Annotated in this window: 123 protein-coding genes, 4 pseudogenes and 2 riboswitches (1 of these 129 running past the window's edge); of the genes and pseudogenes, 31 read left to right on the plus strand and 96 right to left on the minus strand. The window is 34.8% G+C overall.

The genetic code is table 11. From position 1 onward, the window contains the following. Positions 1-391 (plus strand): integrase core domain-containing protein (locus BFJ97_RS09865; protein ID WP_139114414.1); only part of this gene is annotated, 391 nt, incomplete at its 5' end. 364 nt (positions 392-755) lie between these two features. On the opposite strand, the gene BFJ97_RS09870 is transcribed toward BFJ97_RS09865, so the two are convergent. Then, positions 756-1928 carry a hypothetical protein gene (locus BFJ97_RS09870; RefSeq protein ID WP_068984491.1) on the minus strand — a complete coding sequence of 391 codons (1173 nt, stop codon included), beginning with the start codon at positions 1926-1928 and terminating at the stop codon, positions 756-758. Positions 1929-2247: 319 nt separating this feature from the next. Here BFJ97_RS09870 and BFJ97_RS09875 point away from each other — a divergent pair, with 319 nt between their 5' ends. From BFJ97_RS09875 to tnpC, 6 genes are all read left to right on the plus strand, one after another. Beyond that, a complete protein-coding gene (locus tag BFJ97_RS09875; RefSeq protein ID WP_083226989.1) occupies positions 2248-2829 on the plus strand; it encodes a tyrosine-type recombinase/integrase in 582 nt (193 codons plus the stop codon). Between the two features lie 90 nt (positions 2830-2919). After that, positions 2920-3978: a hypothetical protein gene (locus BFJ97_RS09880; protein ID WP_068984492.1), complete on the plus strand. Its 1059-nt coding sequence runs from the start codon at positions 2920-2922 to the stop codon at positions 3976-3978. A 793-nt stretch (positions 3979-4771) separates the two neighbouring features. Then, a complete protein-coding gene (locus BFJ97_RS09885; protein ID WP_068984493.1) occupies positions 4772-6850 on the plus strand; it encodes a hypothetical protein in 2079 nt (692 codons plus the stop codon). A 218-nt stretch (positions 6851-7068) separates the two neighbouring features. Beyond that, a complete protein-coding gene (locus BFJ97_RS09890) occupies positions 7069-7263 on the plus strand; it encodes a hypothetical protein (protein WP_068984494.1) in 195 nt (64 codons plus the stop codon). Continuing rightward, positions 7260-7613, plus strand: a complete 354-nt coding sequence (tnpB, locus tag BFJ97_RS09895; protein ID WP_068984462.1) for an IS66 family insertion sequence element accessory protein TnpB — start codon at positions 7260-7262, stop codon at positions 7611-7613. Before BFJ97_RS09890 ends, tnpB begins: the two co-directional genes overlap by 4 nt. 110 nt (positions 7614-7723) lie before the next feature. Next, positions 7724-9223 carry an IS66 family transposase gene (gene tnpC, locus BFJ97_RS09900; RefSeq protein WP_083227012.1) on the plus strand — a complete coding sequence of 500 codons (1500 nt, stop codon included), beginning with the start codon at positions 7724-7726 and terminating at the stop codon, positions 9221-9223. Between the two features lie 83 nt (positions 9224-9306). Here the strand turns inward: tnpC and BFJ97_RS09905 are convergent, their stop codons facing one another. Continuing rightward, positions 9307-9609 carry a CamS family sex pheromone protein gene (locus tag BFJ97_RS09905; RefSeq protein ID WP_068984496.1) on the minus strand — a complete coding sequence of 101 codons (303 nt, stop codon included), beginning with the start codon at positions 9607-9609 and terminating at the stop codon, positions 9307-9309. Between the two features lie 372 nt (positions 9610-9981). Here BFJ97_RS09905 and BFJ97_RS25130 point away from each other — a divergent pair, with 372 nt between their 5' ends. Beyond that, the gene (locus BFJ97_RS25130; RefSeq protein WP_254660151.1) at positions 9982-10563 is read left to right on the plus strand and encodes an excalibur calcium-binding domain-containing protein; all 582 of its coding nucleotides are present in this window, start codon (positions 9982-9984) and stop codon (positions 10561-10563) included. A 196-nt stretch (positions 10564-10759) separates the two neighbouring features. Here the strand turns inward: BFJ97_RS25130 and BFJ97_RS09915 are convergent, their stop codons facing one another. Continuing rightward, a complete protein-coding gene (locus BFJ97_RS09915) occupies positions 10760-11608 on the minus strand; it encodes an alpha/beta fold hydrolase (RefSeq protein WP_068984497.1) in 849 nt (282 codons plus the stop codon). A gap of 274 nt (positions 11609-11882) precedes the next feature. Here BFJ97_RS09915 and BFJ97_RS25135 point away from each other — a divergent pair, with 274 nt between their 5' ends. Continuing rightward, the gene (locus tag BFJ97_RS25135) at positions 11883-12038 is read left to right on the plus strand and encodes a hypothetical protein (protein WP_223555531.1); all 156 of its coding nucleotides are present in this window, start codon (positions 11883-11885) and stop codon (positions 12036-12038) included. Positions 12039-12254: 216 nt separating this feature from the next. On the opposite strand, the gene BFJ97_RS09925 is transcribed toward BFJ97_RS25135, so the two are convergent. From BFJ97_RS09925 to BFJ97_RS09935, 3 genes are all read right to left on the minus strand, one after another. Continuing rightward, positions 12255-12959: an alpha/beta hydrolase gene (locus BFJ97_RS09925; RefSeq protein WP_068984498.1), complete on the minus strand. Its 705-nt coding sequence runs from the start codon at positions 12957-12959 to the stop codon at positions 12255-12257. 293 nt (positions 12960-13252) lie between these two features. Further along, a complete protein-coding gene (locus tag BFJ97_RS09930) occupies positions 13253-13606 on the minus strand; it encodes a hypothetical protein (RefSeq protein ID WP_068984499.1) in 354 nt (117 codons plus the stop codon). A 283-nt stretch (positions 13607-13889) separates the two neighbouring features. Beyond that, positions 13890-14750: a metallophosphoesterase family protein gene (locus tag BFJ97_RS09935; RefSeq protein WP_068984854.1), complete on the minus strand. Its 861-nt coding sequence runs from the start codon at positions 14748-14750 to the stop codon at positions 13890-13892. Between the two features lie 342 nt (positions 14751-15092). Between BFJ97_RS09935 and BFJ97_RS25140 the strand changes: the two genes are divergently transcribed. Together BFJ97_RS25140 and BFJ97_RS09945 are read left to right on the plus strand one after the other, a co-directional pair. Continuing rightward, positions 15093-15314 carry a hypothetical protein gene (locus BFJ97_RS25140; RefSeq protein ID WP_254660152.1) on the plus strand — a complete coding sequence of 74 codons (222 nt, stop codon included), beginning with the start codon at positions 15093-15095 and terminating at the stop codon, positions 15312-15314. A gap of 76 nt (positions 15315-15390) precedes the next feature. Continuing rightward, positions 15391-15876, plus strand: a complete 486-nt coding sequence (locus BFJ97_RS09945) for a tetratricopeptide repeat protein (RefSeq protein WP_068984500.1) — start codon at positions 15391-15393, stop codon at positions 15874-15876. A gap of 416 nt (positions 15877-16292) precedes the next feature. On the opposite strand, the gene BFJ97_RS09950 is transcribed toward BFJ97_RS09945, so the two are convergent. Further along, on the minus strand, positions 16293-17177 hold the full coding sequence (locus tag BFJ97_RS09950) for a LysR family transcriptional regulator (RefSeq protein ID WP_068984501.1): 885 nt from the start codon (positions 17175-17177) through the stop codon (positions 16293-16295). 140 nt (positions 17178-17317) lie between these two features. Between BFJ97_RS09950 and hutG the strand changes: the two genes are divergently transcribed. Together hutG and gltS are read left to right on the plus strand one after the other, a co-directional pair. Beyond that, positions 17318-18280 (plus strand): formimidoylglutamase, encoded by a 963-nt coding sequence (gene hutG, locus BFJ97_RS09955; protein WP_068984502.1) that lies wholly within the window; start codon positions 17318-17320, stop codon positions 18278-18280. After that, positions 18280-19464 (plus strand): sodium/glutamate symporter, encoded by a 1185-nt coding sequence (gene gltS, locus BFJ97_RS09960; protein WP_068984503.1) that lies wholly within the window; start codon positions 18280-18282, stop codon positions 19462-19464. The genes hutG and gltS overlap by 1 nt, the downstream gene beginning before the upstream one ends. Positions 19465-19529: 65 nt before the next feature. Here gltS and BFJ97_RS09965 read toward each other — a convergent pair whose 3' ends face one another. The 9 genes from BFJ97_RS09965 to BFJ97_RS10005 form a co-directional block, all read right to left on the minus strand. After that, on the minus strand, positions 19530-20795 hold the full coding sequence (locus BFJ97_RS09965; RefSeq protein WP_068984504.1) for a polysaccharide deacetylase family protein: 1266 nt from the start codon (positions 20793-20795) through the stop codon (positions 19530-19532). Between the two features lie 447 nt (positions 20796-21242). Beyond that, positions 21243-22079 (minus strand): D-alanyl-D-alanine carboxypeptidase family protein, encoded by an 837-nt coding sequence (locus tag BFJ97_RS09970; RefSeq protein WP_068984505.1) that lies wholly within the window; start codon positions 22077-22079, stop codon positions 21243-21245. Positions 22080-22167: 88 nt separating this feature from the next. Beyond that, a complete protein-coding gene (locus tag BFJ97_RS09975) occupies positions 22168-22782 on the minus strand; it encodes a histidine phosphatase family protein (protein ID WP_068984506.1) in 615 nt (204 codons plus the stop codon). A gap of 67 nt (positions 22783-22849) precedes the next feature. Continuing rightward, positions 22850-25087: a poly(ethylene terephthalate) hydrolase family protein gene (locus BFJ97_RS09980; RefSeq protein WP_068984507.1), complete on the minus strand. Its 2238-nt coding sequence runs from the start codon at positions 25085-25087 to the stop codon at positions 22850-22852. Between the two features lie 135 nt (positions 25088-25222). Continuing rightward, entirely contained in the window at positions 25223-26380 is a 1158-nt protein-coding gene (locus BFJ97_RS09985; protein ID WP_068984508.1) for a sensor histidine kinase, read from the minus strand. After that, on the minus strand, positions 26377-27090 hold the full coding sequence (locus tag BFJ97_RS09990; RefSeq protein WP_068984509.1) for a response regulator transcription factor: 714 nt from the start codon (positions 27088-27090) through the stop codon (positions 26377-26379). Before BFJ97_RS09990 ends, BFJ97_RS09985 begins: the two co-directional genes overlap by 4 nt. A 267-nt stretch (positions 27091-27357) precedes the next feature. Beyond that, positions 27358-27780 (minus strand): DUF3995 domain-containing protein, encoded by a 423-nt coding sequence (locus BFJ97_RS09995; RefSeq protein WP_068984510.1) that lies wholly within the window; start codon positions 27778-27780, stop codon positions 27358-27360. Between the two features lie 243 nt (positions 27781-28023). After that, complete coding sequence (locus tag BFJ97_RS10000) at positions 28024-28551, minus strand: TetR/AcrR family transcriptional regulator (RefSeq protein WP_068984511.1); 528 nt, start codon at positions 28549-28551, stop codon at positions 28024-28026. A gap of 262 nt (positions 28552-28813) precedes the next feature. After that, positions 28814-30502 carry an AAA family ATPase gene (locus BFJ97_RS10005; RefSeq protein WP_068984512.1) on the minus strand — a complete coding sequence of 563 codons (1689 nt, stop codon included), beginning with the start codon at positions 30500-30502 and terminating at the stop codon, positions 28814-28816. Positions 30503-30595: 93 nt separating this feature from the next. Between BFJ97_RS10005 and BFJ97_RS10010 the strand changes: the two genes are divergently transcribed. Next, positions 30596-31024, plus strand: a complete 429-nt coding sequence (locus BFJ97_RS10010; RefSeq protein ID WP_068984513.1) for a hypothetical protein — start codon at positions 30596-30598, stop codon at positions 31022-31024. 104 nt (positions 31025-31128) lie between these two features. Here the strand turns inward: BFJ97_RS10010 and BFJ97_RS10015 are convergent, their stop codons facing one another. From BFJ97_RS10015 to BFJ97_RS10105, 20 genes are all read right to left on the minus strand, one after another. Then, a complete protein-coding gene (locus BFJ97_RS10015) occupies positions 31129-32109 on the minus strand; it encodes a helix-turn-helix transcriptional regulator (protein WP_068984514.1) in 981 nt (326 codons plus the stop codon). Positions 32110-32600: 491 nt separating this feature from the next. Next, the gene (locus BFJ97_RS10020; RefSeq protein WP_068984515.1) at positions 32601-33080 is read right to left on the minus strand and encodes a nucleoside 2-deoxyribosyltransferase; all 480 of its coding nucleotides are present in this window, start codon (positions 33078-33080) and stop codon (positions 32601-32603) included. Continuing rightward, positions 33077-33523: a GNAT family N-acetyltransferase gene (locus tag BFJ97_RS10025; protein ID WP_068984516.1), complete on the minus strand. Its 447-nt coding sequence runs from the start codon at positions 33521-33523 to the stop codon at positions 33077-33079. The genes BFJ97_RS10020 and BFJ97_RS10025 overlap by 4 nt, the downstream gene beginning before the upstream one ends. A 156-nt stretch (positions 33524-33679) precedes the next feature. Then, positions 33680-34150 (minus strand): hypothetical protein, encoded by a 471-nt coding sequence (locus BFJ97_RS10030; protein WP_068984517.1) that lies wholly within the window; start codon positions 34148-34150, stop codon positions 33680-33682. A 310-nt stretch (positions 34151-34460) separates the two neighbouring features. Continuing rightward, a complete protein-coding gene (locus BFJ97_RS10035; RefSeq protein WP_068984518.1) occupies positions 34461-34721 on the minus strand; it encodes a hypothetical protein in 261 nt (86 codons plus the stop codon). A gap of 44 nt (positions 34722-34765) precedes the next feature. Then, complete coding sequence (locus BFJ97_RS10040; protein WP_068984519.1) at positions 34766-35302, minus strand: hypothetical protein; 537 nt, start codon at positions 35300-35302, stop codon at positions 34766-34768. Positions 35303-35329: 27 nt separating this feature from the next. Further along, positions 35330-36127 (minus strand): hypothetical protein, encoded by a 798-nt coding sequence (locus tag BFJ97_RS10045; protein ID WP_068984520.1) that lies wholly within the window; start codon positions 36125-36127, stop codon positions 35330-35332. Positions 36128-36200: 73 nt separating this feature from the next. After that, a complete protein-coding gene (locus BFJ97_RS10050; protein ID WP_068984521.1) occupies positions 36201-36848 on the minus strand; it encodes a hypothetical protein in 648 nt (215 codons plus the stop codon). An 87-nt stretch (positions 36849-36935) separates the two neighbouring features. Next, entirely contained in the window at positions 36936-37073 is a 138-nt protein-coding gene (locus BFJ97_RS25815; protein WP_439098001.1) for a hypothetical protein, read from the minus strand. A gap of 156 nt (positions 37074-37229) precedes the next feature. Then, positions 37230-37631, minus strand: coding sequence for an ankyrin repeat domain-containing protein (locus BFJ97_RS25145; RefSeq protein ID WP_223555566.1), 402 nt, complete (start codon positions 37629-37631; stop codon positions 37230-37232). Positions 37632-37714: 83 nt separating this feature from the next. After that, the gene (locus tag BFJ97_RS10060) at positions 37715-38776 is read right to left on the minus strand and encodes a suppressor of fused domain protein (protein WP_068984522.1); all 1062 of its coding nucleotides are present in this window, start codon (positions 38774-38776) and stop codon (positions 37715-37717) included. A gap of 37 nt (positions 38777-38813) precedes the next feature. Continuing rightward, positions 38814-39602: a hypothetical protein gene (locus BFJ97_RS10065; protein WP_068984523.1), complete on the minus strand. Its 789-nt coding sequence runs from the start codon at positions 39600-39602 to the stop codon at positions 38814-38816. A gap of 390 nt (positions 39603-39992) precedes the next feature. Then, positions 39993-40541 carry a hypothetical protein gene (locus BFJ97_RS10070; RefSeq protein ID WP_068984855.1) on the minus strand — a complete coding sequence of 183 codons (549 nt, stop codon included), beginning with the start codon at positions 40539-40541 and terminating at the stop codon, positions 39993-39995. Between the two features lie 441 nt (positions 40542-40982). Further along, positions 40983-41756 carry a MerR family transcriptional regulator gene (locus tag BFJ97_RS10075; RefSeq protein ID WP_068984524.1) on the minus strand — a complete coding sequence of 258 codons (774 nt, stop codon included), beginning with the start codon at positions 41754-41756 and terminating at the stop codon, positions 40983-40985. Between the two features lie 24 nt (positions 41757-41780). After that, the gene (locus tag BFJ97_RS10080) at positions 41781-42119 is read right to left on the minus strand and encodes a DUF4870 domain-containing protein (RefSeq protein ID WP_068984525.1); all 339 of its coding nucleotides are present in this window, start codon (positions 42117-42119) and stop codon (positions 41781-41783) included. Positions 42120-42784: 665 nt separating this feature from the next. Beyond that, entirely contained in the window at positions 42785-43069 is a 285-nt protein-coding gene (locus tag BFJ97_RS10085; RefSeq protein WP_068984526.1) for a hypothetical protein, read from the minus strand. Beyond that, positions 43069-43365, minus strand: a complete 297-nt coding sequence (locus BFJ97_RS10090; RefSeq protein ID WP_068984527.1) for a DUF2089 family protein — start codon at positions 43363-43365, stop codon at positions 43069-43071. The genes BFJ97_RS10085 and BFJ97_RS10090 overlap by 1 nt, the downstream gene beginning before the upstream one ends. A 467-nt stretch (positions 43366-43832) precedes the next feature. After that, a complete protein-coding gene (locus BFJ97_RS10095; protein ID WP_068984528.1) occupies positions 43833-44198 on the minus strand; it encodes a VOC family protein in 366 nt (121 codons plus the stop codon). Positions 44199-44757: 559 nt separating this feature from the next. Continuing rightward, on the minus strand, positions 44758-45084 hold the full coding sequence (locus tag BFJ97_RS10100) for a DUF5713 family protein (protein ID WP_068984529.1): 327 nt from the start codon (positions 45082-45084) through the stop codon (positions 44758-44760). 69 nt (positions 45085-45153) lie between these two features. Then, positions 45154-45612 (minus strand): hypothetical protein, encoded by a 459-nt coding sequence (locus BFJ97_RS10105; RefSeq protein WP_068984530.1) that lies wholly within the window; start codon positions 45610-45612, stop codon positions 45154-45156. A gap of 282 nt (positions 45613-45894) precedes the next feature. Between BFJ97_RS10105 and BFJ97_RS10110 the strand changes: the two genes are divergently transcribed. Beyond that, positions 45895-47085 carry a multidrug effflux MFS transporter gene (locus BFJ97_RS10110; RefSeq protein WP_068984531.1) on the plus strand — a complete coding sequence of 397 codons (1191 nt, stop codon included), beginning with the start codon at positions 45895-45897 and terminating at the stop codon, positions 47083-47085. 291 nt (positions 47086-47376) lie between these two features. Here BFJ97_RS10110 and BFJ97_RS10115 read toward each other — a convergent pair whose 3' ends face one another. The 14 genes from BFJ97_RS10115 to BFJ97_RS10185 form a co-directional block, all read right to left on the minus strand. Further along, complete coding sequence (locus BFJ97_RS10115; RefSeq protein ID WP_068984532.1) at positions 47377-47904, minus strand: DUF4303 domain-containing protein; 528 nt, start codon at positions 47902-47904, stop codon at positions 47377-47379. 239 nt (positions 47905-48143) lie between these two features. Next, complete coding sequence (locus BFJ97_RS10120; RefSeq protein WP_068984533.1) at positions 48144-48647, minus strand: DUF6630 family protein; 504 nt, start codon at positions 48645-48647, stop codon at positions 48144-48146. A 72-nt stretch (positions 48648-48719) separates the two neighbouring features. Then, positions 48720-49574 (minus strand): hypothetical protein, encoded by an 855-nt coding sequence (locus BFJ97_RS10125; protein ID WP_068984534.1) that lies wholly within the window; start codon positions 49572-49574, stop codon positions 48720-48722. Positions 49575-49662: 88 nt separating this feature from the next. Then, entirely contained in the window at positions 49663-50055 is a 393-nt protein-coding gene (locus BFJ97_RS10130) for a DUF4240 domain-containing protein (RefSeq protein ID WP_139114416.1), read from the minus strand. A 479-nt stretch (positions 50056-50534) separates the two neighbouring features. After that, on the minus strand, positions 50535-51449 hold the full coding sequence (locus tag BFJ97_RS10135; protein WP_068984535.1) for a hypothetical protein: 915 nt from the start codon (positions 51447-51449) through the stop codon (positions 50535-50537). Between the two features lie 77 nt (positions 51450-51526). Next, complete coding sequence (locus BFJ97_RS10140) at positions 51527-51784, minus strand: hypothetical protein (RefSeq protein WP_068984536.1); 258 nt, start codon at positions 51782-51784, stop codon at positions 51527-51529. Positions 51785-51838: 54 nt separating this feature from the next. Continuing rightward, complete coding sequence (locus tag BFJ97_RS10145; RefSeq protein WP_068984537.1) at positions 51839-52144, minus strand: hypothetical protein; 306 nt, start codon at positions 52142-52144, stop codon at positions 51839-51841. A gap of 283 nt (positions 52145-52427) precedes the next feature. After that, a complete protein-coding gene (locus BFJ97_RS10150; protein ID WP_068984538.1) occupies positions 52428-52829 on the minus strand; it encodes a DUF2750 domain-containing protein in 402 nt (133 codons plus the stop codon). Positions 52830-53249: 420 nt separating this feature from the next. Beyond that, a complete protein-coding gene (locus BFJ97_RS10155) occupies positions 53250-53498 on the minus strand; it encodes a hypothetical protein (protein WP_068984539.1) in 249 nt (82 codons plus the stop codon). A 743-nt stretch (positions 53499-54241) separates the two neighbouring features. Beyond that, positions 54242-54475: a hypothetical protein gene (locus tag BFJ97_RS10160; protein WP_217492394.1), complete on the minus strand. Its 234-nt coding sequence runs from the start codon at positions 54473-54475 to the stop codon at positions 54242-54244. A 241-nt stretch (positions 54476-54716) separates the two neighbouring features. Next, entirely contained in the window at positions 54717-55478 is a 762-nt protein-coding gene (locus BFJ97_RS10165) for a hypothetical protein (protein WP_068984541.1), read from the minus strand. A 509-nt stretch (positions 55479-55987) separates the two neighbouring features. Beyond that, positions 55988-56608 carry a hypothetical protein gene (locus BFJ97_RS10175; protein WP_068984543.1) on the minus strand — a complete coding sequence of 207 codons (621 nt, stop codon included), beginning with the start codon at positions 56606-56608 and terminating at the stop codon, positions 55988-55990. Positions 56609-56930: 322 nt separating this feature from the next. Next, the gene (locus BFJ97_RS10180; RefSeq protein WP_068984544.1) at positions 56931-57305 is read right to left on the minus strand and encodes a DUF4240 domain-containing protein; all 375 of its coding nucleotides are present in this window, start codon (positions 57303-57305) and stop codon (positions 56931-56933) included. Between the two features lie 67 nt (positions 57306-57372). Further along, on the minus strand, positions 57373-57741 hold the full coding sequence (locus BFJ97_RS10185; RefSeq protein WP_068984545.1) for a hypothetical protein: 369 nt from the start codon (positions 57739-57741) through the stop codon (positions 57373-57375). A gap of 310 nt (positions 57742-58051) precedes the next feature. Between BFJ97_RS10185 and BFJ97_RS10190 the strand changes: the two genes are divergently transcribed. The 3 genes from BFJ97_RS10190 to BFJ97_RS10200 all read left to right on the plus strand — a co-directional run bounded on the left by BFJ97_RS10190 (position 58052) and on the right by BFJ97_RS10200 (position 60806). Continuing rightward, positions 58052-58915, plus strand: a complete 864-nt coding sequence (locus tag BFJ97_RS10190; RefSeq protein ID WP_068984546.1) for a YwqG family protein — start codon at positions 58052-58054, stop codon at positions 58913-58915. A gap of 86 nt (positions 58916-59001) precedes the next feature. Beyond that, entirely contained in the window at positions 59002-60237 is a 1236-nt protein-coding gene (locus BFJ97_RS10195; RefSeq protein ID WP_068984547.1) for a DUF6138 family protein, read from the plus strand. A gap of 11 nt (positions 60238-60248) precedes the next feature. Continuing rightward, the gene (locus BFJ97_RS10200) at positions 60249-60806 is read left to right on the plus strand and encodes a hypothetical protein (RefSeq protein WP_068984548.1); all 558 of its coding nucleotides are present in this window, start codon (positions 60249-60251) and stop codon (positions 60804-60806) included. A gap of 343 nt (positions 60807-61149) precedes the next feature. Here the strand turns inward: BFJ97_RS10200 and BFJ97_RS10210 are convergent, their stop codons facing one another. Further along, positions 61150-61581, minus strand: a complete 432-nt coding sequence (locus BFJ97_RS10210) for a GNAT family N-acetyltransferase (RefSeq protein WP_068984550.1) — start codon at positions 61579-61581, stop codon at positions 61150-61152. Positions 61582-62270: 689 nt separating this feature from the next. Here BFJ97_RS10210 and BFJ97_RS10215 point away from each other — a divergent pair. After that, positions 62271-62747: a GNAT family N-acetyltransferase gene (locus BFJ97_RS10215; RefSeq protein WP_068984551.1), complete on the plus strand. Its 477-nt coding sequence runs from the start codon at positions 62271-62273 to the stop codon at positions 62745-62747. 318 nt (positions 62748-63065) lie between these two features. Here BFJ97_RS10215 and BFJ97_RS10220 read toward each other — a convergent pair whose 3' ends face one another. The 10 genes from BFJ97_RS10220 to BFJ97_RS10255 all read right to left on the minus strand — a co-directional run bounded on the left by BFJ97_RS10220 (position 63066) and on the right by BFJ97_RS10255 (position 71841). Then, positions 63066-63773 carry a LytR/AlgR family response regulator transcription factor gene (locus BFJ97_RS10220; RefSeq protein WP_068984552.1) on the minus strand — a complete coding sequence of 236 codons (708 nt, stop codon included), beginning with the start codon at positions 63771-63773 and terminating at the stop codon, positions 63066-63068. 2 nt (positions 63774-63775) lie between these two features. After that, a complete protein-coding gene (locus BFJ97_RS24095; protein WP_175401729.1) occupies positions 63776-64966 on the minus strand; it encodes a sensor histidine kinase in 1191 nt (396 codons plus the stop codon). Positions 64967-65138: 172 nt separating this feature from the next. After that, the gene (locus BFJ97_RS24100) at positions 65139-65291 is read right to left on the minus strand and encodes a cyclic lactone autoinducer peptide (protein ID WP_139114417.1); all 153 of its coding nucleotides are present in this window, start codon (positions 65289-65291) and stop codon (positions 65139-65141) included. Then, entirely contained in the window at positions 65291-65500 is a 210-nt protein-coding gene (locus tag BFJ97_RS25670) for a hypothetical protein (RefSeq protein ID WP_139114418.1), read from the minus strand. The genes BFJ97_RS24100 and BFJ97_RS25670 overlap by 1 nt, the downstream gene beginning before the upstream one ends. After that, positions 65472-65831, minus strand: a complete 360-nt coding sequence (locus BFJ97_RS25675; protein ID WP_368072746.1) for an accessory gene regulator B family protein — start codon at positions 65829-65831, stop codon at positions 65472-65474. Before BFJ97_RS25675 ends, BFJ97_RS25670 begins: the two co-directional genes overlap by 29 nt. Positions 65832-66232: 401 nt before the next feature. Beyond that, complete coding sequence (locus BFJ97_RS10235; RefSeq protein ID WP_068984554.1) at positions 66233-66829, minus strand: hypothetical protein; 597 nt, start codon at positions 66827-66829, stop codon at positions 66233-66235. Between the two features lie 2 nt (positions 66830-66831). After that, positions 66832-69213 (minus strand): FtsX-like permease family protein, encoded by a 2382-nt coding sequence (locus BFJ97_RS10240; RefSeq protein WP_068984555.1) that lies wholly within the window; start codon positions 69211-69213, stop codon positions 66832-66834. After that, positions 69206-70006, minus strand: coding sequence for an ABC transporter ATP-binding protein (locus tag BFJ97_RS10245; protein WP_068984556.1), 801 nt, complete (start codon positions 70004-70006; stop codon positions 69206-69208). The genes BFJ97_RS10240 and BFJ97_RS10245 overlap by 8 nt, the downstream gene beginning before the upstream one ends. Positions 70007-70726: 720 nt before the next feature. Then, positions 70727-71137, minus strand: coding sequence for a DUF6508 domain-containing protein (locus BFJ97_RS10250; RefSeq protein ID WP_068984557.1), 411 nt, complete (start codon positions 71135-71137; stop codon positions 70727-70729). 305 nt (positions 71138-71442) lie between these two features. Next, complete coding sequence (locus BFJ97_RS10255; RefSeq protein WP_068984558.1) at positions 71443-71841, minus strand: VOC family protein; 399 nt, start codon at positions 71839-71841, stop codon at positions 71443-71445. Positions 71842-72546: 705 nt separating this feature from the next. Between BFJ97_RS10255 and BFJ97_RS25155 the strand changes: the two are divergent. After that, positions 72547-72931 (plus strand): annotated as a pseudogene (locus BFJ97_RS25155) (DDE-type integrase/transposase/recombinase); the annotation flags it as partial. Positions 72932-73068: 137 nt separating this feature from the next. On the opposite strand, the gene BFJ97_RS10265 reads toward BFJ97_RS25155, so the two are convergent. The 5 genes from BFJ97_RS10265 to BFJ97_RS10285 all read right to left on the minus strand — a co-directional run bounded on the left by BFJ97_RS10265 (position 73069) and on the right by BFJ97_RS10285 (position 76538). Continuing rightward, entirely contained in the window at positions 73069-73965 is an 897-nt protein-coding gene (locus tag BFJ97_RS10265; RefSeq protein WP_068984560.1) for a DegV family protein, read from the minus strand. Between the two features lie 407 nt (positions 73966-74372). Then, positions 74373-74723, minus strand: coding sequence for an aconitate hydratase (locus BFJ97_RS10270; RefSeq protein WP_068984561.1), 351 nt, complete (start codon positions 74721-74723; stop codon positions 74373-74375). After that, positions 74716-75048, minus strand: coding sequence for a YolD-like family protein (locus BFJ97_RS10275; RefSeq protein ID WP_068984562.1), 333 nt, complete (start codon positions 75046-75048; stop codon positions 74716-74718). Before BFJ97_RS10275 ends, BFJ97_RS10270 begins: the two co-directional genes overlap by 8 nt. A 12-nt stretch (positions 75049-75060) precedes the next feature. Then, positions 75061-76320 (minus strand): DinB/UmuC family translesion DNA polymerase, encoded by a 1260-nt coding sequence (locus BFJ97_RS10280; protein ID WP_068984563.1) that lies wholly within the window; start codon positions 76318-76320, stop codon positions 75061-75063. Then, the gene (locus BFJ97_RS10285) at positions 76317-76538 is read right to left on the minus strand and encodes a transcriptional regulator (RefSeq protein ID WP_068984564.1); all 222 of its coding nucleotides are present in this window, start codon (positions 76536-76538) and stop codon (positions 76317-76319) included. Before BFJ97_RS10285 ends, BFJ97_RS10280 begins: the two co-directional genes overlap by 4 nt. A 415-nt stretch (positions 76539-76953) precedes the next feature. Here BFJ97_RS10285 and BFJ97_RS10290 point away from each other — a divergent pair, with 415 nt between their 5' ends. The 3 genes from BFJ97_RS10290 (at position 76954) to BFJ97_RS10300 (ending at position 78839) form a co-directional block, all read left to right on the plus strand. After that, on the plus strand, positions 76954-77643 hold the full coding sequence (locus tag BFJ97_RS10290) for a cupin domain-containing protein (protein ID WP_068984565.1): 690 nt from the start codon (positions 76954-76956) through the stop codon (positions 77641-77643). Positions 77644-77755: 112 nt separating this feature from the next. Beyond that, positions 77756-78043 carry a hypothetical protein gene (locus tag BFJ97_RS10295; RefSeq protein ID WP_068984566.1) on the plus strand — a complete coding sequence of 96 codons (288 nt, stop codon included), beginning with the start codon at positions 77756-77758 and terminating at the stop codon, positions 78041-78043. Positions 78044-78353: 310 nt separating this feature from the next. Then, positions 78354-78839: a DUF3231 family protein gene (locus BFJ97_RS10300; protein WP_068984567.1), complete on the plus strand. Its 486-nt coding sequence runs from the start codon at positions 78354-78356 to the stop codon at positions 78837-78839. A 43-nt stretch (positions 78840-78882) separates the two neighbouring features. Here the strand turns inward: BFJ97_RS10300 and BFJ97_RS10305 are convergent, their stop codons facing one another. The 3 genes from BFJ97_RS10305 to BFJ97_RS10315 all read right to left on the minus strand — a co-directional run bounded on the left by BFJ97_RS10305 (position 78883) and on the right by BFJ97_RS10315 (position 83453). Next, positions 78883-81489 (minus strand): cation-translocating P-type ATPase, encoded by a 2607-nt coding sequence (locus tag BFJ97_RS10305; protein WP_068984568.1) that lies wholly within the window; start codon positions 81487-81489, stop codon positions 78883-78885. Between the two features lie 377 nt (positions 81490-81866). After that, positions 81867-82157 carry a hypothetical protein gene (locus BFJ97_RS10310; RefSeq protein ID WP_068984569.1) on the minus strand — a complete coding sequence of 97 codons (291 nt, stop codon included), beginning with the start codon at positions 82155-82157 and terminating at the stop codon, positions 81867-81869. Between the two features lie 105 nt (positions 82158-82262). After that, on the minus strand, positions 82263-83453 hold the full coding sequence (locus tag BFJ97_RS10315) for an MFS transporter (RefSeq protein WP_068984570.1): 1191 nt from the start codon (positions 83451-83453) through the stop codon (positions 82263-82265). Between the two features lie 92 nt (positions 83454-83545). Next, a riboswitch (purine riboswitch) is annotated at positions 83546-83645 on the minus strand. 188 nt (positions 83646-83833) lie between these two features. On the opposite strand from BFJ97_RS10315, the gene BFJ97_RS24115 reads away from it, so the two are divergent. Beyond that, positions 83834-84040, plus strand: coding sequence for a hypothetical protein (locus BFJ97_RS24115; RefSeq protein WP_139114419.1), 207 nt, complete (start codon positions 83834-83836; stop codon positions 84038-84040). 55 nt (positions 84041-84095) lie between these two features. On the opposite strand, the gene lepB is transcribed toward BFJ97_RS24115, so the two are convergent. The 5 genes from lepB to dacB form a co-directional block, all read right to left on the minus strand. Beyond that, positions 84096-84653, minus strand: coding sequence for a signal peptidase I (gene lepB / locus BFJ97_RS10320; protein ID WP_068984571.1), 558 nt, complete (start codon positions 84651-84653; stop codon positions 84096-84098). 332 nt (positions 84654-84985) lie between these two features. Further along, positions 84986-85093: a transcriptional regulator gene (locus tag BFJ97_RS10325; protein ID WP_068984572.1), complete on the minus strand. Its 108-nt coding sequence runs from the start codon at positions 85091-85093 to the stop codon at positions 84986-84988. A 328-nt stretch (positions 85094-85421) separates the two neighbouring features. Next, positions 85422-86354, minus strand: coding sequence for an LCP family glycopolymer transferase (locus BFJ97_RS10330; protein WP_068984573.1), 933 nt, complete (start codon positions 86352-86354; stop codon positions 85422-85424). A gap of 261 nt (positions 86355-86615) precedes the next feature. Next, positions 86616-87050, minus strand: coding sequence for a MarR family winged helix-turn-helix transcriptional regulator (locus tag BFJ97_RS10335; protein WP_068984574.1), 435 nt, complete (start codon positions 87048-87050; stop codon positions 86616-86618). Positions 87051-87335: 285 nt separating this feature from the next. After that, positions 87336-88769 (minus strand): D-alanyl-D-alanine carboxypeptidase/D-alanyl-D-alanine endopeptidase, encoded by a 1434-nt coding sequence (dacB, locus tag BFJ97_RS10340; RefSeq protein ID WP_068984575.1) that lies wholly within the window; start codon positions 88767-88769, stop codon positions 87336-87338. Positions 88770-88942: 173 nt separating this feature from the next. Here dacB and BFJ97_RS10345 point away from each other — a divergent pair, with 173 nt between their 5' ends. Next, entirely contained in the window at positions 88943-89311 is a 369-nt protein-coding gene (locus tag BFJ97_RS10345; RefSeq protein ID WP_068984576.1) for a hypothetical protein, read from the plus strand. A gap of 87 nt (positions 89312-89398) precedes the next feature. Here the strand turns inward: BFJ97_RS10345 and BFJ97_RS10350 are convergent, their stop codons facing one another. The 3 genes from BFJ97_RS10350 to BFJ97_RS25440 all read right to left on the minus strand — a co-directional run bounded on the left by BFJ97_RS10350 (position 89399) and on the right by BFJ97_RS25440 (position 94369). Then, positions 89399-91132 carry an ABC transporter ATP-binding protein gene (locus BFJ97_RS10350; RefSeq protein ID WP_068984577.1) on the minus strand — a complete coding sequence of 578 codons (1734 nt, stop codon included), beginning with the start codon at positions 91130-91132 and terminating at the stop codon, positions 89399-89401. Beyond that, complete coding sequence (locus BFJ97_RS10355; protein WP_068984578.1) at positions 91129-92871, minus strand: ABC transporter ATP-binding protein; 1743 nt, start codon at positions 92869-92871, stop codon at positions 91129-91131. Before BFJ97_RS10355 ends, BFJ97_RS10350 begins: the two co-directional genes overlap by 4 nt. 1366 nt (positions 92872-94237) lie before the next feature. Then, complete coding sequence (locus tag BFJ97_RS25440; protein WP_263297609.1) at positions 94238-94369, minus strand: hypothetical protein; 132 nt, start codon at positions 94367-94369, stop codon at positions 94238-94240. A gap of 699 nt (positions 94370-95068) precedes the next feature. Here BFJ97_RS25440 and crcB (BFJ97_RS10360) point away from each other — a divergent pair. From crcB (BFJ97_RS10360) to BFJ97_RS10370, 3 genes are read left to right on the plus strand one after another with little or no spacing between them, the layout of a single operon-like run. After that, positions 95069-95431 carry a fluoride efflux transporter CrcB gene (crcB, locus tag BFJ97_RS10360; RefSeq protein ID WP_068984579.1) on the plus strand — a complete coding sequence of 121 codons (363 nt, stop codon included), beginning with the start codon at positions 95069-95071 and terminating at the stop codon, positions 95429-95431. Then, a complete protein-coding gene (gene crcB / locus BFJ97_RS10365) occupies positions 95428-95757 on the plus strand; it encodes a fluoride efflux transporter CrcB (RefSeq protein ID WP_068984580.1) in 330 nt (109 codons plus the stop codon). The genes crcB (BFJ97_RS10360) and crcB (BFJ97_RS10365) overlap by 4 nt, the downstream gene beginning before the upstream one ends. Positions 95758-95778: 21 nt before the next feature. Then, positions 95779-96126, plus strand: coding sequence for a hypothetical protein (locus tag BFJ97_RS10370; RefSeq protein ID WP_068984581.1), 348 nt, complete (start codon positions 95779-95781; stop codon positions 96124-96126). A gap of 150 nt (positions 96127-96276) precedes the next feature. Here the strand turns inward: BFJ97_RS10370 and BFJ97_RS10375 are convergent, their stop codons facing one another. The 4 genes from BFJ97_RS10375 to BFJ97_RS10390 all read right to left on the minus strand — a co-directional run bounded on the left by BFJ97_RS10375 (position 96277) and on the right by BFJ97_RS10390 (position 98578). Further along, the gene (locus tag BFJ97_RS10375) at positions 96277-96822 is read right to left on the minus strand and encodes a DUF2812 domain-containing protein (protein WP_223556498.1); all 546 of its coding nucleotides are present in this window, start codon (positions 96820-96822) and stop codon (positions 96277-96279) included. After that, complete coding sequence (locus BFJ97_RS10380) at positions 96822-97139, minus strand: PadR family transcriptional regulator (RefSeq protein WP_068984582.1); 318 nt, start codon at positions 97137-97139, stop codon at positions 96822-96824. Before BFJ97_RS10380 ends, BFJ97_RS10375 begins: the two co-directional genes overlap by 1 nt. 252 nt (positions 97140-97391) lie before the next feature. After that, positions 97392-98228, minus strand: coding sequence for a CbrC family protein (locus BFJ97_RS10385; protein ID WP_068984583.1), 837 nt, complete (start codon positions 98226-98228; stop codon positions 97392-97394). Between the two features lie 38 nt (positions 98229-98266). After that, positions 98267-98578 (minus strand): antibiotic biosynthesis monooxygenase family protein, encoded by a 312-nt coding sequence (locus BFJ97_RS10390; protein WP_068984584.1) that lies wholly within the window; start codon positions 98576-98578, stop codon positions 98267-98269. A gap of 166 nt (positions 98579-98744) precedes the next feature. Here BFJ97_RS10390 and BFJ97_RS10395 point away from each other — a divergent pair, with 166 nt between their 5' ends. Next, positions 98745-99416 (plus strand): response regulator transcription factor, encoded by a 672-nt coding sequence (locus tag BFJ97_RS10395; RefSeq protein ID WP_068984585.1) that lies wholly within the window; start codon positions 98745-98747, stop codon positions 99414-99416. Beyond that, positions 99416-100651 (plus strand): sensor histidine kinase, encoded by a 1236-nt coding sequence (locus tag BFJ97_RS10400; RefSeq protein WP_068984586.1) that lies wholly within the window; start codon positions 99416-99418, stop codon positions 100649-100651. The genes BFJ97_RS10395 and BFJ97_RS10400 overlap by 1 nt, the downstream gene beginning before the upstream one ends. A 54-nt stretch (positions 100652-100705) precedes the next feature. Here the strand turns inward: BFJ97_RS10400 and BFJ97_RS10405 are convergent, their stop codons facing one another. From BFJ97_RS10405 to BFJ97_RS25160, 8 genes and pseudogenes are all read right to left on the minus strand, one after another. Then, complete coding sequence (locus tag BFJ97_RS10405) at positions 100706-101260, minus strand: ferric reductase-like transmembrane domain-containing protein (RefSeq protein ID WP_068984587.1); 555 nt, start codon at positions 101258-101260, stop codon at positions 100706-100708. After that, entirely contained in the window at positions 101261-102160 is a 900-nt protein-coding gene (locus BFJ97_RS10410) for an FAD:protein FMN transferase (RefSeq protein WP_223556510.1), read from the minus strand. A 13-nt stretch (positions 102161-102173) separates the two neighbouring features. Next, entirely contained in the window at positions 102174-102416 is a 243-nt protein-coding gene (locus BFJ97_RS10415) for a hypothetical protein (protein WP_068984588.1), read from the minus strand. Between the two features lie 11 nt (positions 102417-102427). Further along, entirely contained in the window at positions 102428-103069 is a 642-nt protein-coding gene (locus BFJ97_RS10420) for a copper amine oxidase N-terminal domain-containing protein (protein ID WP_139114420.1), read from the minus strand. A gap of 543 nt (positions 103070-103612) precedes the next feature. Continuing rightward, a pseudogene (locus tag BFJ97_RS24120) lies at positions 103613-103678 on the minus strand (DUF4256 domain-containing protein); the annotation flags it as partial. 3 nt (positions 103679-103681) lie between these two features. Then, the gene (gene yiaA / locus BFJ97_RS10425) at positions 103682-104152 is read right to left on the minus strand and encodes an inner membrane protein YiaA (protein WP_068984589.1); all 471 of its coding nucleotides are present in this window, start codon (positions 104150-104152) and stop codon (positions 103682-103684) included. A 346-nt stretch (positions 104153-104498) separates the two neighbouring features. Continuing rightward, positions 104499-105218, minus strand: a pseudogene (locus tag BFJ97_RS10430) (metallophosphoesterase family protein). Positions 105219-105548: 330 nt separating this feature from the next. Then, positions 105549-105710: pseudogene (locus BFJ97_RS25160) on the minus strand (VOC family protein); the annotation flags it as partial. A 99-nt stretch (positions 105711-105809) separates the two neighbouring features. Between BFJ97_RS25160 and BFJ97_RS25165 the strand changes: the two are divergent. Beyond that, positions 105810-105989, plus strand: a complete 180-nt coding sequence (locus BFJ97_RS25165; protein ID WP_068984590.1) for a hypothetical protein — start codon at positions 105810-105812, stop codon at positions 105987-105989. Between the two features lie 323 nt (positions 105990-106312). Here the strand turns inward: BFJ97_RS25165 and BFJ97_RS10440 are convergent, their stop codons facing one another. From BFJ97_RS10440 to BFJ97_RS10470, 7 genes are all read right to left on the minus strand, one after another. Beyond that, positions 106313-108265 carry an LTA synthase family protein gene (locus BFJ97_RS10440; RefSeq protein WP_068984591.1) on the minus strand — a complete coding sequence of 651 codons (1953 nt, stop codon included), beginning with the start codon at positions 108263-108265 and terminating at the stop codon, positions 106313-106315. Positions 108266-109044: 779 nt separating this feature from the next. Beyond that, positions 109045-109764, minus strand: a complete 720-nt coding sequence (locus BFJ97_RS10445; RefSeq protein ID WP_068984592.1) for a GNAT family N-acetyltransferase — start codon at positions 109762-109764, stop codon at positions 109045-109047. A gap of 334 nt (positions 109765-110098) precedes the next feature. Then, positions 110099-110341, minus strand: a complete 243-nt coding sequence (locus BFJ97_RS10450) for a hypothetical protein (protein WP_068984593.1) — start codon at positions 110339-110341, stop codon at positions 110099-110101. A 273-nt stretch (positions 110342-110614) separates the two neighbouring features. Further along, positions 110615-112588 carry a S9 family peptidase gene (locus tag BFJ97_RS10455; RefSeq protein WP_068984594.1) on the minus strand — a complete coding sequence of 658 codons (1974 nt, stop codon included), beginning with the start codon at positions 112586-112588 and terminating at the stop codon, positions 110615-110617. After that, on the minus strand, positions 112575-113060 hold the full coding sequence (locus BFJ97_RS10460) for a DinB family protein (RefSeq protein WP_068984595.1): 486 nt from the start codon (positions 113058-113060) through the stop codon (positions 112575-112577). Before BFJ97_RS10460 ends, BFJ97_RS10455 begins: the two co-directional genes overlap by 14 nt. 500 nt (positions 113061-113560) lie before the next feature. Continuing rightward, positions 113561-114553 carry an adenosine deaminase gene (add, locus tag BFJ97_RS10465; RefSeq protein WP_068984596.1) on the minus strand — a complete coding sequence of 331 codons (993 nt, stop codon included), beginning with the start codon at positions 114551-114553 and terminating at the stop codon, positions 113561-113563. 71 nt (positions 114554-114624) lie between these two features. Then, a riboswitch (purine riboswitch) is annotated at positions 114625-114723 on the minus strand. Between the two features lie 573 nt (positions 114724-115296). Next, on the minus strand, positions 115297-115343 hold the end of the coding sequence (locus BFJ97_RS10470) for an NUDIX hydrolase (protein WP_068984597.1). 427 nt of this gene lie beyond the right edge of the window; 47 of the gene's 474 nt are visible here — the last part of the coding sequence; its start codon lies off the right edge, out of view — the gene reads right to left on this strand; its stop codon occupies positions 115297-115299.

Below are 115343 nucleotides of genomic sequence, written 5' to 3' on the forward strand. Positions count from 1 at the left end.
GTATAAATTTGGTCGTAAAATGACGGTTGACCTAGTTTTAGAAGCCCTTGATAACGCAGTAGCAGCGCAAAATCCAGCACCAGGACTAATTGTACACACTGATTTAGGCTCTCAATATACAAGTGAAATTTTTGGTGAACGCTTAAAGAAATACGAAATGATCCCATCATTTAGTCGAAAAGGATGCCCTTATGACAATGCATGCATCGAATCATTTCACGCAACACTCAAAAAAGAAGAAGTATACCGAACACGTTACGACCGCTTTGAAACCGCACGCGTAGCTTTATTTAAGTACATCGAAGGCTGGTACAATCGCAAGCGAATCCACGGTAGCATTGATTATTTCACACCCGATGCGTATGAGAAAATGTGCCGAGCAGCAGCGTAAAAAAGGGGTACAAAAAAATCTACCCCTCCACATTTTTCGGGCGCAACTTCCATATATTTTCCGCTCTACATCCCGAGTAGGCGGTCAAAGGCTCTTTTCACTTTGACGGGCTACTCGGGATGTGGAACACTCCAAAAATGGACGTTGCGCAACACACAAAAAATTAACTTGAGTGTGTCTATAATCTTGACGTAGATCCACTATTTCAATTGAAATTAATCAATTGAAGACATGTGACATAGAACATTTTATAGCACTTCCAACACAATTTAAATCAAATATTTTAAAGCCCTTACATTAAAGTGAGGGTTTTAATTAATTGATAAACGAAAAAGACCTCCAAAAATATGAAGGTCTTTATTTGCTATGATTTCCCTAATTCTATAATTATTTCGTTGTAGATTCTCTCTAAATATATTTTCTCTTCAACATCTGTTGTAATTTGATTTATTTTATCAAATGCTTCAATTATCGTTAATGTATTAGTAACTAGATTTTTATCATATAATTTTTTAGCGCTATCTCTAGAAGCTGTGCTTAATTTTTGTCTAGAGTTTTGAATTTTTTTAAATATCATATAAAGTTGATTTTGAGTTAATTCACTATCTTTTATATTTTTCATATGGTCAAGAGTACGTAATTTTAAATCGTTTATTTTATTAGAATTAATCAACTTATCTTTAACAGTATTAACACCAGTTGAATGATTAATGTTAAAAACAAAATCAGAAATTCCACTAAAGCTCTGGTTCTTATCATTAACAATGGTATATCTCAGTTCGAGGGAAAATTTCCCTTCTTTTATTTCGTTGTTGGAAATATAAACACCAAAGTATATATCGCCTATTTTATCAATTGTAATCGGGTTTTCTTGATTGAAAAATATGTTAATAGCAGAGTCTGTTAAGAATGCTTTTTCTACAACAAATGTTGTTCCATTCTTTTCGCAATATTTTTGAAGAAAAATTAATGTTAAATAGATTGCAAGGTGGTTATCATAATTGTTATAACGTGTAGAAGTAAGACCCCTTAAAAACCATTTTTCATTATTTTTAATTAATCTATATTGTTTTTGTAGGGAGGGTTCTTTTTCGAATAATTGAATAATATTTTCTTTTAACAAATCACGATAAGAGTTTGAGATACAATATTTTGAAAATTTACCCATATGAAAAATATCATCTAAAAAATCGTATGTGAAATCGTATATTCCTATTGCATTAAAATCCTCTTCTAAATCTTTATTATTAAATCTTAAAATAATTTCATTGTTATCAGATAAACCGATATACTCCATATTTCGAAGCTCTTCTATTATATCCAACTTTTCTTCATCTACTTTTTCAAACAATGTTAATAATTCTTTAGAACCTTCTATTAACATCTCAGATTCTAAATCAAATTCAGTTAGTGGGAATGTTTCACCTATTAATTTATCTAAATCAGATTCTCTTATTAGATACTTTAAATCTTTAAAACGAGCTTTAGGTGAATTGGACTGTTTTAAATAGTGAACTTGATAAATATGGTTTTTCATAATATTCCCTCCTTTTGTAACTATATTACCATTTAGGGTATATTATGTCGAATTTTATATATTATGATAAAAAATGATAGAAATACTTTACTTTTTTGAAATGCTTAAATAGTAAGGAGTTTGTCTCCCTATTAATCTGATTTAAAATTTGTTTGAATAAAACAAATACAATATATTTAGAAAATAAATTAATGTATGCTTTTATGAAAAGGATACATATAAAATATTGATATAAAGCCATTCTTTAATTGTTATTCCATTAAATGTATGGTATTGTAAAAATAATTAAATTAGCATACATAAAAGGGGCGGTAAAAGTATGGCAAATATGAACGAGAAAATGGGCATGTTGATAGATGTACAACCCATAAAAAGTAAACAAGAAATTAATGAATTAATAGAAGCGTTAGGAATGTCGCAAAATGGATTGCGTGACCAGCTATTATTTAAAATAGGCATTTCAACAGGATTAAGATGTGGTGACTTAGTGGCTTTGAAAGTGGAACAAGTGAAAGGCAAATCTTCATTCAAGATTCGTGAAGGTAAAACGAAGAAGGAAAGAACGGTTTATTTAAACAATATTATGGCTGATATTGCAGATTATATTGAAACACTGCCAGCCAATGCTATTTATTTGTTCCCTAGTCGCAAAGGTGATAGTCACATCACAACGACACAGGCTTATCGTATTATTGCTAAAGCTGGCGATATGATAGGCAACCATTCAATCGGCACACATACGATGCGGAAAACATTCGGCTACACGTACTATCAAGCTACTAAAGATGTAGCAACGTTGATGGAGATATTTAATCACTCCTCACAAAAGACTACATTGCGTTATATTTGCATTACAGAGGAAGCAATTGAGGATAGCATTAAAAGTATAGCGTTCTTTTAGAAAATTAAGAGCTATCAAGTAGGTATACTTTTATAAATTGGATGTTCATGTGGATAAATGTCACAATTATATAATTGAAGAGGTGATGAAATGAAGTTCTTGTACAGTTCAATGTTTATTGATGAGGATATAAATGATATAGAATCAATTATTGATAATATTGGAAATGATAAAGTGGAGTTAATTTTAGACTCAAATATTTGTATATTTCTTAGGGATTTTTATAAAGAACCTAGTGTAATAACAGCTAGGACAGAGATATGGGGCGAGCTAAAGAAACTGTTGTATTTAATTGAATACAATGATTTAGAAGTAGATTTTTATTTAGGATTAGAAGAATCGTCAAGAAGTAAAAGTAATTTTGAAATTATTGAAGATAAATTTTTTGACGCTTTTAATGCATTAAGCAATTTATTTTCTATGGATTACTTACAAATGATAGAACATAGTAAATTGATTAAATTCGACACTCCTATTAAAGATAATAGTTTAAAACAGCCATCTAAAATGAAGGCATTGGAACAAAGTGGGGTATTTCAGAATCAACTATTTTTGAATTATGCATGTTTACTAAAATTATATTTGCTTGTAGAAGAAAAAAGTGAATGGGAAAATGTTGATAAAATGAAATTATATCTAGACTTTTTAGAAGAAGATTTAGATTTTTTAGGCGCAACAAATATTTTATTTGGTCATTTACTATTAAGTGGAGAAGATAAATCCCAAAAATTAATTCATCCTCAAAAGAAAAAGAGGAAACAAAGAGAAGAAGTAATTCATGCCATTTGGAATGCTGCAATAGATTTAACATTTCCAGTGTTAGTTACACAAAAGTTTTTTGACAGAACGAAAGTACCGATATTTGTTACTGGGGATGAAAACTGCTGGAGAATTTTTAATTCCTTAAAAATGAGGGCTATGATAACTGACAATAATGGGCTGGCTACATCACCATTTGTAGAAATGGATTTATCAAATACACTTTGGAATAATGAAGAGTTGTTAGATATTAATCAATATCATGATGCAATAATTGACAGAAGAAAATATTACAACATAACACGTAACAAGAATTTATCGAAAATTTTAGAGGCTTTAAGAGTGACTTGTTACGGCTTGGAAAAAGAAGTGCGTGAATTACTTGCTTAATTTGTTGAATTGATTATTCTTGAAATTCTGATTTAAAATCAAGTTTTAGTACGAATTTGAAATTGTTCACGAAATGATTTCATATGATAACTAATTGGTATATAATGAAATAAGTAAGGTCTTTGAACCAAGTTCGTAAATATGTAATACTCCCTAGTGGAGAAAATTGTTGAATATAGAAATGTGGACAGCTCTCAAATGCTTGTGGCTCTAAGGTCGGCATAATGTTACGTGAATTGTAAATAGGCAAACTACACGCGTAGAAGCTGAAGTATTGGAGTTTCTGGACGCGGGTTCGACTCCCGCCGTCTCCATAAAAAAATGACCACAAACGTAGTCAAATCAATGTGACGTAAAGCATAAATTTTCCGTTTGGAAGGTTTATGCTTTATTTTTTTAGGAAATTTTATGGTTTACATGATTAACTCCTTTTTATACTTAAAATCGAATTATTAAATTGATTTTAGGTATAAAAAGTGTATACAAAAGCAGGAGTTTAATACAAAATATCAGAATTATTTGGTCAAAATAGAAGTTTAATTATTGACAATTATATCGTTGTGGTTTAAATTATGAATAATTAAATTATTGATAATGAAAATTCTAAGCAGCATGAGTCATAGATTTTGATTCATGTAAGAGATGTCAAGAAGATTCTGATTCGTATTATAGTGTTTTGGTATGCATATTGTTTACCTACATTTAATATTGGTAGAAATCAGCCTTTCTGACAATTCAGAAGGTTTTTTTGTTGTATAATTTAATAATTTGAATACTAGGAGGTAACAGGATTATGTTACATGAAGATCAAGTTATTAGTAGTATTATGCGCAATGAAGGCAAAGGAGCTGCTAATACTATAGTAGGTGCGACTGAAGCAGGAAAAAGCACATTGTTTGCTGGTATGGCTAAAGGGGAGAAACCTTCTGAATTATTAAGCGAAAGAGCTTCCAGTGGTAAAGGGAGCTTAGTTAATGCTGAAATAAATATTACTGATGATCCAGAAATAGATGAAAATAAGCTATATATACATGGACGTATATGTAAAAAGACTGTGGCCGATGTTGGGGACGATAACAAACTTCTTGGAAGTGTATTATTTTCTGCAGCAAAGGAGTGTTCACAGAATAAAAGAATAGACAATAATACATTTGAAAATAAAATTGAGAAAACTCTAAATATTGCTCTAAAAACACCATCTAATGATTCTTTGGCATATAAAATAGCAGCTTTCGGTACGGATGAAAAGAAGAGAGTTGTCGAAATCATTTCGGGTTTTCCTATTAACGATATGGTTGAACTGTATGAAGAGGTAATGGCGATACAAAAGGCCAATAATAAAAAAGGCCAGTATGCAAATAATCTTTTTTCTGAAAAAATTGGCACAATCAAAAACTTAGAACGTTATGTTAATGAGTTTTGGACTTATGTTATAGAATGTTTAAACTCTGGAGTCGAACAATTTAAGCAAATACTAAATGAAATGCAAGAAATCACATATGTTGGTGTGGAAGATGACGGTGAAAATGAATTTTTTGTAGTTTTAAGTGGAGATGATACTGAACAAAAAATTAGAGATATTTTGCTGAAAAGCGAAAATGGATCTAAAGAGTATTTGTTATCAAAGCTTTCATTTGTTTTTAGAGGCGCTGATTGGGTTTTTGAGGATCCTGAAATAGATATGGATGCCTTCGTTGTTTCAGAATATAATGACATGAAAATACATGTTATTAGATTTATTGATACTATGGGACTATTCCATGAACAAGGTAAAGAGACAGGAGATGAGTATGAACGTATATTAGATATTCTTTCTCAATATCATTCAGAAAAAGTTATTTTTGTTATCAGTTCGGATGTTAACGCAACAGCTAAAAATGGGTATCAAGCTATGCGTGAGTTTTTAACTAAAGCTAAAGGGAATATTGGCGTTTATTTAATGTTCACAAAATGGGATACATTTATGCAGTCTAAAGTATCAGAAAATGTAGGACAAAATAGATTTACGCGTAGAAAAAAGATAGAAATTAGTTGGAATGAGATATTTACAACTTCTAGCAAAGAACAAGATGAACTAATTCAATCTTTTGAGTCTAGTGTGTTTGATAATAGTAGTAAGAATAAGCCACTTATTAAAGGTATATTTAAGTATGGTCTTATTTCAGGAAATGATGAGTTAGATACTTGTTTAGAAGAAAATAATGTAGTTTATGAACATGCAATTTCAAAGTTGATTTGTGCTTTAAATCGTGCTGAAAAAAATAATGGTAATAAGATACGCATTAAAGTTATTGAGGATAAAGCTTACTCATTATTGGTAGATACCGATAGAAGGATATCTGTATCAGCTTTATTCTATAATTTAGTAGCAGAGTGTAAAGATAAGAAGTTGTACGCATCTACTGTGGCCGCATGTATTCGTAAATGGAAAATATGTGTACCTCATTTTTCAAAAGTTTTAGCCAATCAATATGGCTATGAAAATATTGAGACAAAATTTGTACTTGAAATAGGAAATTATGCAAAGGAATTATCACGAAATGCTATTAATTTAAATCCAGAAATAGTGTTAGGTGGAGACGAGGAAATTACATTTCTTAAAGAAATTATTAATCGAAAAATTTCTAATGATATAGGTAAAAAGTTTGCAGCTAAGGTATTGGATGATTCATATAAAAATGGATTCTCAAGAAATAGCGATATTTATATGACGCAGCACAAACGCTTTTCAAATCTATTACAATACACACAAGATAATTATTTTAGTTCTTCTCGAATTATTGCTACTCAATATATTATAGAGTGTTTTGAGAAAGCTACATTTGAATGCATTAATGATGTTTTTAATGAAAATTGTATTATAGTGTATTAATTATTTAATAAGTTATATATTGGGGAATTTAAAATAGCTTTGACGAATGATGAAAAATCAATCGTCAAAGCTATTTGTTGATTAGATACTATGAATAATTATGAAAATATTACTAAATAAGTCAATAACGGGTAAGCCCGTAATCAAATAACGCATATAAATAACCAGGACCTCCGGTACGATGATAAATGTATCAAAATTAGAGGAGGTGCTTCTTTATGTCAACTACCAAACTAACAATTGTCCCTGTGACACTAGATCCGATCACTGACAACTCTTCATCAACAACTTCACCACAAAACTCTCCTGAGCCGAGCTGCATCATTAAAACAACTAGTGCTGAAATTTTCTTCTTTAATGGCGTAGATGAGCGCATCATCCAAACGATCCTGAAGGAGTTGAATAATCAATGAAGCAAGATTTTACGAGCGTGCAGAACATCTACATTATTTGCGGTAAGACCGATATGCGTAAAGGTATCGACGGTCTCGCAGCACTCATTCAGGATTCTTTTAAACTCGATCCATATAGTGATTCCATCTTCTTATTTTCTGGAACGAGTAAAGACCGTTATAAATGTTTGTATTTTGATGGAGATGGCTTCGCCATACTTTATAAACGATTAGATAATGGCAAACTGCAATGGCCAAAAGATGAAAAGGAAGTACGTAACCTTTCACAAAAGGAACTTCGCTGGCTTTTAGAAGGTTTATCGCTTCAGCAACCAAAAGCGATTATGAAATCTGCAAAAGGTGTCTTTTAAACCCACCTATTAAGATGATATAATAATCCACAACTATACTGAACGGAAATGTGGTGAATGATTTGACGAACGTTCCTAAGCGAGAAAATCAAAATGAACAATTAATTCGAATGCTTGAGCAACAATTAGCTCAGTCAAATCGACAAATTGAAGCATTGACTGAACAAGTTCGCCAATTAACCAAGGCTTTATACGGTTCAAAATCGGAAAAATCAAAGTACCAAGCACCAGACGGACAAGGTTCTTTATTCGAAGACGATCCGTCTTTTAGCGATTCTGAGCAGACAGAAGAACAAAGCACGCCAACTGTTACGTATACCGTTGAGCGTAAATTACATAAGAAAAAACGGAATGATTCTTTTCATGAAGGGATTGAAATAGAAGAAGTTCATCATCACCCCACAAATACACAATGCGACTGTTGCCTTGGCCAAATGACCGAAGCCGGTACAACTATTGCGCGTGAAGAAGCAAAATTCATTCCGGCAAAAATGATGCGCATCCAGCATATTGAACATGCCTACGAGTGCAAGCACTGTAAAATGGATGCCACACAAAAAGCACAAATGAAACGTGGGAAAGCCCCACAAGCTGCCATTCAGCGAAGCATTGCGGGGCCTACCGTTCTAGCAAAACTCATCTATAATAAGTTCGTCCAATACTTACCTCTTTACCGTCAGGTAAAGGAGTGGGAACGATATGGCCTGCTTACGAATGATAAGAACTTATCAAACTGGGTGATCCGTGTAGCTGAAGATTGGCTTCTACCGGTTTATGAACAGATGAAGCAGATATTAACAGCAAAATCTGTTCTACATGTGGATGAAACCTATGCGCAAATAATCAATCGTTCAGACGGAAAATCCGGTCAATCGAACGCCTATAATTGGGTGTCCCAAAGTGTGCCAAGTCAAGGGCCGATCATCGTTCTTTTCCAAAGCGCTTTATCGAGAAGCCGTTCTGTATTAGCAGACTTTATAGCTGGTTTTCAAGGAACTGTGATTTGTGATGGTTATTCTGCATACGGGAATCTACCTGATGTCACGTTCGCCAACTGTTGGGCGCATGTGCGACGCTATTGGCTGAAAGCTGATAGCAAAAACGGGCAAATTGGCGTGGATTACTGTGATCAACTGTTTCACCTAGAACGTCAATTCAAGCATCTTTCACCAGGTAAACGCCGAAAATCACGGCAAAAACATTCAAAGCCGATTGTAGAGAAGTTTCTAAAATGGGTAGACGAATCGCCTTTCTTTGGGAAAAATGCGCTCGCAAAAGCTGCAGAATACACATTAAATCGTGTACACGGATTAAAGGCTTTTCTATTCGATGGTCGAATTGAAATCGATAATAATCCGGCTGAAAATGCGATTCGTCCAAATGTGATTGGTCGTAAGAACTGGCTTTTCTCTGTTAGTGAAGCAGGCGCTAAAGCGAATGCCATCTGTTTAAGTTTGGCTGAAACGGCAAAAGCAAACGGCATCGATTTCTATCAATACCTAGTGACGTTAATGACAGAATTGCCAAATTTACCGATTCATCAGCAGCCAGAGATTTTAAATAATTACATGCCTTGGTCGAAAAAAATCCAAGCCACATGTGCAAAATAGCCATCTATCCGAAAAAATTCAGGGTAGATGGCCATTAGTCGTGCGTACCGAGAAGGTGCGCTTATTTTTTTTATATTTCGGGCTTACATCTTTTCATCTAAATATTGACCTTCCTGCATATAAAATTTTTTTGTAGAAAAGTAATTTACTGATAAATTCATTAGTCCTTTCTCAATTTCATTAATATTTAATGAATTGTTCATATTACCTAGTATCAATCCTCTAGAAACATTAACCTTTGCGGGCTGTTTAATTTCATATATTTCCTTTTCTTGAATTGATGATATATACGTTTTCTCATCACTTTTAACTTGTTCCTCTCCACTACAAGAAACTAAAAAAAATAGTGGCGATATAAAAAGCAACATACTCTTCCTCATATCCATTTATTAAATACTCCTTACTAATTTTGATACTAATGAAAAACCTTTAACAATATCAGTATACCAAAATTTACTATAATTTTCATTTTCATATATGTATAGCAAATTTTTAAAACCTAAAAAAACAACGAAAGGTGTTTTTTTCTAATTTAAGCTAGCCTTTTTACTTATAGAATCGAGCAAAGCGACAACACTGCACGTTCATTTTTTCCATTTTCCAACACACGCTTCATCATCTGTTTCTGCTCACTAGTCATTAAATGATCAATAAAAATGTTTCAAACTAACTTGGTATAAATTTCTAATTTACTTATCAGATGTTTACAAATAAAATGTATTGGTGCTAATTGATTTGAGAATTTACGGGGGAACAAAATGAAAGACAAGGGTTTTATATACGTACTAAAATTATTGCTTATACTCGTGTGCCTATACATGCTAATGCTTGTATTAGAATGTATTGTAGGTTCCATTTTGAATATTTTGTTATTTATTTCAATCATTCTTACAGTAGTATGGTGCTATTATAGAAAGAAAACAGAAAAAACATATGCCAAAGGAATCCTTTTACTTTTAATATTAATTTTATTAGCCATTTGGTTTATTGGCCCCTGTGTCTACGAACGACATATTGCTGAAATGAAGAAAACAGAGTTAGAAGAAAAGCAAAAAGAAATTGAAGGTGAAAAGTACTTAAAAGAATTGGAAGAAGATATGAAGAAAGTTCATGAAGAAACACAGGAAGATCTTGCTAAAAGAAAGGTACAAGAAGACGAATCTAAACAAAATGAAAAAGCCAATGCCTCGTCTACTCCTATTTACAATTTTAAAGAAGATAAGGATTGTTCCGATTTTAGTAACGCTTCTGAAGCAACTAAATTTATGAAAGAATCAAAGGCTGCTGGCTTCGGAGACCATCGTTTGGATGCAAACCGAGACGGAATTGCTTGTAACTAAGAAATATTAAGAAATGTGCTCATCTTAAGGAATTGGGTCATTAACTTTAAATGGAAAATCGCTAGAGAATTATATTACTTCTCTAGCGATTTTATTTTTAGGGTGCCTGCCTACAAAACGACACGTCGTCTATTTGTACAACAAACATAAATGTTACTTGACCTTCTGATAAATAATGATCACCTATAAAGTATAACTACGATTCATTCATCCAATCAATTAATTCTCGATCAAAAGTATCTGGTTCTTCAAACATTGGATTATGGCCACTTTTTTCAAAAACGACTTTCTTCACATTTTCATAGGCATAACCAATTGAATCCCAGAGTGAAACTGGAGCTACTAAATAATCATACCGACCTAAACCTAAAAAAATAGGTTTATCGAAATGAGCCATTGATTGGATTAGATTTCGTTCAGCAAATGCTATCCCCCAGAGGTAATCAATAACTTCCATATTGGTATATACACCATCCCACATAGAAGCAGCGTTGAACGTATAATCATAAAAGCTATGGGCTCCCATCCGGATACACATATGCACAAAGCGTCTTTCCGGATCATTGTGTATATCATTTTCTAAGATTGCAATATCATGCTCAAATTGCTTTTTTCGTTCCGTACTGGCCGTCTCAGTAAAAAAGGAAAAACTTTGATTTTGTCTGTCTTGACTGTTTGTTGGTGCCGAATTTAATAAAATAACCTTTTGTACATACTGAGGAAATTTTTTTGCATACTCCATGGCCATAAATGCATGTCCGGAATGTCCTAAAATGATAAAATCCTTAAGCTGGAGCAATTGTCTTGCTGTTTCGATATCCTCTACAATTTTATCCAAAGTATAATCTTCCTGCTTTAAAGAACGAGGAGGCTTCACAAAACCTCGATGATCTAAGAAAATAAATTGAAAATGTTTATATAAGTTTTCCGAGAACAAGCGTGGGTAATACACACTGCTGCCAATTACCAATATCGGTTGACCTTGCCCCTTCACACAATATTTTATATCAAATCCTTCACTAAAGATGCTTTGATAATTATTCATAATAATAGTCCTCTTTTCTTTTTATATAGAAGAGCGATCGTAAGTGCTCTTCTTTCTATCACATCCTTTCTTTTTTACATTCCCGCGTTTTCTCCATAGAACGTTCTAGCATTCGACTCACCTCGATTAAAATTTTCTATGTAATATTTAAAGTCAAAATAGAATTTTTAAAATAAGCACTTATTTCCTAATTATGCAATAATAAATTATAGCCTTACATACGTTTTTAGTAAACTTTAAGAGAAAAAGCCGACTAGAAGAAGCAAATGAACTAATGGTAGCACTAGTTAAAGAAGATCCTGAAAATGGATACTATCAATATCAATGTGCATGGACTTATGATTCATTAGGAAAAGAAAAAGAAGCTGCTCCCCAATATGAAAAAGCGATTCGATTAGGGCTTAATAAAAGCTTATTTAGGATTGGTTAGCACCTGTCGTAAATTAGGGCAATATGGTCAGGCAAAACGTTTTTTTGAACAAGTAATAAGCGAATTTCTAGCAGCTGAACATTTAGAGGTTTTTATACTATGGCGCTCTATAATCTCGGTGAACATTCAAATGCTATGGAAACTTTATTAAATACAGTAATTCCCACAACTAATCATGAAGGAATAAAAATTTAAGGTAGTTATTCTTTATTCACTTTAATCGATGTGCTTGTGTACCCACTGCTCAAATACTTTCAACTGTTCTTCCGTATGAAAGTAATGTTCACCTGCTTCCATGACTTCTAATTCACAACTGTGTTTTTTTGTAAAATAGTTAATAGTTTCATATTCGCACAGTTCGTCCTTGGCTCCATACATAATATATGTATTTGTATTCCATGTATTAATAGGATGTTCTTTTACATAGCATAAATAATCCCAATATAACTTTTGACCAATAGGTGTTTCTATAGTCATTTCTTTTTGCAAAAGCTCTGGTGTTACATTAAACCATCTCATCATATTTTCGATCATTCGTTCCATATTAATTACCGGTGATAAAAATAATGCCTTTTTTAACACATCGTTTTGATAAGCTAAAAGGCTAAAATAAGCTCCCATACTACATGCAAACACGCTTACTTCTTTCCAATGTTCTTTTGCGTAATTCATAATTATAGATAATTCACTAACACAAAACTGTACTTTACAAGGAGTATTATCATTTTTTCTTTCTCCATGCTCAGGTAAATCAAAGCTTAATACTTGATAACCTTTTTTATTGGCTTCTTCAGCTACTATTTGAATCACTGTATCTTCTTTATTTGACATATTTCCATGTACTGCAATAAAAATTTTTTCACTCTTTTCTCCCCATAAAACTGCGGGAATATTACTAATTTTAAAATTGTCTTTAAACATATTTCCTCCATAGAATAAGACGTATGGGATTTGCAAAAAATCACATACATTTTTTATTCTTCTACTTAGTTTCAAATCAAACTATTCATAACTTACCGCAAATTAATTATAATATCTCTCTATATCTGTATAACATAGTCTACTTTAGTTCAGTAACAGACAGTATGAAGAAAACAGTAAATTTAGCGGAATGTCTCCCATTCTTAATTCAGTTAATAATTGACGCATTTTCGTGTTGCCTCGCACATGCACTTAAATAAGAACCTTCCATCACTTTGTTTGGAATATGAACACTAATCTTCCGGCATTTGCCAACCCGTTTCCTCATCCCAAATGGCATCCGTATCATCTAGATGCACATGCCAATCCCCATTAGAAAGTCTTCTTCTAATATCCGTCAAACAAGTCAACCAATAAAACAGCGCATGCAATGTATCTTCAAAATCATCTGAAAAGGGTAGCTTTGTTGAACCTGCAAAAATCACTGTTGGTTCATCCTGATCATAGTCATAAACACAAAATGTTTCTCCAATATCCTTCATTTCAAAACCCGCATTGTATTTATCAATGATGGCCGTTATCTCTTGCTCCTCACTGTTGGTAAGGTTAAGGTTTCTCATACAAGTGTAATAAACAGAAACTCCCATGCTACATTTCTCCTTTTTTTGGTTTTTACAACAATCATTCATGAACTTACATCATCATTATTATTCCATATTAATCCATTTTAAGTATATATTCATCACATTAAACTGCCCGTTAGCCATCCATCTAGCGCAAAAACCAGCGCCACACCACAGAAAATGAAAGATGATTAAGTTCTTTCATGGGAGTTTAAGAGAACAGCAACGCTTATTAAACAATCGCTCCGATTGTGGAAGATCATAAGTACATGTCTTATACAATTAATCTGTCGTTAGTTGAAAAAGTTCACTTTATCCCTTTATATTCCCAGTAATTTTTTTCAAAAAAATTAATTATCTCATCTTTATAGTTAAATTTATCATTGAGCTTTTGTAATAACTCAATATCATGGGTATGAGTTTTACCTGTCTCAAGCATTTCTCGATATAAGTAAATATAAGGAAGTTTATTATTAATAGCGTTGTTTAATTCCTTTTCTACATCATAGGAAATTTTTTTAAATCTCACCTCAGCAATCCCCGTCTCATCAATTTCAAGAATTGCATACTGAGCACGTAGGTCAGTATGCAACTTGTCCCATTTATAAAAGGGCTGTCCTATAGTTCCTGGGTTAATAATCAATTGATCCTTGCTACTATAGCGTAACAATTGGTGATGGGTATGAGCATAAATTGCAATATCGTAATCATGCTCAAATAACTGATCAAAATTTTTCTGATTATTCGTGGGCCATAAATCCCCTCCATAATTTTTGTTTTGTAAATTATGGCTAATACTGATAGATAGATTATTAACTTGTCTTGTTAGATGTAATGGTAAATTCTTAATAAGATTAATATAGTTTTCATCCAAATTTTCACACTGATACTGGACTAACCTAGAAACATAGATATCAGAAGCATTATCAAAGTCAATCTCTTTATTCAGTACGTCAAGGAAGCAGTCCTCCCAATTTCCTTTAACATACGTAGCAACTTTAATACTATCTAATATTTCAAATAAATCATTTGCCCCAGGCCCAGGCATGATTAAATCCCCTAAAAACCAATATTCAGTGACACCTTCTTTGATCGAATCTTCGATAACTGCTTTTAAAGCACTTGCATTCCCATGGACATCTGCTAGTAAAGCAATCCTATGTTTCATGTCTTTCATTTGCCCTCCCCTAAAATTGACAATATAATCAAAATAGAATGTATATTCTTATTTTATCATTTTATGGTATTTTATGAAATTTATTTAACCTGTCCCCTTAGTTTAAGTACAAACCTTATAATGCTGGATTAATTACTAGAAGGGCAATTTTATCGTGAGGATAATCATACTCTAGAGGGCCATCCAGCGAGCAAAAAAAGAAATAAGAGATGCACAAAGTCAGCTAAATGGATGTTTTCTTAAGCACTATGTGCATTTTATTCAAACATTTGGCGGGGCATTTGCAGGACTAACAGTTCATGTTTTTCCAATGGCTTAAGTCTAGAAAAGGAAATGGTTGGTGATTTAACGCTTGAATTCCGAGAGCAATTCAAAAATCATTTTCCTGCAAAGATTGTAAATACCAGTTATGTAATCTCTTTGGAAGGTTCAGGCAATCCGATTTTTACCAATCAGGTAGGGCAAGTTTTTATTTGTTATAACGATATGGGAGAAATCGAGTTATTAGCTGATTCATTCGAGGAAATGATTGTTGAAAATTTTTTTGAATGGTAATCAGCCTCTTATTTAAATTAGATTCTAGAAACACAGATTGATACTTTTACTAAAAATAAAGCAAAGGATAAATGGTATGGATAAGCGATTACAACACATAATCACATTAAGAGAAACAGGTCGACTAGAAGAAGCAAATCAATTAATGGTAGCTCTAGTTAAAGAAGATCCTGAAAATGGATTCTATCAATTTCAATGTGCATGGACTTATGATTCATTAGGAAAAGAAAGAGAAGCAGTTCCTCACTATGAAAAAGCAATTCAATTAGGGCTTAAACCCGAAATATTAGTAGATGCTTATTTAGGATTAGGTAGCACCTATCGTACATTAGGACAATATGAACTGGCGAAAAATATTTTTGATCAAGCCATAAGCGAGTTTCCAGAAGCTGAACATTTAAAGGTTTTTTATGCTATGACGCTCTATAATCTTGGTGAACATTCAAAGGCGATGGAAACTATATTGAATACTTTACTACTTACAACAAATCATAAAAAGATTAAAGATTACAGTACGGCTATTAAATTTTACAGTGATAAGCTAGATCAAACGTGGGATTAGTAGCACAAAAACATAAAAGATCAGGCTCCTATTTGTGAACCTGATCTTTTGTCTTTTGAACATACTTTGAGTTTCTCGATAAAATGAGTAAAGAAAGTGAATCTTATTGGAAGAATTCATTTTCTCACAATTTATGTTGTGAACATTTTCTTCATGAATCATAATATGATATAATAAGAACATACATTCCCACTCTTTTAATTTCTTCACGGGAATATTTTGTTTTTTTATAAAAATAAATTTGGTGCGAGTATATATACTTAAGTATAATATATACTGTCGGATAATCTGTATTTTTCCATTTTAGGTTTATAGCTCCTTATTGGATGAAAAATGGTATTGTAAAGAAAATTCATTCACAAACAACAGTTCTTGTATAAGGAATTGTTTTCATACAATAGCTTTATCTTGATCTTCTAGTGCTCAAAAAACTGCACAATATCCGTAAGTAATTGGCGAATAGCCACAGGTAGATGACGATTTTTTAAGTACACTACATACACATTGCGTCGTAAATTTGGACAGTCTATTTCTTTTTGTACAATCGTTTTAGCTGTCGGGCCTTTTAAATAATTTTCAGGTAGAATGGTAATCCCTAAGTTTTCACGAACGAGAGACACAGCCGTCTCAAAACGTTCGATTTCAAATTGGATATTAATGTTTTTTTCAGCCTTGTCAAATGCATCTAAAATGTCACGTCTCGTTTGAAAGCCCTCTGTACCAATAATAAAAGGCTCATCACTTAAATCACCGATCGTCAGTTTATCTTTCTCCGCTAAAGGGTGATTTAATGGTAAAACAGCTACAAGTCGCTCTTCATATAAGCTCTTCACTTCGAGCTCTTCATCATTCATGATCTGGTTGGTAATAATTAAGTGTGTTTTATAGCTTTTGAGCGATTTTTTGACACGCTTACTTCCTAAAATGTCCACTAGATGAATCATCATTTGTGGATATCCCTTTTTATATTCTGAAATGACTTTTGGCAGCCAATGCTTAATCGATTCCATAGCGCCAATCGTTATTTCACTTGTGCCATGTACAATTACCTCATCCATTTCTATTTTTAAAACTTCCATGTTTTTCAATATAACTTTTGCCCGTTCATATAAAAGCTCACCTGCTTCTGTTAATTGCAGATTTCTCGTATTTCTTTCAAGTAATGGTGAACCAACTTCATGCTCTAACTTCTTTATAGCATTGCTTAAGGAAGGCTGTGAAATATGTAGTTTTTCAGCTGCCTTTGAGAAATTCATTTGGTCCGTCACTGCTATAAAATATTGTAATTGTTTAAAATCCAAAACATCCTTCTCCCCTATTTATAGTTAAAAGCTATAGATTAATATTAATTATATATTAGTAATTATAATTATGCGAATATATAATAAATTTATAACAATATTAACACTACAATAATATTGAAAACGGAGTTGATATAACTATGTATACAATGACAGAACAAAAACAATGGAAAGGTCGTATAGATTCAACGACAAATTTGAGTAGCTTTCGTTTACATCAAAAAGTAAAGAGAATTCCTATTAATGATGTAAGCGCTTCAAATCATCAGCATGCCGGAATTGTTGGCTTTATATGTGATGAAGGTGTACGTCGAAATCAAGGACGTATAGGGGCAGCGAGTGGCCCTAATGCTCTGCGTGAAGCTTTATCTAGCTTACCTTGGACATTTAATGATGAGCAGCAAATTATAGATGTCGGTAACGTTATTTGTCTTAACCATGCATTAGAAGAAGCGCAGCGTGAGCTCGGCGGAATTGTCGAAACATTGCTAAATAATAAATTACAATGTGTTGTGCTCGGCGGTGGACACGAAACACTATACGGACATTATTTAGGCGTTCGTGCCTCATTACCAAAGGACGCGAAAATCGGCATTGTCAATATCGATGCTCATTTCGATTTACGACCTTATGATGAACAACCATCGTCTGGTACAATGTTCCGTCAGATTTTAGAGCAGGACCCACATGCAGATTATTTTGTTCTAGGCATACAACGATACGGCAATACAAAAGAGCTATTTGAAAAGGCCGATGAATGGCAAGTGAATTATGTGTTAGAAGAAAATATGACACCAGAAAATAATGCGCAAATTATGGATGAGCTGCAGCAATTTATGGATAATCATGATTATGTTCTTTTAACACTATGTATGGATGTGCTAAATGCTGCATTTGCACCGGGTGTTAGTGCCCCATCACCGTTCGGCCTAGATCCAACGACTGTACGCATGATACTTCAAAAAGTAACTTCGCACCCAAATACACATTCTTTTGATATTTGTGAGGTCAATCCTTCACTTGATGAGAACGGACGCACAGTTAAATTAGGTGCTTATTTTGTCTATGAAGCACTTAACAACTTACTTAGGGGGCAAGGTTAATGATCGAATTCAATCAAATCACAACAATATTTCTAGCAGTCGCTCTATTCGCATTGGGCGGCTGGCTCATAAATAAAATAAGTTTTTTAAAACGCTTTTGTATTCCAGCACCTGTTGTTGGTGGCTTACTATTCGCCGCCTTGGCTACTATTTTAAAGACAACTGGCGTATTAGAAATTTCGCTTGATACGTCATTACAAAGCTTATTTATGATTACGTTCTTCACAACAATTGGCTTAGGGGCAAGCTTTAAACTTGTTAAGCTTGGTGGAAAATTATTAGTTATTTATTGGTTGGCTTGTGGTTTCCTTGCCTTAATGCAAAATGTTATTGGTGTCTCACTTGCATCGCTGATGGGCATTCATCCATTAATCGGGATGATGGCTGGTGCTGTTTCTATGGAAGGTGGTCATGGTGCAGCAGCAGCATTTGGACAAACTTTAGAAGATCTAGGTATTTCATCAGCCATGACAATCGGTGCGGCTGCAGCTACATGTGGTTTAGTCGCTGGTGGCTTAATCGGTGGTCCTATCGTGAAGTACTTAGTTAGTAAATATAATTTAACGCCAGATGAACAAGAAACGGAAGAAATTGAATATGAAAATAAACATGAACAAATTACATCTGATTCATTCTTTACACAAGTATTATTAATTACGTTCTGTATGGCAGTAGGTACATATGTTGGAACATTATTCTCAGAAGCTACTGGCTTCGTATTACCTAGCTATGTCGGTGCAATGTTTGTAGCTGTGCTAGTGCGCAATATTATGGATAAAGTAAAACCTGAAGCAATTAACATGAAAAGTATTTCTTTAATTGGTGATGTTACTTTAGGGATCTTCCTTTCAATGGCACTTATGAGTGTTAAATTATGGGAAATTGCCGATTTAGCACTTCCACTATTTATCATTGTGTTTGCACAAGTATTCTTTATTGTCATATTTAGTATCTTTGTATTATTTAAATTACTTGGGAAAAATTACGATGCTGCGGTTATGGTGGCCGGTTTTGCAGGTCACGGTTTAGGGGCAACACCAAATGCAATGGCCAATATGTCAGCGGTTGTCCAACGTTTCGGTCCATCTAAAAAAGCATTTCTTGTCGTACCAATCGTAGGAGCGTTTTTAATCGACGTATTCGGTATTCCGATTATTATTACGACGATCAATTTATTTAAATAATCAAAAAGCAAGCCGTGCAATTGTCATGTAGTGACAGTTGCACGGCTTTTCTATTAACCTATAAATTATTGTAATATTTCACTAACAGTAACAAATTCATAGCCTTGCTTTTGCAAATAAAGAATAACATTTTCAAGACCATTGGCTGTCGATTGATGAATATCATGCATTAAAATAATGCTTCCATCTTTCGCTGACGCTTTCACATACGATAAAACTTTATCAGCATTGCGATGTTTCCAATCTAGTGTATCGATTGACCATAAAATAGATGGCATCGTGATGACTGAACGAACTTTATCATTCGTTGCCCCATATGGTGGACGGAAAACTGTTGGATATTGACCGATTGCGTTATATATAGCATTGCTAGTTTTATCAACTTCTTGTTTAGCAGCTGCTGTCGATAAGCTTGTTAACTTCGGATGGTTCCATGTATGATTGCCTATCTCATGACCAGCCTCATAAACTTGTTCTACGATTGCCGGATTTTTCGATACATTTGTCCCAACCATAAAAAATGTGGCCTTTGCATCATACTTCTTTAAAATCGCTAAAACTTGAGGCGTTACTTTTGCATCCGGCCCATCATCAAACGTTAAAGCCACACGCTTCTTTTGCCCTTTCGCTACTGGTACACCTTTATTGTATACTTTGTTATCAAGTATTTGAATATTTGCTAGCTCTGAAGCTTTCACATAACCCTTTTGGTCACCTGCTTCTACATAAGCCCATCCTGCAATCGTTGTATAGTGCTGAACGACCGTTTTATTGGCAAGTGTCCCAACAATCTCGCCACTTGGACTAGCAGTTGCATGAAGCACAGCACCATTTACAGCATTTATTCGTTTCTTTGTTGCAACTGGTTTCTTTATTGAATTCGTAGCAACATAGCCTGTTTCATGACCATATTGGACAAAAGACCAACCTCCAGGTGCTGATCCATAAACAAAAATTAGCGTGTTTTCATTAAGCTGTCCTGTTTTTTGTGCACTTGGACTAGGATATGTAAATAAAGTTGTACCACCTTTTTTCGTCACTACATATTTTTCAGACGTCAGGTCTTTTAATGTTACCGTTTCTACGTATCCCTCAAGCTTTTGAACTTTAATATAAGTCCATTCCTGATTTACAGGTATAGCAGTTACATAACTCCCCTTTGCTACTTGCCCAATTACGGCACTATCTATGGAAGCTTCTGCATAAACTGCTGTGTCTTTTGCTACTGATTGAATAACGGTTGTACCCTCAGCCTTTGCTGAAGTAAAATCTACAAACACAAAACTGATTAAAAATGTCAAAAATATTGCATAGGGTAAAAGCTTTTTCATTGTTCAACACCGCCCTTATCATTACTGAAGTCTTTTTTCGTATGTTTTCTCTAAAAAATTCTAGGATTCGACTCTTATTATAGATGAATAGACTATTCCAGAAAATAGTAGGAATCAACTAGTTTTTGTGATTAAAAATTTCTCTATTAACGTTTTTTGGTAGCTAGGAACAACGGCATGTTGTTGAAATGTTTACTGATGCTTTTCTAAAAAATCTTTCATTGTTATTTTGATATAACACCTCCCCTCTTAAATTAAAATGGTTGATTGTATCCCCAAGCGTGAATACATTGTTAGCTATTTTATCGACATCCAAATGATTCCCAACATTTGTGCCAATCAAAGGCTCCCAAAATGCCTTCTCTTTTTGGGTGCATGAAGTCACCCTATTGATAAGACGATTGAAGGGCTTAAAAAAGTTATTAATTTTTTCATATTTTTTTCCTCTTATAGTGCATCAAACGCTGTAAGTGCATCTTCAATATGAAGTGGTGGTGTCCAAGCTTGCCCTGCCGCATTAGTCGTAACGAAAATATATTGTTCATCATGTTTTTCGATAATAGTGGCTAAGCAAAGACCAGCCTCAGGTGTGTAGCCCGTTTTCCCCCCCAATATTGCACTTTCTCCACTTGGAATTTTAGTGAAAAGTGAGCTTGATATTGTTAGCTCATTTGGTACATGGGTTATATAGCTTTTAGAAGTCAAAATTTGATAAAATGTAGGATTTTCCATCGCATAACGAAAAAGCTTACTAATATCACGGACACTTGAGACATGAGCGTCATCATGTAATCCGCTGGCATTTACAAAATGTGTATCGTCCATCCCGAGTTCATGCGCTTTATTGTTCATTAACGTCACAAATGCCTCTTCACTACCTGCAATGGCATCGGCAAGTGTCCCTGTAGCATCTGCCCCAGAGGCAAGCAATGTCCCATATAATAAATCCTCTATCGTCACAAAATCCCCTGCCTTAAACCCAGCCATAGAAGCATTTTGAGCAGTAAATTTTGAAATCGTTTGTGCTTCTACAATTGTTTGCTTCTGTAGATCAGGACTCATCTCAATGGCAACGATTGCTGTCATAATTTTCGTTAATGATGCAGGATAAATAATGGCATCTGCATCTTTTTCGTATAATACATCTCCATTTTTATTCAGTAACAAAGCATTTTTGCTATGTAACGAAGATAGGTCTATTTGCGATTGTTCCGTTGTGTTATTTGTATAATAAAAAAAGATTGCTGCCGCACATAAACAACAAAATAAGATAAATTTTTTCATAAAAAAACGCCTCCCACACATTATAATAGGAGGCATTTCTGAATATTCCTGTAGGAGATTTATGAAGAAATTCTTAAGAATTGATTTTTCATTCATAAAAATCATCGAAATCTGAACAAATTCTCGTGATTGTTTTATTTGCTAATTTAAAAAATACATCCTGAGATACTTCTAGCTTCAGTGCATCTTCCTTTTTTAGATCAGCATATACGCCACGTAAGATGCGACCTGTTAGACCATGTGAAATAGCAATAACTTTCGGTATATGTTGAATGTCTTCTAGCCAAGCACTTAGTCTGCTCACTACCGAGTCATAGGCTTCTCCTTGAGGAGCATTAAAATACCAGTTATACACGTCTGTGTTATGAAAAAGGTTTGGCCAAGAACTTTCTATTTCTTTCGTTGTTAACCCAGCCCATTGCCCCACAGCGACCTCGGTTAAACGATCATCTTTTTCAACATTCTTCAAATCAAATCCAATTGTTTCACAAATTATTTCAGTACTTTGCATTGCTCTTCCTAATGGACTCGACACAATTTTCCATTCGTTAGGATCGCCAATCAAACTTTTCAGCATTAGAGCATTTTGTTGTACTTGCTGTATACCAACTTCTGTTAACGGAGAATCGAGCTCTCCCTGATATCGTCCTTGTGTATTGTATTCAGTTTCACCATGACGAAGTAAGTATAACGTTTGATACAATGTTGCTTCCCCCTTATAAATTCTCCCGAGTTGATATTAATATTAACACAACAGTAGTTTTATATTTTCAAATATTTTCATTTCTAATCCCAATATTATTCATTAGTATCGTCCCTTGTTTAGTAATATCAAATTGGAAATGGATCTTATTTAGCTTCAATGAATCAAACTGTGGATTCACTTCTTTAAAATCATTTAATGAAAATCCATAATATTGAAACACTGGTTCTGTCGTATTACCTGCATTGGAAAAGGGCTTTTTCAATAATTCCCCTTTTACAGCAGGTGTCAATTCGGAAATAAAGCTAAGAGGCAAGCTTGCCTTGTTGCCATTGCTGTCTTCTACGGTGACTGTCAAATCAATCAGCTCCTCCTGACTTTCCTTACTATCATCTGCAAGTGAAAATACGATAGAAGTGTTCTGCCTAATCTCCAATCCTTTATCGGGAAGAGTTAACGTGTAAAATGCTGGAGAAGATGGGTCATTTGAATTCCACCCTAAACGAACGGCACTATAATCCGCTTCGTCTAATTTCAATTTGACTTTTTCCTCTTTCCATTCTTTCAAATTCTTGCCGACCAGTTTGCCGCCTGGAACAGTGGTCGTATTTAGATCAATATCTTCATTAAACGTAGCAATAAAAGATGTTTGTGAATCATAGTAATTATTGATATACAGCGTGTCGGGAAGCCACTCTTTAGCATAACCTAAATCTTTAAAGATCTCTTTATATTGTTTCTTTTCTTTCAACGTACTATCTAAAAAAGCAGATATCAATACTTTCGCGATAGTTTCTTGCTGATTGCGCGGCATAATTTGTTTTAGGTTAAAAATTTGATTCGCTGTGCCAGCTCCATCGCCTCGTCCCCATTCTTCATTAAATTGCCCATGATTAGCTCCATATATATAGACGGACGCATTCATATAATCTTCCTTATTAGTATAGGAAATCCGATATTGCTGATTAGAGCTTTCGAAGCTGTTCACGTCCATATCATGCGCCCCTTGTAGTGCCAAATAGTTTACGTTTTTTAACGGAAGAGGTTTCCCTGCTGGCATATATTGACCATCAATTCCAGCAATAGAAATGAGCGTGCGGATAGAGAAATTATAATCAAATTGAATATTTCCGTTACTAGGTGGGTGTTGCATTTCGTTAAAAGCAGCTGCAATCGCGATAGCTTCCCCACCTCTGGAATGCCCGACCAACGCAATGTTTTCCATATCTACTTTTTGATAAAATGGATTGTTTTTAGTACTGTTCCATTCTTCCCATGTCTGTAAATGCTCCAGCAATAATAATCCTCTCGCTGGATTCTCATTCTTTAGCGGACTGACCAAAAACAAATCATTATATGGAGAAGCATTAAGAAAGTTTTCATCTACGGATACAACTATATAACCTCTACTCGCAAGAAGGTTACCTAAATATTCGTAACCTGGATCAGAGTACTCCGCCATTAAATGGTTTCCATGAACAATCATTACTAACGGAAAGTCTCCTTTCCCTTCTGGGTACCACACCTGACCGTTTAACGGCATTGCATCAGGCCCAAAACCAAGTGTTTTCGTCCGACCAGAAGACCACTTTTCTACAAAATCGGCAGCGTCTACTGTTTTAGTTGTCAAAGAATTTTCTTGGTTAAACTCTTCCCGATAAGTATTCGGACTGCCGTAAGTAAGCTTTTTAACTGGATAGCTGCCCAGTTTCGCTGGATTTTTAAGCAAGGTATTGTCATATCGTTTCGATGTTTTCAACTGCTTTAATACAACTTCTGGCGTGTTCACCTCCCCTGGATGAATCAGCCAATAACTCCATGTTCCAATTCCAATAGTCATCATAAATAAACAGGTGAGGACATTAACTTTTTTATATTTGGTTGCCTTTCTATAATTACCTTTTAACCATTTGGATAATAGCGCCCCCCACAAGGAAACGACAACCGCTACTAATAGAATAAATGGGATTATTACATCCAAAGGGAAGCAGAACAATAGAAATAGAAGTGAACTAAACAGGACCCATATATAACGACCAGGAATTTTTTTCACTCCATGTAATAGAAGTGTGATAAAACCACTTATGAGTACTACGGATAAAATAAAAACGAGTATTCCAATAGTGAAATCTAAAAAACTACGCTGCCCTAGTAACAACTTACCTTGAATTAAAATCAATAGAAGTGAGACGGTACTTAAAGCGATAGCTGCACCTTTCCAACCTAATGATAATGGCTTTAAACGCTTTCGTTTTGCATAGACCTTTCTAACAAAATAAGTAAGTTTCCTTTTTAATACTTCCAATTTTTAAGCCCCCTACCTACGATCTATTTCATAAATATTCTATTGTAGGTTACAGGATGACTCTTTCCTCTTGCTTTCATTTTCCTTTCAATAATCTTACAATTCTCCTTGTGTATATTTAGAACAATACATTAGTTAGATGGGAGGATATTTTTTTGGCAAGAAGAGTACGAAACTCGTCTCACCATTTGTTGTCAGCGTAATGTTTCCACCATGTTTTTCGATAACTTGTTTAGCAATCGCAAGTCCCAACCCTGTACCTCCATCGCTCTTGCGCGATTGATCCCCACGAACAAAAGCTTCAAATATGTTTTCTTTAATGGCTAGTGGAATCCCGACCCCGTCATCTTGAATATGAATTTCAACACCTTTTTCTGTTGTGAAAAGCTTTAATCGTACGGTTGTTCCTGGTGGATTATATTTTAATGCATTCGAAAGAATATTAGATACAGCTCGGTATAACCATGTATAGTTGAATGAAAAATTGATTTCACGTTTAGGAATCTCAAATTGAAATATAAAATTTTTTTCTGCAAATACTTCGTAATATTCTGCAGCGATTTCTCTTATGAATTCTGCTATATCGGCTATTTGAACGGTAAAAGGATAATTAGGGCTATCCAGTTTAGACAATTCAAAAATGTCGTCAATGAGTTCTGATACAAGCTCAGCTTTATCAGAGATTAAGCGCAAAATTCGCTGCCTTCGCTCTTCTTCATTAATTAGTCCTAATTCCATCGCTTCGATATAACCTCTAATGGTGGTCATCGGTGTCTTTAGATCATGAGAGAGATCCACAAGCATTCGTTGCTTGTTCTCTTCTAGGCACTTCTTTTCCTTTTCCATTCGTTCCAATTGTTTCGCCATGACGTTAAAATCCTCTTGGATTTGGGCAAGCTCATAACTTGTTTTTAAGTTTAGTCGTTTATTGTATTGACCACGAGCAATATCTCGGATACCATCTGCAATTGAACGAAGTGGGGTGGTGAGCCTAGAGGATGTCCATTTCCCAAAAATATAAACAGCAACTGTCAATAAAGAGAGAAAAAGAAGAAGAGTTTGCAAGAGCATTTTGTAAAAGATCTGTTCGTTATTTTCATTACCCGGACCATCCATAGTGTGATCCGTATTAGACGATAGGACTGTATCGTTTTCATGAGCTTTGTCTGCAAAATAATGAAGAATCTGCTCATTTAATACAAAAAATGAAAAGGCAGCAATCATTGCAATTGTAAAGAAGAAATAAATATATGTAATAATTAATAAGCGTTGGAGTCGATTCGGTGATTTCATGGAAGTAGCTCATCTTTCTTGGCAAACCGATAACCGAGGCCGCGAATAGTTTTTATAAAGACTGGTTTCCTAGGGCACTCTTCAATTTTTTCACGAAGTCTGCTAATTTGGACCATAATGGCATTGTCATCAGCAATATAATACTCATTCCATGCACGTTCAAAAATTTGTTTTTTTGTAAAAACGCGTCCCGGTTCACTCATCAAGAGTTTTAACAGTTCATATTCTCGAGCACTGAGCAGAATCGGTTTGTCTTTAATATATAGCACACATTCGTGGTGCGACAAACGTAAATCCCCCACCTTCAGCTGAGAGGGTTGTTGAACTGATAATGAGTCATTAAACTCATAAAACCTCCGTAATTGGGCTTGAATTCTAGCTGTCACTTCTAAAGGACTAAATGGTTTCGAAATATAATCATCTGCTCCTAATTTCAAACCTGCTATTTTATCGTAGTCCTGGCTTTTGGAAGAAAGTAAAATAACTGGGATTTTATATTCTTGACGGATCATTTGCAACAGTTGATAACCGTCGATGATTGGCATCATAATATCTAGAATGGCAAGGTCAATCGCCTGACTTTTCAATTGATCGAAAGCTGTTTTGCCGTCGAAAGCTTCTAATGTAATATATCCTTCCGCATGTAAGTAAAGCTTTAACAAGTCTACAATATCAGGATCATCATCAACGATCAGTATCGTTTTAGCCATAGTCTATCCTCCTTCACATATCCTTTAATGTATTCTAAGCTGAAATATTTTAGCCGTCAGGATCATAAAAAAAATGCCAGCTTCACATATTGTGACAACTGGCGGTCACTTGAGCATACTTTAAAAATAAAGATGTAGAATGACATAAATGGTTTCACTGTCAATCCCCTACACCTACAAAACTGACAGTATAATATTAGGAGCGATTCCCTTTGCTACCGCCCCGACCCTCGTCCTGACAGCAAACTTATTTTTAAGGGATTCATTTTAAAACAACAAAATGATATAGACAAAGCCTAAGAATAAACAAAATGGACTGTAAAGCCAAGTATCATATCTAGCAAACTGCGAATGTTTAATGTTTTTGAAAAACCCAACATACTTAAAATCACCAATTGCCCTAAATATGAAAACGAAAGCACAAACAATACTTCCAATTTTAGATAAATTATTTGCTTGGAACCCTTGCGAATAACCTGCTTGCACAATAATAATGACACTAGCTAGTAGAATGAGAATAGCTACGATTAATGTTCCCCATTTCTTCGGAGTAAAAGCCAGTTTCTGCTCTCCCTTTTTTACAGGAATAGCAACAACAGAGCCCCAACGACCTCCAAAAGCCCAATAAATATGCATCAAACTGATCAACCATAGAAGCCCTACAGCTATTAATATTAATAGTAATTTCATTTATTCGCCCCCCATGTCGTAATTTCAAGCAAAACATACACTACCGTATGTTATAGTAAAAAATTTTGTCCCTTCAGGTTTTATAACCCTATTAGGGACGTTTATTATCGTGTCAGGTATGTTGATTAGTAGGTTTATTATTGGCCCATAAAAGGATTTTTTCGTTGATATTATGCCAATGTATGCCTATTTTATTGTAGCAAAATTTAGTGTCCTCAAATTATTTCCAATGGATCCAAATGGTTAATCAATACACCTGTTATCGTGTATTAAAAGCTCAACCATTTTATCAATATCAAAATTAGGATTTGCTTCGAACCTTGTCATCCATCCTACATACGTTAAATAGGCAAGTCTCGCTCGATCAATTGATTCAGTCTCGTTTATGCCCAATTTTTGATACAATTTTGCAACACAAGAAATTCTCTGTTCTTCAATATCCACTAATCGCGCTGCCACAACAGGGTCATATTTAGCCCAAGTATAAATGCCAATTTCCATTTTTTTATCTCGATTAAAACTAATCTGTAGTAGCTGTTCTAATGAGGCATCCTGTTGCTCCATACTTTGAACAATTAGCTTTGTTGCATGCATTTCCCAATAATCGAGCATGGAATCTAACAGCTCTTGGTGGTCACGAAAATAGTGATAGAAGCTGCCTTTGCTTATTTTTAGCAATCGAGCAAGTGCTTCAATACGAACTTTATGTATTCCTTCATCAGCTAATTGTTGTAATCCTGCTTTTATCCAATCTTCCCTCGTTAATTGCATGTCATCTCTCCAATAAAATACGGTAGTGTATGTTTTACGTTATATTACAATTATTTTCATTTTTTGTCAATTATTCATTCTGGTTATTTTTATGAACTTTAATGTTGTTGTTAATCGTAACATTGATCGTTATCACCCTTGGTAAAATACATGCACATAGTAAAATTATTGACACAAGTTTTTTCATTATTCATCCTCTTTTCTTATTTCTTTGTGGGAAAAGCCAAGGTTATTTAGTTACCTTGGCCATGGTTCACAACAACTAGAATGTATTATCAAATAGATTTTCTGTTATGCCTAGTAAAATATCTTCCTCTGTAAATTCCATTAATTTCTCTTTCGTAATATTCTCCTGTTGAATGAGGCGGTTGGATTGAATGGTTACAAGCTTTTCAAATAAGTTTCGGATATAACGACCGTTTGAGAAATTTGGAATCGATTCAACTGGAATTTGATGTAATTGGTCCTTCATATGGTGTGCAAATGCTTCACCATATTGATAATCATTATTTTTACATAGCATCGCGAAAATATCATAAAGCTCATCCGTGCTAAAATTATCAAATTTGACAAAATGATTGAAGCGCGATTTGAACCCTGGATTGGCAAGCAAAAATTCCTCCATGAGCTCTGTATAACCAGCAACGATGATCACTAAATCATCACGTAAATCTTCCATCGCCTTTAATAGGCTATCAATCGCTTCTTTCCCAAATGCGTCTTGTTTATCATTGATTAGTGAATAGGCCTCATCTATAAAAAGCACGCCTCCTTTTGCTCTACTCACGACTTCCTGCACCTTTAATGCCGTCTGACCCACATACCCTGCCACTAAGCCCGCACGATCTGTTTCCACAAAATGCCCGCTTGAAAGCACGCCAAGATACTTATATAGTTGGCCTATTATACGCGCCACAGTTGTTTTCCCTGTGCCTGGATTCCCAGAGAACACAAGATGATATGTTATCGGGAAGCTTGTTAAACCATGGTCAACACGCAAGCTTTGAATTTTAATAAAGTTAATTAAATTATGTAATTCCTTCTTGGCATTAGGAAGTCCTACAAGCCCATCTAGCTGCTTCTGTAATTTTTCAATCTCTCGCTCAATTTCTGGTGTAATTCGTAAACGTTCACCATTGATAAATTCACCACTATAAATAATCTTTCCCTCTTCATTAAAATAATCTCCCCGACCATGCTTTTCACCATTTGCAAGTTCCCCGATATAACAAGCCTGTCCATTAGCATAATAAAGCGTACCATGTCCTGTCATAGCATCCTCTTTAAATTGACCCTCCGCTTCGAGCTCACCTAGTCTAGAATAGATTTTTCCTTTTCCATGTTTCATATCCTCAAAGAAATAGCCTTCATACTGAAGCGTTGTTACACCATTTGCAAGCTCCTCTGCACTTGGCGACTCTGGTGCATAGTAAAGCTTTCCTGCTCCTTGCATATGGTGCCAAATAAAATCACCTTCATATTGTAAAAAACCACTTGGATAGAATTGTTTTCCCTTGCCTTTTTTCATGCCATGGACAAAATCACCCTCAAATAGTGGCTGATTTAAATGTGGATGCAGTGTACGAAGCTCTTTAAATGGGGCAATAACATCTTCCTCAAAATACAAAATTCCGTAACCATCCATTAAATCATTACGAAAATGCCCCTCGTAATAGACCTTACCGTCCCTATATAAAATTCCATTCCCTTGTTTTTTATTTTGAATAAATTCGCCTTGATATATCATTTGTCCTTTTAAATACATGATCCCGTTACCTTGCTTCATGTGATTGGCGAATTCACCCTCGAATAATAATTCACCTTCCTGGTCAAATATCGTCCCCTTTCCATCATAAATGTCATGCCCAAAGTCGTTCTTCTTCACACTGCCACGATACATTAATGTACCATTTGGATAAAATATCTCTTTTTCTTCATATTTATGTGTCATTTGATTGCCATCCTTTATCAATTCAGTATATGCTCAATTATAGCGTGGAAAATAATGCATATGTGCGAATTTTTAGAATTTAAGGAGTTTAACATGAAAAAAAGATACAAAATATTAATTGCGATCCTATTACCTCTTATCATTTTATTTGTTTCAACAATGCTACTAACTCGCGATTCAACTTTTGATGAAGAGGTTATTGAACGACTTGATATCAAGCAAATTAAGGAAATTGAAGTAATTCGAGCTTCGGATGAAAAAACAATCACGATTACAGATGCGAATAAAATCAATCAAATTATGCAACAATTTGATACCCAGCCACTTCGCAAAGTATATTTTGCTAATGCGGATTATGATGAGGCTTATTGGTTAACGTTACATATTAACGATAATCGTGAAATTGGCTTACGTTTGGATGACGCAAAGCATCTATTTGTTTATTTATATGAGGAAAACTATATGAAAGATTATGAGCTTTTAGGGGATTTAAATACGACCTTTATTGAGGAACTTTTTTAAGAACTATAAATACCATACCAATGGTAAAAATCCGCTTCAAGCCTACGCGGATTTTTACCATTTACATAGGAAGCTTCTAGCATACTTATGGACTGTCCGAATGTTTATATATAGCGATAATTTTGCTGCATCGATTGAATCGTTTCAATGATCTCTTCTCTAAGCTCAATTGGCTCTAACACCTCTATGTTTGCTCCTTGGCTCAGCAGCCACATTTTAATGCCGCGTCCAAAAACTTCTGCTTCAAATAAACATTGTCCATCTTTCTTGGATACTATTTTTGCAGTTGGCAAGCGATCTAATACAGCCTGCGGAGATGCTCCTTTAAAGACAAATTTTATACGCATCAACTCGCCAGCATGCATAAACTGGATGCGTTTACGAAACTCTCCTTCTTGAAAACGCTCGGCATAAGGTATTTGAAACTTTTGATTGAGCTCAAGAAAATGTTGTATACGGTCGACTCTATAGACAATGGGCGAATCCTTTTCATGCTTATTATCATCATAAGCAATTAAATAAAAGTAGTATTCTGAGAAAATAACGGCGAGCGGTTTTAAAATCTTTTCTCTAGGAATTGTTTCACATTCACGCAAATAATCAATTTTAATGATTTTCTTTTTTTGAATGGCCTCAGAAATCCCCCAAATTAAATGTAATAAAGATTTTTTATGATTTAAATCTACGTACAAATGTTTTTCATTTAAAATAATATTGTGAATAAATTCCTGTTTATCGGCTGCAACAATCGAAATAAGTTTATCTATAATATCACTCATTTCTGATTTTAGAAGGGCTCTAGATTCAATCAAAATTTTGACAATCGCCAACACTTGCTCTTTTGATAAAATACTTTTCCCTGTATTCGTCAGCCTGTACACCTTTTCTACTCGCACATATTCTAAATGGCAATTTAATTTAGCTTTATCAATATAATCGCGAATTTCATTCAAGTCCCGTTGTATGGTTTTTTCCCCAACATTATGTGTAAATGCTTCTTGTTTTTTGTTAATTCCTTGACCATCCATCAGTCTGTCAAACATTGAAATGACGCGATAGCCTTTATTTTGTTGTGAATCTACCATATATCCCACTCTTTCTTCATAGTTACTTCCCCATTATACAAAATGAGTTGGACACTATTAGTCCTTTTAACTACGGAATTTCTATATTATAGGTATAATTGGTACTATACTAATTTATCAACAAAATATCATAAAACAGACTAAATATACTATATTTTTGTTATAATTAACTTTAATTTTACAATGTATTGCGCCTTTACACATAAAAAGGACTTCAATCTTATTGATTGAAGTCCTAACTAGATTATTCCTTTACTCTTACTAATGTGCTATCCAGTACAGATGAAGTAAAAAACTCTTGCTTCTTCCTCCATAGCTTAGGTAGCGATTTCTCGGAAGCGAACGAGCATTTCTGTATACTCCTCCCCCCTCCTCCAACCATATTGCAAAGCCTCACTATGATATTACGACTATCGTTTCTTGATTGTATAGAGTTTGTTTCTACAATTTCTTTGCCTGCCACAAAATCTGTTGTTGAGCATACAAAACTTCTATTTTTTATATTTTTGAACGGCTTGAACAGCTTCTTCAATGGAAGATGTAATGATTCCATTACGTTTAATCAAGCCTATAACAAATAAATTCCGATAAACAAATTGATTTTCCATTCCATCACGTACAAGTGCCTCAATTTTCATCATATTGTCTCGACCTTGTTGACGAACATCTGTAAATACGCCAACGATTGGTCGATTCAGCATCGCAAATGCACCTATCTCTGCTGCTACACCCGAATCAATCTCAACACCATCTAAAACAGCTACTAATACATCACTATTTTGTAGCATCTCTAAATCCGCGTGTGCAATCGCCAAACTATCTGCGTATGCGGTTTTATCATTGATCGCATCATTCTCCTGTGGTACATATAATTCAATACCCGGCACTGCCTCTCTAATTGCCGTAGCAAGTTGTTCGTTGACTAAACGATCTCCTAAAGAAAATAATCCATTTGCTAAGTATGCTTTCATGCTAAAACTCCTCCAATATTTTTTTCAAACACTATTTTATGTCGACCTTTATGATCAACAAATGTTGAAACAATGTCAAATCCATGTTTAAGATTTGTGATAAGCATTGCCTTTCGCTCATTTCTACCATATGTACGAACTTTTTTAAAGCCAAGAGTCTGTAGATGTTCATGCTGCTGTCTCATTAACTGACTTGCAATCCCTTTACCACGTTGCGTTTCATGGACACCACCTAACCAGCTATAAAAAACACCATCAGGATGAGTGTAACCTAATTTAAAGCCTATTACTTTCTCATTCTCTACAGCTAATAAACAAATTAGCCCTTCTTTACATTCAAGTTTTTCTAGTGGTAGATTTGTTCCATCAAATACATGGGCATGAATTTCCTGCAACTGCTTCAACCAATCATATGGTACGCCTCCAATTGTAACGATATGCATTTGTCTCACCCCTATCTGTATAGTCGTTAATTATAGCAGAAAAGGTTTATTTACATTACTGATTCATTCTACCTCTTAAATAGTAGGTATTCTCAAGACACCTACCATAGTTGGCTGACAAATACTCTCACAGGGTATGGTTTTTATAGACAGTGATCATACTAGGTACCTTTTGATTTGCTGCTCAAACACTTTTTCATAGTATAGTTTGCGCGGATAGCGTTCTTCCTGTAACACCTTATAGAGGACGGATTGGCCTTCTTCGTAGCGAACAGCATCTTCGCATTCATCATAAAATCGCCGTGATAACTGTCTTATTGATAGGTTAGCTTTCTTTGCGCTAACTCTCCACCCAAATTGAATCATAGCATGCTGGTCTGTGGGATTCCGATAGGTATCAAAGACAATACATGTATCTGGTTGTAGCTTATTAGCAAATACTAAAACATGCCCAGTATGTACAGATTGATTAAAATAATGTTCGTATATTTCATTAATAGGTACACAAATATCAAGGGCATCCATAATTTCCTGGAAATTCTCTTGAGGGGTGTAATCATCACTCTGTTCATCAGGATAATCAACAAGTTCTGTAATTGATGCCATAATCCAAAATTCATACTTCACATTCAGTCACTCCTCATATTTAAAATATCAGGTGTGTTGATTAACCATTTTTATTCACCCTAATTAATTTAAATGCTCTGATTTCTGCTACGGGCTACAATCAGTTAAAAACGAGAATATATTAGCAAAATATTAACAAAAAATATTTTTATTGCTCAATAATAAACCTGTTTTTTCCTAATCAACATACCTATTAAAATATAACAATTCTACAAGTGTCTTAATCTTTGCTTCTCTAAAAACTATGAGAGAAACTGCTAGGATCATATACATTATGGAGTTGCTCACTCAATTGTTAATTATTTCTAAACTAGAGTGCAGCTGTAAAAATAAAAGCACGTCCATCCGCATTTAAAATCTGTAGCCCGTGATTCGTTTCAACCAATGGTGTATCCCAATGAACATGTCCACAGCAGACCAAAAGCTCAGCAGAGTTCTGTAGTTCTTTCCAAATATGTGGATTTCCAGGTAGACCTTGTGAGCTAATCTTCGGACTTTCATGAAGTAGCAGGATGTCAGTAACTTGCCTTAAAATGTGTCGAAGTCTTGCTAAATAATCGTCTTCTTCCATTCGATTTGGTTTATCTACTCTACCAATAATTCCTCCGAGTCCTGCTACTGCAAGATTAGGTACATCATCTTCCCTCCATCCGAAAAGTAATGAATACCTGTGGTAGAACCCAATTCAGCTTGTTCCTCATTTGTTAATAGATCGTGATTTCCAACTACACCCGTTACAAATCCAAAATAATTTCTAAAAGCACTCCATACAGGCAAAGGATTTCCACTAGCCCCCCTTTTGGTTAGGTCCGTATACAAGTCTCCACATAAACACACCATCACCTTAGCTGGGTCCAAATCTGACATATGGATTTGGAACAAAAGGGAAAGCACTTCCGCAAGTTCCTCACCTAGTAACTTTGGTGCTTGTTCTACCTGCTCTTGCTTATAATCCACGATGCCTTGTAAATCAGATGCAATAATCAGGGCATCTAGCTCCTCTGGCAATCCAAGTATCTCTCCCCAATAAATAGGAAGCAATTCAGAAGAAATCCCTGTTCCCTTTGATGTTGCGGTAACGTATGGTATTTTCTCTAAAGGCTCCCTAGCAATATCAACAATTTTCAATGCTCTTTTTGTATGTTTTTTCATTTAAATACCTCACCCTTAAAGTTCCCCTTACAAATAAGTGCCAAAGTAATATTTCATCTTTTCTTGCGAATAACCGTCTATACCTCTCCAGGTTGCCATTGACATAAAATCGGTACCCCGTCCACGCTCCTTACGGTAATCATCCTTAGATTCTAGTAAATCGATATACCCCCAAATCTCCAGCACTACGTCACGTTCATGCTGATTCGACGGTAAAATATCCTTCCAACGTTTCTCAAGCTGTCGAGCTGCATCTTTATCTCCACAAGATTCAATAGCCTCAATCATCCGTTTCAATATGCCCACATCTTCCTCACTAACTGTAAACGTCTGTTCTTTGCTAAGACATTCAAGATCCAACAGACAATAAACCAACCAGTTTAAACGAACGCCTCCCCACTTTACACGCTCGAAATTCAGTACATTCAAATCTTCGTCAATATAAGTTTCATCTGACATCAATTTGTGGTCATTGCAATACCCACAGGCACTGTAAGATGGCTGTTCTGCTAACCATTCATAGTATGTATGTTCAGGCAATTTATGCGTGAGGGCCCAACTTGACAGAGCACTGCGTAAATGCACTTTACGAGTAGATAAACTATGTAAAAATGCTTGCACTACAATTTCCTTCGTAATGACCTCTTGATGAAGTTGCCGAAGTCTTTTTACGCATTCACCATGTGTCAGCGTTAGTGGATCAAACATTAGTCCATGATTTTTGGCATACTGGAAATCTTCATCTGTAAACGTATATCCACCTCGCCTCCAACCGCCTGATTGCCAAAATGTATTAAACAGAATTTTCTTTGCTTTGCGATCCATTCATATCCCTCTTTTCATTGGTTCAAAACTCAAAAAGCGCTCTATTATCTTTCATTTGCTCATTTTTACAACTTCAACACTGAAGCTCTTTAGCCTTTTTCAAATAACCATACGCTTCTTTCAGCGGTAACTGCAGCATGTCAGCAATTTCTTTGATAGACATTCCACGCTTGCTCATTATCAGCACTTGCTTAGTCAATTCAACTTCCATGCCTCGGGCCGCTTGAAAAGCAGGGTTCAATAGAGACTCCCATAAATCTTTGTCGGCATATTCGTCTGCTGTTACAATCTCTTCAATTATTCGTTCAAGCTCCATACACGTTATTTTCCATGTCGATTGATTATCATTTTTCTGAGCAATTAGCTGTAGAAACCGCTGTAGAGCTACTTGAAGCTTTAAAACTGAACCAGCCAAATAACTGCCTGCATGCCAGTCACCCATACCATGCATGAGAACAGCTACTGGTTGCCCAGGTTCTGCCGTCTCTATAATCATTGGATCGCCTGTCAGTTTCATATGCCCAATCACAAGCCAATCAGCCTGCCATGCCCCCTCCTCTTCATGAATAAGAGAGTTCCCTTCAAGATCAATGCTATATCCTACCTGCTCACGTTCTATATATTCTGGATCAAACATTTCAACATCGATCCACGCCACAAGTTGCTTACTCACAATCTTCAATAGTTTTAACTGCTCAAAAAGCTCAACATCCAATCTCATATTCACAAATCACCTACATTTAATCAATTTAATAGCATTAATCTCTCGCCCCATTTATTCCTATACTAATCTTTCTCCTTTTGAACACTAAATGCGATTATTTAACAGATTGACTTTCTCCGTTAGCTCCTCTGCTAGTCTTCTCCAAGGACATTTCCAAGAGGACTTCGTCAATTCTTCTTCATCTTGTTCCAGCCAATAATCACCATCCATCAGCTCATACATATCAAGTAGGGTAATCTCTGCACAAGCTGAGCTGCAATCATCGGCTCCGGTCCGTCATCCCAGTTATAGCCGTTAACAACTGCGTGTAGTCGTACCGGAGAATAAAGTTTTCTGATCATATTACTCATCTTATCGAGAGATTCTTCATATAAAATATCATCTACTTTGCGTTGTTCTTCCGAATCTAATGTGGATAGCCCCTTTTGTATTCAGCAATAAATCAGCAATGACATTGTTTATTCTTGCTGCGCTCCAAGCTGTCGCCAAAATACCTTTAGGGGAAATAACCTCCACTCCATACTCAAGTAGTAGCTTAATTACCTCTACTTGCTTGAATTTGACCGCTTTCTTTAGGACCGTATCTCCTAACTTATCTACCGCCTCTAACTCTACGTTTCTCTCAAGGAGAAGTTTAATTCCTTCAAGCGGCATTCGATTCGTGACAAAAAGCATTATAGGCGTTCTTCCCCTTGCATCCTGTTCATTCGGATCAAGCTGATTCACGCCTGCACGAACAATTTCAATATCTTTAGATTGACTAATTTCTAACCAGTCCATTTGTCTCCCCTTACCTATCAATCATGATGAAAAAATCTCCCGCATCAATTAAATCTACTAGCGGGAGACAACTCTCTTCATATTTATCCGATTGTTTCTACAACGTTTCCTTCCTGATCTTTAATGTAGGTTTTCATTATTTGGAACGAAAGCCCCGTTATAGTAGATAATTCGAATTCTTTTTCCTGCGGTAGCAAGCTTTGGCCAAGTTCCATGGCTGCCTTTTCATTCAACGAAATGATAATATCCTGATCCTCTACACAGAACTCGGATTTTTCCCCTGGTTTAAATACAACTCGAATTTCCCGACCAACGAGAGTGAGGTTTTTTCCTTTTAAAATTCGGCCGCGCAGTAGTTTGCCGATGATTCCCGCCTGCTTTGCCCCCAGCATGACTTTATCAGGATGTTTGCTGAACCATCCCTTTTTCCCCTGTTCCCATGCCAATTGGTCCACGAATAAAAAGCCGGTGTTCGAGCCTTCTTCTTCCATTCCTTTTTCTACCGCTTCTGCAATTGATGAAATCTGTAAAAGAGATGCCCGGTCTAAATCAGTAACGTAGCTTGGAATATACGCTAGACCTGCATTTAGCACACCTAATGTATTCCATGTCTGCATCGCCTCAAGCTCATCCCCTGTAATACCTACCATTTGAATAAACTCCACTTGTCCATTTGGTGTATTCATAGCAGGCAACTCAGGATCAAACGTAAAAGCAAGAGCCGTTAAAAGCGTATCTTCACCTAAGCAGATTGGACCGTTTGCATCCAAATAATCACCAGATTTAAAAACATTGCCACTATTAAAAACATATCTTCCCATGTTTTGTAGCAAATTCAACGCCCAAGCTGGTGGTTCCTCCTCATCCTTATTACGGACAAGTCGAAATGTTAGCTCAAACCCATATCCACTGTAGTCTGCATCCTCCGATTCTTTTTCATATAACTCAGAAAACCCATATGTTACAAAATGCCAGTGTGGAACTGGTGTCTCACTTTTATAGGCACTAATTCCTTGCAGTGGATCGTCGCCTCCTAATGAATATGGAAGAATGGTGCCATAATGCTTTGGCTCTTGTTCCCCGTAAATTTTTAATAACTCCTTATCAATTGCATCCCAGCCAGTTGCCTTTACCTCTTCGCTCATCCATAACGCCTCCTATGTATTTTTTTAATTTTTTGTTTTAAGGTAATTTACGAATTCGTTTTTTTGATCTTTCAGGCTGCCAAGCTACTAAAATTCCTATTTCGCCTAATGCCATATTAACAGCCGTCAGATGCTCGTCCTTCACTTCCCATATCCAGCGATCTTCGCCGAGTAGACGAAGTACTCCTCGCTCTTTGTCATCATTGATCCAATCGAGCAATGTTTGATGAACTACTTTGATTTGCAAATGCTTCCCATTTAACACATTGTATGGATACACCATTCTCAGCATACTTGTCGTATATCGCCCAAGACCTGCATACATTCCAGGCGCTTCTTTTTGAAAAGCAAAGCCATTCTCAAACGGGAACATAGATGTGCAATTTTCTCCCGCTGCATAATGCAATGCAGCTGTGATTTTTTCAGCTGTATATACAATGCCATATGGAACATGAAATTGCTCTGCTACATTCTTAAGCCAATCAGTTATTGCCCCGTAAACCTCTTTAATGTTCCCGTCACAATGTGCTCCTATATGCGGAAAATTACCATATTCGCCAGTCTGATAGGTAAAAGCGGCATCCCAAGGTAAGCCACCTCGTAAATCACTGTAAATCCAGTAAGAAGTAACCTTTCCATTTATAATTCGCTCTTCTAGTTCCTCTATAGCCACCTCAAAAAGATCATGATCCCCATCACTTAAATACTCGTAATAACTAGCTCCTGTAATCGACATTCCAATGGCAGCAAAAAAAGATTTTCCAATGTAAAAAGCGGCCAATGGACTACTATCACTAGTGTCGTAAAGCGCAACACCTGTACACAAATGTATTACCTCCTTTATAAAAATGATAAATGCTTAACTACGGAGGATTTCTCGTTATGTATATCTCACATACAATTAATTAAAGCATGGTCCCCCCCTAGAATTCTACTAATTAAACATTGATTTACACATAAAAGAGAATATTACCCATCCCATTACCGCAATATTATAACGGAATAGGTTTAATTTCATACAATCGTTAGCGGACATCTGGTAAATAAGTGCGATTCAAGGTTATAACCACTTAAAGGAAAAGTGTTAACTTAGCGATATGAGGTAAAATACTAGTGAGATTATAAAGGGGTAAGCCCCGGTAGATGTTAGCATTTTGCTAATCTCTCCGAGGCTTTTTTGAAAGCGAGGTAAAAAATAAGGGTAATGATATAAGCCTTATCCATATAACATGGCTGGTGCACGAACACCTTGTAAATAGTCTGCAAGCTTCCCAGCGTATACTTTTTCTAAATAGGGTAATTGTGCGATACAATGCGGTGTCATTAATGCTGGGTTTTGATAAATTTTCAAACCACCCACCTTTAAAAGCATCGCCACAAATTGTGAGCAAAAATAGGCACGCTCTCTTCGAACCTCTCTTTGCATGACAACTCCAAAGAGTCCAATAAAATTATATTTATAGCGATCACGATTCAAATACATATAAGTTACGAATTTCATCATTTCTAAGAATTGATACTGTGAAACTCTGCAACGATAAATGACACAATCTGCGGTCTCAAACAATCCTCTTTCTGCATCTTCTCGCAAAAAACCACCGCTTAGAGGATTATTTAGCTGCTTACGTCCAAAGCTATACATATCGAAAAGCTCCTCATCGAACGCAATAGATGCATGATTCATCTCTTTCCCAGTATACATTCCAATAGCTTTTGATAATAATGTTCCTGTTTTTGTTAATACTATGTAAATGGTGTATGCCATTTCTTCACCTACTTTAATATTCTTTACTACTACCAATACGGATTGAATCTTCAAATAGTTTCGTTAATTTCCTTTTTTTATAAGTATATAATTCAAATCTTAATTTTTTCCTCTATAGAAACTTAAAAATTTCTTAATTTTTTTGTATTTTTAATAGGCTAACTATGATTAAATCAATCAATGTTTGCGTGCTTTTATTTTTCTACTACCTTTATTTATATGTTTTGAATCTTAATCTTATGTGGTGCACAGATGGGGTGTGAATAATTTTTTACTGGGGGAGTCGGGTATAAAATATATCCTCTCAGGGATGTACCTTAATCAGGTAGCTACGATAAATATTTATAAATTAAAGAAAGTCACTCATTATTTTTTCAAATGAGTGACCTTTTCATATTAGCAATTTTTCAACTTGTGTTTTCCATGCTGGATTTTCAAATCTTAATTCTTCATCATTTCCTGGGTGTTGCTACAATTATTTTGATATATTTTCATCGCTTCTTTTAAAAATATTTGCTCTTTTTCTGTAAAAGGATTCGGAAATTTGAATGATTCTGTGGATGGTAGTTTTTCTTCAATCAAATCTAACTTTCCCTTCAAGGTTTCATTCATAAGTACTAAAAGTGTTCCAACAGTTTCTTGGGATTCTTTAGAAGAAGGTATAGCTTCATTGAGCGTTAAATGTTTAATTTCAAATAAAACCTTTGTCCATTTTTTATCTAAATCGATTTCTTCGGATTTATTTATATAAAATAATTCATCAGTTATATCTTCTGAAAAGTGTTCTTTAAACCATATTTCAGTATTTTCAGCAAATATTAATTTTTGTAGCATCGCACAAAATATGGCGATATTGATAACTTCCTCATCTTTTACTGTTTCAATAAGATGATTTAAATCAGATAATGTATTCATAATTTCAAGTTTTTTTGCTTCAAATAACTGTTTTTGATCGATTAAAGATTTTAAGATTACTTCCCCTTTAACAGTATTTTTTTGAAGCATGTCTTTAATTTCTTTTAGCGACAAACCGAGAAACTGTAATGACTTAATGTTTTGTAGAATAGTTAAATCCTCATTTGAATAAAGTCTATGTCCACCCTCTGTATAATCACTTGGCTTAAGTAGGTCTATACTGTCATAATATCGAAGTGTCCTAATACTAACACCAGACTTTTGCACAAGTTCACCTATTGTAAATATACCTTTTCCCAACAAATTATTCTCTCCTCTATTCACTTAATGATTGACTTTAAAGTAACGGATAACGGGATAAGAAAACTTTTTTCCATTGAAAGTATAAATTGCCGCAATTACGATTAATATTGTTTCAAGTATAATAAGGACAAAAGAAAGAGTAGAAGCTGCACTCCATTTTTCGGAAATAAAAGTTAAAAACAAAAATACTGGGAAGAAAGTAAAATGAAGATTCATCCCTTCTTTTGCATGATCAGCAAAATATTTATTCTTATTCCTTGTTACTAAGTATACCAATATAGGTAAAACAAAAGTTAGTACTAGCGAGAACAGATGCATTAAACTTGCCAATCCTCGGTTTAATAAACGCTCTTTTTTCATAGTGCTGTTCCTCCAATATCATTATTTGATTGTTTACCTTTTAAAGTAAGTAACCAAATTCATCATAAAAGGTGACGTTACTGGAGATTCAAGGACAAATGATAATTTTTTTCAGATGTGTTGATTAACCATTTTTATACATTCGAAGAGGCTGATTTCCGTTATGGGCTACTCGCTTTCCTGCGAGAGTCGAGTAGCCCTACACTACAATCAGTTGAAATGGTAATATATTGGCAAAGTGGTAACAAAAAAATCTTTTCATCGCTCAATAATAAACCTATTTTCCCCTAATCAACACGCCTGAATTTTTTTATTAAACTCTCAAATAACAGAATTAGCGTTTGAGTTTTAGTGATTTGTATCTATCTTTCGGTGATTCATTTTTATAAACTCACATGTGCTTATTAACCATTCATTAGATGACGCTGATTTTCGCAGCGGGTGAGCGTTGAAACGCTTCCTCCGCTTTGTCTTATTGCTGTCGCCAGACTGGTGGTAAAAAATCCTGATGTTTCATTTGGACTTCAATCATCCAATTGTATAATTTTAGTTATTCAACCTAACTAGATGAAAATAAAAAAGACCAGATACGGAACTGCCCCCGTTGCTAGACAAATCTAACAAAGGGGGCAGTTTAGCATCTTGGTCTTAGTCATTACTACCGATTATAAGTCAAAAGCCTTCATCTTTTCTAATTCTCTCTGTCTTTTACTAGCTAAAATTTTTCTGCCACTCATCCAATATCCTACTAAAAATAGTTCACCGACAATCCCAAATAAAATGAACTGTATCATAGACCATTCAAATATCCCGTAAAACTGTACACTTATTAGCGTTGCTATGTATATAATTGGTAACAAGCCTCCCCAATACATATTATTTCTAGTAGATAAAAAATGTTGCACTGCAAAAACAATTAAAATTAAAAGTAGTCTATACCAATCGCTCACTATTTTTGTACCTCCATTTTATATTTTTCAATTATTAATTTAGCGTCCTCTAAGCTAATTCGATCATCAATTGACAGCCTCTTTATAAAACTTATGAATTCTTCATTTTCAGAACTCTCATTCACATTAATTTTATTTATCAGCTTATCTAACCGAATTCTTACAGTCGGATAGGAAACGTTATAATATTTCGCTATCTCTTTTAATGAACCTGAATTTATTACAAAATTTTTAATAAACTCCACATCTTCCTTTTCTAAAGATAAAAGCCAACTTGGGATTTCATTATTATTCAAACTACCCCTCCTTCATATTATTTAACTTTACTTTATCATTATCTTTAACTTTATTCAACTTTTATTTAATTTTATTTATTTTTTTAAAGAATACTTCATTCTTTGCTAATGACATCGCTCAGAATAGATCACCCAATGTAATAAAGTTTTCCATTTACAAAAAAGAGCAGATACTCATATTTAATCGAGTACCTGCTCCTTTTTTGCTTACTTCTAAATTATAAATATCTATTTTATACTTCCTTTTATTTTAATTTTATTTCTCAGGCAATTCACTATATAAACATAGCATTCGAAACATAATAATAGTAGTGTAAAGCAATTTAGCTTTGCACCTTCCGATTTGTTGGCTAGGGTCACTCTGGTCCAGTGACCCTTTTTAATTTACTTATCTCATCTCACTCCATACGTGCGAATCAAAAAAATGGGAATAGATTTACTCTATCCCCTAATCGCTGTCTCTCTCGTTACATATTTTCAAATTGGAGGTATTCTAAAATATTTCCAAATGGGTCTCTGAAACTAATATATTTTCCTGGAGGACAATTAGTTGGTTCATCTACAATAAAATTTACTTCTTTCTCTTTTAAGAATTTAACTGTTTCATAAATATCTTTAGTTTGCAATCCTAATACAACGCCTGTAATTTTATTATCTTGATTATAGGTTGTATTATCGTTCTCCTCTAAAATAATTGGTAACTCTCCGTGCACAAGTGATGCAATATTTGGACCATACTGCTTGTTTAATTCAAAACCTAAAGTATTAGTATAAAAATCAATTGCTTTGCTTAAATTTGGCACATAAATGCTTATAACACAAACTTGATTCATTATTTTATACCACCTTTTTTTAGTATTATAGTAAAAATTCTACATAAGTTAATGGAAATCCTTTTTTGTCTTATTAAACGGGTGCGATCGTTCAACTAGAGCAATCGCTTCTTGTGCTAACGTTATCATTTTTTCAATACATCTTGTTACCTTTTCTGAATAAGGTATGTTCTTTAGTGTAAAGAATTTGATCTGCCACATAAAAAAAGAACATGTTTTGATCAATCTTTTTTCAAAACATGCTCTCTGGATTTTTTTCTCATATCAAGGTTGATATCGTTAATTTATTCAAACTTTATTACAAAGTTACATCTAACAAGGAAAGATGCGAGGTAATTTCGACATAATTAACTCTTCATAATATCGATTCTTTTTCCCTGTACTTTTTCATCCAAAATAGCTGTTGTTATTTTTAGTTTGCCTTAATATATGATATAATTCCTTTACTGACTAACCTATGTAAGACAAAAACCAATTTTAAGCTGTAGCGATACCGTACGCTACAGCTTTTCTTTTGAAGGAAGTTAAAATATATTCGGACTATATATTCGGACTTAATTCACCATTCGCGTTCTCTAATAGCTTCTTCCATATCGATATCAAGCCCAAAATATTGCAAAATTTCTTCTACAGTTGTACCAATTGAATCACGTGCAACCGTTTCAATTTCACTATCATTTTGATCAAACTCATTTTGTAGTTCATTAATAGCTAGCGTCATTTCATCTAACTTTTCCTGAACCTCTTCTACTGTATAAGTGTTCTCCTCAATAAAATGAACTATTTTAACAATATGTAATTTAAGTTTATCCACTAAAAATGTTGGAAAATAAGGATCTTCGTACATATCCACTAAATATTTGAATTCAGAATCAAGTTTCTTCACAATGTTTCCTCCTCGTTGTTGATGTAATCAGTAGATTACCACATTTCTTCTACTATTTTAAAACCATCTTTATTTATCAAGATCTACAGACCAATCAACCTCTTCATTAAACCAATTACACAATTTAGTTGAACCATTATCCATTTTCAAAGGGATTTCTCTTGCCCACATTTTAATGTCACTTATGAACATCTCTTTTTCAAGCCCTTCAAAGTTGTGTTTTTCTAACGCCCTGTTTAGAAACTCTAAAAATAGATTCCCCAAATGATACCGTTGCTCTATTTTATACATTTTTTCATATTCTTCTACCGTAACTGCCATATCGATTGTCAGATAGTTATCTTTTTTAGTATATCGAATAAACGACTTTCTTCCATAGGATTCAGGTAAGCATCTAAAGGCGATCCCGATCGAAACATCGACATTCCTATATTTTGAATTTATATTAGCTTCCAATGCGTCTGTTAATTCACTAGCTAATTCATCAACTCTTGCACCTGCAGTATCTGAAACTATTGAAAAATCCATTTAACGCACTCCCCCAACTTATTTCGTATTATTTCTATTCTGTAGGTTATACAGACTCAAATGTTGGTTTAAAATAAAGTTCGATCGTTTGTAAAAAAGATTAACTGTTTATAAAATAGTTGCACCGTTTTATCCCTTTTGATGGTATAATTTTCTACATATTTTTTATTAGAAGGAAGTGAATTCATGAGTGATTTGGAAAAAATTAAACTCGTGAAGCCACCATTTCCCAAGCTACGATGTTTTTCTTTCAAACCTATAATTATCTAGGAGAGGATTATTTTGAAGAAAAACATCGGAAACAAAACACCTAGCTTATTATTACTGATTGTATTAGTAGGCTTCCCACAAATTAGTGAAACTATTTTTTGCCCATCATTACCTTCTATCGCAAAAGCGTTTGAAACTTCTATGAGTGATGCACAGCTTACCATGAGTGTGTACTTTATCGCTTTTGCCTTCGGAGTATTTTTCTTTGGTCGTTTATCCGATAAAATCGGTCGTCGCAAGGCAATGCTTTATGGGCTGTTTTTATATTTTGTTGGTAACTTACTTTGTTTAGTAGCAAATGAAATGGCGGTTTTATTAGTCGCACGCTTTATTCAAGCGTTTGGTGCAAGTGTTGGATCTGTCGTAACACAAACGATTTTACGCGAAAGTTTTTCTGGTGTTGAGCGTCATAAATTGTTTGCTCAAATTTCAGCTGCCCTTGCCTTCACACCTGCCATTGGCCCGTTAATCGGTGGCTTTACCGATTATTTTTTTGGCTTTAAAGTCGTTTTTTTGGTGTTAGTTGCTATGAGCGTTATTGTATTTTGCTATGCGTTTTTACGCTTACCTGAAACAGCCCTTACTACAATCGAAATGAAACCTATACTACCAATAGTGATGCGCATGATTACAAATAAGCGTCTATGGCGCTACGGCGTATTAATTGGCGGTATTAACGGTGTATTATTTAGCTATTATACCGAAGCGCCATTTATTTTTACGCAATACTTTACACTATCAAGTGCGATGTATGGTTTTTTAGGCATTATCGTTGCGCTCGCTTCTATCGCAGGTGCGATGCTATCTAAACGACTCGTTAACCACACAAAACCTGAGTTGATTATTGTACGCGGGTTAGCCATTATGCTCATCGGTATATTGCTCGCTACATCGGTACATTTTTTACAGGTTTCATTACAAATGCCAACCATGATTGTTAGTGTGTTCATTATTTTATTTGGTACAGGTACCGCTTTACCAAACTGTTTAAGCTTAGCGCTGCTTGACTTTCAAGACGTCATTGGTTCTGCGGGTGCGATATTTAGCTTAGGTTATTATCTACTCGTCAGCGCTACAATCTATGGTATGAGCGTTTTCCATAACGGAACAGTCCTTGCGATGCCACTATATTTTTTAGCACTAGGGATTATTATGCTTTTAATAAGCTTACCGTTACTTTATAAAAAAGATGCGATTTTTTGAATAATATCGCGATTCTTAAAAAAAGTTGCACCATTTAAAAAAAGATAAATGCTTAACCTTCACGCTACGTAATAGAAATCACTATATCATTTATAAGCCAAGCCGAAAATAAACTCTATGGGCACCTCGAAAGTGATTAAACTTTATACTAAACTTCAATCTGCTGGGTAAGAATCCATTTTGATCAATCTTTTTTTCAAAATGGATTCTTTTTATTTATCGTAAAATCTGGGTTTTCGTGATATTTTTTGATCAAACTGTATTTTAAAGCTACATCAAATACAAAAAAATCTATTCTTCTGCAGCTTCATTAAGCCAATCCAAAATATTTTCCCTTTTATTTAGACGTAATGCTCTGCTTGTGTTTGTTTCATCAGGAGGCATCACCTCAACGTTCACATACACTTTACTTCTCGGTTGATTTAAAGCAAATATTTCCTTTTTATCTATTTTTTCCATAGCTAAAACCATAGCTTCTAATCTAAAGTCTATTTCTTTAAACCATTTATTTTCATCAGTATAGTCAAGTAAACGCTCATTAAATAGTGTTCTTACAGTTTTAAAATTCTCGCAACCAAAATTCCAATATGGAGAATCTGCATAGGACCATTTTATTAACTCTACATCTTCCTTTGAATATTTTTTTGCGACATTCTCCAATGCTTCCCAAGACCATGCTGAAATAACTGGTGCAACAGCCTCCCCTGTGGTCACCAGTGCACAATAATAATAAATTTCTTTGTTTTGAAATAAATTTAAAAAGGATTTTTCTGTAGCGCGCGCTATTTCATCAACTAATAACTTTAAATCTTTATCCATCTACATTTTCCCTTTTTTCACCTTGAATTCGTCATATTGATGGCGCTTTAATACTTCAGCATGAAAAGTACTCTTGAGTATTTTGTAAGGAGTTGGATGTCCCAGTGGGAACTCTTGATTTCACCGCAAGTGTCATATTTTCAACTATTGCAAATGGTTTACCACATTCCATCTACTTATCGTATTTCAAATGTCAAAAAAAGGAATCTACACCAAACTCATTCTAGAGGTTCGCTACTTCAAAATGAATCTTGAATTCTATATCCCGCTTCTTGTGCCAACTTCTTAATTTCATCGATGTCAGATGATGGAACAGTGATTAAAACGTAACAGTCACTTTCAATATCCAAACATGCCAACGATATTCCCCTTTCCTTTAATTTTTTGGAAACTTCATTTAAAAACTGAGACGTTGGCAGCTCATCAAATTCTCCATCTTCAAACTCTCCCCAGCTTACGCACTCCATTTTTTTCCTATCCAATAATTCGTCAACAACATCGCAAATGTATAACCCTGTTTCTTTCCAATCGATTTCATATGCTAAATCTTGATCAAGAAGTGCATCAACTAAAGAAATCCATGCTAATTGTTCAATCGGGCTATCTATTCCTCTTTCATCAAGTCGATCTATGAACTTCTCGAAATAGGCTTCTGGCTTTTCTATAGCTAATGAAACCTCTGAAAAAATTTGTTCTTCCGCATCACATGAAAGCTTTTGCACAAGTAACAGCATTGCATTCATACACTCACTCCTCTTTTCCACTTAATAGTTGAAGGTATCTCCTATTCTTTTAAATCTCCCAATCAAATGCCTTTAACGTATAAGGCGTTGTGCATCCGGCACTTTTTCATTTTGAATGACGAATTGCAATATCTCATCCTCATCAAGTTTATACCCTGGTTTATCCTTTGGCATTTCAGCCAGAGGTGTTTGAAGCAACGGATGCTCTAAATTAGGTGTGGCTAGTCCCTCTTTTTCTCTTATTAACTGAATACAATAATAATCGTAGGGTATACAGTCGAACGATAAAATTTCACTTGATTTATCTGGCGTGTCGCTTAAACTATAGATGTGATAATCACATAGCTCATAAAGATGCTCTCCAAAATTATTTGTATCGTTCCAACTACGCATTAATTTTCGGTAGACATGATCTTCTGGTAAAATATTAAACAATTCAGGCATTTCACCAGTTTTCCAATAATGATATAGGCATGTCATAAAAACATGATGAGTCTTATTCTCAGAATAAAAATCTCGATCTTTCATGAACATATTAGTTGCATATTTGTATGTTAGCTCAGCAATATCTTCATAACCCCATAATAAAGAAAGCCCAATCAGTCCTCCTATTTGACTGCCCGATACACTTCCTCTACTAGGATTGCTTTTGATCATTTGTATCAACCAAAAAAGTTGCTGCTCTAATAAAATCCATGCCGTTGGTTCCCCATTTAGTATTCTATTTTTTGCATTCATTTCAAGATGAACACCTATTCCCATTTTTAAGCGATCAGCTAAACGATTTCGTTCATTTTTTTGAATTAAATCTTTCATTTCATTCAGTCGATTATCTAGTAATTCTTTTACTTCTTCATCTGAAATTACTCTTTTTTTGTAACCTTTCATTACTCGATCAAAATACTTCCAATACTTGTTGGTGCGCATATTTCCACCCCCTTTGATGTCCATCCAACAATGAAAAAATTGATTTTTAAGGTTTATTTTATTGTCATCTAATTTGACTGATTAAATGTTAATATACCTCCGTTGACTCGCCGAACTTTTCAATACATATTTCATCTGCAATACCGAATAGAATTTCACAATTTTCAGCTGTAAAAGGGATTTTCTCAGGATTATTAAGTATCTCTGCATAGTATTTCTTCCCCCTACTTACAACCAAATAACTTACATCTTCAATTCCGTCCTCTGACTCTTCTATATAATTCAAAAATGGTTCATCTTGTAATACAGCTGCCGCATCTAAAAATTGTTCCTGAAACTTTATAATACTCGCTTGATCCATTTCTCTTAATATTTCTCTTAATGTATCCGCATTTTGATTTGCATTCCTAATAATATCCCAAAACCAATCGCTTACAATGTCACTGATTTCTTCTGGTAAAACAAAATTAAAATTTCCCATAATATACTCCATTTGGATTTTTCTTTAATTAATATTACCATTTTTCTGCAAATAAAATCACTTTTTCCATCCCTATCATGATTTTTACAAGTTTTCCAGATAGTCTAGTAGATAGCACTACTTGATCTGGTCTTCTGAGTCTACAATTTGTGTTATCCAAAGCCATAATGTCCTATTAGTATCTTCCTTTCAGCATTGCTAATTAGTATCGGAATTGTTGATCCCACTAGTTTATTACTTTGATTTTATTCCAATCCGTGCATAGCAAAAAAACACCTAGAACAATTGAAAGTTCTAGGTGTTTTTATCGAATTGAATCGATTCAACTCAGAAGGTACTAATAGAATAGAGTACTATAACCATTTCTGCACAGTATTTAAAAATCACTGCTTCCATCTAGCTCACTTGCACTTACTTGCCACTACAAAACTTTTATTAATTGTTTTCGTCAAGGAAAGCACGCTTTTCATTAAAATATTTTATTTCGTCTCAGTTCTTACTTTTGCACCCAACGTCATAAAATAGTCAGCTAAAATTAAATTATTTTCCCCATATCCCTCAGCTATAAGAAACTCATTATTATTTAATCGGTTTCGTATTTCATCGAATGATAGACCCATTTCTTTTTTTATTGCTAAAATCACTTTTGATCTATTTTTACCTGGATCATCAAGATACACATAATATTTTTTTACTTTTTCTCTAATTCGTTGCTCAATTGGAGGGAAATTTTCTTTTGATTTTGCAATAGGAAGGAATTCGCAAATATTTTTAATTTCATCATTCGTTAATTTAATTTTCCACTCCTTCTCCATTACTTCATAAAAATTAAATTGATATTCTCCACTTTTATAGTACCTATCATCATGTTTATCAAGCCACACAGCTAAAAAATAGTCGAACTTTTCCAGTGATTCTACTAGGAGTTTTGGGGAAAATCCTCCTCCAACATAGTCATAATATATTGGAGTTTCAACTTTACTTATATCTGCAATCACTGGATTCTCATTCCAACTGGAAATCATAATCCAATTTTTATTCCATTTCATTTTCTCCGAGAAATCTTTCCAATCTCCATCTTCTCTAATAAACCTGTAACCTTCTAAAGCAACCATTAGATTTTCCAAACCTATAATATAGAAATCATTGGTCCAATCAAACATTATGTCATTAGATTTAGGTAAATCACTGTACCATTTCAAAAGGGCTTGACTTAATAGGGGAAGTTGAAAATTTTCTTTTAACGCCCGTTTCGTTTCTTTTGATACTCCTAGATATCTAATTTTACTACCGTTTTCATTTTTAGAAATCGAATGAGCTAAGTATTTCATTGTTTTTACAGCCCCCTCTCTATTGCCATTATTGAGGATTGACTCACTGACCAAGGCTAGCATACCTACTCTCCATACGAACCCAAGCCTCCCAGAAAGAGCGAGCTTCTCATTTTCTAGTGGTATTCGGACACTGCAAGCTAATTATTATCCCATATCCTTACATGCAGTGAGCAAAATCCAACTACAACATCTAATAATTCGAGTATTCTATCTTCATAAGAATCATCCTTAACGACTGCTCTTAAACTTTCTAACACTGCATATGCATCATTTCGCTTACCACCGGCATCTTTATATTCCTTAAGGATTTTAAGCAAGTCAAATAATTCACAATGATTTAATAAACCATTGTGAATGTCAGTTTTCAATTTTTTATTATCATATTCTTTATTCATTCACTTTGCCCCATTTAATATATAGATAACCTTTTTAAAACTTAGTTCTAAACTTCATTCAAACAAAATCTCAGCCAATCTAGATATTTCGTGAACTGCATCTTCAAATAGCTCTTCTTCTTCTTTAGTGTACTTGCCCTCGTGAAAATAAAAATAATTACTTATATCTACAAAGCATAATGCGAGTTTTTTAGGAACTTCAGATTGATCTTTATATTCTTCAATCAGTTTTGTCATTGCTTCAATTAAGAGTTTGTAGCTTTCTTGATTTAATCCTTCCCCTGCTCGTAACTCCACCAATATTGAGTTATCACCAATTGTATAATCATAAACTACATTAAGTGCCTTATCTTTATTCATTGACTTCTCCCCCTTTATTGATATTATGTAATCGCTGAAGTTGGTACTTGACCTTGAACTAATCCTTCTTTTGATTTTACAGCAGCTCTACTCAACAAAATTATTAACTGATTCTGATTATATCTTTTCATAAACAGTTCTATCCTGTGGTGTTATGTCAACATTATCAGTAAATTCGTCATTTTCTTGATTCTGAAAGCTTGCAAAAAAATCCTCAAGCCTGCGAGTTATTCTATGAGGATATTATTAAAAAGTTTTGATATCCATATTTTTACTTCATATTCTATTCTAATTGAGAACACTCATATAATAAATTATTCTTAAAGTCATCAGCAGATACTCTTACAACTTCTGAATTCTCCGGAACTTTGAATACAACTACTTGCGTTCCTTCTTCTGATAGGTTAGGTAATATTTCTTCTATGAGTGTATGTAAGTCTTTTTTTTGGGTTTTACAGTTTCCCCATTCATCTCCTACACATTTCATAGCATACTCTTTAAATGGCCAAATAGGCATCGACAGATTTCCCTCTTTATCTGAAGTTGTAACAAACCCTTCATTTAGTTTCAAAGACCACGCCTCTTCCCAGTCTGCAATACGTTTTACAGAGTAAATATATCTATCCCTAGCTGATTTTTTTATCATGGCTTTAAACTCTGGACTCGATTCAAATGCCTTACCCATAGTAAACTCCTCATTTCTATTTTTATTAACAAGGGGTTTGGTTACTCTCTCCCTCGTTATTTTTTCTTCTTTTGTGTCTACTCGTGATCAGTGAACGATTGCCTAACCATCATAATTATTCACAATCTAATGAAACATGTATACAAAAATATGCCAAAAAAGGAAAATAAACACCACAAAAAGATTAGCATAGTTCCTAAAGAATTTATGCTAATCTTTTGATGTAATTATAATTTTTTACAAATATAGCCCAAAGCTTTCTAATCTAAACGAATCCTATTGTTGTTTGAAAACATGCAACATTTCTTCTTTTTTATTTCATAGAGATTGCTGATTTCAATACCCGCATGAATATCAATTACTATCAGGTCAAACTAATAGTGAGCATATCAAGTAATTTTGAGTCTGGGTTTTTTATGTTTATTTATCATATGGTCTATATTTTATTTGTAGCTCCTTAACTGCTTCTTTTCGATTTTCAATATCTTCTTTTAAGAATAAACGATCTCGAGTTAATTCCTTTATTGGAACTAACTTTTCACGCTTTACAAGTGAGCTTAAAGCCTGGCGAGATATTTGTAATTCGGCCAATACCTCAGAAGAAGTTAATATTTCAGATTGAACTAATTTAATAAATTCATTTTTATTATCTACTTTGTATTTTGTCAATGGGTTAACCTCTTTTCTTCCTAAAATACGTGACTGTCCCAAAGACAAGTAATCGATGGTTCATTATCTCCTCTACTTAATAACTCGAAGACACTTGAGAAAAGATTAAAAGGAATAAATTTGCGTAGAAACCCCTTTCAATGCACTGAAAGTATACTAAAGATTTTTGGATGCCTTTGTTACAGTTAACAACTATAACAATCCTCACAAAAGCAAGCAAATCAACTTTTGCTGGTTCTTGAACATATTTTGATAAATAGATTTCCTTGCACTTTTACCTCTAATGATGTCGGCACTTCTTATTTTACTTTCGTTTTTCAACTGCAAACGAAAAAGAACCTGCTCGTTCGTTCCTGCAGCTTGTAAGTTAAGCAAATTCCTTGTAGACATTACAAGACATGCACTTACTAACATAGAAAATGAGCAGATTCTTATTATTTTATATTATGTCGGCCATAAGCCCTTCATCTCTCTTATAGTAAGACTTATAAACCAAGCACTCGGTACATAATAGTTGGCCTAAAATTCCCGTTTTCAGCGCCTAGTGCAATGTTATTCTTGACGTTAATCTTTTTTCACCCAAGTTGTGCAGCTTAGTGTTGACTATCCATTCTTAAAGTACTTTTGCTGCATAATCTGATTTCTTCATTTTAGATTCAACATTTCAGAGCCATTGTAATACTTCATTTTAATGAACTAAAGATATAGGCTCACATTGCCCTTTTGAAATAGTACGGAATAAATCATTCAGAAAAAAGTTCCATTGCCTTTTCCTGTAACTCAATTCCAATTCTCTCTAATTCTTCTAAAATCTCATCTTCAAAATATCCCGCTTGAAATGAAAATGCACCATAGATGTCAACCATAGCCAATGCTAACTTTTTTGGAACTGTCTTTTTATCTTTATAATAGTGTGTTAAAACATCCAGTGCCCCGCTCACTTGATTTAATAAATCAGAATCTAACTCCCTATTCATTCTTAATTTTACTGGTACTGAATTTTCACTAACTAACCCAATATAAATTATTTCAATTGCTTCCTGTATATCTATAATTTCACTTCCCCTTTTTAAAAAGTAACCTTATTCATCGGAATCTATCGAGAGCCAGTTTGAATGAGATTACTTTAATCATTAACATCTATTTATCTTTCTTCTTTTGTGCTGTACCTGTCGTTTTTGGCAAATAACACTGTATCCTTGCATGAGCTAATTTTGATCAAACTAACCCAAAATTCTCACCTTTTACTCCAATTAGAAGTTTTTTTTCATAGAAAAACTTCCCTAATTCATGTAGGCGTTCTTCCGGAACTATCCACAACCAATTTCCTTGCCCTAGTTCTTCCAAAACACCATTACTAGGAGCTTGTATCCAATTTTTAAATGAAAAAGTAGCATCTTCATACTCTAAAAATTCACGGTTTATGATGTTGACTGGATATATGTGTCTTAGTTTAGGAGAAGAATTGTAAAGTCTATCTCTGTTTCTAGGATTTAATGCAAGCCACCAAGTATGATTATCTTCCATATATAAGTCTAGACTCTCACCTTTTCCCCAGATTGTTTCATATGAAAAATATCCAAAATTGACTATTTTATCATCCAAGTAAGCTTTTAATAAATTTACAAGAATTTGTTTATGATTAATTTCTAAACTGGTATTAAAGAAAATCTGTAACTCTCTACTAGGTTGATCAAACCTTATTCCATATTCCCAGGAGCTTGGAACTTTCAGACTTTTGCCCTTAAATATCGTAAACGAAAATAAACTTTCCACATTTCCTTCATGCATCTCATCGAATTCACTTTGAAACTTTTCAAGACTCTTCCTCTCTAACTTCTGATAGTTCACATCATAACTAACACTTTTAAGAGGAAATCCATTGTTAGAAAACAGCTCAATAGATTTTTTTATCCATTCTGAAACACTGCCACAATAGCCATAAATATTACAATATATCCTACCATTTTCTGTATTCATATTGAACTTCCTCCATTGACCTTATTAAATTTAAAGAAAGAACAGCAAATAAATCCAGTTCGAGATTTATCACTGCTCTTGCCCTATCATGCCAAAATTAATTTATAATTTAAAAGAAGCTGTAGTTAATAATCGGTTGTATATTTTCTACCTTTTCTTCACTTCTTTGAAGAATATACATAGGGATTATTTCATTTCCGAGTGCGCCTGACCAAGTGCATAGCGAAAGATCAATTTTTTCACCAGTACCTTCCAATTTAATTATTGGCCATTTTTTCCCAAGACATGCTGGCCATGTAAGCAATTCGTCACCAGGAATAACAGATAACTCCTTTATCTCGCATGTAGAGTCGGATTTCCACCAGTAAGTCCAATTTGGATATATTCCAACACTTTTACTCCGAAGCTATTAATAAATCTGCGAACATTTTCATATCTCAAAACTTCTAGCGATTTAAAAAAACATATGTAAAAGTAGTTCGTGTGAATGTATTCTTCATCTCTTCACATTAAGAATATTGCCAATAACTTTTTATGGGATTCTCAATCGAATCTTCTAAAATCTGTGCATATAAATATATAGCACCGAACGCAAAGGGATAACTTTTTCTTGGCTTTATCAGAGTGTCTGGATACCCTTCCTCATCGACCTGGAATATAAAACTAAACCCATCATCATGCAATTCCTTATAATAATAGTCTTCTTCCTGAATATGCTTTGGAGTTCCCAAAAATTTGATAAGAAAACTTTCTTTCAATGCATTTTTATCGCTTACAATATTAGCTTCCGAAATAAAATGCTTTACTAAATCAGGGTTGGTAAAAGTATCAAATTTACTTTCTTCTGTTCTAGGGTGTTTAATTGTTACTAATGAACAATTTGGATACTTATTTTTAGAAATACGTTCTTCAAAATTTTTAGGAGCAAAAATGGAAATCATTTCGTTTTTCTCAAGAGGATTAACTATAGACAAATAAAAATGCAACTCAGTTTCTCTATTTACTATGGCTTCCGATTTATCAAAATAAGCTGGTGCATTCCCTCCGATCCATCCATTACGGCTATCATTTTCACTCGCTTGAAAAATCATACACTCTTTTCGTTCTTTAAGGATTTTTAAATCTACCATTATAATCCCCCTCGTATATTTTTCGCATTACATGGTACAAGCCCATGCTTTTTCCTTTTCTCCATGCTCGATAGCTGTAGTCCTAAGTTCCATCGAATAAATACCGTTTTATCCTCCCATTTCGCTTATGCACTTATCGGAAACGTATCGCACAATTACATCTCTAACAAAATCTTAAGTACCATTAGTATTTAAAGTCGAACTAGAAACAAAAGAGTAGCAATAAAAATCCAATTTTAAGGAATTTTACGCTACTCTTTGACAAGGTAATTATTACAAATATGTCCACCAAATGCTACTATTTTGTTTGCAAAGCTACCATCTAATAAATACCTGTAGTTTCACCATACTTATCAAAATATACCTCATCTGCAACATGGGCAATACTTTCATTTGTCCTATCTTCTACGGAATAAGGGATTCTTTCAGGGTGTTTTAGAATTTCAGCATAGTAGGCTTTACCTTGACTCACAACCCAATTGCTAATATCCTCAATGCCGTCCTCCGAACTCTCAGTAAAGTTTGTGAACGGCTCGTATCTTAATTCAACTGCAGCCTCAACAAAAAAATCTTGAAACCTATATATATCATTTTTATCCATTCCTGTTAGTATTTCTCGGAGCTTGTTCTCATCCTGATCTGACTCGTTGACTATTTCCCAAAACCAATCGCTTATTCGTCCAATTCTTTCAGCCATCCATCTTAAACCACCTTTTAAATCTTTTTCTTCAATTTTTATTAGTTGAGAAGTTTAGTAAAAAAGATCATTTTGAAGGCGCGCTACATACGAGATATTTATTACTATTCCAAAGACCGCATTCTGTTATTAATGTTTCATGATCTCTTTTAAATATTAGCCCTGCCCCTTCTTGAGAATCGTATATCCATCCTTGTTTCTCTATTTCTTCTATAAATCTTTTTTGTCCTTCACCTTGTTCGAACAAAGTAAGATACCAATCATATTCCTCTGTTTTCCCAACTATTTCGATTTTTTTATTAGATTTTTCAAGTATATCCATTGCATCTGAAGATTTTATCTCATTTGTAGGAAATTCAAGTTGCTGGTGTCTAATTATAAAAACTAGTATTAAAACAACAATTAATATCCCTAAAATAGTTACAATTCTTTTCAAATAAAAACCTCCATTAAATTGAATGCACTATATGTTATTTATATCATATAAAGGTATTAATTGTAATATTTGAATGATTGTTTTATCATCAACGTTCCATCGCTTCCAATTTATTAGCCATTAAATATTTGTTATTTTCATTTCACCCCTCACCTCAAGTTGACATAAATCATCTTTATATACTCAAAATGCGCCACCTTTATTCTCTAGCTATCGATTTAACAATATTCCCATAATTCGAAATCCGAATTTCACAAAACAAGAACGTATGTGCTATATTGATGTTAGACAAAAATGAGGGGGAATACACATGGAAAAGCTACGTTCTGCATTGCATGCTTTCGAGCTTGGAGAGGTGGCAGAGCAAATTTTGCAGTTCGCAAAAAATTCAATTCGTGTTACGACAATACCAACAGCAGATGACGCCATTCAAATCGGACATTCTAAAATTGGCGGTGCTCCCGATGTACCGACAGATTTTGTATGGCCCTATACAAATAATGATCAACCGTTATACTTTCTATGTCAGCTCAATTTAATGGAAGTAAAGCCATATGATTCATACAATTTATTACCGGATGAGGGGCTGTTATCCTTTTTCTATGATGCTGCTGGACAGCCTTGGGGCTATGATCCAAATAATGGCGATGGCTTTCACGTTTTCCATTTCACACAAGCGCCTGACCGTTTACAACGAATGCAGCAACCCACAGCATTAGATGAGCATATCGATAGCGCGGCGTTACAATTTAGAAATGAATGGACACTACCCTCATGGGCGTCTCCCTATGCTGAAAATTTAGAAGTCATTTTAACAGCGGAACAACAGGATGCCTACAATGATTTTTTATATGATTGGGTCGATGAAGAGTCAATGGCACAAACGACACATCGCATAGATGGTCATCCTGATACGATTCAAGGGGATATGTATTTACAATGCCAGCTTGTCACAAATGGTTTATATTGTGGGGATTCAACAGCCTACAATCACCCGTTACGCAGGGAACTTGAACCACACGTAAAGGATTGGCATCTCCTATTACAGCTTGATTCGGAAGATGACCTCGGCTATATGTGGGGCGATAGCGGCAAACTATACTTCTGGATTCGCAAGGAAGACTGTAAAAATAAAAACTTCGATAAGGCATGGACTGTTTTGCAGTGCTATTGACTAGTTGTATGTAATGATTTCAGTGGCTTTAATCGTGATGTTACATCAGTATTAATATATTTACATTTACAGAGGGAGGCAATACCATGATAGTTGAGCAATTCACCAAAAATGAAACATTATGGCTACAACTTGAACAAGAGCTACTTTCTAAAAAATATAAAATTGAAACAGACGTCTATACTTCTAAAATCATCACCCCTTCTTTTTCACTAAACGACATCACGCTGCATGAAATACTTTGCCACTATCAACAGCTCGCATTGTTAGATGGATTTCGTCAAGAGCTTGGCTTTGAGACACAGCGCTACTGCCTTTCTAATTTCACTAACAAGCACCGATCATTAGCCTACTTACCATTGTTAACCTACTATGCAATAAATCTAAGAAAGTATGGTGCAAGTTTCGAATATTTAACAGTTAAAGAATTGTTAGCAACCATTAAAGAATTAGATACAGAAACTTACAACTCATTAATCACAATTGGCTCTGGCACTTTGCCAGTACATAAACAACAAATGGAATCCGACCTAATTTTTTGCCAAGCAAATGATGTGCTGGCAAAGATTACGATTCAAATTAAAGAGGAAAGCGAAGAGGCTTATCGCCAAGCATTAGCCTACTTGAATGCTTTATTAGAAGAAGATTTCCCTAAAAGCTATAGCATTCATTATGAAGGTAAGAGTAACTTAGTGCTACCAATCGAGCATTTACCTGTGACATCATCACATCACTTCTTCGCTAAAGCTGTCAGCTACCCTAGCCTACATGCCGCACTAGCCGAGTATAGCTATAAGGCGATGGCACAATATCATTTTTATCAAGATGTCGATGAGGAACAGGCTGCGATGCCGAGTACATTCGCCGTTTTTGGTCTTGGTTTATACGATAAAACCTATGGCAAGCTCGTAACCGACTATATGTATGAATGCGATGGTGACCATTCACCAATGCCTGAATACTTTGCGAAAGCCTATGTTGAAACATTTGGGCTAACACCGGAAACATTGCCCGTCTTTGTATGTACGATACAATCTGTACAAGAAGTTCCGTATGATGCTTTTTTTGAACAAGCTATGAGCACAGATGATAACTTACAATGGCTCGAAAAATTTATGATGACACCACTTATAGAGCTTTGTCCATATATTCCTTTCGAACAAAACGAAGAAATTGAGGAATTTAAAGATATGGCTGTAGCGCAGCTTTTATATACATGCTTTGGCATCATCCATTTGAATGACTTTACAAGCTCAGCATTCATGCGCATCCCAGAACCATATCGAACACGCTTTGAGGCGATTATAAAAGAACTTATATAAGGAGTATTTTCATGCAAATTGCCTATCAAGAAATGTTAACGATACCTTGGCATCGTTTAACAACTGCATACGGAAGAGGTACAAAAATTCCAGAGTTAATAAAGATGGAGCAATATGATAAGCTTGCACAATTAATTGAACATCAAGGCACGCTATGGCAGGTTACACCATGGGTTATTCAACAGCTTTTACACACATTGCCGAATCGATCTGTAGAAAGTGTAAAGAAGGAAGAAATACATTTATATATTGCAGTTGCTTCTGCTTTTACTTGGGAGGAACTTACATCTTGCCCTGTGCAGCATATGGATGAATTGCTACAGGAAAAATGGCTTTGGTCAGTAGTTGAAGAGGGAGATGAGGAAGAATGGGAAGAATGGGAAGAGAATGAACCACGCGGCTATGAAGAATGTGCTTTTATTAGCTACTATGTTTACAGTGAATATCAAATGCGTGCAGCGGTACCCTTATTCCAAAATATCGCAAATATGCGAAAAGATTTAGCTCCGAGTATTACAGAGTTAATTGAGCTATTGATGAACCGCCAAAAGCTATGGGAAACAATTTAACATTAAAAAGAGCGCACCTTTATGATACGCACAACGAATAGCCAGCTATCTGAAATTTTTTCGGATAGCTGGTTATTTTGCATATACGCTGACACAATCACTATAAAATATTGATATAAGCATCGCCATTTTTTTGCACTGTTGGCACATAGGCAAGGTTGTTCGCGTAACGTTTTTGGATGCTGTGGCAACTCATACGCCACACCTTTTAACCTTCGCTCTAATGTTTCTTTTGTACAATAATTACCATTCATGTACCTCTATTGAAGGTTTCTAAATGAAAGGATTTAGTGTTAATGCATTAGTTGACTACGAGCTTAAGCCTACTAGTTTTTAATATATTTTAGCCATCCTTTTCCAAGTACTCCTCAGCTAGTTGTGGATCTTTGTATATTGCCATACCCGTTTTTAATTTTTTAAAGCCCATCTTTTCATAAAAAGGTTCATTACCTGTTGTTGCGATTAATTGAATACAAGAAACGTCCTCTAATTGTTTCATGATGTCCTCTAAAAGAATTCTCGCAATCCCTCTTCCTTGATAATCTTTATGCACTACAACATCGTAGATAGCAGCATTAAATACTCCATCTGAAAGAGCTCTTGCAAAACCTATTATTTTGTTATCTTCTACTGCGAAAACTTGGTGTGTACTCTCATTGAATACTTTTTTTATGATAGGTTCGTCATGTTTCATCCATCCTACTGATTGATATACTTCTTTTAACATCATTAGCTCTTTTCCATCTATCTCATATTTAAGGACAACCATTTGCATCCCCCTACTTATTGAAATATTAGTATATTCTACATTATATCTCCTTTTTCTGTTAAGCAATATCAAATATGTGTAAAGGTATTGAATGGTGTTCTATTAACTCGTTAGCCAGTTTCTTCTAAGGTTCCTTTCCGCTTCATTGCTCTATCACATCCTGTTTTGATAGTAGTATTTTAGCCATTTTTTATCATGCGTCTTTTTTATTGATCATTTTTGAATGGAAAGAACTTCAGGAACAAAGATTCATTTAAGTTCGTTTAAGTAAAAAAGGAGGATATATATGGGAATCAATTTAAATTTGTGGTCATTCTTCATGTCTTTATGCTGCATTTTTTTATTCTTCATAGCAAGTTTTTCTGCAACTTTTATAAACCTTTTTGTCTCCTATCTTCATTTCCATCCATTGAGTGTTGTTTTACTATTAACAATCCTATGTTTTTTCTTAACACTTATTGGAATGAAAGATGTTAACAATATAACGTCTATGATTAGAAGCTTAATCTCAATCGTTATCACATTGCTTCTAGCTAGCATCATATCCTTTATATTATTTTTTGGAAGCTTGTTCAATTAGCGGTACTATGTGAAGATCGGCATTGCCTTTATACGAATTTAGTTAGGATTTATCTTATGTACATTGACGAACATGTGTTCCTTTTGTTAAAATATTAAAAAAGGAGGAAATTTTTATGCAAAAAACTAACACCATTGAATTAGTACATTTCTCAGAAGACTTTGTGGATGTTTTGAATGACTTTGAACTTCCGGAAGAACAATGTCAATTTACTGCCCTTCCAAAAGAGATTTCGATCGACATGGTTGGACAGTATCCGATTGTTATTTTGAGCGATAATGTACCTGTAGGATTTTTTGTCCTGCACGCAACAGAAAGAGTAAAAGAGTACACTAGCAATCCAAATGCTATGCTGCTAACGGCATTATCTATTGATCATAAACAGCAAGGCAACGGCTATGCTAAAAAAGGGATGCTGGCATTATCTGAATTTATTAAGAAAGTATTTAAAGAATGTAATGAAGTGGTTTTAGTGGTCAACCATAAAAATATTCCCGCTCAAAATTTATATTTAAAAGTTGGCTTTGTCGATAACGGGGAAAGAAGAATGGGACCTATTGGCGAGCAAATTGTTATGAACCTAAACTTCTAATAGATTTTCAAAAATCACTCGTCATGACATGAGTGATTTTTTTCTGTTTGCCCCTTACTGACGGGCATCAGGATATAAGGAATTTGAACCTACACATATGATTGTCATTGCTGATATATTGTTTTGATAATCAGCTATTTAAAGAAGAAAATGTCAATGACATGTGTATGGATTACATACTCTTTTGAATGTTTTAATTGAATTATTCCACTTCATTTCAAACCTTTAAGTTCTTTCTAATAGTTTACATACTATCGAGTTGTTGCGCATGCCAGGCGCACAAAAAATAGACATCCACAGAAAATGGTGAATGTCTAATTATTTTAAACCCTTTATAAGTCGTGCAGAGGCAAAGCAAGTTTCGCCATTTTTGAAATATACAACTCGTTCCTTGTGGTCTACAAATTCAATGTTTTGTCGATTCACAATAAAAGCCTTATGACATTGATACATCGATACATGTGCTTCCTTAAAATCCTTTAAGCGACCATAAAACTCAATATGCTCATTTTCCAAATGTAAAATAATTTTATGTAATGTGGGGGATGCTGCAAAAAAATAAATATCCTGAATAGCAATATTTCTCGTGTAACCATTGGCTCTAATTTGAATCTGTGAAGGTGCTTGTTGTTGACCAATTTGAAGATACTTTTCATATGCAACTTTTAGTGTTGTTAATACTTTTTGCTGTAACATACCTGTGTGATCCTTAATAATAAAATCTAACGCAGCAATTTTATACATAAACGTTAAATAGGTCATTTCGGCATGTGTTGTGACAAATATAATATTGCACAATGGGTCACGTTTACGAATCATATCACCTAACATAAGCCCTGTCATTTCATGGTTCAAATCGATATCCAAAAAATAACAATCTGCTTTTTCATATGCAATGACCTCATTAGGGTTTGTGGTCGTGAGTACAATTTCAATCCCATTTCCCTCCATCAAGGCATAGTTCTCAATGGTTTTTTTTATATGCTCTAACTGAACAACATTATCTTCACAAATAATCACTTTCATATTTACACCCTCTCCTCATCAATAAACAACTCTTGTATAAATAGATTGCCATTAATTTTTGTATTCAATCGAAGTTTTGGAGAAGCGTCCACCATTTGGCGTAAAATAGATAAACCCAGACCTCGCTCCTCTCCTTTTGTCGAGAAGCCTTCTTTAAAAATTTCATGCACTTTTAACTCATGACTTTGATTGGATGAAAATGTATTCACACATGCAATTAACACAACACCATCCATTCGAATAAAGGCTAATCGAATCCAAGGTTCGGTAGCATTCTTACTGGCTTCAAGTGCATTATCCAATAGTATTCCACACATACGATTTAATTGAATCTCATCCAATGCTATTCTGTCGATATCTTCAACAATCTCAACGTGCATTGGTACGTGAAGAGTCTGCGCTTGGATAAGTTTTGTTGTTAATAGTCCTTTTAAACTGGCTATATGTAAACAATTAAGCATCGAGAAAGCCATTTCATGCGCTTGCTCATTCTCTTCTGTTTGTAAAATATGTCGATAAAAATAGGTTTCTAATTCCGAGTAATTTTTAGAATCTATAAAATGACGCATTGATGTTAAAATATTCATATAATCATGTTTAAATTTACGCATATCACGATTGATATCCTCAAGCGACTCCACATACGAATTAAATTCTTTCAATTGCATTTCCTTTTGTTTAATATGTATGTTCTTAATAACTAAGTAAACAAAGAAACCAATAATAATGATAAAGAGCATCAAATAAATCACAAAAAAGAATACATTATGTTGGACACTTTTGATGAACGATAGATCATCCATCAACACAATATCGGTATACATAAAGACAATCGTCATAAGTAACAGAGGAATCATTGCAGGTATAATATATTGCTCAAACATATACCATCCTGCAAAATAACTAAATAACCTTTTGTAGACAATCACCAAAATAAATAAGATACTCATCGAAACAACGAGTTGTACCAATGGAGAAGTGATGATAGCCTCCATGCCATTCGATAAATGATACACGACAAGCGAAGAAATATGGTCTGCCATAACAGCTAAAACTATCGTAAACAGTACGTGGACGATATTCCGCCATCGCTTTGTTTGCTGATAGATGAGGAAACTTACCACTAATATGACATACGCCACAGCATAGACACCTATAAAAGCAAACAACACTACTGGTGGTGCTACTATCAATAAAGAAACCTTCAAAACCAAATTTTTTGTTATTGTAATTTTGCTAAAATATAACGGTAAAATACTTAATACCAAAAATTGATAAGTAATTAAGGATAAATAGGATATACTCCACATACGAATAACAAAATCCCCCTAAAGCAACATCTACTTATTACCTATTTTAGAATATTTATAGCAATTTTTCAAATTTATTAAAATTCAATTCTTGTGGCAACTCCTCTTCTCTTATAGCACCCCAACACATATAAACAGAGCCAAAGTCAGCTAATTTAATAAGTAAGTCACATAAACTTTCAACCACTTTGTCAATAATAAATTTCATCAATGATATCCTCCTAATTTTGCAATAACCACTAAAACAACCGCCTTCAAAGCGCCCGCTACGAAAAATACGCTTATAGATGTTGGAAAAATAACGAGCAGTACGCCCAACACAATAAGTCTGCTATACAATTTTTTAAACAATAATGTTCGATGAGCTTCGCCTCGTACTTTTGTTTTTTTAGAACTCACTGGACCAATAAACAACAAGATGACAGCTCCTAGCAAAAATGCTCCCCCAACAACGAGTGAAGTGATAGGTAATGCTACAGCTAAGCCATGTGATGAACGGGAATGAAATGCTACTAACAACAAGACACGTTCTAAATGATGAACAATGCGCACCATATGCTACTTGACGCACCAGTAAAAATCCAGTTTGAACCAGTAACATTTTCCAAAATAAACCGAACGCTATAGCTATACAGTAAATAACCAAAAATTTTTTCAACTCGCTTGTAACAACACGAAATCCATATACTAATTTAATTTTATCTACCTGTGTTAATGGTCTTCTATGTTCAAAATAATCTACTAGCATTTCCTCTTTTGCAGTAAATTCCAAATTATTACCTCCTCGATAACCAGTATAAAATATCCAGTAAACAAATAGTAAAACAATACATAAGAGGTATATTTATGGCTCATCACCAAAAGTTGTGGATGACATTTGTTAAAACATATACTATGTAAATAAGTTGATTGGAGTGGAGGCTGGGTGACTCCTTGGGGATCAGCGTCACAGATGAGACCCTGGAGCGAGCAACGCGAGTGAAGCGGCTCATCGGACGCCCCCAGGAAAGCGCCCAGTCGGAACGGAAATCAACCACACGTTTTGGTGATGAACCATATTTATATAGTTAAATGCTCATTTTCAATCTTCCCCCTTACATAAACGTTCAAAAAAAAGAACGTAAGCGTAAAACACCACTTAACGTTCCCTTAAATAAGTTTTTCCGTATATGCCTTATATACTGCTTCTAAATAATGAGATGTTCCAAAATATTCATTAATATGCCGAATCGCTTGCTCTACCTCTATATTTGTGAATTTTTGCGAGTTGCAGGTATAGTCAATAGAGTGCCCCTTTGCCAATTCCGTGAGCACTTTCATTTCTAACATATTCAATTCTCCAACTCGTCTTATGTCAACTATTTCTATTGAGTCTCCTTCAATGATATGAACTAATTGTTCTATCGTCATACTTTTATTTATTACCATACAATTCGAGATATTACTTGTGTAGTAATGAAGCTCTCCAATATTTTCATCTGTCATAAAAATAATTTGGCATTTCATTGTTTCGAGATTTTTTAAATATGGTATATAGTGAACAAAATGCTTATAAGATGTGTCAATTAACACAACATCATATTTTTTATTGGCATTTCCCCTTATGACAATCTCACTCGGCAAGTTAATGGTATCAATTGCCCAAGATGGTCTATACATAGTAAACATATTTTTTAAAAGCTCTTGAATAAGCGTGTAATTTGAATGTACTAAGATATACATTATTCTATTATCTGACACGAACATTTCTAAATAACACTCCGTTTTACAAATCGAGCAATATATAGACGACAACATACTAAAATAATCATCGCTGTACCTATACCTGAACTAAATATAAACAAGAAATCCCATTCTATTGGCCCGCCTGCATCAATTTGCATGATTAACTTGGTTAAAAACATACCACATGTTAAACCAAGTAATAAGCCGATAGTGACAATAAAGAGAACTTCAGACCAAATAACCTGTTTTAATTCTTTTGGGGAAAGCCCGATTAAACGTTGTGTATTGTATTGGTCTTTCCTTTTAAAGATAATATGAACAATTGTTTGCACTAGACCAGTACAACTCGCTACTACTAAAGCAGTCAAAACGACCATAAACATTGCCCATCGTTGATAAAACCATTCTGAGGCTTGCTCTAAAAGAACAGCTCGCTCCACAATTTTTAACGTTGGCCAATCACGAATCACCTGTTGGAGATCTTCTAATGTTGTGCCATTATCTAAAGTTAGATGGATTTTATCAATGGTTACAACATCTTTAATCAAAGGGGAATTCCAGTCAACAAAAAGGTGTTTATATTTGTTTTCTGTTGGAACGATTCCAGTAATTCTCAAACGGATGGCTTTTTCATTCGACTTTCTGTCAAAGTAATAGCCTTCTAAAACATCTCCTATTTTTAAACCATACTTATCAGCTGCATCATCTGTAATTTCAACTCTATCGGCTCCACCAAAATCTTTCGCAAAATAATTCAGATTAACACCATTATTAGTGAGAAAAGAACTACCCTTACTATCTAATTGAATTTCTTTTATTGAGATTTTTTTTCGCAATAACTCTATATCATTATACGAAATATTCTCAAAATAAGGATTATCAATCGCTACTTCATACGGATAGGTTTTTTCAATCATTGTTTCCTCGGATTGAACAATAGATTTCAAAAATGTATCATTAAACGTAATAATCATAATCAAAATCGCTAATATACAAACAACAGGAAAATAGCTATTTAAATTAGGAATGAATTGAATTTTTACATAGTGTGCTTTGTTTCCTAAATAGCGATGAATCCAGGAAGAGCATTTGTTCAACGTGTATACCATCACATATGGCAATAAAAAGAATAGACAACCTATGATACATACACTTCCAGTAAAAATTAAAATAATCGACTGAATTGCATCATTTTGCATAATACCTTGTACAAGAATGAGTAATGACATCACACCAACTATAAAAGTAAGTACGGTCTTCCATTTCGTCCAATGATACGATTTAAACTCATAATTTCTTTTCAATGCTAAAGGTAATATTTTAGTTACCCTCGCTACTTGAACGAACACAAACATGTAGAGTAAGAAATAAATAGCAAGTAAAATTGCTGAAAAATAGACAACAGGAATGTTAAAATGGGCTTGCGGTAAGCCGACCATCTCAACTAAAGATGGGACAATGAATTTTAGCAACAAAAGGCTACTGATTGCTCCTGCCCCTATACCTATTAGTAATATGATAGTCGATTGATAGTTGACAATCTTTTTTAGTTGCCCTGTCTTTGCTCCCATTGTTCTTAAAACGAAAAATTGGACTTGTAAACGACTAAACAATAATGAAAAAGTAGACTTCAATAATAGACCACTAATAATGATAATACTAACCACTAACATGATGATGAAAACGAGTAAGGAAATTAAATTTGCTTGTACCCAGTCCGTTTCTTTCGTTATATCAACACGTATATTTTGGAAAAGTTGATGTAATACAGTAGCTGTCTGCTCCACATCCGTTGTTTTAATCATTACAAACAAGCCCTCTACATCCGATGGAATACTACTTACACTTTTCAAAGAATCAATGTCCATATAGAGAATGGGCGCATCTTCTCCATATTCATTAGGAGATAGCACTTCTTTTATTAGAAACTGCTTACCATTTACCACGATTGAATCTGCAACAGATTTATTTAAAGTTTCTGATAAAGAATGTGAAATAATAACTTCATTATCTTTCGGTATGTCGTTCAAATGGTAAAATCCTTTTGTTAAATGCCCATTCGTAACACCTAATGTATAGGCTCCTTCAATCTTATCTATAGATGTAAATTGTAGTAAAATCGGTTCCACAAGCTCGACTTCTTCTAAAGTTTTAATCTGATTAAAACTTTCTTTCGTAATCCATTGACTAGATTCTTGACTAGATGAAAGGTTATAACCAGCAGAAATATCCACATCCCCATACAAGTTACGAATATTGTCTTCCATTTCTGTTCGTGCATTTTCAACATAGACCAACATTGTTGTAATTAAACAAACAGCGAGTGCTACAACTTGAATGGCAATGATTACTTGTATTTTAGCAGCCCTACAAAGTTTCCAAGCAATATTCTTTAAATCATACATCGAGATAGCTCCTCTGTATGTTTTTAAATTTGTCAAAAATCATCGTTAAATTATCACTATTCTCTTGGTTAATATAATTATCTACTAATTTCCCTTTATGAAAGAATAGTACACGATCAGCATAAGTCGATACATGTGGATCATGTGTTACCAATATAATTGTTTGATTCGTTAGATTTTTCAATTGAACAAGTGTTGTTAGAATATCGTTTGTCGTATTGACATCTAGTGCCCCTGTTGGCTCGTCTGCCAGTAATAATAGCGGATTGGCAATAATCGCTCTTGCTATAGCCACTCGTTGTTTTTGCCCACCAGATAATTCATGTGGTTTCTTGACAGCTAAATCACTAATTGACAATTTTGTTAATACATCTTTCACCTTTTGCGCAATTTTTTTAGAGTCCTCATCTAGCAAAATTAATGGTAGTGCCACATTATCTGATACCGTCAATTCATCTAACAAGTTGAAATTTTGAAATATAAAGCCTATATTTCGTTTTCTAAATTCCGATGCTATCGGTTCTTGAAATTGCTCAATCATCGGTACACCTTGAAAAATTAATTCCCCATGTGTAGGTTTGTCTAAAGCAGCTAAAATATTAAGTAATGTACTTTTCCCTGAACCACTCGTACCCATTATTGCAACGATTTCATTTTGATAAATTTCACAATTGATTGTATCTAGTGCTTGTATTGTAAAATCTTTCGACTTAAATTCTTTTGACACATTTTTCATTACTACTAATGAGGTTTTTTTCACATTTTGTGTCTCATCTAGTTTTAACTGTTTCATGGAAATGCTCCTTTTGCTCATACCATTTGGATTGGGCTTGATGCATACGATAATATAATACTTTATTATTTATCGAAAGTACCAATTTCTCCCATTTTCCCTTTATCCAAGATAAATAAGTATCTAAGCCAACATTATGGACTGAAAATTTACCACTTCCTACAATTTTTAATACTGTTCTTGATTACTACTATACAAAGTCATAAGCCCTAACAGTCTCTTTACTCTTAACATCTTCTTTCTTCCACATAACCGTATTTTTTTCACTTACTCCATTACGTTTATGATGACATAAACGTAATGGAGTAAAATGATAACTCTTGTGCTTATTGATTTCATCCACATCAAGTCCATCAACCTATACATATCAAACCTTTAAGTTCTTTCTAATAGTTTACATAATATTTTTATTCAATGAATAAAGTGTTCCTCTATTTGGTAAATTCTCATAGTAGCTCTTCTTGCTTCCATACTGCAAGATGTTTAAACTTATGGGGAACATTGCTGTCCCCCACCGTCATCAGCAGCTATACCTTCTACTAACCCCATAAGTTCAATATGTTCCACAAACTAATAAACGAATTCCAATAATAGGAATCCGTTCTATATCAATTTTTATACTAACTCCAACAATGGCTATGTAGGAAGTTCCTATAAGAAGCACGCAATTCATCATACGATAGAACTTTCATTTTGTTTATATCCAAAGTCAATCCTTCTTTACTCAATACTGTTTAATCTTTCAAGCCATTTCAATATGCAGCCACTCTTAAAGAAATCTAATAACGCACCTTCGCAAAAGCGCTCAGCTCTAACAGCACCCATAATAAGTGCAAGCACACACTGTGCATTCAAATTTGAAACGTCCGCATTCTTCATAGAATCCGTATCCCACTCAAGATCGTTATCTTTGAGAATATCTCCATAGCGGGTAAGCTCCATATTTTTATTACTTTCTTCAAAGGTGTAAACATCGTTGATGAAGTTATGCACCATTTCGGAATAGCCTACAAAAGGCATATGTATCGGATGTTCTGACGTTCCATCGTTTTCTTTATCAATAATCCATTCACCAATGCTCGCCGTCTGGATCATAGGTATGTATTTTACCAAAATATCGAATTTACTCATCATCGTCCTCCTCAGTATCGTCTATGCCTAATAACTTCTTGAACAACACTCCACTAGATTCTAGTTTGAAATTGAGTCTTTTTTAGTTTTTCTAGAGTTTTCTACTATTCCGCAATAGAGGTTGCTTTTTGATTTGCAACCTCTATTCTTTGAGTGGATTCTATTAGTTCTATTTCTAGTAAATTCTCCAATATATAGCCTTCTTCTTTTTAGTCTTAAAAAGTTGTTGAAACATATCGCAAATCCCTGGTAAATGCCAAATCTAAAGAAACCGTCTTGACGTAAAGCCCCCGTTAATATAATACTTAAACTTCCTCTTTTCTCATAATAGCTTTTATCCGTGCTTGTTCTTCAGTCTTATCTAAGTATTCAAAAAACCCAAGACGATTTCCCCAAGGGTCAGTAAATGTTCCCCATTTAGCTGAAACTTCTGGTCTTGAGTAAATTTCAAAGTTATCAATGTTAAGTTCTTTTATTAGTCTTTCTCTTTCCGCTTCGATATTTGTAACCCCTAAACGTAAAGGACCATTTCCTTCAGTAAGATTACCCTCTGCTACTTGTAACCAACAACCAGGTATGAGTTCCCACTCTACAAAACCATCATGTGGTATGAAATCTGGTTTCTTATCTAACAGTGTTTCATACCACTTATACCCTTCTTCGATATTAGATACTCGTACTTGAGTAGTCATTTCAAAAATCATTTTACCCCCTCCAGATTATGGTATATATATTTTTCAATACAGTTGATTAAAAACCCTTTATTAAACGTAATTTTGGATTATAACTTTTTTCTTTGGTTCGACAACTTTAACTGTATCAGTAAATGTGATAAGAAGGTTTTAAAAATGTTGCGTATTTAGTTAGACCAGTTTTGTATATCCCCTATTCCCATAGGGTCGTTTTCTGCGATTTCAAACTATCTCTACACACATTTGTTTAAACGGCTATGAATGAGTTCCTCTACCTGTGCTTTTAGTACTTGATTAGCATAACGTAGCACTTCATCCTCGCCGGCTGTTTTGATGCCATGTTTCCATCACTTTCCGAAACCTTCCTGGGCCTGGACACGTTTCGGAGATGGACTAAAATATTAAACGGCAACTGACGAAGGCAGGATCTGGGGATTGATGAGCGAGATATTTTTGTGGACCGTGCGAGTGGGAAGGATTTTAATTGTCCGCAATATCAGGCAATGAGAAAGTGTGATTCGTAATGGGGATTTTATTTATATTGATGCGTTGGATCAGTTAGGGCTAGGGCGTAATTATGATGAAATTATTCGTGTATGGAGGATATTACGCGTGCTGTTGGTGCAGACATTGTGGTGCTGGAGAATGGAACTCTGTTTGATAGTTGCAAGTTTAATGACATGAATACAGAGGATGACAAGCTTGGGTCGTTAATGGAGGAGAATGTATCTTTCAAGTATTCTAGATGTCTATATCAGAGAAATTGTAGCGCAAACAATTAATTCTACACAAGATATGTCATTCGTTTTGTATACTTTATATCAATTACCTGATTTACCGCAAGGCTGTATCTTGCATAGCGATCAAGGTTCTGTGTACACATCATATGCGTATCAAAAATCAGTCAAAGAAAAAGGAATTACCGTAAGCATGTCCCGCAAAGGCACGCCCACTGATAATTCCAATTGAAACGTTCTATCTCGACGGAATCTACCGCACGACAAATGCGCATATGATTCAAATCGTCGAAGACTACATTACCTATAATAACAATATCCGTATTCAAACAAAATTAAACAGCCAGTCCCACATACCTGAATGAAAACACGGCTATCATTCAAAAAATAACGTTACACCCGCCAGTTTACTTAAGCTAAAATGCTCTCTGACTGTATAATAGTTGGTTTATAGGAATTTCGCAACTTCACGTACCTACAATAATTTAGATTACAATTATGTTTATATAGTAACTAATTCAGCTTTCTTTTTCTTAAGTGGTGCAAGCTCTGCTAGACGTACCCAACTTAAACCAAGCGTTCCTTCACCTGCATGAACCGCTACACAAGCACTTAGTGGTAATACGGAGAAGTTTATGAGCGGATATTCGTTCTCTAAAGCTTTTTTCCAAGCGGTTGCGCCTTCTTCATCATTACAATGAATAATTGCAACTTCAGTGACAATACTTTTTTCTAGATCTGTATTTAAAACATTTTGTACATATGTTTTAGCTCTAGTCGTAGCGCGTACTTTTTCTTTCATAACGGGCTTCCCATCTTCAAATGATATGACAACTTTAATATTCAACAAGTTACTTAAAAATGCTTGAGTCCCTGAAACTCGACCACTTTTATGTAATTGTGATAAGTTAGCCGGAATAAATGAAAGCTCACTGTTATCTGCCATCTCATTGATTCTTTCAACAATATAGCCAGGTTCAAAACCTTCACGCTCTAACTGCTGACCGAGTTCAATCATTTTCATCATCGGAAATGACCCGATTTTTGAATCCACTGGATATACTTCAAATTCAGCTTGATCAGCTGCTGTGAAAGCGCTTTGATAAGTGCCCGAAAGATGTTGAGAGGTATGAATTGCAATTGCACATGTATACCCTTGTTCTTTTAATGATTTATATAAGTCTACAACTTCACCAATAGCAGGTTGTGATGTCTTTGGATTTTTTTTAGCATTTCGTAGTTTTTCGTAAAACTGATCATGTGTCATATCAACAGTTTCGCGTAAAGCCCCTTCTTCGAACACTATATTAAGTGGTAATACGTGAATTTGATTGTCCTGTATGAACTTTTCATCTAACAATGCTGCTGTATCTGTAACCCATGCAATTTTCTTTCCCATTTAAAAGTAATCCCCTTCATTTATCGTAGAATATATTCATTTTATAACTTATGTAACTATACACAGATAAGATCATCATGAGTAGTGACATTTATAATACTGTATTTATTTTTTTGCAATCTTCGACATTATTTCGACAATAATTGCGATAAAAAAGTAAGCCCGAAATATAAAAAAAGCGCACCTTTTCGGTACACACGACAAATGGCCATCTATCTGATTTTTTTCGGATAGATGGCTAATGGGGTGCTTTAGTTGAAGAAGACTCATTTAATTAATCAAATTTTTTATGAAAATCTCATACTTAGTTAGAAAGATTAACTCCATCTTGAACAATCTCTTTTCAAAATGGAGTGTTTTTGCATTTGCTGATAAATAAAGGTTGAAGAAAATTTTTTAGTCAATCTTTATTCTAAAGCTACACGTATATGATTAATCAACAACTTTTCCACCTGTGATTTAAGAGCTTGATTTGCATAACGGAGTACTACATCATTACCTGCAGTGGCAACTTGCACGTCACTAAAGTATTCATCAACTGGTTGCCAACCTACTACTCGTATACGTTTTTGTGCAAGTTCTCGTTTGAGGTTAAAATATTCTTGTCTTAGATCCTTTAGCAATGAATCCATCATTGGAAGAAATACCGTTTTCATTTTAAACTGCTCTAATTTACAGTAGTCAACCTGCAATGATTTAACTGCTAGTTCTAACAAAAGGTACTTATGAAGTAACTGTCTTTCGTCGGCTTTAATCATAATAATCAGCATCCAATTGAGCTGATTGAATACTTTGGATTGGAATACTTTTCGTTTTAAGTAGTGTTTCAAGTATGAGTTCATGAGTATTAATCGATTTAATTATTCCAGTCCACTGTGTGATTTTGTAGTCTTTCCACACTTCTAATTTTATGTCCAATTGCTGATTAAAAGCTTGATTGATTGTATTCTGTAGTTCTTCCAGTTCCCACTCAGTCAATTCTCTTGGCTGTTCTGTGCGCTCTTGTTTGTACTCTCTAAGAAGCTCCAAATGCTCCGGCAACATCATCGATGCCCATTTAATATTACCTCTGTCTTGTATCATAATAAATCACTCCTATGCCAAATGACCACCAACTAAGCGATCTCGATTAATAGCTGTACCAGCTTTTGTGAAAGAAACTGCTCTTAATATTGAGGTAGCTCCAAACCTGTTGCGTATTGCATCCATTGTAGGACCGATTATTTGACGCTGTGGCTTACGTTCATCAAATAAATCCAATTGAATGCTATGCTCTCTCTCTAAGTTGGATATTCGGACAGATAACTGCCGAGCTGGTTCACCTGCAAAATGTTTATCCAGTAATTCAATACAAGTTTTATACATCACAAGTGTTTCGCTTGTTGGTACTGCAATCGTTTTCGATCGATGGAACCCTTTGGTCATAGCATTTCGACTATAAGAAAGACCAATACTAATTGTACGGCCAACATACCCTGCATCCCGTGTTCGCTTCATTACGTCCTCACACATTTCAAGGAGCACTACAGAGATTTCTTTTCGTGTGTGGTAATCTCTCATCAGCATTTGGCCCTTCCCAAAACTTAAAGCTCCGTTTGTTATTAACGGCTCCCCTAATGTAGATAAATCGATTCCCCATGCATGGTAATAGAGTTGATTGCCCATTACACCAAAGCGCTTTTCTAATTCCTTTAGATCTGTATTAGCCAAACCACCGACTGTTTGTATCCCCATAGCATTTAGATTTGCTTCCATCTGTTTACCGATTCCCCACATTTCAGAAAGAGGTCGAACTGGCCATAATTTTTTAGGAATATCCTCATACGTCCATTTAGCAAAGCCTGTTTTCTTTGCTTCAAGGTCTAAAGCTAATTTGGCTATTAACATATTTGGTCCCATACCTACTGCACTAGGTATATTAAATTGGTCAAGAATAGCCCTTTGTATTTCCTTAGCCGTTTCTTCAGGTGAGCCCCAAAGCTTTTCAGTGCCGGTTAAATCTACAAAACTTTCGTCTACACTATACACATGTATAGCATCAACTGGGACGTAATTAGAGATCAATTTTGTAATCGTCATCGACATTTGAATAAAGAAACTCATTTTAGGCTCAAACAATCTAATGTCAGGATGTTTAGGTATTTCATAACGACGACTACCTGTTTTGATATTAAATTTTTCTTTCATTAAGGGGGATGCAGCAAGCACTACGCTACCTGGTTGGTCAAAATTTGCTACTACTGCAACTGGAGTTCTTAAAACATCTAGCCCATGTAACATCGCTACGATGCTGGCGTAAAAGCATTTCATATCGATACACATAATAGGTCTATTTGGCATACCCTCGTAGTTCATACATTTTCACTCTCTTTTCGGTAAACAGGAGTAACAGCGAGAACATTATTAATGATAAAGGAACGCTTTGCCTGCCTCGTAAAGCAAAATGCTGTAAAGGAATCACCAACAATCTTCATGATTTTCACACGCCTTTTCGTAATGGCACCCGACTTGGCTACATACATCATGCGAACTACTTGTTGACGCTGCATTGCTTTTATTAACTGTTCTTTCATCTTAGTTGCTCCTTTTCACTAGCTCTGTTAGATCTTTACTTCCCTCCCCCAAAAAACAAGTAAATATAACAGAGCTGTTTTTCATTACAGAACAAATGTTTGTATATCCATTATACGCACATACGTTCTTAATTAGAAGTGGTAATTTAAACTAATTTTTAAAGAGGATGATGTACCCTTAGAGGACAAATCAATTTCGCCTTGGCGTAATTGCGTTCGGAGGCTTTATTTTCATTCAGTAGGTGTTTGGATACCTACTGAAAAGAAACCACATCCCCATTCAACTCTCCACCTTCAAAGATAGGAGTCTTCTCTGAATGAAAATAAAATGGGCGTTCATGTAAGCCTAAACTAACATTGGTACATATTCTGTGCTGATGACAAGTATTGAAGATTAATTAGAAAGGATGTAATTATTAGCTCAAATATTGATTATACTTCTCCGTCAACACAGTTCACTTTTGATGTAAATGACAGTACTCTTTTTAAAAAAGATCAACAGAATTATATTAATATCTTAGGTGTAGAACAATTAAATACATTAGAAAATACGTCCTTGCTTGATATTTTCCTAAGTAAGGACAATGTGGTAGAACCTCACTATCATCAAAATGCAGCCGAACTTGTTTATTGTATTTCGGGTGCTGCTATCGTATCTATACTTAATCCCTTTACAAAAAAAATTGAGAACTACCCTATAAAGCCTGGTCAAGTTGCAAATGTACCGCAAGGCTGGTGGCATTATGAAGTAGCTACTGAGGATGACACGCATTTACTAGCTATTTTTGATGCTCCAACTCCTGAAGTCATTTTAGGTTCAGATATATTAACATTTACACCTGCCAATATTATGGCTCACACTTATTGTTTAGATGAAAAACAGTGGAAGAAAACCATTGCGCCAATTGTACCGTCAACATATATTGGTCCACCTAAAAACTGCAATCGTGTAAAATCGGCTTCTGAAAAACAAAAAGAATCTGATTGTAAATGTAAACATAAACCTAAACATAAACATAAGCCTAAACAGCCAAATTATATGAACCCATATCCATATCAATACCCCTATGTGTATCCTTATGGCTCCTATGGCTCCTATTATTAATTGCTAAACAATATCGCTTAACGGCTACACCTTCATCGAATAAAAATAAGTAAACAGGAAAATCTATAACTTAAAGTCATAGCTTTGTTACTACTTAAAAGAGGTGTAGAAAATGGAATTATTTCCAGTGATCCATACAAATTTTTGGGATGCCGTAATAGCCGTTCCAGCTGTGTTAATTATTACACAGCTCATTAAGGTATTTATGCATGTTCAGCCTAAATATGTTCCAACAATCGCTCTGGCTATTGGCTTGCTTATTTCTATCTTCATTAGCCATAGACACGATCTTATTGCAGGAATATTTATGGGCTTTTTTTATGGGTACGCAGCTATCGGAAACTTTGCCGCATTAAAAACAACCATTAATAGCTTTAAAAATAAGAAACGAAAGGAATAATTGTTGATTGGAGTGTTTGGGGATTAGCTTCACAGGTGGACCCTGCAGCGAAGAGACTCAGTCGGAACGGAAATCAACTTCACGTTATTGTGGTGAATTCATTTTTATAGGAATACTTTTAAGATTTATCGGAACAAAATCTCATTTTATCGGAACATTTTCTTGTTTTATCGGAACAATTTTAGTTTTTACGCAGCTCATCGGACGCCCCTGCCAGAACCTTTTATTGTAAAATACGATTAGAATTCCATTTATTAGCACATCCTAATCTCAAATAAATGAACGAAAAGATGAGTTAGGAAGTGTCACTATGGAATTGATAAATGGAAATTTAGAATCATTACGCTTTAAGGAGATTTTTAAGATTTGGACACAGCTCGGTGTTAATAATGGCTATATCGCTTCAAATCATGCATTTTTCAAACACGCTGTTGATAAAAATTTGAAGGCTATCATCGTAGAATTTATTCAATGTTTAAAAGAGGAAAATAAACAACTAACAGCGTTATTAAAGGACAACGGCGTGCTGGCCCCGCCTACAGCAATCGAATACGGAAAGTTGAAGATGGGAGATATTCGAGGAAAAACAGCTATTAATGATACAGAAATCAGCGCCATTGTATCAATGAATATTGCTTCTTCTGTTATTACAGTCAGCCAGGCTTTAGAAGTATCTGTTAAGAAGAAACATACTATAAAATATGGAGAGCTTCATATGAGGTATGCCATACTCGGTGCTAAACTAATACAGCTAAGTAAAGATAAAGGGTGGTTACTGGCCCCTGCTATAACTTAATGTAAAAGAGCTCTCGTTTTCACAAAGAGAGCTCTTTTACATATTATCTTCTTCTCACAAACAACAGCTTATACCACTGATTCACTAGGAATGGCAACACAGACAAACTATAAATAAAACCTAATTGCGCAGGGCTTAAGATAGCAACTTCAAACACACCTGTCAGCATTGGAATAAATAATACTGCGTGTAAGCTAAATAAACCGATTAAGAATGCAAGCCAAGTATATTTGTTTGAAAATATTCCAATGGCGAAGATGGATTCTTTAGCTCTGGAGTTGAAGCCATGCACTAATCGTGACAAGCATAATGTTGTAAATGCCATAGTACTCGCCGTTAACGTATCTCCCGTTGACAATCCGATCTGAAAAGCAATAATTGTAGAGATAGCAATTAATAAACCTTCGAGTACCACTTGAGTAGTAAATGCTTTATTTAATAATGGTGTATGAATATTTCGAGGCTTGTCCTTCATTGTTTTTTTATTATTCGGCTCTAGACCGATTGCAATCGCTGGCAGACTATCGGTTAGTAAGTTAATAAACAAAAGATGTACAGGTGCGAAAGGAACTGGCAAGCCTAATATTGTTGCATATAAAACAACAAAAATGGCACCAGCATTCCCAGATAATAAGAACAAAATAGCATTTTTAATGTTCGTATAGATGCTTCTGCCGTTTGCAATAGCCTTGACGATCGTTGAAAAATTATCATCCGTTAAGATCATAGAAGACGCATCTTTTGCCACCTCTGTGCCGGTGATGCCCATCGCCACACCAATATCGGCTTGTTTTAAGGCAGGGCCATCATTCACACCATCTCCTGTCATGGCAACGACCTTGCCGGTTTCCTGCCATGCTTTAACGATACGAATTTTTTGCTCCGGTGTGACTCGGGCATAAACAGAGAAATCTTTCACCTTTTCTTGTAATTGTTGATCCGTTAATCCTGCAATTTCATGACCTTCAATCGCTTCTGAGGGATCATTCAAAATACCGATTTGATGAGCTATAGCCATTGCTGTAATTTTATGGTCACCAGTAATCATCACCGGTTTGATGCCTGCTTTTATACAATTTTCAACCGCATCTTTGGATTCTTTTCTTGGAGGATCCATCATGGCCACTAAGCCAAGAAAGATTAAATCTTTTTCCGATCTTACATCAATTGCTTGATTTCCCTTTACCTCTTTGTAGGCAATTGCTAGCACCCTTAACCCATTCATAGAGAAATCGCGATTCACTGCTTCGATTTTTTGACGCTGTTGTTTTGTAATATTAACAATGCCATTTGAAGTTTCGATTTTCACAATTTTAGGTAAAAGGACATCTAATGCTCCTTTTGTAATCATGATAGATTGCTGATTGAAAGTATTTACCGTACTCATAAGCTTTCTATCTGAATCAAATGGGATTTCGGCCGTTCTTGGATAATGATCTCTTACAAGTAATTCGTCCAAGTCATATTGCTTCCCTAATTTAACAAGAGCAATTTCAGTAGGGTCACCGATTTCTTTACGGTCCCTTTCTACAGCATCATTACATAATATTGCCTTTACCATCAGATTTTTCTCAACTGCATTTCTAGTGTTTAAACGATCATATGGAATAATTTTTTCGTCCACATATACTTCTTGCACGACCATTTTATTTTCAGTTAATGTTCCTGTTTTATCTGAACAGATGACAGATACACTTCCAAGACTTTCAACGGCATAGAGCTTTCGTATAATGGCACTTTCCTTGGCCATTTTTTGTGTCCCAAAAGCTAGTACGATCGTAACAATCGAACTTAATGCTTCTGGAATAGCTGCAACAGCAAGTGAAACGGCGAACATAAACGATTCTACTAATGCACGTCCTCGAATAAGGTCAATTGTGAAAATAGCTAAACAGATTAGCGTAATACCTAAAGCTAATTTTTCGCCAAATTGATCCAAACTTATTTGTAAAGGCGTTTTCTTCTCTTTCGCCGTATCTAGTAAATTGGCAATTTTACCGATTTCAGTTTGCATTCCGATAGCTGTAACCATGACGATACCGCGACCATTTGTCACAAAACTTCCGGAGTATACCATATTCTTTTTATCAGCAACAGTTATATTGCTTTCTTTGATGGGGTCTATAATTTTCGCGACAGCAATTGATTCACCTGTTAGTGAGCTTTCATTAATATGCAAATTATAACTTTCTAATAATCTCCCATCCGCATTTATATAATCGCCAGCCTCCAAATAAAGAAGATCTCCTACAACTATATCTTCCGAAGAAACCTCTATTAGATGATTATTTCGCATGACTTTTGCAATTGGAGAAGTTAAGGCTTTTAAATTATCCAAAGACTGTTCTGCCTTGACATGTTGTACAGTACCTAGAATAGCATTTAAAATAACGACAATCATAATTACAATCGTGCTTTCTACTTCCCCTAATAGAAATGAAACGAAAGCAGCAATAATTAAAATAATAACTAATAAATCTTTAAACTGTCCAAAGAAAACGGCAAATGTACTTGTTTTTTTGCCTTCCTCTAATACATTATAACCGTATACTTCTTGTCTCTTTTGAACGTCATAATCACTCAATCCTTGATCTGTCACGTTCAAAGTTTTCATAACTTCAGCTGACGATTGTTGATGATATTCTGACATTCGATTCCCCCTCCATTTGAAATGATTAGATGATCCTGCCAATTAAAGAAACTCTCAGTATCCACCCTATTCTGAACTCTTAGGGAGAGTATAAATTCACTTGAATATACATCCTAAAAATAGTCATCAATCATCAGAATCTCTATCTACTTGGCCTCTAAAATACTGTAACTACAACAATCTATTCCTTGTCCTATTCCAGTATGATAATAATCGATAGGGAAATTAATTATTTGTCAGATAGATGAAAATATGACGTAAATTCAATCTACTCTTGCTAGCTATAACACTAAAAAAAGACATTTGGAATATGGCTATTCCAAATGCCTTTGTCACATGCATAGACTCCCTATTAGACCAGTCTTGCAATTACTTTATTATTTTACTTGTTTTTCTTTATTCGCTACTAATAAATAATCAAGTGCACTCATTCTAGTAAGTTTATGCGTGAACTTTATAGCATCTGCTTGAGAGTCAAACATGAAGTTTTCGAGTTCGTCTGTTGGTATATATTGATCAGCGATTTTACGTTTTAGTTTTCGTACAGATAAAGTGTGGGAGTCTTCTTCATATAAAATAATAGCACCCACATTGCGGTAAAGCGTCTGGTCAATCGTGGCGACAACTTTCACATTTGAACTTTTAAATTCTGTTAAATCTATTTGCATGTATTTACCAACCTCCTCTAAACTTACATTCTATCTCTAGCTATCATTGCCCTTCTTTTTCCGCAGTATTTTTGGATATTCCATCCAAATTTTCTACTCTAACATCTATGAGTTGTTGTGAGCGGAGTTCAACCCTAGCTCAGTGTCATGTGAAACTGGTGCTCTTTTTAGAGAGAAAATAGCACAGCCTAAAGCACATAAAGCTAAAATGGCACCGAAGCTAGCTAAGTGCATAACAGACCCAGTAATAGTAAACATAGCTCCACCAACAGCTGAACCTATGGATATACCGATTTGTAACGCAGCTGTATTTAAGCTTTGTTGAATATCCGATGTTTTTGGATCAATTTGTATTAGATAATTTTGTAATGGAGGTGTAAGTGCCCAGCTAAGTGCACCCCATAAAACCGTCACGATTAAAAAGAGTGGTAAAGCGACAATCGTATAAGGAATACTAAATAATACAAGGGCAAATGTTGAAACAACAATTAAAATTGCTTTTCCAGTACCAATTGTATCACTTAACCAACCACCGAGAGCATTTCCACTGACAGAAGAGATCCCGAAGATCAAATAGCAAATACTAATCCAAGAGGCGTTCATATCAAATGCTTCTACTAAAAATGGTGTTAAATAAGCATATAGCATATAATGACCAGCTAGCATAAACATTGTTGTTAATTGCGCACTTAGGATTTTTAAATTTGCTAGTGATTTAATTTGTGCCTTTAATGGAACAACTTCTACAACTGGCATTTTTTCAAGTAGTAACGCAATAAGAATCATGGATATAGCTGAAAGAAGAGCGATCCCTAAGAACACAGCTCGCCAACCAAATGCCTCTGTCACAAATATCCCTACTGGGACACCGATGACAAGTGCCGAACTTACACCTACGAAAACAAGACCTAGAGCTTTTGCACGATGTCTTGGCTCAACAATTTTTGTTGTAATCGTTAAGGATAACACAATGACCAACGCTGTACTCATCGCGGTAAAAATTCTAGCAATCATAACTGTCATAAATGTCGTACTAAAATAAGTCATCACATTTCCTAAAGTAAAAATGAATAAAGAAATAAGATAAAGGCGCTTCCTTTCCACTTTTGCCGTTAATGATAAAAGGACAGGAGCAGAGATTGCATAGACGAGAGCAAAAATAGTAATCAATTGTCCTGCTGTTGCTAAGGACACATTTAAATCCTCTGCAATTTTTGGTAATATACCTCCAACAATCAATTCCACCAGTCCTACTGTAAAGGTAGTAACGGCAAGAATATAAACTCTCCAATTCATAATAATCACCCTTCTAACCTTCATTTTTGTAGAGAGGGTTTTCTATATGTCTAAACACCTACCGAATAAAGACAAAAAAAATCCTGACTACAAAAATGAAGCAAAATTTTTGTAGTCAGGATTTTATGGTTCCTGGTAGAGACCCTCAATCCATATCATTGAGGTTATACAGTTCAAATATTTACTTTAGCTATAGTAGCATATTGAATTTTACATGACAACAATTTTTTATTGTGATTCTTCTCTCTTCTTTGTCATCCATAAACTCCAGTCATTCCGTAAAAAAAGTCCATGCAAAAGAGAGAAATTTTAGATTTTACTTATATTTTTTTAAGTTTGACCATACATAATAATAGAACGGAAAATTGCGAGGTGATTGTTTGCGTATATTAGGTTTAGTATGCTATTTTCTGATGTTGTTTTATGGCGTAGAACTAGTAGTAGAAGAGCTCACAATTGATGAGCCAACAATCATTTCCCCTAGTCTGAGCAAACAGCAAATCCCCCTAAAAGAAACTGTTGAAAATTCAACAGTTTGTGTTCATTATCCCGACTATAAAGTTTGTACGGCATTATCCGCTAACTAAAAAATCAAAGAAAGAGGCCACTCATGCGTAGCCTCTTTCTTACTGAACGTCTTTATTATTTTGAGCCAAGATGGAAGTTACTAAACGGATATAGTGTTACTTTCGCTTCACCATAAATGGCATCCTCAGAAATTAAACCATAATGGCGGCTATCGTAACTTTTTAGTCGATTGTCCCCAAGTACAAAATACATACCTTCAGGCACTTTTTTCTCTTTCAATAATTGCTCTAATGTGAAATTTTCTGTAATACGTAATTGATTAGGATCATCTGTTTGACGATTCACATAATCTTCTTTATAGGCTTTACCATTTACATACAAAACATCGTCCTTCATTTCAACTGTATCACCTGGTAGGCCAATTACTCGTTTAATATATAGTTCATCTTCTGTTGGTGATTGGAAAACAATTTGATCAAAGCGATCAATTTTACTCATTTTACTTACAATAATAATATCCTTATCATGATAAGTCGGGTACATAGAAGCCCCTTGCACTTTAATCGGTGCAAATAAAAATTGCTTACAGCCTAAAACAACTATAGCTGTAATGACGATAATTTTAAGATAGGATAGTAATTCTTTTTTAAAACTTGTTTTCTCTTCTTGCATGTTCATTCCCCGATACTGTTTTTTTATAGTATAACATTTTATACAGTGTATTGACGAATGAATCACATAAATAGTTTCGAGTTCACAAAAATGGTTCTTCACCATATTGTGAAGTTGATTTCCGTTCCGACTGGGCGCTTTGTAGCTGTCGCTTCGCTTTCGCGCAGAGCAGAGCTTCATGGGGGCGTCCAGTCTTCACGCCAATCTACTAATATACAACGCATATATTTTAAAAAATGTCATCCTCAATTTTTCCTGATGAGCCACAAAAAAAATAGACAAAGCTACATGATCACTTTGCCTAGATGTCTTCTATTTTTTTGTTTTCACGATTAATGGTTACTTTGCGTAGTAGAGTGATGCTGCTCATTCAATAAATCTACTGCTAAAACAATCCCTGCGTGTAATGCAACTGCTAATAAAATTGTGCCTATAATCATCACAATCACTCCCTCAACCATTTCTAATATTATTATACACCAAATTTTCTGATATTTCAAATAAAATAAAAAAATCATTCAACTAGGCATGCACACTACCTGAATGATTTTTTATGTTTCACATGAAAATTTTTAAGCACAATAGTTGTAAATGTCGAATAGCTGAGCTGACTGGAATTTTTTGAACTTTACGTTTAGGCACATAGCTTTGCATGCAATTATTGAGAGCTGTATACCTAAGCACCTGGGTCCTCCCATTCATTCATCTCCCTCCCTTCTTTGCCAAAAAATTCACAGCTATGATACCGAATTGATTCATTCTTATACTTTATTTCAAATGAGCTTTTAATTCCGATTGGATTTTACCTAGCTCCGTCTCATCAGGGATGTAATACCATATGTGATTAATTCTTTGGCCACCCTCAGCTTCAAATGACAGCTGATCGATATTGCCATCCATTTTTTTATAAATACTTTGTAGCTGGATTAAATCCTTCATCGTAAAATTCATGCGGACATTATCGCCTACTACATCAAGCATATCTGTAGCCTTTAATAAGATAGATGGTGTCGTTGAAGCTTTTTTCAGAACCGCCTCAATAATTTGTCTTTGGCGAATTTGACGACCAAAATCACCGCGAGGATCTTCATAACGAATACGTGAAAAAATTAGTGCCTCTTCACCGTTTAAAGTAATCTCTCCCTTTGGATAATGATGCTTATCATAGGTTAAATCCATGTCATTTTCAATTGTTATCCCACCAATCGTGTCGATAATTTGTAGGAAGCCATCCATATTGATATACACATAATAATCAATAGGAATATCTAAAAAATGCTCCACCGTATCGACCGCCATTGGGACACCACCAAATGCATAAGCATGATTAATTTTATCGACGGAATCATGGCCAATAATTTCTGTACGAGTATCTCGAGGGATACTAAGCATCTTCATCGTTTGTTTTTCAGGGTTTACCGTAACGACAATCATCGTGTCTGAACGTCCACTATCATCTTTACGTTCGTCCACGCCAAGCATTAACACAGAAAATGGCTCTTTTTTTGTCACTGTTTTTTGTTCTTTTTCTCCACTATCTGTCGTTTCTAATGGTGTATTTATTTTATTCATCGTTTTTTGGATCGAATAATAAGCAGTACCTATAAAAATTAAAAAAATTGCTATTAAGCTACCTACTATCCAAAGCCAGATTTTTTTCTTGCTCTTTTTTTCCTTAGAGCGCTTCATTTTTTTTTCCATACATAAGTCCTTTCTTGCTTACCAAATTTACCCCTCTTTTTGACGTTTTAAGTTGAAAAAAAGTTTATCTGGTCTATTTATATGCATACTAGACGAAAAAAAGACGTACACTAGTATTTACTAAATGTACGACAGACTTCCTCTATTTGCAAATTATCCCTCATTCAACTACATTGATCATAACCCGATAAACAAGTAATGAGGAATAAACCATCATAATCCATTACTTGTCTTTAATGTTACTGAGTAAAACTTCTTTTTCTATAAGCTTTTGTCTTGTATTCCTTGCACTAATTTTTCTTGAATCAGCAAATATTGCGCAATTTCTTCATCATTCAATACATCAAAAAGCTGCATAAAAACCTCTTGACCAATTGATTGGGCTTTCGCTAAGGCTTTTTCACCTTCATCCGTTATTTGTAATCGAATAATACGACGGTCAGATGGGTCATACAGTCTTTCCGCTAAACCGAGCTTTACTAATTTTTCAGCAATACTCGTCATTGCCCCTTTTGTATAGCCGAGCGTCCCTGCTAACTCAGCCTGCTTTTGCGGACCTTTCGCGTGTAACTCACTTAATACTAAAATTGGTGAGATCCCCAACGGATACGGAAACGCTTTTGTAAAACGTATAATATTGGCATTATTCATCTGTTCAACCATATGGATAAGCTTAAAAATATTTGTTTCTTTCAAAAAAATCCTCCTCAAACACCTGAGAAATTAATGAAGCTTACTGACTTCCTGTCCACAATAATTGAGTGATATATTGAGAATTATCTGGAGCTAAGAAAACAGCTGCACATCTAATTTTATTGACTATCACCAAAAGCAACTAAAGGGATCTTATTTTTAGCCACTTCGTAATACTCAATGTCTGTTTTTTCAACCCTTGTACACCTGATCAATTAGCAAGTAACTAATTTCATCATTTAGTTTAACATTAAACTAAATGTAATGAAACTACGTTGTTAAACATCCTTACATTTCATTTGCAATCTGCTTGACAATCTCATCAATAGTTGGGATTGCTGAAGTTTTATTGCCCTGTGTTAAAATACTAAAAATATACCATTTGCCACTTTTTCCTTTTACATAACCACTTAAAGCATATGTACCAGAAATATAGCCTGTTTTTGCAGATACACTATAGCCCTTCATACGGTTTTCTAAAGTTGCACCAACAAGCTTACCCTTTCTCCCTGCATGCGGTAATGCATCTAAATATGAGTAATACCAGGATTTACTTCGAACTTTATATAATAATAAACTTTCTTGCATACTACTTGCTCGATTTTGATGACTTAAACCTGAACCATCTTCAAAAACCCATTGATCCATATTTAGCCCAATATCATTACCGTATGTACGAATTGCTTGAATGCCAGCAGACCAGCTTCCTTCTCCAAGTAGTTCTCGTCCGAGTTGTTTTGTAAACATATCACCCATACCATTATTGCTTACCTTCAAAAATTTAAAGTTAATATCTTTTAATGGCTTGGAATAAGAAATACCTACTTGCTGAGCATTTTCAGGTACTTGTCCCATATTAAGAGGCATTGTTTGAATACCTTTTGCCACTAATTTTTCCCGAAATACATCGAGTGTATACAAGGTTGGGTCATAGACCGTGACATATGTACTTTTCTCTGAACCTGCGGGTAAATTCCCTGTCACAACAATTCGATCTTTACCATATTCTCGTGTAATCTTTACAGTACTTTTCTCGCCCTTTTTAACAACTTTTGTTTTGTTAACAATGGGAATTGTACTAGCAAACGGTACAAGCTGAACAGTCGCTGTAGAGCCGACCTTTGAACCAGTCACTTTAACTTGGACAGTCGCAATATCGTATTGCTCATTTGGCGAAATCGTTAATGCAGAAATACGGGAAGCATAAGGTAATGCTTCTTCTTGCGGTACAATTCCCTTCGGTAAGCGATCTGTATCAAACCACGTATCATCCGCAATTAAGGAACCTGTAATTTTCGATATACCCATTTTTTTCAATCCACTGGCAAAAGAATCTAAATGAGAAGGCAACAGCGTTGGATCTCCCCCACCCTGTAAATAAATATTACCTTGAAGTACACCATTTTCAATTGGACCATCGACATAGACCTTCGTTTCAAAGCGATAATCAGGTCCAAGTAAATCTAATGCAGCAGCACTGACCAAAAGCTTATGAGAAGAAGCAGGACGTATCATTTTTTCACCGTTTTTATTGTAAAGTACATCCCCGGTTTCCATATCTCGTACGGTAATGCTGTACTCATTATTCTTCCAATTTTTCGCAAGAACACTATCCACCTTTGTTGTCATGGTTTGCTCGCTTGCTTCAGCCTTTTCAAGAAAGGTTATAGGTAAGCAGCAAACCGTCAAAATCATTGTTAATAAAATTATTTTCTTTTTCATAGTACCTCCTAATAACAAATTTCTCCTTTTCACGCTTCTATTCTACGGAAAAATTTAGTAATTTACAATTAAACACTTTTTAATTTTTCAGAGAATAATATGTCATCTTTTTTATTCGACAGAATAAACTGTAGTAGCTAGCTAAATCACTTTCGAGAAAGGAGTTGGTTACGATGGGTGCTAAATGGATAAAAATTTCAGTCATGTATTTGATGCTTGTTTTCGCTTTTGGACTATTTATGCATTATACAATTCAACTTCAATGGACGGCTACACATGCCCACATTGGTGTAGTAGGTTGGCTGACAACTGGATTTATCGGTTTAATTTATTCAATTTATAAAGATGCAGCGGAAACGGGGCTGGCCAAAGCACAATTTTGGTTTTACAATCTCGGTTTGCCGTTCCTCTTAATCGGTATGATGATGGTTCATATGGATGTGCCACACTGGTTATTTGAGTTGTTCGTATCTGGTGGCGGGATCGCTGTAGCAATTTCAGTGTTATTCTTTTTTGTCAATGTCTTTAAACATGTAAAATAATGTACATCTTAAATAGAAAGCCCCACTTTTTTTGTAAAGTGGGGCTTCATTTATGCCATTTTATAGGCACAAGCATTCAAAATATTATTATTGCAATGAATTCGCCTGCATTTGATACATCTTTTCGTAAATGCCGCCCTGTGCTAAAAGCTCATCGTGTGTGCCACGCTCAACAATTTTCCCTCGATCTAAGACAAGAATACGATCTGCATTTTTAATAGTAGAAAGTCGGTGAGCGATAATAAATGTTGTACGTCCTTTTTTCAGCACATCCATCGCATGCTGAATAATCTCCTCTGTTTCCGTATCAATATTAGAAGTAGCTTCATCTAATATTAATATAGCCGGGTCAAAGGCAAGAGCACGTGCAAAGGAAATTAACTGACGCTGCCCAGACGACAACGTGCTCCCCTTCTCTATAACAGGCTCATCATAACCATCTGGCAAATTCGCTAGGACACTTTCCCCACCTACAGCCTTTAACGAAGCTTCTATCTTTTCACGTGAAATTTTAGGGTTGTTTAGGCTGACGTTAGAAGCAATAGTACCTGTAAATAAGTATGGGTCCTGAAGTACAATGCCCATATGTTCACGCATTGTTTGACGAGGAGCCGAAGTAATATCAATTCCATCAATCGTGATTTTCCCTTTAGATGGGTCATAGAAGCGGAACAATAAGTTCATAATCGAACTTTTCCCAGATCCTGTATGACCTACTAAGGCAATTGTTTCGCCTTGGTGTGCTTCAAATGATAGGTTTTTCAATACATATTCATCATTTTTATAAGCAAAGGAAACATCTTCGAATACTACATTTCCTTTATAACGAGGTAAACTTTTTTCAGATACAGGTTCCCCATTAATATCTAACACCTCAAACACACGCTTCCCTGCAACAAGCGAGCGCTCAAGCTGAGAAAATTGATTGACAATATTCGTTATTGGATTAAATAATTTCGTTAAATAATCAACAAAGGCATATAATGTCCCCGCAGAAATAACTTCCGTTGCCGTAAATGACTGTGTACCAAAGTAGAGAATAAAGATCGTAAACATAATAAGTCTTAATGTATTAACAAGGTTGAAGGAAGTTGCAGAATCAAGGAAAAGTAGCTTACGCTCATATGCATAATGCTCATTATTCATGTCATCAAATTCCTTCGTCATTTGCTGCTCACGGCGGAATGCCTGAATAATCGTCATCCCCTGAATGGATTCATTAATCATGGCGTTAATATCAGCAATTTTCGTTCTGATCACATCATTATATTTCGAAGCAACTTTACGATATAAAATCATCCATAAATAAACGACTGGTACCATCGTTAATGCTAGGAATGCCATTTTCCAGTTTAAAATGAAAAGTGCGATATAAACACCCACAATTGAAATTAAGCTCGTAACGAAGTTTGAAAGTACCTGTACATATAAATTACGAACAGCCTCCGTATCATTCGTTACACGTGCTACAATTTTCCCCGCTGGTAAATTATCGAAGTATTGAATTGGCAATGTTTGAATATGCTCAAAAACATCCTTACGTAATTTTTGCACAACACGGTTGGCACCCATTTGTAAATAGATATACATAAAATAGCGTAAAACAGCTGTAGCTATTGCTAAAATTAAATAGACAAGTAATAGCCAAGTAATTGGTTTTAGTTCGATGTGGCCAATTGTCATATAATTATCAATGATGTGCTTTGCAATAAATGGCCCAACAAGCTCCGTAAAGACAGCGATTGTTAAGAAAAATAATCCAAGTAATATCGGTTTTTTAAAATACATTGCATAGCGCATTAAACGTTGACTCGTACTCATGAGGCACCTCCTTCAAGCTGCTGACGGTCAAATTGCTCTTTATACCATCCTTGTTGTGAAAGAAGTTGCTCATGTGTTCCCTGCTCTACAATTTGGCCTTCATCTAGCACGATAATTAAGTCAGCATGCTGAATTCCTGATAAACGGTGTGTTGTAATAATCGTCGTTTTGTCTTGTCGTTCTCGCTGTATATTTTCAATAATTTTTGCCTCTGTCTTGGCGTCTACGGCCGAAAGTGAGTCATCAAGCATTAAAATTTCAGGGTCTTTAATAAGAGCACGCGCTATTGACACGCGTTGTTTTTGACCACCCGAAAGTGATACACCCTTTTCACCGACAAGTGTCTCAAGTCCCATCGGTAAATTTTCCAAATCCTTTTCAAAGTATGCTGCACGAATCGCCTGCTGCAAATCAGCCTGTGTCGCATCTTCTTTCCCAAATAAAACATTTTCACGAATAGTACGTGAGAATAGAACATGATCCTGTGGGACATAACCAATCCAATCGAGTAACTGCTCCTTCGTCTGTGCCGTAATATCGACTCCATCAATCGTTAGCTGCCCCTCGCCCATTGGATACTCACGTAATAATTGTCGTAGGAAGGTCGTTTTCCCCGCTCCTGTTTTACCAACAATCCCAAGTGTTTGCCCCTTTTCCAACGACAACGAAATTCGCTGGAGGTTTTTCACCTGACTCATTGGATATTGGAATGTTAAATCATCAAAGCCAATCGCATTTGGTGTCGCAATTATTTGCGGATTCGCAATATTTTGAACATCCGCCTCGTAGTTTAGCGTTTCCTGTACACGATCAAGAGAAGCACTTCCTTGCTGCATGACATTGATAAGTTCTCCAATTGCAAATATCGGCCAAACTGCTAGCCCCAAGTAAACATTAAACGTTACAAGCTGCCCAACTGTCATAGCCTCAGTCGCTACTAAATGAGCACCATAGCCAAGCGCTACTACATAACTGATCCCAGTACCGACTTTTGTAATCGGTCCAAATAAGGCGTTAATTTTTGCAGTGTGCATATTTTTTTCATAGACACTTTCGCTCATCTCTGCAAAATTTGCCTCATCCTTTTTTTCTTGTACATATGCACGTACTACTCGCACACCTGCAACGGACTCAAGAACACTATCATTCAGCTCTCCAAAAGCATCTTGTGCCTTCATATAACGCTCATGCACAATTTTCCCTAAATATTGAATAAGGATGGCCATGATCGGCACGGGCAACATTGCAAAAAATGTAAGCTTCCACGAAATCAAGTAACCCATGGCGAAAATAATACAGCCCATATAGATCGTGGAATCAATCAGTGTCATAATCCCGAAGCCAGCAGTTAGTGACACTGCGTTTAAATCGTTCGTCGCACGTGCCATTAAATCTCCTGTGCGATTTTTTTCATAAAACGTTGGCGTCATGCGTAGAAAATGCTGCATAAGATTCCGACGTAAAATTTTCTCTAGGTTAATAGCTCCTTCAAATAATCTGAATTGCCACACAAAATTAAGGACATAACCACCAATAATGATGCCAACAAAAATCAAAATATACTTTGATAATATAGCTGGTGTCATTTCTCCCGCAGTCAATATATCAATAATTGACCCTAGTAAATACGGTGGAACAACTTCCAAGCAACTGGCAATTATTAAAAGTACAATTGCTACTGTATATTGCTTCCAGTATTTCTTAAAAAACCAACTTAATTTACTTAAAACATCAAACATACATTATAACCTTCTTTCTCCAGTGCTGTTGAGGCTTACTACCCACTATCTAGACATTCCTTTTTGAAAATCATTTTTAGTACTGTGTTTCGCATACTGCATACACTCCTTTTTTGTTATCACTACAACCTTTTTTACAACAAAAAAGACACATACCCCTAAAAAAGAGCATGTGTCTCTTAATAAAAGGCAAGATGTAACCCATGCCTTTTGCTGCAATGTAAAATACAAAGCTAGAAGACATGGACAATGTATGCAGTTGTGTGTTGATATGATACTGGTAAAACTAACATTGCCATGACCTCCTTCGCTTAATTTGTTATAGTGTTCTTGAAGGTTATCATACTTTAGAAATATTTGTCAACAACTCCACTGTTATTTTTTACTTTTTTCAGAAAATTATTAGCACTTTAAAGCAATGAATTATTACAGTCATAATCTTACCTTTAGCATTTTAATTCTTCAAAACAACATCAGGTATCAGATGAATTATTTAACCATACCGATCCACTTTTATTAATTAGAAACTGCTAATTTTCGCTATGGGCTGCTCACTTTCCTAGTTGAGCATCGGGCAGCTTCTTTCGTAGCAGGATGTGCTAATTATGTGCCATTACTTTAACTAATTACTCTTTCAACCTTCAACACTCTTTAAACAAGAACATATATTTCGTTTACACAAAAACATGCGTTTATTATTTAGCAAGGAAACTAATTGGAGTTTTTATGGTTCATCACCAAAACGTGTGGTTGATTTCCGTTCCGACTGGGCGCTTTGCCGCTGACGCTTCGCTTTCGCGCAGAGCAGAGCTTCCTGGGGGCGTCCGATGAGCCGCTTCACTCGCGTTGCTCGCTCCAGGGTCTCATCTGTGACGCTGATCCCCAAGGAGTCACCCAGCCTCCACTCCAATCAACTTATTTACATAGTATATGTTTTAACAAATGTCATCCACAACTTTTGGTGATGAGCCATTTTTATAAAAAATGCTTAAAAACTTCCTATGTTCAAGTTATATTATTAATAACAAAAGCGACAGTCCGCATAGGGAGGAGAATACAAATGGGAATGATCGGCTACTACACGGCTTTGCCAGAGTAAGAAATCCAGCAACTTGTATCCATTGAAGCCATGACACGAGACGAGATGCTTGAGGAGGCCATTTCCCCTCTCTACGGCGACGCGGAAGATGGGGAAGCAGAACAGTTTTTCGACTATCTATACAGTTATTTTAACGACATTCGCAAGTACAATTCTAAAACCATTGTTGAAGGAAAAGGACTTGTATTCTATATTTCATAATACTATGCATAATACAAAGTCTGGCACACGTACTTGTTTAATCCGAATTTGTTGAAACGTAATATACTACCCTACCAAACGATCAGTTGTCATTGTCCCATTTTGTAAATCCTTCAGATGTGAAGCAGCTTGTACAATAAAATTTTCTGTTTTAATTTTCAAAGCTGGTGAATCGGGATTCCAATTTGTATTTGTCACTTTCATTTCCGCCCTTTTGTCTTCCCTAATGAATTGACTTGCATTTTACTGTTACTAAGAACGATTACTTGTCCTGATAAATTATAATTCCCTTTTAGTTCCAAATGTTGTCGCTCTCTATCTATGCCAATTCATGTGCTTCACTAAATTATTTCTTCAGATTTTATTATGTTTCCAAGTACCGCCCTTCTTATCATCATCATTATTTTTAGTAATTTATTAATTAGTAATTTATTAATTAGTAGTGGTGGATTTTCCGTTATCGGGTTTTCCGTTGACGGGTTTTCCGCTTCCGGTATAACCGTACACGGGTTTTCCGTTAACGGATATTTAGTAGACGGTGGAACGTGAGATCATAATCACCCCTCCCTTTTATAAGTTATATACATATCAAACTATGAAATGGGGACAATAATTGCGAATTACGTGGCAGAATATTCGTATAGTTGAAGGGGTTTATGGCAGTCAATATGACATGCACCGGAGCTACTCTGTAAACTCTAAAAAGAGGTTGCTAAACACTTTATCAAGATAATTATTACACTTAGTTTGTAGCACGTAATAGGGACCGACCCAAACTCTAAAAATGCCACTACATCCTTTGAAATATTTGGATTCATATAACGATCGAAATATATCTAAAATTCATTTCTCATGATACACTTTTCTATATAGACAATTTAGTAAGGAGTCTTAAATTTGAAATCATTTTTAGCTGTTGGGATTGGCGGATTTTTGGGCGCCATCTGTCGATATAGCCTTAGTATTGTACTCCCAAATACAGGAAGTTTTCCATTTACAACACTTTGTATAAACTTAATTGGCTGCTTTTGTTTAGCATGGCTTTTTACTACTTTTACAACACGTACACCTGTTGTTTTAGGAATTGGTACTGGCTTTTTTGGTGCCTTTACAACCTTTTCTACATTTTCTCTAGAAACATTATTACTTTTGCAAGATAGTAAATGGCTACAAGCTGTACTTTATACGTTAGTGAGTGTTTTTGGCGGTTTAGCTTGTGCATGGCTAGGATTTAAACTAGCAAAGGGGCGCATCGTATGATCATGGTTGGAATTGGTGGATTTTTGGGTGCATTAGCCAGGTTTTATTTAGGAAAATGGCATGCCCATACATATCCATGGGCAACGTTTTTGATTAATATAACGGGTTCTTTTGCACTGGGCTTACTATTTGCTTTACAGCTAAGTGATTGGCTTTGGCATTTTATAGGGATTGGTTTTTTAGGAGCCTATACAACATTTTCAACATTCGGTTTTGAATGCTTGCAGCTCTTAGAACAGAAAAAATGGAGACAAGTAATTGTTTATATATTCACTACAGTTTTATTCGGTATACTTTTCGCAGCTCTTGGTTTTCTACTCGTATAACAGCATTTATGAGGTGATTATTTGACACAACCATCAATCGAACAATTACAAGCACTCGAAGCTGAAATTGAACAAACATTATATAGATTAATCGACCTAGAATTAGAAGAAAACTTTCCAGAAATGAATACTCGCTTTGCACAATTACTGGCAAAGGTTCAGGCTGCTCAGTTAATTGATTACAAGCTTGACGTCCTCGTTGAGCCTCAAGCATTGCCAACAGAAACATGTATTCTGCTACAAAGTTTAATAGAGGCAAAGGCTAGACCACATAAAAGACAACGACTTCTCACGCATCGTATGATTTTGAAAATATGGCTACGTAAAAATCAACGTTTTATGAATGAATTTTTACCACAAATATTTTAGACGCCTCTTGATCCTCTCAAGGGCGCCTCCTTATATTTCCGATTGATATTACATTCGATTTTCTTATTTTATCAGGTGTGTTAATTAACATTTTTACCCACTTTTATTTATTAGAAGAAACACTGGTTTTCTCTAGGAACCGTTCTTTCTTCATTCATATTTGGACCTTAATCGTAGGTTTTTCCACATATGATAGTAGACCCCACAAGAAGTCATCACGGCTGGAACTGTAAAAATAAATGAATATGTAAGTCCTTGCTGTGCAATGTATTGAATTGTCCCAGAGGTAAATGTCATAAATATCCACAAAAATATAGTGATAGCAAGAGCAACTGATGCTACTAAATTAACAGGCTTCGCAAGACGATTTAATTTATCTAAAGAAGATTCAGCATCACTATAAATAGGTGTAGTGCCTGGAGCGGCTTTAAAAATATGCATATCAGTACTTGAACAAACATGTGTCCAGCCACCGTAAGCAAAAAGTTCAAAATACTCCTCTTCTTCAGTAGCTCGTAATTTACGATAGTCGATATTGTAAATTACTTCTTCTGAATCGCCTTTCTCTAGCTCATAGCATGCAAATCGAAATCTTTTTAGATGCCAGCCCTTTGCCGCTTTTTTACTTAATTTTTTCATATCGCGTTCCTCAAAAAAAGCTAAACCATCTGATATCATATATCTCTTATCAAGCACTATATATTCCCCCTTTGTAATCCCTGCTCTGCTAAATGAATCATGACCTTTCTTCTTTCAATATCTTCAAGTAATATTTCTCGACCTTTATCCGTTAAGACATAGACTTTTCTACGAGAATCTGAATCATCGTGTAGCTGAATAAGCTGTTCTGCTACTAGTTTTTTTATAATTGTATAAAGGGATGCTGGTCCAACTACAAAAGTACCCTTTGTCGTCTCCTCTATTAAACTCATGACAGCATAGCCATGTCGAGGCTCCGTTAAGGCCGCCATAATATAAAAAACAGAATCTGTTAACTGCTCTAATGATTTCATTGCCTACACCTCCAACATATCACAAAATGATATATCATAAAACAATATATCATTTTGTGATATATCAAGCAACTCTTTAAAGCATTTACTCCAAAATATTAAAAATCCCCACCTAGCTTTGGAGGGGATAATTATAACGCTCTTTAATTTTCACGAACTGGACGATTCAACGTAGCTGATATCTGACCGTTTCTTTTCTCGTGTTTTAATCTAACAACAGAAAGTCATCTCCCGCTTTAATAATATATTCATTTAACTAAAATCAGAATAAAGGACATAGAGACCACATTCCAAACATTGAAATAAATACCCTTGATGATGCCCATTATTCATGAGGGATTCTGACAACTCTTCATTAGAAAATCCAGTATAATTCTCAAATTGATCTGTAATGCCTAGCTCCACTAACTCACTCCAGCCAACATAGCCAATAAATGCACAATAATCTGAGCAATGAGCCATCCAATTATTACCTTGCCAACTAACAAAACCTGGCGTTCTACACATAACTTCCTCAGTAAAATTTGCATTTACAACATTCTTATCGTTTATTAGATCTTGCTGGAAAGTACCGTCGTATTTTTTAGCAGCTGCACCAATATGTATACATGTAGGACAGAGATATTCAACCTCTTCAATAGCGTAAATACCCCCAGTATAATAAACATCTACTTCCTGTTCACAGCAATCACAGGTAACAACTGCTTCTGCTTCAAAGATTTTGGATTGCAATGGATTTGGTAAATATTTAAATTCAGGTATTACCGTTTTAGTTGTTTGATCCTCTCTAATTTTACAAGGATACAATGGCTTCACAAAATTCGGATTATCTATGTAATATTTTATTGATCCGAGTTTTTTCCGATCTTTCTTGTTCCCTAAATCTATAACTGAAGTGAAAATTTTATAAGCATCAGCATACATTCTAAGCATGCAGTAGACGTCTACAAGTATCCTTAGATTTTCCTCCGTTTGTTCTTCAAGTTTCAATTTTCCCTTGAACTCATGCATTTGATTAATTCTATCTGGATTTGAAGGATTGAAATTTTTCCTTTGTTCATGCCATTCTTCTAAAATAGATGTAGTCATATATTAACTCCCTCTAGAAGGATTTGACGTTCCTCAATTTAATTCATTGTAAAAGAATAATCTTTTATGACTTTACAAATTTCCACGTTATATTGTGTATACCATTTTTCTTTGCCAAATTGCTGTGCAACTAGATGTTTTGAATTCTCTTTCCAAGCCTGGATTGCCTCTAGTGATTCCCAATAGGATACAGTAATCCCCTTCCCTTCAACACTTCTAGCACTTTCTACACGGAGAAAACCAGGCTGTTTTTGTGCTAGTTCATCCATTACTTCTGCCATTTTGGCATAGCCCTCTCCATCCTTATCTGTTCTTTGTGATGTGAAAATTACGGCATAATATGTTTCCATAGCTATTTACCCCCACCTCTTTATGTATTATTGTAAACGATAAATACTTGTAAGAAAATCGAAATATGGAATACATCATTTATTGATAGTGAATGGAACTTTTTCAGTTTCATTTCATTATTTATGCGTATATTTAGCTGAATATAGTAAACAGGAGGAAGCTGCCTTGAAAATATTATTAGCAGAAGATGATGTACGACTGAGAAGAAATATCGTTCATATTTTAAAGAAAGAATTTCACAATGTGACAGAGGCGGGAAATGGGCAGGATGCGTTAGACCATACTCTTACAGAAAAATATGATCTTGTTATTTTAGATTGGATGATGCCGCAGCTTAGTGGAATTGATGTATGTCAGCAGTTAAGAGACACTGGATTCAATGGTAGTATTTTAATGCTAACAGCAAAAGACGACACAGAAGACATCATTAGGGGGCTTGATAGTGGTGCAGATGATTACATAGTAAAGCCATTTAAAATAGAGGAACTGTTAGCAAGAGTTCGCGCATTACTACGTAGAAAAGATAAAGTAATTGAACAGGTTATCCAAATAAATCATTTACAACTAAATATAGATTCCCGAGTATTTTTGTACAATAATGAAGAAATTGACCTAACTAAAAATGAATTTTTACTTTTAGAATATTTATTTATCAATAAGGGTCGTGTACTTACAAGGGAACAGATTTGTATTTATATATGGGGCTACGATTATGATGTTTCAAATAATTCCCTAGATGCTTTAGTGAAGCTTGTGCGAAAAAAAATTGATGATGGTCAATCCAAATCACGTATTCAAAATATCAGAGGTATTGGCTACAAACTGAGGGAAAACTAATGTTTCATAAAACGAGAAAAAAATTATCCTTTTTGTATGCAACGCTTTACTTTTTATTATTTTCATTATTCGTTATTGTTCTATACTTTTCACTCGTTAAATTAATGGAAAATCAACAAATAAACGAATTAGAAGACTTTTATGGTAAGCAAGAGCACGATTTTTTTGAACACGTCTATGCAAACACAAAAACTTTAAATTATAATCCTAATCGCAATTTTTTTTACTATATTTACACAAAGGATCATCAGTTTGTTCATGGCGACGAATCTTACAAAGGGCTGAAGAAACAGATTGAAAAAGTATTTGGCAATAGCGACCCAAGTGAAGAACTTATAAAACATTATGAATGGCAAGAAGAGCATTTTCTTCTTCTAAAAAAGCCAATTGTAGACAACGATACAGTAGTCGGGTATATTTTCGTTGGTAAATCAGTAACGTCACAGCATCACTTTTTCCAAAATGCAAAGTATTTACTAATACTATTAACTTGTATCTCGACAGTCTTAATCGGACTTCTGAGCTATTATATGGCAGGTAAAGCGATGATACCTATTCAATGGTCTTTCGATAAACAAAAAAAGTTTGTATCCGATGCCTCCCATGAATTACGAACACCACTCAGTATTTTTTATAGTTCACTTGAAATTTTAGAAGTTGAGGAAGCAAAACAGTTAAGCCCCTTTGGAAAAGAATTAATTGCGGATTTAAAAGATGAAGCTGAAATAATGAAAGATCTCATAGAAAAACTGCTGTTCTTAGCGAGACACGATCAGCATCAGGCTTCCATTCATAAAGAAATAATACCATTATCTACTTTACTCAATAAAATAAGCTCGAAATTTCAAAAGATTATGCCTCCTGACATACAGTTTTCCTCTGAAATTCAAGAGAACATCGAGCTACTTGGAGATCCTTCAAAAATACAAGAGCTGCTTTATATATTATTAGATAATGCGATAAGATATACAAATAGTGGAAAAATCACACTTACACTTTTTAAAAATCAAGGCTTTGTAAAAATTACTGTTGCTGATAGTGGAATTGGTATGACTGTACAGGAATTGCCTTTAGTGTTTGAGCGATTTTACCGGAGTGACTCCGCTCGTCAACGAAATGGAACTGGTTTAGGTCTTGCCATAGCAAAAGCAATAGTAGAGCAGCATGACGGAAAAATTTATGCAACAAGTAAAGTAGGTAAAGGCACTACATTTCATATTGAACTTCCTAGTTAACTTTATTGATCATCATAAAAGAATCGGGGCTTTTTAGGGCAGCCCCGATTCTCTTTAATGATTGTGCGATGTTGAAATATTTCCTTTATTCTTGAGCTTGCTTATTGTTCTTGCCATCAGTATTAACAAGGTAACCGCTCCAGAAGCTACATATAACATGATAACGAAAGCATTTTCTGAATCAGTTCCAATAAGTACTCCATGGGCAAGTGATAATACCCATGCTGGTAACACAAGAAAGTGAAGTTTTTTCCATAAGGAGCGATTCATCGTTCGCATCCATAAATCCGATGTCATGATTACCATTAGAAATAAATAGAATGCTATTGTTCCAAGTGCCGATAGTATAGACTCATATTCTGCCGAGAAAGGGACTAACGCCTCAACTAAACTATACGGCTTATAGTGATCAATTAAAAGCACTAACATATGCCCTATCACAGTGACTAACCCGAGCCATCCCGCATTTTGATGTATATGATAAATTAAATTCTTATGTGATTTTACAAATGATGATTTTCTCAATAAACCAAAAATAATAGAAATTGTAAAGTAAAAATACGCTAAAAACCCTAATAATCGAATCCATTCCCATGTACTTATTAGCATTTATTTCACTCCTGTCATCCTCCAACTTGCTGTTTGCCCTTCTTTCACAATAAAGCGGGCACTTTGCCGACAATTTTTTTCGAACCATTGCTGCAGCTCATCTTCCTTCATAAGGAAGCAAAGTTTTGCACCAACCTCTGCATCACATAAAGAGGACGTTACGACTGAAGCCTGTAATACTTCTGTATTTGCGATTTCACCTGTTTGTCCGTTCAATAAATGATGCTTCTTCTTTGTTCCTTGTATCCAACTTCGATAAACTTGATTGGATGTAGCAATGGCACCTGTTTTTATCTTAATTGAGCTAATTTCCTTGTCGATATTCCATGCATCTGCAACACCGATTGTCCAAGTCTTTTCTCCAGAAGACCACATTTTCATATCCCCTCCTCCGTCTATTAGTCCGAAATCAGAAGATACCTCATGCTCAAGCCAATTAGCCATTTTTTCAATGGCAAACCCTTTGGCAAACCCGCCTAAATCAATTTCCTGCTGTGCCATCTTCATTACTTGCCCATCACCTAGAAATTGAAATGGTTGAACTGTAACTAGAGATTTGTTTTGAAATGACTTGCTTTTAGCTGTTAAAAACGGGAAAGATTGATTGTAGCCATGCTGTTCTAATTGCAATTTAAGATATGGTGAAAATAAACCATTAGAAAGTTGATAATAATGATCTGCTTGCACTAAACATTCATATAATAATGAACTAATGTGTAGCGTTTCTCCCATTTTCAAATCATTAAGTTGTGATAATTCGTTGTTTGGTTGAAACCTTGACCACTCTTTTGCTACGTATTGTAGCCATTTCTCTGCTTTTTCTTTCCATGTGATATGCACACCTCTTGGCATAGCTATATAAAATTCTGTATTCATTATTTGTAAAGTGAGTGTATCCACACGACCAACTCCATTAAGTTCTTTTCGTTTTTCGCTCGCTTTTAACAGCGGGTTGACTTGTCATTTCAAAGTTCGTCCAATCAAGCTGTACTAGCTCTTTTTCTCTTTTTGTCATATTGTCCTGATCTACATCCTGACTATTATTTGTGCGTGTTGTTTCGGCTTGTGTTGGGCTGTTAATTTGGGTGATGATCGCTGCAGATAAAAGTATCCCTGACGCTCCTAATACCCACTTTGCCTTTTTCGGATCTTTCATAACGCTTCCTCCTAATTCGTAATTGGCTGGCATACAAACGTTTGATTACTTTCTTGCCATTCCGCTAAATAGCCTAAGCCGTTCGTTATTGCACTAATAGGTACATATAATTCTTCATTTACATAAAATGCTTGTGCTGGAGATGGTGTTTTCACGTTATTATCATAGACAACGTTTGTACCAGCACGGAAAAGTAATTCATTCGCTTGATATTGGATAGCTAAAATTTTACTTTCTTTGTAAAAGATCGCCTTTGCTCCTAAAACCTGTGCTACTGTTTTTCCCGGCACAAAAAATTCTCCGTCTTTTGGTATCACCGAAAAGTTCTGCTCCTTATTCGTACCTTCTACCTTTAATGTGACCTTTTGAGAGTTCGTGAAAGGTAATACGTCTTTATCTGCGACAACTGTTCGTGTCCAAATATTCCAAGTACCCTTTTCACTTACCGCATCTTGAAAATAGTAAGTTTCTTCCCCTTCTTCATCCTCATCATAATATTCCTCATCGTGCTCGTAATCGTCATCATCGTAGTCTTCATACTCTTCATGTTCTTTATATTCATGTTCATCATCATCTGCATATATGACTACGCCATTTGATATAACACCTGCCAATACTAGAACTAAAATAAGACCAATTTTTTTCATCTTCATCTACAACACACCTCGTTCCTTTGACTTCATTTTAGGTTTTAAAAATGAAAGGAGACTGAATTTTTCAAACAAATTTAGTCATACAAAAAGCCATTCCTATGGACAGATTTCTCTGCACCTAGCAATAGCTTGGTTTATCAGTTTATTATTCTTTGGATTTTCTCTTATTTCTGATCAACTTTGTTATTAATTGGGCCGCTTTTCTTTAAATATGAAGCAATTTCTGTGGGTATCTTTTGGTGCTAATCTTAAAGGAACAGACCAGACATATGCGGATGAAGCATATTATGAAAATCAAGATAAATAAAAATAGCTATCTACTAATTTGGACCTGAGTACAGCCCCAAGTTTATTTATCACCAAATACAAAAACTCCATTTTGAAAAAAGATTGATCAAAATGGAGTTAATTTTTCTAACTAAGTATGAGATGTTTATAAAAAAGTTTGGTTAATTAAATGAGCCTTATTCAGCTAAGAATGAATTGAAGCCTTTTCGCAGGTGATCCGTTCTCAAATTTAAATGTAGCTGTCAATGCAACAATTTAGACCCTTAGTGAGCCACGGAAACCCCTTGCAGCATAATAGGATTCTGCTCCATTGTGGTACATAACTCAATCTTTTTCTCTTGCTCTCTGTGTATCTCTTATATTCTTTTGAACCGTTATAGCTGCAAATAAACTAAGAACAAATGCCATACCATAAAATCCTTTTTCGCTTAAAACAATACTCCCTGCATTGTATAAACCGATGGCAATTAATGAAATAGATACAATTAGTGCGAACCAACTAATACCATAATAAATACTCGTAACTGGTATTCCCTCATCTTTATCTCTAACTGCTTTTTGTAAAGATATCGCCGAATAGAGTCCGAATACTAAAACTGCAAAGTAAAATCCTTTTTCGTTCAATAGCATATTTGCATTAAACAAACCTATAAGATAAGACGAAACACCTACTAATAACGCTGCCCACGATGCCCCTTTGAAGGCTTGAGTCGGTTCTCCCTCTTTTCTTTCTTCTTTCACTTTTAATTCATTTCGTTTTCCTTTATCTAACAAAACTTCATTTTCATTGGTCATTCAATCTTCCGCCTCCATCTTTTCATCTAATAAAAATGGGGCACTAGAGACACTGTAGTGCACCTACATCTATTATATAGAAATCACTTGCAAATAATATATAACTTTATTATTATTTTCCATTCAGGATTTCTAGACTCATGACTTGCTACACTATCCTGTCATTAAGTTGAACAAAAAGTCTTGAGGTCATTAAAGACACAAGACTTTTCCCTTAATAATTGGTTTCCTCCTTTTATATGAAAATGTGTTCCGATCAACGCTAGAAATCGGTTACCCGTTAGCCATCGTTTAATCATTTTCTGCCTGAGTTACTCAACAATCACGCCCGATTATAAAAACGCCTCTAAGCGTTTCGATAATTTGCTAACATAATTTCATCATAATATTTATCTAATTGAGGCAAACCCAACTCTTCTGCGATCATAAGCTCAACCTGCCTGTCATAATCTACTCTAATAAATTGAATGGCATTGTTTGAATGTGTTCCATCTAAGATTGCATATGAAGCTGAAGTTAAGTCAAGTGAATTCCCGACACTGCCAACGTTACAAAGAATACCCTTTTTATATGTCTGTAAAAAAGTTGTATGTATGTCGCCGTAGAATACAATATCAGGAAGTTTATTGTAATGGAGTGAATTTGTTATTTCACTATTCTCAAACATCGATAAACGCTTTTCAATTGAATGTCTAACCGAGATACGTTCAAATTCACTTCTTGGAGAAGCATGGAAAAATCTAATTAATTGTCCGTTTTATTCAAGATCAATATTGAATGGTAACAAACTTAGATACTGATAATCTTTTTCTGTTAATCTATCTTTGAACCACTGTATAAATTCATTATCAGTAGGTGATTGAATAAATACGTCCCAGTTACCTCGAACTACTCTTTCGCAGTTCTTTTGGATGAGTTCTATACATTCAGATCCTCGGGGACCTTTGCCGATTAAATCTCCTAAACAAAAAATTCTTTCAATCTTTCTTAATCGAATGTCTTTTAAAACTGCTTCTAATGCCGTTTTATTCCCGTGGATATCAGAAATAATTGCAATTTTCGTCACAAAGCTTCCCCTCATAAATTCCATCTATTCCCTATAGTTGTTTCTCCATGTTATTCGACAAAATGCCTTTTAATCCCTTTAAAAACTAGATGGACCGAAAAAAAGACGTACATATTTCTGAAGTGCGTCTTTAACATAATGAAAAAGCACAGAACCCCCTTTAATGTACTTTGTCATTTTTCGCACTTATACCCTTACAAAAAAGTCGTTTTAAAAAGTAAAGTTGTTTAAAGAATGCGAGTGATTCTATTCAATAAGCGGGCTATGATGCAATCTCTCATAAATGACACCGTGAAACTGCATTCTAAAAATAAACAATGTACCATAATATTAGTGCAATCTATCATCAAACATTAATTGTATTTGAATACCAAACGGGTCTTCAATTATTCCGTATGCTTTGCTAAAAAGATTAGTAGCTAACGGAACAATAATTCTTACTCTCTTATCTGCTGTCAGACTTCTATAAAAATGTTTGATTTCTTCTAAGTCCGGTCATTAGAAATTTATAAATCGGAGGAGAGTATTGACTTTGAAGTTGAGATTTCAGCACAGGCAAAGGATATTTTTTATAAAGAACATTACCCTTCTATGAAATTAGAAATTGGTAGTAAAACAGTCGTGAAGGGATTTTATAATCCTCGAGAAGAGGAATTTATTGCTAATTACTTTCTGAAATACGGTCATGTTCTAACAGTGAAGCCTGATTCATTAAAGCATGTTATCCAAGATGCCATACAAAACCTTTTCAATCACTATCAAAAATTATAAATCAGCTTGCGGGTCACAATATAAAAAGTTTGCCCTCACGTTGCTAAAAAAACTCTAGAAGACAGAAAAGGAGCCATACAAAAGATAAATGGACCCGCAAACTCCGGCACACCAATAGAAACAGCAAACATTTGCTGAAAGAAGTTAAAAACCTCCAAAAAGAGACTGGGATAAAACAGGTTAAAACCTTAAAAAGCGCGAGAAATCAATGTTAGAACGTTGATCTCTCGCGCTTTTCTGATGTGAAATTTCCCAATCTTGCTTTAAAAATAAACTCTTTGATATCAAACACTCTTCTTGAACTGCCCAGCAAATTGCAACAGTTAATTAGATTCTCCATTTGCATCTTTGGAGTAATTATACTGAGAAGGATCAACTGGAGTATAACCTGTTGGCGTATAGAATCTCAATAAGTCACCATTCACGACTTTATCAGATAATTCCAATTTGTGATCGACTTCATCTTTAATAGTTTTCGCAAACTCTAATTGACTATCATCTAGTAGTAAACCTGTTTTATTATCATAATATTTCCCATTAACCGAATAAATAGTTGGACTGACAAAACCGCCATTTCTAAATGGTACAACTTCATCATGCTCTTTTGATAATAAGTCGGAACCGAATTGAACAAATTTTTGTGTATCTACTCCTAGTAAATGTAAAACAGTTGGAAGAAGGTCTGTTTGGCCACCATAAGTATGGTTGGTTTCACCTTGCATTCCTGGAACATGTATTAATAATGGTACGCGTTGTAAATTAGCACTTTCAAATGGTGTAATTTCTTTTCCAATGACTTGTTCCATCGCATCATTATGATTATCTGAAATACCGTAATGGTCACCATAAAGAACGATCATCGAGTTATCATATAATCCTGATTCTTTTAATTGATTGAACATCTGTTCGATTGCTTCATCTGCATAACGTGCTGTTTGGAAATAACTATCTACACTTACATCTCCAGTAGCCGCTTTATCAATTGTTACTAAATCTTGATTCATTTGATATGGGAAGTGGTTCCCTACCGTAATAAATTTCGTATAAAAAGGTTGTGGTAACGAACTTAAAAGACTTTCAGATTGTTCAAAGAATGGTTTATCTAACAAACCATATTCAGCCATGTTTTCTGAAGAACTCGTATCATAATAACTAGCATCAAAGAAGTAATCGAAACCAAATGATTTATAAATCTCATTTCGATTCCAGAAGCTTCCGTTATTACCATGGAATACGGCTGATGTATAACCATAATCTTTTAAAATACTTGGAGCCGCTTGGTACGTATTTTGTGCTTTTGTAATATAAGCAGATCCTTGTGGTAACCCAAACAAAGAATTTTCCAACATAAATTCTGCATCGGAAGTTTTACCTTGACCTGTTTGATGGAAGAAATTATCAAAATACATTGTATTCTTATCTTTTGCTAATGAATTTAAAAATGGTGTAACTTCTTCACCGTTTAATTTATAGTCGATCATAAAGTTTTGGAATGATTCTAAATGTAAATAGATGACGTTCATTCCTTTTGCTGCACCAAAATATTCTGCATTAGGTTTGGCGTAATTAGATTTTGTATAGTTTATCACTTCTGTAACATCACTACTATCCGCCAAAGCTCTCTGTGAAGATGCTTTTATCGTTTCTACTGAATCATAAATCGTATAGTTATAAATACCTAGATATTTCACAATATAGTTTCTATCAAAACCTCGAGATAATAGTTGCGGGCGATCAGCTTCAGCTAGTCCTAAATTTAGGAATGATACTACTAATGCACACGCAATGATTGTCATTGCTTTTTTATATCCAAAACGATTGGTTTCTTTTTGTATTTTTTTTGAGAATCGTAGGTAAAACATTACAAATACATCCACAAAGAACAAGATATCATAAGGCTTTATCAAAGAAAGAACACTACTACCTAAATCTCCAAAGTTCTGCGATTGGAAAACTGTAGGTAATGTAATGAAATCACTAAAAAATCGGTAATAAACTACATTTGAATATAAAAGAATAGACATCAGCGTGTAAACTACAACTAGTGATGTATATTTTCTCTTCCCTCTAAATAAAAAGGAAATTCCTAGGAATAGCAATGCTGAACCTAGTGGATTTATTAGTAAAAGGAATTGTTGAAGGAATCCTTCTACTCCTAGGTCAAATTGTGTTGTTTGAGTGAGGTATGTTTTAATCCATAACATTAAAACAGCTAATAAATAGACCCCTAAAAAATTGTTTAATAGGCTATCTTTTTTACTTAATAAATTTTTCATTTTTTCCCTACCTTTTACTTACTTAAATTTAAATCTAGATATATATTAACTAAGATTATAAGTATATATTGCATTAAAAAAATGTTATTTCACAGTAGCTTTTTCGCAGCTATTGTATACTACTCCCCCATATAGACTTCTGTCAAGTTGTTAAATATAATTGAAGGCAGTTAGCACATTTCTTCCTATTATTGTAAACCCCTTTCATAAAACCCCACGCATATGTTAGTTTTATACCTAACATTTACTTACGGGTCACTTTAGGCCGAGTGATCTTTAATATAGTTTTCAACAATAGCAATTTTAAAACACAATTTTAGTTTTAACAATTAAATTTAGTGACATGAAACTTATAATTTTGTAAGGTTTTAATTTCAGAATATTTTATTCAAATATAGTAATTTGGTTTCGTGTTAGTTTATTAAAAAGTCAATAAACGGTTAATATAGCACAACCTAAATATCTTATGACAAAAGCATATTTTGTCCCAGCCACTTCTTTAATAATAAATATAAATTTCTGAATATATAATGGAGTCCTCCTTGTTTGATGATGGTTCAAATGGTCGTTGACACTCATGCGTCATACAAGAGGGCTTCTTTTCTATCAAGACCTCGAACATCCTTCAAATAGGAATGCTGCTCCGTTAGTTCAATAAAGAAAAAAAGAGCTGCATATGCAACTCAAAGTTCTTCAAGTAAAGCCTCTGTTACTCCAATAAGTACCCCTGAATATAAAAAAGCAAATATCGTAACAATAATACACGAATAAACTCATTCCTAAATAGAATATTGTAAAGAAATTACTGTATTTTTATTTTGAATGCATTCGTTTGAAACCATAATATTTCTCATTGGAATATTGTTAACTTGAGTCATCCCTAAATAAGACATAGCTTTAAATTCATTTTTCAATCTGTATAATCCTATTGAATGTAAGCTCTTTCCCAACCCTGTCCCCAGAAAATTAGGATGCATGCCTATCCAAAAAATGCGTCCTTCATTATCTGTATTTGGTTCTATATGAGGAAAAACTACACCAACAGGTTCATCGTTAACTATATATACTGTAAACATTTCATTCACTTGTGACGGAAGTTCGGTCTTCATTCCAGCTAAAAACTTCTCTGCATCATTAAAACTTGTACCCATCACTTCAGATAAAAATAAGATAGAGTTATTCTCAGAAAATGACCATACTTCATAATCTGGTATTGCAACATTTAATGGTGTCGTTAAAGATCTTATATATATAACCCTTTCACCAATAACTTCCATTTTAGCCTTGGTACAATTTAAGCTATCTAAAAGAATTTTAGGACACTCAAACCTAACTTTTTTCAGTCTACTACTTTGTAATTTATCTAGAAGCTCATTTATAAGCACATCTATTTCAGAAGCAAGATGAAGTTTATTCTCTAAAATTTCTAACATAATTACACGATCACTTTTTATGTAATGTACGCCAACCCTTTGTAAATGTTGAAGCAGTTTATCCACGAATTTTCACCTCTTTTTATTTATAAAATTCTTCTCTTTTCATCAATTTCCTTCTTCCACTATCTTGAGCCGTTAAATCAATAAAGCCCGGAAAACTTTACTGTTCGTAAAATTTCCGGGCTTTTTACTATATTTTATTGAAGTATTGTCCCAGCAATTTCTTTTCAACCATAAACCATCCGCTATTTCGAACTGTCATGTTATTAACAGTAAGAGCTGGCTCCTTATATACATGCCGAATAACAGGGAGTATCCTGCTTGTTAGAGTACATCTCTGAGGTTGTTTCTAAAATACTAACTATGTAATTTTTGCGAAATTTAAGATAGTTATTCTTCATTTACTTTCTAAGATAATCTCCTCTTCATTATCATTCCTACTAATTGTGAAAACTGGTTTGTCCTTTTCGGTTAATACTCCTTTAAATTTTGCGGAATCAGAGCTTGTATATAGTCCATTTTCATCTAATTCAATAATACTTTGTCCCCATTTACCAAGTTTCGTTTGTACTGCAAATTCGAATTCTCCAATATTGCTTACATCTGAACCCCGATATTCCAATTCTATAGAACGTCGCACTTCTTCTTTACCTATATTATTGAGTGTATATTCAACTTTCCAATTTTAATTTTCCCCTTCATAAGTGATCTTTTCATCACATCCACTTTGTCCAAATAGAAAATAACTCCCAATGCCTAAAATTCCTACTAAAATTTTTTCATTTATTCAATCCCCCACTCTCACGAAAATCACATAGAAATCATAGAGTAACAATCACAGGCTAAATAAGAAAAAAAGCTTACTTTTGAAGACTGCATCCTTATGTTTCCTGTGAGGATATCCATTTATTAATCATAAAACCCTAAAATCTTTCATACTTTCTCCAAGAATATAGTGTGAAAACCACATCAAATTCTGCTTCATAATAGCCACATTAATTCCTGGCTGGTCAGAACTATATGCCATTCCTTTAAATATAATTAATTCTGTATCAACTTCCATATCCCTTAATCCTTGATATAGCTCATATGCATTTGGAGTTGGGACTCTTATATCCTTTTCGCCATGTTGGATTAGAGTAGGCGTACAGGCTGATTTAATATATGTCATTGGTGATGTTTTGTTATAGATCTCTGGATCATTCCATGGATCATCTCCTAGATACATCCTAATAAAGTAAGGTATATCTGTATTTACGTAATGGGTACTCCAATTAGTAATTCCACCCCCAACTGAAATAGCTTTAAATCTACTACTAAATGTAGAACAGAAAGCTGATATATATCCCCCGTTGCTCCATCCCATAACCCCTACTCTATCTTGATCTGCAATCCCTTTTTCAACTAGTTTATCCACTCCAGATATAACATCATCGTAGTTAGCAATTCCCAGTTTTCTATAGTTTGCTTTTAAGAATTCATTACCATAACCCGAACTTCCCCTGTAGTTTGGTTCTAAAACGATAAAACCTTTTTCGATAAACTGTTCAATAGGATATTTCTCATTAAAACAGTCTGAAAATATTGGAAAAGATGCCCAAGCTGGACCACCATGGATTACTACTAATAAGGGATATTTTTTATTTGCGTCAAAGTCGACTGGGGTTGATAAAACGCCCTCTATTTCAAGACCATCACTACTTTGCCATGAGATTATTTCCCTGGTACTTTTAAGCTTTCCTTTGAAAAAGCTATTTTCATTCGTTATTTTTTTATCGTCTAAATAGATTTCAAAGGATTCATTTGTTATTGCCTTATTAAAGGCTAAATGATTTCCGTTCCTTGTTATAGAAGCATCCATTATAAAACCATTTTCTTTATCGCTTAATATTTCTACAGTGCCATTCTCAGATAACAATCCAATAAGATAATTCGTTTTATTCTGCCATCTAATTAATATTCCTTTAGCTGTCCACTGTAATGGAATAACCGTACTATCAAAATCTGTTAAAGGTTGAATTAGCTCCCCATTATTAATATCATATATTTCTAGCGTACTGTCTTGAATATGGGTCTTATAGTAATCCTTCTCCCTTATGCTTGCTGAGTAACATATTTTGCTGCCTTCAGGAGAAAAGCAAACACTCCCTCCCAACAACTTATCAATATACAACTTTTTCAGCTCTCTAGCTTCAATATCTAGTATGTATAGATCTCCATTAATAGTATCTCCCATATTTGGGCTTGGTGTAGCAATTAATACAATCTTTTTCCCACAATTTGAAATATCAAATTCATGGACATGAAAATCCTTACCATCAGTTAGTTGATCAACAACGCTATTTTCGTGTTCATCTTTATCATTTTGTATCATTTTTTCTATTTCAATGTAATATAAACAATTATTCTGGTATTCCTTACCTATATGATGGAAATCTCCATATAGTTCCTTACGTTTCTTTATCGTCTCAGATTCTTTTGACTGTGCAACATAATAAAAACCCTTGCCAGTAGGCGCCCATTTGAATTTACTGACCCCTTCTTTCTCATCAGTAATTTGAACCCCACTATTACCACCTATGCACTTAACAAAGATCTGATTTTTCTTATTATCCCCATCACCAACTGGGCTAAGGTATGCAATACTTCTAGAATCCGGAGACCATAATGGGTATGTACTATCTATATCCATAGTTGTTAATGGGTAACACTGCCCCTTTTCTTTTTCATATATCCACACATCATTCCTATATTTATTGTCTTTCCAGTTAGCTGTCTTCTTGACAAATGCTACGTTTTTTCCATCATCACTTATGTTTGGATCTGATAAGGTTGGTAATGAAATAATCTCTTCTATACTTAGATATGTTTTTTCATTCATTTTCATTAATACCCCCCCTCGTTAACTCTCTTCCAATAAAGTTAGCAGGTACAGGGCTTAGTTCTAATTCTCTTGCCCAAACAGAAAGTTGACCTATGTGGTGAATTTCGTGAGCAATAATATGATGTAATATATCATTAAAAGTGTATTTATCTTCATCCCAAGAAACACTAACTAGTTTTTCATTTAAACCTTCCACATTTGTTTTTAAAAATTCAGCTATTTCATTTCGTGAATTATCTGAAAGTGATTTAACCTTTTCAAGTGTATTATAATCAGCAAACTGAAATACTACATCTTCTTTGCCTTGAATACCACGAATCCAACTATATTCCACATCAATTATGTGAAAAAGTGTAAATAATATATTTCCCACTCGACCCCTACGGTCTTTTAACAACTCTTTAATTGTCAGTTGATTGCACCAGTCAAACCATTCATCTCTAACCTGCCAGTTGTATTCAAAGAATTTAATCATTGTAAGCACTCCAATCTAGCTTATTACATTATATTTCGATGTAAATGCAGCCATTTCCTTCTTCATACAGATAGGTAAGTATTCGGTATTATCGCGACTTTTCACCGCATACGGCATTCCAACTAACCCAATTTATTCTTTCTATGTCTAAGCAGACGAGTGCTTTTCTTTCATCATTAGATTATTTAGCAGGAGTAGGGTTACAGGAATGATTGAGAAAGCATAACAAAAGGACTTGCAGATTTGAGTAATATTCATAGTCAAGCCCCTAGATTAAGCCATTTGTGGGGCAATAGGAGCGATTGAGGAAGCATAACAAAAAAGACTTGCGTATATGAAGATTAATCATAAACACAAGTCCTACCCTTATTAAATTATAGCACCCCTTACTCTAAGTACATTTCTTTCCAATCTGCTAATATTACAAAAGATTAGTTTTATGGTAGTTAAAAAATATTTTCGAGTTCGGGGACTGTTTTTGTTGCTAAGTCTAATTCCCTTTAATATTGTGCCAAGCACCATTCTTTAGTTTCTTGGTCGGCAAAGGATGCTTCTACACTATTTAAATAAATTTGGCGATAATCTTCTTCGCTTAAATTAAATTCATTGTTAACTAAATGGATTTCTTTTGCCATTGTAGTATCTGATACTGTTCTGTTATCTGTATTAAATGTCACTTTTATTCCATCTTTATGAAACTTATAAATCGGATGTTCAGAATAATGATGAACAGCTTTCGTTTGAACATTACTTGTTGGACACATTTCAAGCACTACCTGTCTTTCTTTCACAATCTTATAAGCCTCGGCGCAATCTTTAATAAATACTCCGTGTCCTATTCTTTCTGCACCCAACAGTTCAACAGCCTCTAGAACGTTTTTACCAATTCCCGTTTCACCTGCATGAATAGTGACTCTGTAGCCATATTCTTTGGCTAATGCGATTGGATCTACAAATTTTTCACAAAAGCCTTCTTCTTCAGATGCACATAGATCAATTGCCACCACACCTTTTCCAAGGAACTTTTTCCCCTTTTCAACCACTTCAAATGCGCTTTCTACAGACATCGTCCTCATGCAAGACAGGATTATATTTCCCTTTATTTCGTAACAGCTTTCAGCGTCCCTCATCCCCTCTATAACCGATTGAATAACTTCTTCAACACCAAGACCTTGTAATGTGTGCAGTAACGGGGCAAATCTGACTTCTAAATATTTCACATTTTCTCTTGTTGCATTCTCAAATAGCTCGAAAGTAATTCTTCTTAAGTTCTCCTTGGACTGCATGACCATATTAGGAAGAGAAAATCTTTTTAAATACTCATCAAGGGATTCACATTCTAACGGAGCAATCAACTCCTTTTGCAGTTCATCCTTATCAAAAGAAGGTAACTGAATACCTTCCTTCTGTGCAATATCGATAATAGTTTCAGCTCTAAGGCTTCCGTCCAAATGACAGTGAAGTTCAATTTTTGGCAATGTTAAAAAGTTCATTTTTGATCTCCTGAAATAAATTTTTTGATTAAAACACAAAAAAATTCCTGACTACAAAGAAAATACAAGTTTTGTACTTGTACTTTCTTCGTAATCAGGAATTTCGGTTCCTGGTAGAGACCCCCAAACCATATTATTGGGGTTATACGGAATTTTATTGAATTCATTAATGTTTTTTTACATGATAATAAAAAAATTTCGGATTGTCAACATGGTCCCTAACTCCGATAAATCATTTGTGGTAATCAGTCTATCGGAATATCACAAACAAAAATGGTAGGGATTCCGGTATTTGATAGCATATCTGATATTCACCATATATGTTTTTAACTAATTTAGCAGCAATTGCGGCAAGGTATTCACTCCCCCCAACATAAATAGTGTCCGCTTCCTGAGAGGTTCTTTCTTGAACAAACTGAAATAGACATACTTGGAATCGGAAGCTTGCAATGCAGAGTCGTTAAATTAGGAGAACCTGATCTGTTAAGGTTCACCGTTATTTCGAGGGTTCGTCCTAATAATGCGAATCTACAACGCTAAGAAATATACGTGATTTTATGCAAAAGGAAGAACAAGTCTATCGAGTGAAAATATTGGTATATCTGTGATTTACACTATTTGTATAAATGTTGTATAAACAGTTTTCAAAAGAAATACCGAGAAACACTGATTTAACAGCATTTCTCGGGATTTAATGTGCATCCAAACTTTCATTTGGGAACGTTATTTTGAATAGGTATGTATTATTTACTAATCAAAATTCCTTTTTCACGAGTCTCTAAAAACGCCT

The organism is Lysinibacillus xylanilyticus, assembly GCF_001708185.1.
Lineage (GTDB): Bacteria > Bacillota > Bacilli > Bacillales_A > Planococcaceae > Lysinibacillus > Lysinibacillus xylanilyticus_A.

Coding starts and splice junctions, on each gene's coding strand:
- BFJ97_RS25130 (WP_254660151.1), top strand. CDS start 9,982: ATGAAAGACAAGGGTTTTATATACGTACTAAAATTATTGCTTATACTC.
- BFJ97_RS10150 (WP_068984538.1), bottom strand. CDS start 52,829: ATGGGTAAGGCATTTGAATCGAGTCCAGAGTTTAAAGCCATGATAAAA.
- crcB (WP_068984580.1), top strand. CDS start 95,428: ATGATCATGGTTGGAATTGGTGGATTTTTGGGTGCATTAGCCAGGTTT.
- BFJ97_RS10460 (WP_068984595.1), bottom strand. CDS start 113,060: ATGATTAAATTCTTTGAATACAACTGGCAGGTTAGAGATGAATGGTTT.
- hutG (WP_068984502.1), top strand. CDS start 17,318: ATGTATACAATGACAGAACAAAAACAATGGAAAGGTCGTATAGATTCA.
- BFJ97_RS24100 (WP_139114417.1), bottom strand. CDS start 65,291: ATGAAATTTATTATTGACAAAGTGGTTGAAAGTTTATGTGACTTACTT.
- BFJ97_RS10380 (WP_068984582.1), bottom strand. CDS start 97,139: ATGAAATCATTAGAGCAGTTAACAGATTCTGTTTTTTATATTATGGCG.
- BFJ97_RS10045 (WP_068984520.1), bottom strand. CDS start 36,127: ATGGATCGCAAAGCAAAGAAAATTCTGTTTAATACATTTTGGCAATCA.
- BFJ97_RS10070 (WP_068984855.1), bottom strand. CDS start 40,541: ATGGCATACACCATTTACATAGTATTAACAAAAACAGGAACATTATTA.
- BFJ97_RS10275 (WP_068984562.1), bottom strand. CDS start 75,048: ATGATACAAGACAGAGGTAATATTAAATGGGCATCGATGATGTTGCCG.
- BFJ97_RS10265 (WP_068984560.1), bottom strand. CDS start 73,965: ATGGGAAAGAAAATTGCATGGGTTACAGATACAGCAGCATTGTTAGAT.
- BFJ97_RS10010 (WP_068984513.1), top strand. CDS start 30,596: ATGAAAAAAAGATACAAAATATTAATTGCGATCCTATTACCTCTTATC.
- gltS (WP_068984503.1), top strand. CDS start 18,280: ATGATCGAATTCAATCAAATCACAACAATATTTCTAGCAGTCGCTCTA.
- BFJ97_RS09885 (WP_068984493.1), top strand. CDS start 4,772: ATGTTACATGAAGATCAAGTTATTAGTAGTATTATGCGCAATGAAGGC.
- BFJ97_RS10180 (WP_068984544.1), bottom strand. CDS start 57,305: ATGGCTGAAAGAATTGGACGAATAAGCGATTGGTTTTGGGAAATAGTC.
- BFJ97_RS10210 (WP_068984550.1), bottom strand. CDS start 61,581: ATGCAAATGGTTGTCCTTAAATATGAGATAGATGGAAAAGAGCTAATG.
- BFJ97_RS09930 (WP_068984499.1), bottom strand. CDS start 13,606: ATGGGAGTTTCTGTTTATTACACTTGTATGAGAAACCTTAACCTTACC.
- BFJ97_RS10080 (WP_068984525.1), bottom strand. CDS start 42,119: ATGAAAAAAGAGCGTTTATTAAACCGAGGATTGGCAAGTTTAATGCAT.
- BFJ97_RS10300 (WP_068984567.1), top strand. CDS start 78,354: ATGGAATTGATAAATGGAAATTTAGAATCATTACGCTTTAAGGAGATT.
- BFJ97_RS10140 (WP_068984536.1), bottom strand. CDS start 51,784: ATGAATAAAGAATATGATAATAAAAAATTGAAAACTGACATTCACAAT.
- BFJ97_RS25140 (WP_254660152.1), top strand. CDS start 15,093: ATGGTTGGTGATTTAACGCTTGAATTCCGAGAGCAATTCAAAAATCAT.
- BFJ97_RS10190 (WP_068984546.1), top strand. CDS start 58,052: ATGGAAAAGCTACGTTCTGCATTGCATGCTTTCGAGCTTGGAGAGGTG.
- lepB (WP_068984571.1), bottom strand. CDS start 84,653: ATGCAAGAAGAGAAAACAAGTTTTAAAAAAGAATTACTATCCTATCTT.
- BFJ97_RS25675 (WP_368072746.1), bottom strand. CDS start 65,831: ATGCTAGTAGATTATTTTGAACATAGAAGACCATTAACACAGGTAGAT.
- tnpB (WP_068984462.1), top strand. CDS start 7,260: ATGAAGCAAGATTTTACGAGCGTGCAGAACATCTACATTATTTGCGGT.
- BFJ97_RS09965 (WP_068984504.1), bottom strand. CDS start 20,795: ATGAAAAAGCTTTTACCCTATGCAATATTTTTGACATTTTTAATCAGT.
- BFJ97_RS10215 (WP_068984551.1), top strand. CDS start 62,271: ATGCAAAAAACTAACACCATTGAATTAGTACATTTCTCAGAAGACTTT.
- BFJ97_RS09945 (WP_068984500.1), top strand. CDS start 15,391: ATGGATAAGCGATTACAACACATAATCACATTAAGAGAAACAGGTCGA.
- BFJ97_RS25145 (WP_223555566.1), bottom strand. CDS start 37,631: ATGGACTGGTTAGAAATTAGTCAATCTAAAGATATTGAAATTGTTCGT.
- BFJ97_RS10310 (WP_068984569.1), bottom strand. CDS start 82,157: ATGCAAATAGATTTAACAGAATTTAAAAGTTCAAATGTGAAAGTTGTC.
- BFJ97_RS10385 (WP_068984583.1), bottom strand. CDS start 98,228: ATGACTACATCTATTTTAGAAGAATGGCATGAACAAAGGAAAAATTTC.
- BFJ97_RS10195 (WP_068984547.1), top strand. CDS start 59,002: ATGATAGTTGAGCAATTCACCAAAAATGAAACATTATGGCTACAACTT.
- BFJ97_RS10130 (WP_139114416.1), bottom strand. CDS start 50,055: ATGGGAAATTTTAATTTTGTTTTACCAGAAGAAATCAGTGACATTGTA.
- BFJ97_RS10295 (WP_068984566.1), top strand. CDS start 77,756: ATGGAATTATTTCCAGTGATCCATACAAATTTTTGGGATGCCGTAATA.
- BFJ97_RS09890 (WP_068984494.1), top strand. CDS start 7,069: ATGTCAACTACCAAACTAACAATTGTCCCTGTGACACTAGATCCGATC.
- BFJ97_RS10325 (WP_068984572.1), bottom strand. CDS start 85,093: ATGATTATAGGCACAATTTTATTAGCAGTTGCATTACACGCAGGGATT.
- BFJ97_RS10175 (WP_068984543.1), bottom strand. CDS start 56,608: ATGGTAGATTTAAAAATCCTTAAAGAACGAAAAGAGTGTATGATTTTT.
- BFJ97_RS10455 (WP_068984594.1), bottom strand. CDS start 112,588: ATGAAAATGAATGAAAAAACATATCTAAGTATAGAAGAGATTATTTCA.
- BFJ97_RS09915 (WP_068984497.1), bottom strand. CDS start 11,608: ATGAATAATTATCAAAGCATCTTTAGTGAAGGATTTGATATAAAATAT.
- BFJ97_RS10035 (WP_068984518.1), bottom strand. CDS start 34,721: ATGGAAGAAGACGATTATTTAGCAAGACTTCGACACATTTTAAGGCAA.
- BFJ97_RS10160 (WP_217492394.1), bottom strand. CDS start 54,475: ATGAATAGGGAGTTAGATTCTGATTTATTAAATCAAGTGAGCGGGGCA.
- BFJ97_RS09925 (WP_068984498.1), bottom strand. CDS start 12,959: ATGTTTAAAGACAATTTTAAAATTAGTAATATTCCCGCAGTTTTATGG.
- BFJ97_RS10315 (WP_068984570.1), bottom strand. CDS start 83,453: ATGAATTGGAGAGTTTATATTCTTGCCGTTACTACCTTTACAGTAGGA.
- BFJ97_RS10025 (WP_068984516.1), bottom strand. CDS start 33,523: ATGCATATCGTTACAATTGGAGGCGTACCATATGATTGGTTGAAGCAG.
- BFJ97_RS10420 (WP_139114420.1), bottom strand. CDS start 103,069: ATGAAGATGAAAAAAATTGGTCTTATTTTAGTTCTAGTATTGGCAGGT.
- BFJ97_RS09880 (WP_068984492.1), top strand. CDS start 2,920: ATGAAGTTCTTGTACAGTTCAATGTTTATTGATGAGGATATAAATGAT.
- BFJ97_RS10415 (WP_068984588.1), bottom strand. CDS start 102,416: ATGAAAGATCCGAAAAAGGCAAAGTGGGTATTAGGAGCGTCAGGGATA.
- BFJ97_RS09905 (WP_068984496.1), bottom strand. CDS start 9,609: ATGGATATGAGGAAGAGTATGTTGCTTTTTATATCGCCACTATTTTTT.
- BFJ97_RS10280 (WP_068984563.1), bottom strand. CDS start 76,320: ATGAACTACGAGGGTATGCCAAATAGACCTATTATGTGTATCGATATG.
- BFJ97_RS10165 (WP_068984541.1), bottom strand. CDS start 55,478: ATGAATACAGAAAATGGTAGGATATATTGTAATATTTATGGCTATTGT.
- BFJ97_RS10120 (WP_068984533.1), bottom strand. CDS start 48,647: ATGAATGCAATGCTGTTACTTGTGCAAAAGCTTTCATGTGATGCGGAA.
- BFJ97_RS09995 (WP_068984510.1), bottom strand. CDS start 27,780: ATGAAATTACTATTAATATTAATAGCTGTAGGGCTTCTATGGTTGATC.
- BFJ97_RS10245 (WP_068984556.1), bottom strand. CDS start 70,006: ATGAAACAGTTAAAACTAGATGAGACACAAAATGTGAAAAAAACCTCA.
- BFJ97_RS10135 (WP_068984535.1), bottom strand. CDS start 51,449: ATGCTAGCCTTGGTCAGTGAGTCAATCCTCAATAATGGCAATAGAGAG.
- BFJ97_RS10105 (WP_068984530.1), bottom strand. CDS start 45,612: ATGGATTTTTCAATAGTTTCAGATACTGCAGGTGCAAGAGTTGATGAA.
- BFJ97_RS10270 (WP_068984561.1), bottom strand. CDS start 74,723: ATGATTAAAGCCGACGAAAGACAGTTACTTCATAAGTACCTTTTGTTA.
- BFJ97_RS09985 (WP_068984508.1), bottom strand. CDS start 26,380: ATGAAATCACCGAATCGACTCCAACGCTTATTAATTATTACATATATT.
- BFJ97_RS10350 (WP_068984577.1), bottom strand. CDS start 91,132: ATGAGTACGAGTCAACGTTTAATGCGCTATGCAATGTATTTTAAAAAA.
- add (WP_068984596.1), bottom strand. CDS start 114,553: ATGAACTTTTTAACATTGCCAAAAATTGAACTTCACTGTCATTTGGAC.
- BFJ97_RS10115 (WP_068984532.1), bottom strand. CDS start 47,904: ATGGATAAAGATTTAAAGTTATTAGTTGATGAAATAGCGCGCGCTACA.
- BFJ97_RS10005 (WP_068984512.1), bottom strand. CDS start 30,502: ATGACACATAAATATGAAGAAAAAGAGATATTTTATCCAAATGGTACA.
- BFJ97_RS10405 (WP_068984587.1), bottom strand. CDS start 101,260: ATGCTAATAAGTACATGGGAATGGATTCGATTATTAGGGTTTTTAGCG.
- BFJ97_RS10285 (WP_068984564.1), bottom strand. CDS start 76,538: ATGAAAGAACAGTTAATAAAAGCAATGCAGCGTCAACAAGTAGTTCGC.
- BFJ97_RS25815 (WP_439098001.1), bottom strand. CDS start 37,073: ATGTATGAGCTGATGGATGGTGATTATTGGCTGGAACAAGATGAAGAA.
- dacB (WP_068984575.1), bottom strand. CDS start 88,769: ATGAAAAAGAAAATAATTTTATTAACAATGATTTTGACGGTTTGCTGC.
- BFJ97_RS09970 (WP_068984505.1), bottom strand. CDS start 22,079: ATGAAAAAATTTATCTTATTTTGTTGTTTATGTGCGGCAGCAATCTTT.
- BFJ97_RS10020 (WP_068984515.1), bottom strand. CDS start 33,080: ATGAAAGCATACTTAGCAAATGGATTATTTTCTTTAGGAGATCGTTTA.
- BFJ97_RS10330 (WP_068984573.1), bottom strand. CDS start 86,354: ATGGAAAAAAAAATGAAGCGCTCTAAGGAAAAAAAGAGCAAGAAAAAA.
- BFJ97_RS10095 (WP_068984528.1), bottom strand. CDS start 44,198: ATGAATCAAGTTTGTGTTATAAGCATTTATGTGCCAAATTTAAGCAAA.
- BFJ97_RS10255 (WP_068984558.1), bottom strand. CDS start 71,841: ATGATTTTTGAAATGACTACTCAAGTACGAGTATCTAATATCGAAGAA.
- BFJ97_RS10125 (WP_068984534.1), bottom strand. CDS start 49,574: ATGCGCACCAACAAGTATTGGAAGTATTTTGATCGAGTAATGAAAGGT.
- BFJ97_RS10440 (WP_068984591.1), bottom strand. CDS start 108,265: ATGAAAAATTTATTAAGTAAAAAAGATAGCCTATTAAACAATTTTTTA.
- BFJ97_RS10240 (WP_068984555.1), bottom strand. CDS start 69,213: ATGTATGATTTAAAGAATATTGCTTGGAAACTTTGTAGGGCTGCTAAA.
- yiaA (WP_068984589.1), bottom strand. CDS start 104,152: ATGACCAATGAAAATGAAGTTTTGTTAGATAAAGGAAAACGAAATGAA.
- BFJ97_RS10050 (WP_068984521.1), bottom strand. CDS start 36,848: ATGAGATTGGATGTTGAGCTTTTTGAGCAGTTAAAACTATTGAAGATT.
- BFJ97_RS10040 (WP_068984519.1), bottom strand. CDS start 35,302: ATGAAAAAACATACAAAAAGAGCATTGAAAATTGTTGATATTGCTAGG.
- BFJ97_RS09990 (WP_068984509.1), bottom strand. CDS start 27,090: ATGGCTAAAACGATACTGATCGTTGATGATGATCCTGATATTGTAGAC.
- BFJ97_RS10015 (WP_068984514.1), bottom strand. CDS start 32,109: ATGGTAGATTCACAACAAAATAAAGGCTATCGCGTCATTTCAATGTTT.
- BFJ97_RS10250 (WP_068984557.1), bottom strand. CDS start 71,137: ATGAGTAAATTCGATATTTTGGTAAAATACATACCTATGATCCAGACG.
- BFJ97_RS10145 (WP_068984537.1), bottom strand. CDS start 52,144: ATGAATAAAGATAAGGCACTTAATGTAGTTTATGATTATACAATTGGT.
- BFJ97_RS10390 (WP_068984584.1), bottom strand. CDS start 98,578: ATGGAAACATATTATGCCGTAATTTTCACATCACAAAGAACAGATAAG.
- BFJ97_RS10305 (WP_068984568.1), bottom strand. CDS start 81,489: ATGTCAGAATATCATCAACAATCGTCAGCTGAAGTTATGAAAACTTTG.
- BFJ97_RS10060 (WP_068984522.1), bottom strand. CDS start 38,776: ATGAGCGAAGAGGTAAAGGCAACTGGCTGGGATGCAATTGATAAGGAG.
- BFJ97_RS10235 (WP_068984554.1), bottom strand. CDS start 66,829: ATGTTCGTGTCAGATAATAGAATAATGTATATCTTAGTACATTCAAAT.
- BFJ97_RS09870 (WP_068984491.1), bottom strand. CDS start 1,928: ATGAAAAACCATATTTATCAAGTTCACTATTTAAAACAGTCCAATTCA.
- BFJ97_RS10200 (WP_068984548.1), top strand. CDS start 60,249: ATGCAAATTGCCTATCAAGAAATGTTAACGATACCTTGGCATCGTTTA.
- BFJ97_RS10345 (WP_068984576.1), top strand. CDS start 88,943: ATGGGTGCTAAATGGATAAAAATTTCAGTCATGTATTTGATGCTTGTT.
- BFJ97_RS09935 (WP_068984854.1), bottom strand. CDS start 14,750: ATGAAACATAGGATTGCTTTACTAGCAGATGTCCATGGGAATGCAAGT.
- BFJ97_RS10000 (WP_068984511.1), bottom strand. CDS start 28,551: ATGCAATTAACGAGGGAAGATTGGATAAAAGCAGGATTACAACAATTA.
- BFJ97_RS09875 (WP_083226989.1), top strand. CDS start 2,248: ATGGCAAATATGAACGAGAAAATGGGCATGTTGATAGATGTACAACCC.
- BFJ97_RS25165 (WP_068984590.1), top strand. CDS start 105,810: ATGAAATTAGAAATTGGTAGTAAAACAGTCGTGAAGGGATTTTATAAT.
- tnpC (WP_083227012.1), top strand. CDS start 7,724: ATGCTTGAGCAACAATTAGCTCAGTCAAATCGACAAATTGAAGCATTG.
- BFJ97_RS10355 (WP_068984578.1), bottom strand. CDS start 92,871: ATGTTTGATGTTTTAAGTAAATTAAGTTGGTTTTTTAAGAAATACTGG.
- BFJ97_RS10400 (WP_068984586.1), top strand. CDS start 99,416: ATGTTTCATAAAACGAGAAAAAAATTATCCTTTTTGTATGCAACGCTT.
- BFJ97_RS25135 (WP_223555531.1), top strand. CDS start 11,883: ATGGTAGCACTAGTTAAAGAAGATCCTGAAAATGGATACTATCAATAT.
- BFJ97_RS10220 (WP_068984552.1), bottom strand. CDS start 63,773: ATGAAAGTGATTATTTGTGAAGATAATGTTGTTCAGTTAGAGCATATA.